Source organism: Paraburkholderia sp. RL18-101-BIB-B, from assembly GCF_046026985.1.
Lineage (GTDB): Bacteria > Pseudomonadota > Gammaproteobacteria > Burkholderiales > Burkholderiaceae > Paraburkholderia.
This window is the reverse complement of the sequence record NZ_JARESV010000018.1, coordinates 57,672-156,038: the sequence shown is the minus strand read 5'-3', so window position 1 is coordinate 156,038 and position 98,367 is coordinate 57,672. Positions and strand designations below refer to the sequence as shown.

The window sequence follows — 98,367 nt, the reverse complement described above, 5'->3', positions numbered from 1 at the left end:
AAAATGGGGCGAACAAAGACTCCGGTTTGCGATCCGCACTGAGCAATCGTGTGCAACGCACTCCGCAAACGGTCCTTTCCACTTTGCAGACACCCGCACAGGAGAGCACAGCGCCGCCGCCGCACCCACCCGCAGCCAGCGGCCCCTAACAACTCCAACTATGACGCCTACCGCGTCGCGACATCCCCACCGCCGCTCGCGCCCGCAGGCACCACGCCATCGCCGATCCCCGCTTCGCCGACTTCTGCAAGCAGGGTCTCATCGCGTGCAATGACTTTCGGCAGATGTGTACGCAGGAACTCGACCCAGGTCCGCGTCTTCGCGTCGATGAACTTACGCGACGGATACAGCGCGTAAATATTCATCTTCTGCGCCGTATACTCCGGCAACACGCGCACTAACGTGCCATCACGCAATCCGGAAATCGCCGCGTACAGCGGCAGCATGCCAATGCCCATCCCTTCGCGAATCGCGACAATCATCGATTCGGCGATGTTCACGTGCACCGGCCCATTCACTTCCATCATTTCGCTGCCATTCGGCCCATCGAGCACCCAATCGTGCGGCGGAAACGCCGGCGTGTGCAGGATCAAACACTCATGGTGCGCCAGATCGGCCGGCTGCTGCGGCGCGCCGTGCGCGCGCACATACGCCGGCGACGCGCACAGAATGCTAAAGGTCGTCCCCAGCGGGAGCGATACGAGTTCCGAATTAGGCAAACTGGAAGCACCGATCACCGCAACGTCTGCGCTGCCTTCGAAAAGATCAGGCATGCGCTGCGACAGCGTCAGCTCGACCGTCACCTCCGGATACAGCGCGCGATAGCGCGAGATGGCCGGCAGCACGTAATGCTGGCCGATGCTGGCAAAACTGTGCATCCGCAACGCGCCGCTCGGGCGCTCGTGCGCACAGCTGGCTTCTTCTTCCGCTGTGTCGACATCTGCAAGTATCTGTTGACATCGTTTCAGATAGCGCTCGCCTGCAGTGGTGAGCGCGAGCCGTCGCGTTGAACGGTTGAGCAACCGCGTCCGCAGATGAGCTTCGAGTTCCGAGACCGCACGGGACATCGCGCCGGTCGTCGAATTGAGCGACTGCGCGGCGGCGGTAAAACTACCGGCTTCGACCACGCGCACGAACACTCGCATATTTTGTAACGTATCCATCGATCCTTCTATTTCACGGCTGAAGCCGTATTGTCCGCCTGTCTCGGATGCGCATTGTTGTTCGTTCTGGAAGGGACGTTCCGCGGCCGTCCTCTTAATGCGCGCGCAGCATGCCCCTACAATCGGCGCCTTGCGTGGCCGGTGCGAGCAGTCTTCTTCACCGGCGCTTTTTCCAGCGACCAACCGGGGCGCCTTGCTTCCAGATGAAACGCGAACATGCGATCGAACCTACGGCGGATTCCCGCCGGAAGTGGGGCGTCATGTTGCAAACGCTCAGTCCGGCTGTTCGGGACTGGGCGACCAGCGACGGTCTGGTTTGGCTGCATCTGTTCAAAACGGTCACCGCGGGGCTGTTGGCGCTCGGCATTGCGATGCTGCTGGATCTGCCTCAGCCGCGCATAGCGATGACCACGGTGTTCGTGCTGATGCAGCCGTTCAGCGGCATGGTGCTCGCCAAGAGTTTCTATCGGATTCTCGGGACCGCGGTGGGCACGGTCGCTGCGCTGGTGCTCGGCGCGCTGTTCGTCCAGCAGCCCGAGTTGTACATGCTCGGCATGATCGGCTGGGTGAGCGCCTGCATTGCGGCAGCGGTCCGGTATCGGCATTTCAGATGGTACGGCTTTGTGCTTGCGGGTTACACCGCTGCGCTGATCGGCATCCCGAATGTGACGGTGCCTCACGACCTGTTTCTGGCGGCGCTCACGCGCGCGGCGGAAGTGGCGGTCGGCATCGTGTCCTCGAGCGCGGTGAGCGCGCTGATCGTGCCGCAGCGATCCAGCCTTGCACTGCGGCGTGCGCTACAGATTCGGTACGGAAATTTTACTGCGTTCGCTGCCGATGTGTTGGCTCGCAGCATCAAGCGGGGCCAATTCGAGCGGCGCTTTGCGGATCTCGTCGACGAGATCGTCGGTTTCGAGGCGACGCGCACTTTCGCCGCCTTCGAAGATCCGGCCATGCGTTCACGCAGTCAGCATCTCGGCCGTTTGAACGGCGAGTTCATGGATGCCTGCGCGCGACTGCATGCACTACATCAACTGCTCAAGCGTCTGCGCGTGAATGGCTCGGCGCCGGTCGTCGCGGCGATCAAACCGTATTTTCACGAGCTGGCCGCGCTCATGTCGCCACCGCTCGAAGTCACAGGGGACCCATCGCGTACGGCCGCCCGTTTGCGACACTTTCAGGCGAGCTTGCCACGGCGTGTGCGTGAAACGAGACGGCCGCTGGAAGCCACGCCCGCCGAATCGCTGGCGGACTTCGATACGGCGGCGGAACTGCTGTACCGGTTCGTCGACGAATGGATCCGTTACTCGCAGACTTACGCGACGCTCACGCAGCGCAAGGCGGGCAACCAGCCACGGACCACGAGCCGCTACGTCAGCAAAACCAACACCTTTGTCGTCGCGTTGACGTTTATCCGCTCGGCTGTAGTCATGGCAATCGCCGGCTGGTTCTGGATCACGACGGACTGGCCGAGCGGCGGCCTTGCGGTGATCGGCGCGGCGCTGGCGTGCGCGCTGACGTCGACTGCGCCGAATCCGTCGAAGATGGCCGTGCAGATGGCCGTCGGCGCCGTACTGGCGACCATGACCGGCTATCTGTTCACGTGCTATGTGTATCCCAACATCGACGGCTTTCCGCTGCTATGCATGATGCTGGCGCCAGTGCTCGCACTCGGAGCATTCATCGCCACGCGCAAGCTTGCGGCGGGATATGGGATCGGTTTCTCAGTGTTCTTCTGTTTGCTCGCCGGGCCCGACAACGTCGTCACTTACGCACCGGATCTGCTGATCAACAACGGCATTGCGCTCACCGCGTCGATGCTCTTGGCAGCGCTTGTCTTCGCGGTCGTTTTCCCGACCGACATGCCTTGGCTCATCGGGAAAATCATGGGCGATCTGCGGGCACAGGTCGTGTCCGCGTGCAAGGACGAATTGCTAGGTCTCAATCAACGCTTTCAGTCGAGTACGCACGATCTGACTTCCCAGTTGCGCATGCTGTTGACGCGACGCTCCCGGCGCCGCCGCGATGCATTGCGCTGGACGCTCGCGACGCTCGAAGTGGGTCACGCCGTGATCGATCTACGCAACGAAGCGGCGCGCGCCGACTACGCGCACGCACTCCATCCACGCTGGACCAGCGCCATAGAGCACATGCGCGATGACCTCGCGCGGCTCTTCGAGCGACCTGACTCGCGTGGTCTGGAGCGCGCGCTGGTGTCCGTGCGGGCGGCCACGTGGATCGCGCAGGACGTGCTGCAAACGGTTCATGCCGATCGCGAAAAGCGTCACGACCTGCAGCGCATCCTGAGCTGCCTGCACTTCATCCGCACGGCGTTGCTCGACAAGGACGCGCCGTTCAATGCGCGTTGACCCATGCACGCGACGATCGACTATGTGCATCGATCCTTCTACAGAATGGAAGGATCACTTCCGGACCGCCCCATTTATCCGCGGGAAAGGCAGCCATATAGTTTCATCACTGCCACGCAGTCCCCCAACGGGGCTTCCTACGGGGCAGCACCGTAAGTCATGGAGAACGAAATGAATGTGTTGAAGATTGCTCTGATTGCCTGCTCTTTGTCCGCTGTTGTCGCTCACGCACAAACGGCGCCGGCCGCCCCGGAACAACAGGTCGCTCAAGCGAATACACAGCGTGCGAAGAACGCCGAAAGCCAAAGCCGCATCACCACACCGGCGATCAAAGCTGAAGAGTGCGTTGGGCCCGTGAGCTTCTGCAACATCTACTTCGGCAGCTGAACAGCGCCACGCGTCATATCTGAAGTACGTGCAAGACCTGTCGCGAACGTTCGACGCGACGCAGCACCTGGCCGCGACGCCGTCCTTTGTGACGCCGCGGCGGGTGTGACAATCCGGCTGCTGAGCGAAGCACACCATAGACGTGTGCACCAGTAGACTGGACTGGTGACTATGGAGAGACTCAGTTTCATGTACCAAGACCGGATTCGCTGCGCTGAGTTGCGCGCAAAAATCACTTCAGCCGCCGAGGCGGCGCTTCTGATTCAGGATGGCATGTGTGTCGGCGCCAGCGGCTTCACGCGCGCGGGCGATGCCAAAGCCGTCCCCGTTGCGCTTGCCGAGCGCGCGCGCCAGGAAGGCAAGCCGCTGCGCATTACGTTGATGACCGGCGCATCGCTCGGTCACGATGTGGACCGCACGCTCACCGAGGCGCACGTGCTGGCTCGCCGCTTGCCGTTTCAAGTGGACAAGACGCTTCGCGACGCCATCAACCGCGGCGAAGTCATGTTCGTCGATCAGCATCTGTCTGAAACGGTCGAGATGCTGCGCGCGAACCAGCTCGGCAAACTCGACATCGCCATTATCGAAGCCACCGCGATCACCGAGACCGGCGGCATCGTGCCGACCACGTCGGTCGGCAATTCGGCGAGCTTCGCGATTCTCGCCGACAAGGTCATCGTCGAAATCAATCTTGCTCAGCCGCTCGCGCTCGAAGGACTTCACGACATCTGGATTCCGGGCCGCAGGCCGAACCGCGAGCCGCTGCCGATCGTCCGCCCGCAAGACCGGGTCGGCACGCCTGCCATCGAGATTCCGCTCGAAAAAATCGCGGCGATCGTCATCACCGATATGGCGGACAGTTCATCCACGGTGCTGCCGGCGGATGCCGAGACTGAATCGATTGCAGGTCATCTGATTGAGTTTTTCCAGCACGAAGTATCGCGCGGACGCATGCCGAAGCGCTTGCCGCCATTGCAAGCCGGCATCGGCACGATTGCCAATGCCGTGCTGGCCGGTTTCGTCGATTCGCCTTTCGACGCCTTCGAAATTTATTCAGAAGTGCTGCAGGATTCGACCTTCGATCTGCTGGATGCCGGCAAGGTGACGTTCGCCTCCGGTGCGTCGATTACGTTGTCGGCCGCGCGCCAGGCGCAGGTGTTCGGCGAACTCGAACGCTATCGCGATCGTCTCGTGCTGCGTCCGCAAGAAGTCAGCAACCATCCTGAAGTGATTCGCCGGCTCGGTCTGATCGCGTTGAATACCGCGCTCGAATTCGACATCTACGGCAACGTGAATTCGACTCACGTGGGCGGCACGCACATGATGAACGGCATCGGCGGTTCGGGCGACTTCGCGCGCAACGCGTCGTGCGCGATCTTCGCGACCAAGTCGATGGCAAAGGGCGGCCGCATTTCGAGCATCGTGCCGATGGTGCCGCATTGCGATCACAACGAACACGACGTGGACGTGGTCGTGACGGAGCAGGGGCTCGCCGATTTGCGCGGCCTCGCGCCGCGGGAACGCGCCACGCTGATCATCGAGAATTGCGTGCATCCGCTGTATCGCGATCTGTTGCGCGACTACTACGGGCAAGCATTGAAGGGAGGCGGGCAAACGCCGCATCAGTTGGATCAGGCTTTCGCCTGGCATACGCGGCTGCGTGATACCGGCTCGATGTTGCCGGCGGTGGAGACGAAGCTTTAAACGCGGGTAGTCAGCTCAAGCCGGCGTCAGGTGGCCTTCGCCCCTGACGCCGTAAGACATCAGATGCTACGCTCAGGCGCCTCGTCGGACGAGCCGGACAAGAAACAATAGAATGACCGCGCCGATCACCGCCGTGATGATCGAGCCGATCCAGCCGCCGCCCAGCGAAATATGCAGCACACCGGCGAGCCAGCCGCCGATGAACGCGCCGACAATCCCGACGATGATGTCGACGATCAGGCCGAAGCCGCCGCCCTTGACGAGCACGCCTGCCAGCCAGCCAGCGATCGCGCCGATGATGAGCCATGCAATGATGCCGTGTTCCATAATCGAGACTCCCTAGTTGAGTGTGAAAAATTCACGGTGACAGAGCTTAGTCGATGGTTATGGGACAGTCCATATTCAGGACGCGGAATTAACATTGTCTGAATCTATTGCAGATCAAGTGTAGACGATGCGCGCGCAGATGGGGGACTTACGCGTTACGCTTACTCGGGCGTCGGCTCCGCTTCTCTGGCCGTCCAACTGACGCTGGAGACGCTCTTTTCCATGCTGATGCGGCTGGCCATCTGTTCGAGCTTCGACTGATCCTTGGGATGCATCTTCAACGTTGCAGTAACGCGAATGCGTCCTGGGTCGTTTTCGACGTCCTCGCTCGTCAGGCTTTGAAACGACAGCGGCGTCGAATACATGGAGTTGGAGACGGCGGTACGAATGTGAATCTCGTCGGCTTCCCGACAGACGATTGTCAACACGTATTCGCGGACGAGGTCGGCGTTCGATACCGGCGTCGCGTTGATCGTACGGCTGACTTCGCGCAGCACGGTATTGGTCAACAGCACGACCAGGGTGCCGGCTAGCGCCGGGCCGTAATGGCCGGCGCCGCACAAAACGCCCACCGCGGCCGAGCACCACAAGGTCGCCGCGGTGTTGATCCCCTGAATGGAACCCTTGTCGCGCATGATCACGCCGCCGCCGAGAAAGCCGACGCCGGAGACCACATACGCGGCGATCTGGGTGATGCCTGCCGTGCCGTTGCCGGTCAGTACGCCGAGCGTGACGAACAGGCACGCGCCGCTCGCGACCAGCGTGATGGTGCGCAGGCCTGCATTGCGCTGACGTATCTGCCGTTCGAGGCCGATCGCGACGCCACAGGCGAAGGCAGCGAGAAGCCGCCAGACGAATTCAATTGTCATCGGTAAGCAAGGTTGAGGCGCGAAATCGCACAGTGTGAACCGTACGCGTGACAGCGATACGTCCGCCTCGATGGGACGCGGGCGCGTTCAGGCACGGCGCAACGCAGCGCGAACGAAGACTCGCAGCGCTGAAAGGCGAGCAACGTCGGCACGGCGTTAGGCCATGCGACGCCTCACTGCGACTTCACTGGCAATTTCGCTGGTAGAAAGCGGGTATCAACGACGTGCACCGCCGGCCCGAAGGCAAGACGGCGACAGGTAAAGACTGGCGCGGAAATCTTGCTGATCAGGCGATCGGGCGAATCGAAGCTCGGCGGGTACTACAGCTACTGTCCAAGATCGTGATTCCAAGTAGATGAATTGGGCGGATTTTAGGCGCCTCTGCAAAGTTAAGTCAAGTCGTGATCAGGCGCGGCGGCGAATCAGTTGCACGCTTTCTTTGGGGAAGTTTCTGAGCTGATAGGGGAGCTATTCCCACATAAATACGGACTCCGAATATTGACGATGTTCATCCCGGAAAACACACTGTCTGCATCACTCGGAACACGTCGCACGGCCTTGGCGCTCAATTCCGCGTTTTTTGCTCTCGCATCGTTCAGACGGCGCCGCGATCCGCACGACGTCGTTGTTTCCGCCGCCCATCCGAATTGAGGATTATATGAAAGATAAAGGTCTTGGCTTCATCGCCGGCGCGTTGATCGCTGCCGCTCCACTCGTGTCGTCGGCCGCAGGTCTGCCGGCACCGTTTGAAGGCAGCAGCACGCTGCAGGCGGACGGCGTCGTGAAGTCGGTCGATCAGGCCAACCACTCGGTCACTGTGCTCGACGCACAAGGTGGCGAAGCGTCGTTCAACATCACCGACACGCGCAATCTTGCGCAGATCAAGCAAGGCGGCAGGGTTCACATCCGCATGATGCGCAATGCCGTGATCAGCGTCGCGCAGGGTGTGGACGGTCAAGCGGCGGCGGCTCAGATCGCCCAGTCGAACACGGCTCAGCGCGTAACCGCTCACGTCGAGGCCATCGACCATGTTTCCGGCATCATGGCGTTCAAAGGCCCGAATGGGTCCGTGTTCCATATCCAGGGCCGCGATCCGGCGAAGATCACCGGCGTGACGCCGGGTATGCAAGTTGTGGTGGCGTTCGCGCCGCAAGTCAGCGTGGCCGTGGCGCCCGCGCAGTAACGGGCGCCTTCGTCGGAGCTTAATCGGGCTCGCCGGGTACGAGACGCAAGCGCGTGATTTCGGAAGGTGCGCCGAGACGCTTTGGCGGTCCCCAGTAGCCGGTGCCGCGGCTCGTGTACACCCAGAGTCCGTTCAGCCGCGCGAGACCGGCGGTGAACGGCTGCTGAAAGCGCACGAAGAAATTCCACGGGAAGAACTGGCCGCCATGCGTGTGGCCGGATAGCTGCAGCGTGAAACCGGCTGCTGCTGCGGCTTCCGCTGAGCGCGGCTGATGGGCGAGCAGCACCTTGATCAGCACGTCGCCAGGTGCGCCGGCCAGCGCGGCGACCGGATCGCTGCGGTGCGCCGGGTCGTGATGGCCTGCTGAATAATCGGTGACGCCGGCAATCACGGCGCGTGCGCCGTCGTGATCCACGATCACGTGCTCGTTCAGCAGGACGTTCAGTCCCAGGCGGCGGAATTCGTCGATCCAGGCGTTGGCGCCGGCGTAATACTCGTGATTGCCGGTAACGAGAAAAGCGCCATGGCGCGCGCTCAACCGTGACAGCGGCTGCGTATGTTTGGTCAGTTGCGGCACGCTGCCATCGACGATATCGCCGGTGACAGCGATCAGATCCGGCTTGAGGCGATTCACCGCGTCGACGATTGCGTCGACATAGCGGCGTTTGATGGTCGGGCCGACGTGAATATCGCTGATCTGCACGATCGTGAAGCCGTCGAGCGCGGCGGGCAAATCGTCGATCGGCACTTCGATCGTCACCACCTTGGCGCGGCGGCGAGCGTTGAACAGGCCGACGAGCGTGGAGAGCAGCGCGAGCAACGGCACAGCCGCCGCTGAGCCGGTTCGCCAGTGTGCGATGGCGACGGTGTTCGGCCAGATTGCATCGACGGTCAGAAGCGACGCGAGCACGAGGTCGCGCGCGAAAGTCAGGACCAGCAGCGAGGAGAAGAAGCCCATCGCCAGCAGGCCGACCCATGCGAGTCGGTCGCCGAGCGGTTGTTGTTTGATCGTGCGCGCGAGCATGCCGAGCGGAATCAGAAAGATCGACAGCACGAGCCACAACGCGCACAGCCAGCGGCCGGTGGTATCGATCGGCATGTCGGGAATCAGACGCAAGCCCACGTAAATGTGCAGGAGGATGCCAATCAGGATGATGCGAACAAGAAACGATGAGCGGCGCATAGAGAAGATCAAGGCGGGAAGGGGCCGGCACAAGCGGAGGAGCGGCGGCGGCTCGTCGGCCGCGGCAATGCCATGGCCGACGAGCCGATCCATTCTACCCAGATGTGCAAGCGCGTGCCGGCGGCGCCAAATTCGATGTCGGCACGCCAGACCGCCTACCTCTGAAGGTGTTCGCACGTTCCTGCATTGCAGCAATCCACGCTGTTGTATGCAGGCCGTCCAGCTGGCTGATACGGTCGAATTAAATGGGCTTTGAATTGTGTCCGAGCGTGGACTATTCTCAAATAGAACCGGCTTGTATTAAAGCCAAGGCGAGGGCCACAATGAAGCCGTCGCAGTCCGCTTAGAGGTTCGTTTTGTCGCCGCCGGAAGGCGAAGCAGGAGGCGCACATGAAGCTGCTCAGATCAGGCAACCCGTTCCGCCACGCACACCATGCGCATCACGTCGGACACGAGGGCAGCCATGTCATGCTGCCGCTCGTCGTCATTTCGGTGATGGCGATCGGCGTGTACTTCGGCGTGCGCAACATCGATTTTTCCGAGTTGGGCAAAAGCGCGCTGTTCTATGTCGTGATGCTCAGTGTCGCTCTGGGTATCGCGGGATTGTTCGGCGTCGTCGGGGCCTGGGTTCGGTCCAACGGCGACGACGCCGAAGAGGGCTTCTGCTTCATTGGCGCGTTGATCGGCGCCGTAGTGTTCTACGTGGCGATCTTGAGTTGACCGCTCTCAACAGCAGATCGGGTGCCGTGGATCAGACGATCCGCGCGGCCTCGTCGAAAGCGAAGCGCGGGCTGCGCGGGAACAGTTTCGACGGGTCGCCGTAGCCCAGATTGATCAGGAAGTTCGACTTCACGGTCGTGCCGGCAAAGAACGCTTCGTCGACCTTGGCGGCGTCGAAACCCGACATCGCACCCGTGTCCAGGCCGAGCGCGCGGGCGGCGAGAATCAGGTAGCCGCCTTGCAGCGTCGAATTGCGAAATGCCGTGTCAGCGATCGCCTTGTCGTTACCGGCAAACCAGCTGCGCGCATCGGCGTGCGGAAACAGCTTCGGCAGGTGCTCGTAAAATTCCATGTCCATCCCGACGATCGCCGTGACCGGCGCTGCCATCGTCTTCTCCAGATTGCCTGGCGACAAAGCCGGGCGCAGCTTCTCCTTGCCCTCCTGCGTTTTGACGAAGACAAAGCGGCCCGGGCTGGAATTGGCCGAGGTCGGGCCGAGCAGCACGAGTTCGATGAGTTGTTTGAGCACGGCGTCGTCGACAGGTTTTTGCTGCCAGCCGTTATGCGTGCGCGCTTCGCGGAAAAGCTGATCGAGCGCCTGGTCGGAAAGAATCATTTGATTGTTCCTTGAAGGTTGTGTGTGAATTGGAAAGGACGGCGCCCGGATCAAACCGCAAGCCGCGCGTAGGAGCGTCGCCGTCGTTGCCGCCATAATAGCCAAGGTTCTTTCCGGTCGCGCATTGAGCGCGCGATCGTACTCAGGCAATCTCATGACGGATCTCTTTGCGGATTTTTCCGATGCTCTGCCGGCGCCCGACGTCGACTGGTATCCCGACTGGCTGACGCCTGAAAGGGCGGCACGGGCCTTGACGCAACTCATCGACGAAGTCGAATGGCGTCAGGACATGATAGGCACGCCCGCCGGCCGCGTGCCGCTGCCGCGGCTGACCGCGTGGCAAGGCGAGCCTGACGCCGTCTATGTCTACTCGGGTATTCGCAACGTGCCACAACCGTGGACGCCGACCGTCGCCGAGCTGAAGTCCGCCGTGGAGTCTATTTGCAACGCGCATTTTAATAGCGTGCTGATCAACCGCTACCGCAGCGGCACCGACAGCATGGGTTGGCATGCGGACCGCGAGCCCGAACTCGGCGCACAGCCGGTGATCGCCTCGGTGAGCTTGGGTGTCGCACGCACGTTCGATCTGCGGCATAACAAGACCGGCGTCGTGCAGTCTTTTTCGCTGAAGGGCGGCAGCTTGCTGGTGATGAAGGGCAACACGCAAGCGGATTGGCGGCATCGGGTGCCGAAGGAGCCGCGCGTGGCGGGTGAGCGGATCAATCTGACGTTTCGGTGGGTGACGCCGCGCGCGAGTGTCCGCTGATGGGTCGCGTGTTGGGCGGCGGCGGTGGCGCCGCATAGCCGAGCGTGCCCGACAAGCCCGAACAAGCCGAACAAGCCGAACAAGCAGCCGAGCACGTAAGCGCATAAAAAAGCGCCAGGCGCATCGCCGAGCCAACCAACGCACCCCACCCACGTCAACACCTCATCCCACGTCCACGCCACAACCGCCACCGCCCGCTATACCAAAATTGATATCGCCGACGCGAATCATATGATTGGACGGTTAACGCCCTAGACACTACGCTACATCACGATCCACGCACCGTGAGGGCCGCAACGGCTGGGCGGATTCGATGGGTCGCCTACACAACAACGATCAGGAGACAGTCATGGCGAATACACGACGCGCCGCATGTCGTGCGTTGGGCGCGCTCGCACTCTGCGCGGGCTTTGGTGCGCTGACGCTGACCACGCCGGGCGCTTACGCGCAGGACAAACAGATCACGCTGGGTTTTGCGCAAGTCGGCGCGGAAAGCGCATGGCGAACCGCCAACACCGAATCGGTCAAGTCCGCTGCGGCCGAGGCGAAGATCAAGCTCAAATTCTCCGACGCGCAGCAGAAGCAGGAAAACCAGATCAAGGCGATCCGTTCCTACATCGCGCAGAAAGTCGACGTGATTGCGTTTTCGCCGGTCGTCGAGTCGGGCTGGGAACCGGTGCTACGCGAGGCTAAAGCCGCGAAGATTCCGGTGATTCTCACCGATCGCAACATCGACGTGAAAGACACCTCGCTCTACGTGACGATGATCGGCTCGGACTTCATGGAAGAAGGGCGGCGCGGTGGTCATTGGCTCGCGGATCACTATAAAAACGACCAAGGCCCCGTCAACATCGCTGAACTTCAGGGGACGGTCGGATCGGCGCCTGCCAACGACCGACACTCGGGTCTTCTCGAAGTGATCAAGAACGATCCCAAATTCAAGATCATTGCCTCGCAAAGTGGCGACTTCACGCTGGCCGGCGGCAAGCAGGTCATGGAAGCGTTTATAAAGACATATGGAAATAAAATAAATGTAGTTTATGCGCATAACGACGATATGGCACTCGGCGCCATCCAGGCGATGGAAGAGGCCGGCATGCATCCGGGCAAGGACGTCATCGTCGTTTCGTTCGATGCGACCAAGGGCGGCTTCCAGGCGATGGCCGCGGGCAAGATGAACGTCGATGTGGAATGCAGTCCGCTGCTCGGGCCGCAATTGATGTCGGCGGTGAAGGATGTGGTGGCCGGCAAGCCGCTGCCCAAGCGTATCCTGACGGAAGAGACGGTCTTCCCGATGAGCGTCGCCGCGCAGACACTACCGACGCGCAAGTATTGACGGCAATTGATAAGGCTTCCTGACTGTAATAAGCGGACATAGACGCACGGAACAGCGCGCGACAGGGAAGCGCAGTACCGACACACGAAAAAAGGTTTCTCCAGTGGTGCCTGGCCGTCCGTCTGCTTGGGTAGCGGGCGGCCTCTTTTCCGCGCAATGCCGGCTGGAGGCTGCTGGAGGCCGCCGAACCACGCACCGCCGATCGAGCGAGGCCTATGACGCATCCCGCTTCCGAACCGAATCCGCCGGCTGGCGGCAGCGGCAACGCCCAAGCCGCCACCGGAATCACCGGCGCCGCGGCAACCCATGCCGACGGCACCACGAACACTGTCGAACCGATTCTCGCCACCGCCGGCGTCAGCAAGACGTTCCCGGGTGTGAAGGCGCTGCAGCGGGTCGATTTCCGCCTGTTCCCCGGCGAGATTCATACGCTGATGGGGCAGAACGGCGCGGGCAAATCCACTTTGATCAACGTGCTCACCGGCGTCGTCGCGCCGGACGCCGGCACGATTCGCCTCGGTGGCGAGGTCGTGGCGTTCGCCTCGCCGCAGGAAGCGGAAGCGGCCGGCGTGCGCACGCTGTATCAGGAAGTGAACCTGTGCCCGAATCTCTCGGTAGCGGAGAACATTTTCGCGGGCCGACAACCGAGACGCTTTGGCGCAATCGACTGGCCCGACATCAAGCGACGGGCTCAAGCCGCGCTGGCGCGCCTCGACGTGACGCTCGACGTCACCCGTTCGCTCGATGCCTATCCGATCGCCGTGCAGCAGATGGTGGCCATCGCGAGGGCGCTTTCCGTCGACGCGCGTGTGCTGATTCTCGACGAGCCGACCTCGAGCCTCGACGACGGCGAAGTCAGCCAGCTTTTCAAAATACTTCGGCATCTTAAGCAATCGGGCATTGCGATTCTGTTCGTCACGCATTTCATCGAGCAGACGTATGCCATCTCCGATCGCATTACGGTGATGCGCAACGGCGAGCGCGAAGGCGAGTATCTCGCGCGCGATCTGCCGGCCGATCAACTGGTATCGAAGATGGTCGGCCACGAGCGCATGAGCGCACGTTTGCGTGAAGCCGCCCACGAAGGACACGACACGCATGAAAAACAAGTCGCGCAGACCGTCCAGCCATTCATCGAACTGCGCGGCGTCGGACGGCGCGGCACCATGCAGCCGATCGACCTCGACGTGCAGCCGGGTCAGATCCTCGGCCTTGCCGGTTTGCTCGGCTCGGGCCGCACGGAAACCGCGCGGCTGTTGTTCGGAGCCGACCGCGCCGACAGCGGCACCATTCTGGTGGAAGGCCGCCCCGTGCGGCTGCGTTCGCCGCGCGATGCGGTGCGCCACGGCATAGGCTATTGCGCGGAAGACCGCAAGAAAGAAGGCATCGTCGCCGAACTGTCGATCCGCGAGAACATCCTGCTGGCGTTGCAGGCGCGGCGTGGCTGGTGGCGCAAGATCAACCGGCAACGCGCGCGCGAACTGGCTGATCTATGGATCGAGCGGCTCGGCATCAAGGCCGCGGATGCGGAACAGCCGATCGGCCTGCTGTCCGGCGGCAATCAGCAGAAAGCGCTGCTGGCGCGCTGGCTCGCCACCGATCCCAAGCTGCTGATCCTCGACGAGCCGACACGCGGCATCGACGTCGCGGCCAAGTTCGACATCATGGATCGTCTGCTGGCGCTGTGCGCGAGCGGCTTGAGCATCCTGTTCATTTCGTCGGAGATCAGCGAGGTGCTGCGCGTGAGCCATCGCGTGGCGGTGTTGCGCGACCGTCGCAAGATCGCCGAAGTGGCCGGCAAAGCGTCGAACGAAGACAACATCTATCGACTCATCGCGGGGAGCGGCGAATGAAGCTATCGAACTGGTTCGTGCGCGACGGCGCCGAGCGGCCGTTGATCTGGCCATGCGTCACGTTGGTGTTGTTATGCGGGCTGAACCTGTGGGTCAATCCGCATTTTCTGTCGCTGCGCATGCTCGACGGCCATCTGTTCGGTGCGCCGATCGATGTGCTGAATCGCGCTGCACCGCTGGTGCTTGTCGCCACCGGCATGACACTCGTGATCGCGACGCGCGGCATCGACATTTCGGTGGGCGCCGTGGTGGCGATCGCGGGCGCGGCCGCCGCCACGATACTGGCAACGCAGCCGGTGCCGACTGGTGGACTGATCGCACAGGCGCTGATCGCGGCGTTGATCGTCGGCGTGCTGAGCGGCATGTGGAACGGTTTGCTGGTGTCCTTCGTCGGCATGCAGCCGATCATCGCCACCTTGATCCTGATGGTGGCCGGCCGCGGCATCGCGCAATTGCTGACGGCGGGGCAGATCATTCCGATCGGCGCGCCGGGCTATCTGTTCGTGGGCGGTGGCTACTGGCTCGGCGTGCCGTGCTCGGTGTGGATCGCCACGGTGGCGGTGCTGGCGACCGCCGCGCTCGTCGAAGGCACGGCGCTCGGCCTGTTCATTCGCGCGATCGGCGTCAATCCGGTCGCCACGCGTCTGGTCGGCTTGCGATCCAAAGTGCTCGTCTTCGCGGTGTACGGCTTCTCGGGACTGACCGCGGCGATGGCGGGCATTCTCATCAGCTCGAACGTGCGCAGCGCCGACGGCAACAACGCCGGCCTGCTGCTCGAACTCGACGCGATCCTCGCGGTGACACTCGGCGGCACGTCGCTGCTCGGCGGCCGCTTCAGTCTCGCGGGCACGGTGCTGGGCGCGCTGATCATTCAGACGCTGACCTACACCACGTATTCGATCGGTGTGCCGCCGGAAGCCACGCTCGTCGTCAAGGCGGCCGTGGTGCTTGCGGTGAGCGTGATCCAGTCGCCGTCGGCGCGTGCGCTCGGTCTATCGCTTGTCACGCAACGGAGGGTGGCGCGATGAGACGCATCCTCGAAGCCTGGGCTCATATCGTCGATCCGCGCACGCTGCCGATTGCCGTTACGATCCTGCTGTTCTGCGCGCTGTTCGGATTCGGCTCGGTGATGTACACCGGGTTCTTCTCGTGGCAAGTGCTCCTCGATCTGCTGGTCGATAACGCGTTCCTGCTGATCGTGGCGATCGGCATGACGTTCGTGATCGTGTCCGGCGGCATCGACCTGTCGGTGGGGTCGGTCGTCGCGCTGACGACCATCGTCGAGGCGGTGCTGTCGGAACATCTGCATTGGCCGGTCTGGGTGATCCTGCCGATCGTGCTGCTGATGGGCACCGTATTCGGCGCGGTGCAGGGCGCGTTGATTCACTTCTTCCGCTTGCAGGCGTTTATCGTCACGCTGGCCGGCATGTTCTTCGCGCGCGGCTTGTGCTTTCTGATCACGACGCAGTCGATCACCATCACCGATCCGACGTTCCAGAAGATTTCGGCGTTTCGTCTCGACATCGGCGTCGGCTCGGTGACGGCGAATGTGCTGATCGCGTTCGTCACGCTGCTGGCGGCGATCTATGTGGCGCACTTCACGCGTTTCGGCCGCAACGTCTACGCGATCGGCGGCAACGCGCGCTCCGCTTTGCTGATGGGCTTGCCGGTCGCGCACACACGCATCGGCGTGTATGCACTGAGCGGCTTCTGCTCGGCGCTCGGCGGTGCGGTCTTCACGTTCTATGTGTTGTCGGGCTACGGTTTGCAAGGGCAGGGCATGGAGCTCGACGCGATTGCCGCGACGGTGATCGGCGGCACGCTGCTGACGGGCGGCGTCGGCTATGTGATCGGCTCGCTGTTCGGCGTCGGTATTCTCGGCACGATCCAGGCGCTGATCACGTTCGACGGCACGCTCAGTTCGTGGTGGACCCGCATTGTGATCGGCGCTTTGCTGTGCGCGTTCTGCCTGTTGCAACGGCTGATCGAGCGTCACGCCAAATCAGTGGGGCGTCCGGGTGGCACCGGCGCGGTCGTGACCGCGGGACGGGAACGCGGGCACGCGGACGGATCGGCGGCGTCGGATTCGCATGTGATCGGACGCGCGCCTGAGCAGGCTTGAACACGCGCGCTGCGGTGGCTCACGCGCTGAGTTGCCGTCCTCTGGTTTCAGGCAACGTCAGCGCGGCGAGGATCACGACACCATATGCCGCCGCTGCGAACACGCCGATCGCGTGGCCGAGCGTCATCGTCTGCGAGACGTAGCCGATCAGGAACGGAAACGTCGCGCCGACCGCCCGCCCGAAGTTGTAGCAGAAGCCCTGACCGGAGCCGCGAATCCGCGTGGGGAACAGTTCGGTGAGGAACGCGCCCATGCCCGAGAAAATGCCGGACGCGCAGAAGCCGAGCGGGAAACCGAGCACGAGCATCGAGAGATTGTCGAGCGGCAGTTGCGTGTAGATCAGCGCAATCGCGCACGACGCCAGTGCGAACGCGATGAAGGCGCGCTTGCGGCCGATCCTGTCGCTGACATAAGCGCCCGTCAGATAGCCGCAATACGAACCGATGATTATCACGCCCAGATAGCTGCCGGTGCCGATCACGCTCAGATGCCGTTCGGTCTTCAGATACGTCGGCAGCCAGGTAGTCACCGCGTAGTAGCCGCCTTGCACGCCGGTTGCCAGCACGGACGCGCGCAGCGTCGTCCACAAAATCTCGCCACGGAAAATCTCGAGCAGCGAGGTGCGCGTTTGCGTGGCGGCCTGCGCCGCTTTCTGCTGCCGATGCACCTCGGGTTCGTCGACGAAGCGGCGGATCCAGATCACGAACGGCGCCGGCGCAATGCCGATCGCGAACAGCACGCGCCACGCGTAATCGGCCGGCACCAGCGAGAACACGGCCATGAAGAGCAGCGTCGAGATACCCCAGCCGATCGCCCAGCCGGCCTGCACGAGTCCCACCGCCTTGCCGCGATCGCGCGCACGGATCACTTCGCCGATCAGCACCGCTCCGGCCGTCCACTCGCCGCCGAAGCCGAGTCCCATCAGCCCGCGCGCCCATAGCAGTTGCGAGAAATTCTGCGTCAGCGCGCAAGCCAGCGTGAAGACCGCGAACCAGAGAATCGTGATCTGCAGTGTCTTGACCCGGCCGATGCGATCCGACAGCACGCCGGCAGCCCAGCCGCCGAGCGCAGAACTCAGCAGCGTGACCGTGCCGATCAGACCGGCGTCGCCGCGCGTGATGCCCCACGTCGCGATCAGCGTCGGAATCACGAAGCTCAGGAACTGCGTGTCCATGGCATCGAGCACATAGCCAATCTTGCAGCTCCAGAAGGCGCGCTTCTCACTGGCGGAGATCTGCCGATACCACGCGAACGGGCCTTTTCCTGATCCGGCCGCGTCGTAATGCCCGGCGTCGGCGGTCAACTGCGCTTCGGTTTCCATGCTTGCACTCCGGTCGTCGTTGGCCGCGTCTCGTCGCGCGGCTGGTGATGGGGGCAAACGCCGCGGCTACAGCACCGCCAGCGTAGTGTTGGGAATGTCGGTGACGAGCATGTGTCCCGGCTTGTGCGCAATCGCGAACGGCAGACGTGCGCTTTCGATGGCGGCTTGCGGTGTGACGCCGCAAGCCCAGAACACGGGCAGCTCGTCGCTGCGCACTTCGACGGCGTCGCCGAAATCGGGACGCGCCAGATCGCGAATGCCGATCAGCGAAGGATCGCCGATATGAACCGGCGCACCGTGCACGGCGGGAAAGCGGCTGGTGATCTGGATCGCGCGGATGGCGTCGGCGGCTTTCATCGGCCGCATCGAGACGACGCGGTTGCCGCCGAATACGCCGGCCGCCACATTGCGCTCGTGTGTGCGATACATCGGCACATTGACCTGCTGTTCGATATGACGCAGCGCGATGCCTTCACGCCGCAGCATTTCTTCGAAGGAAAACGAGCAACCGATCGCGAACACCACCAGATCGTCGCGCCACAATTCGTCGAGACTGCGCACTTCTTCGGCGCGCTCGCCATGCCGGTACACGTAAAACGCCGGCACGTCGTTGCGGATGTCGAGATCGGCGCCGAGCGCGGGCACGCGCCAATCGCCTGGTTCGCCGATGCCCAGCAGCGGACAGGCTTTCGGATTCAGCGTGCAGAAGCGCAGGAAATCGTCGGCGTGTTGTTTGGGCAGGATGGCGAGGTTGGCTTGCGCATAGTCGCCGCAATAGCCCGCAGTGGGACCGGACAGGCGGCGGCTGCGTATCTGCTGACGAAACTCGGACGGCGTGTAGGACATGGACTGCTCGACTCCAGGTAGATCGCGCTGGCTGAAAAGCTCTGTGATGTAACCCAGATTAGTAACGTCAAAAATATCCATCCAGCGAGTTTTTATTGCGTTTCGTTAAATTAAACTTAACAGCGCCGCAGCCGGTTTGCGGCGATGATCGCGTCCATCCCGCCGCTGTTGAGAGAACCTGCAATGAACACCCGCTTTGTCGAAACGTTTCTGACGCTCGCCCGCCTGGGCAGTTTTCGCGCGACCGCCACCGCCATGCACGCGACGCCCGCGGCGATTTCGCTGCGCATCAAAACGCTCGAAGCGGAGTTGGGCGTCGAGTTGATCGAGCGCGATGCCGCGGAATTTCAGCTCACCGCGAATGGCGAGCGTCTGCTCGCGCATGCGCGCTCGGTGGTGCAGGCCACGCGCTCGCTGCAACTGGCCGCGCAAGATGAGACGCAAGTGGCGACGCGCTTGCGCCTCGGCGTGATCGAGACGGTGGTGCATAGCTGGCTGCCGGACTACATCCGCATGCTGAACCTCGAGTACAACCGCATCGTCGTGGATCTCACCGTCGATTCGAGCGCGATACTCGGGCCGCGTTTGCGCGCGGGCGAACTGGATCTGGTGATTCAGGTGGAAGAAACCGGGGAGCATGAGGCGTCGATCGTGTCGACCTTATTGGCGAGCTATCCCGTGCGCTGGATCGCGCGCAGCGATCTGATTCCCGCCAGCCGCGCAAAACATGTGCAAACGATGTTGAGCAAACCCGTGCTGACGTTCGGCCGTGGCACCGCGCCGCAAGTCGCCGTCGATGCGATCGTGCAGGCGCTCGCAAAGCGCGCCGGTGTGCCGCTCGCGCAGACTCAGGTGACCTGCATGCCGTCGGTCGCGGTGATCGTGAAACTGCTGCGCGACGGCTTTGGGATTGCGGCGGTGCCCGCGCTATTCGTCGAGCCTTATCTAAGCAACGGCGAACTGGGGCAATTGCAGGTGCGTCCGCTGCCGCCGCCGATCGATGTCGCGATGTATTACCGTGACGACGCCGATGTCGGCGTGCTGGCGGCATCGCGTGTCGCGCGTAACGCGTGCGATCAGTATGCGAAGGCGATGGGGCGGCAGTTGATCGAGAAACGCTGAGGCATGCTGACGAACACCGCGCGGCGTGTTTAGCCGGCGTCCAGACGCCGTCGCGCGGTGGCCACGAGTCGATCGAACGAGAAGGTGCTGGCTGCGAGCGCGGCGGTTTCAGGAAAGTATTCATGCGCGATGTCGGTCAAGACCTGGCCCGGTGGCGCTTCGATCAACACATGTGCGCCCATTTCCTGCATGACCGTAAGCGCGTCGAACCAGCGCACGGTGTAGCGGATATTGGTCGCGAGGTCGTTGCGGATCGCGTCCGCCGTATACAACGGACGGCCACCGCGATTGCCGACATAGATGCTTTGCGGCGCGTGAAAGGGCACGTCCTTCGCGTAGGCGACCAGTTCGTCCGTGGCTTGCGCGAGCAATTCGCAATGCGACGGCACACTCACCGCGAGGCGAGTGGCCTTGCGCGCGCCCGCTGCGAGCGCGCGTTTGATGAAGGCGTCCAGTGCGTCATTCGGGCCCGCTATGATAATCTGGCGCGGCGCGTTCACATTGCCGATATAGACATGCTGCTGTTCTTCTTCGGCATGCCGCGCAGCGAGGGTTTCCACTTGATACTCGGTCAAACCCGATATCGCGGCGAGACCGTAGCCGGATGGGTACGCAGTCTCCATCAATTCGGCCCGGCGGCGAACCATTTTCAGCGCGTCTTCGAAGTGAATCGCGCCGCAGCTCACTGCCGCCGGATATGCGCCGACCGATAAGCCCGCGCTGATCTCCGGCACGAACCGTTCGGCAGCCAGCGCGCGCGTGAGCGCCACGCCCGCGACCGTCAAGCCGATCTGCACCGCGACGGTCGAGCGCAAGGCGTCGGGCGTGTCCAGTGTGAGCACATCGACGCCGAGCACCTGCGACGCTTCCGCGAGCGTGTCGCGCACCGCGTGATGCTCCGGCAGACGATGCAGGAAGCCATCCGTCTGCGCGCCCTGGCCGGGGAAAAGCAGCGCGAGCATCAGGCGTCGCCGCCGTGAGACGTGGCGGCCCAGGGATTCTCGATCAGTTGCGGGCCACGCTCGTGGCGTGCCAGCACGCGCGGTTTGCCCGCTGCCCACTCGGCTAGCGCCACGCCGCCGGCGGGCGTATCGAGCTGCGCGTCCACGCGCACGCCGATGCGTTCCGCCAGCGCTTGCAGATGCCGCAGCAATTCAACGGCTCGAACTTGCGCGAGCGGTTTGTCGCGGGTGCGGATGAGCAGGTCGAGATCGCTCGTTGCCGTCACCGTCGGTACGTGTGTCGCAAGTTCGAAGCCGGCACTACCAGTCGGTCCCCAGACGAATGCACTCAACGGACCCGTCGCGGCCTCCTGCAACGCGGCGAGCGCGGCGAAAGCGGGCAGTGCGTTGCGCCCGGCGAGTGGCGTGCACGAAAAAGCGAGCGCTTCCGGCGACACGGCGCTCACCACATCCGCCGACGATGCCCACGTGCCATAGCGTTCCGACCGCCCGGCACCGCGCATACCGATCGCGACGTACCCGTTGGCCGCCCGCGCGCGTCGTACGACCGCATACGGCGCGCGCTGAAAAGCCTCGCGCACCCACGCCGGTTCACCATCGAATGCTTGCAAGCGTTGCAGACGCAGCAAATCATGCGGCCGCCATCGCGCCTCGCACGACAATGCGTGTTCGATTGCAAACGGCGGCGCGGCACACACTTGCATCACACGGCATCCCATTGTTCGGCGAGACGCCGGCGCACTTCGATCGACGCCGCGCGATTCTTCTGCGCCGCCGCCGATTCCAGCCGATGCGCGAGATTGCGGCGACCATCGTCGCGCACGCTGCGAATCTGCTCGGCCAACACCTGGCGCACACGCTCGATCTGCGCGGCGTCCGGCGCGTCGGCATCGACGCCGTCGATCAACTGGTCGAGCAGGCCGAGTTTGGCGAACGACGTCATCGAGTAAGACATCGGCACGATGGTTTCGCCGAGTGCGTCGAGCGCTTCGACCGTGCGGCGCGTGACGCGCGCGGCGGCTTCCTTGCCCATCGCGTGAACCATGGTGCCGGGCGCGTCGAGCGCGACGATGCGGTTGCCCTGGTAGCCGTGCGCGAGGAACGCGCCCGACATGGCCGGTCCGACGATCAGCGTGATCACCGGATGGCCCGCGTCGCGCGCGGCGGCGTAGGCGTCGACGGCCGCGGCGCAGGCGAGGTGAATGCCGAGCATCTCCTCGCGATAGCCGTACGCCTGGCTTTTCACGTCGACGATCGCGACGATCGGGCGGCGCGTGCCGCTCGCTTCATCCCGCGCAACGGCATCGCGCACGGCGCGCGCGAGCCGCCAGCCCTGTTCGAGGCCGACCACGTTATCCGTCGCGCGCGGAAAGCGGTTGGCGGGATCGGGCACGACCGAGAAGAAATGCGCGGTCTCGCCGCCGAGCGCTGCGTCGCCGCTCAACACGGGTGCCTGGCTGATCGATTCGCCTGCCAGCGCCTGGAACCAGCGCGCGCCGCGGCTAGGTTGTGCGTCGCTCATCCTTGCTCCTTGCGTGATTCGGTTTGCGCGTGACGGTTGAACACGTCACGCATGGATTCCGGTGTGACGCTGGCGGGATCGATCTGCGCGAGCCGGTTCAGGAAAACGTCGACCTGTTCGCTGCGATGCGCGGCGGGCACGCCTTGCTCGAAGGCGGAACGCACGGCGGTGCGCACCGCGTCGGCGTCGTCGTCGACCAGTTGATCGGCGAGCGCGGTAGCCGCCCGCTGTTCGCCGCCGATCAGTTGCCACACGCGGCGGCGATCGCTTGCATCGAGCTCGTCGATGCCGGCTTCCTGTTCGATCACTTCGGGGCCGTTCATGCCGAGCCGCCCTTGCTTCGTGACGACCAGGTACGAACACAACGCAGCCGCCAGCGACATGCCGCCAAAACAGCCCACCATACCCGCGATCACGCCGACCACCGGCACATGCCGCCGCAATGCGACGATCGCGGCCTGAATCTCCGCGATCACCGCGAGGCCGAGATTGGCTTCCTGAAGCCGCACGCCGCCGGTTTCGAACAGCACGACCGGCCGCACGATCTTGCCGCGTTCGCAGTCGCGCAAGGCCAGTTCGAGCGCCGCGGCGATCTTGCTGCCCGACACTTCGCCGATGCTGCCGCCCTGGAACGCGGACTCGATCGCGGCGACCACGGCGGGTTCGCCGTCGATGGTGCCGCGCGCGATCACGCAGCCGTCATCCGCCTGGCAGACGACGCCTTGCAACGGCAGCCACGGCGATTCGATCTTGTCGAACGGGCCGAGCAGTTCGCGGAAAGTGCCCGCATCCAGCAGCGAGCGAGCGCGCTCGCGCGCCGGCAGTTCGATGAAACTCTCGCGCAGCATCGGCGCGGGATGAGCGGTCGCAGCCGTATTCATGCGTCGTCTCCCTGTTCGGCGGCTTCGACGGCCTCCGCGAGCCGCAGCGCGACCACGCCGGGCGTCGCGCCGAAGTCGTTGATTTCGATTTGCGCGGCGCCGTCGTAGCGGGTGAAAAAGCGGTCGAACACGCTCTTCCAGATGTGGCTGTAGCCGTCGACGCTGGTGCGCACGACGACGTGCGCCGTCAGCGCGCTAGCCGGATCGGCGGGCGAGAGCAGCACTTCCAGATCGCCGGAGCCCACCACGCCGACATGCGCGCGGGTCGTGACGGCGCGTTTCGCCGGATAGTCGAAGGTCAGATTTTCCATGAGTCGGAGCTCCTGTCGGCGTCGTGATGCGCCAGCATGTCGAGAAAGAGGGTGGCGGCGAGCAGATCGGCTGCGCCGCCGGGCGATGCGTTGAGCGATAGCAAGTTGTGTTCGAGCGCGGCGAGCGCTTCAAGGCCCGCGGGCGTCGAACTGCCGCCCGCGTCCAGCACGCGTTGCGCGCCGTGTTGCCCGGCGTGCAAACCGGGCAAGCCCGCGCGATGCAGCAGGCAGGTGTCGTCCAGCGTTGCCATGATCGAGAGCAGGGCGTCGACGCGCGCGGCGTTTTCGTCGATGCCTCGCTCGCGCGCGGCGAGCAACGCGGGCAGACCCACATCGACGACATGCGGGAAGCCGTCTTGCGCTTCGCGGCGCGCTCCGCCGACCTGGTAGCGTTGACGCGCGCGTTCACCGTGACTGTCGGACGGCGCGGCGAAGCGATCCGGGAAGCAGGCGATCTGCGCGGCAAGCGTGCTGATCTGCGACGCGTTCGGACGCATGGCACCGATGGGCAGCGACGCCCCCGCGACCAGCAGGCCGACGATCCAGATCGCGCCGCGATGCGCGTTGCTGCCGCTTGTTGCTCGCAACATGTCCTGTTCGCCGGCGCGGCCGATCTGCGCGAGTTCAGTGCGCAGCAACGCGGACGGTTCGCCGCGGCGGCGCGCCGCGCGGGCAAGCATCGCGAAGGTCGGCTCGAGCGCGTGCGCCGAGCGCAGCATGGTGTCGAGATCGAGGTCGCGATGCGCGCCGCTGCCGCGCCGGTCGACCAGCGCGGGCTTGGGCGTGAGTTGGGCTTCGGCGATCAGTGCGGTGATGGCATAACGTGCCAACTGTGTGTCGGAAAGCGTCGGCGCGAGATGGGCGGCGCGGGCCGTGGCGTGAGAGACATCGGCAACGTCGACGCGCGAATCGGCCAGCGTCGCTCGTACGGCGCGACCACACGGTGCTTGCGCTTGCGCGCGCGCGAGCAAAGCAGCGGGCGCCATGCTCACCAGCTCCTGAAGCGCGCCGGCGGCTCGTACAGGCCGCCCGACCACGTCACCAGATCGTCGATGCTGCGTGCCGCCAGCAGCGAGCGCTTGGCCTCGCCGCGCCGGATGCCGAGATCCTCGGGATACGCGACGATGCCGCGCCGCCGCAACTCCGCTGTTTTCTCCGGCTTGGCGCGCAGCCCGATCGGCGTCACGCCGGCCACGGCGGCGATCGCCGCGCGCCGCTCGTCGATGCCTTCGGCCTTGTGCAGATGCGCGATGCCTTCTTCGGTGACCACGTGGCTGACGTCGTCGCCGTAGATCATCACGGGTGCGACCGGCATGCCGCTTTTCGCGCCGACCGCGACGGCGTCGAGTTCATCGACGAAGGTCGGCTCGCCCCCTTTCTTGTAGGTCTCGGCCATCTGCACGACCAGCTTGTGGCCACGGGACACTGGACCCTCATCGCGCAGCAGCTTGAGCCACGCTTCGCTCGAATGACGCCGGCCGCGCGGATCGTGGCCCATGTTCGGCGCACCGCCGAAACCGGCGAGACGCCCGCGGGTGACGGTCGACGAATTCGCGTCCGCATCGATCTGCAAGGTCGAGCCGATAAACAGATCGACGCCGTATTGCCCGGCCAACTGGCACAGCACGCGGTTCGAGCGCAGGCTGCCGTCGTTGCCGGTGAAGAACACGTCGGGACGGGCCTCGATATACGCCTCCATGCCGACTTCGCTGCCGAAACAATGAATGCTGTCGACCCAGCCTGATTCGATCGCCGGAATCATGGTGGGATGCGGGTTGAGCGTCCAGTTGCGGCAGATCTTGCCCTTCAGACCGAGCGATTCGCCGTACGTGGGCAGCAGCAATTCGATCGCGGCCGTATCGAAACCAATGCCGTGATTCAGCGAGCTCACGCCGTACGGTTCGTAGATGCCGCGAATCACCATCATGGCGGTGAGCACCTGCAGGTCGCCGATATGGCGCGGATCGCGTGTGAACAGCGGCTCGACGGCGAACGGCCGGTCCGCCTGCACGACCACGTCGACCCATGAACCCGGAATATCGACGCGCGGCAGTTCGTCGACGATCTCGTTGACCTGCACGATCACGATGCCATGACGGAAAGCGGCGGCCTCGGCGATGGTGGGTGTGTCTTCGGTATTCGCGCCGGTGTACAGATTGCCGTGACGGTCGGCCTTTTCGGCGCACAGCAGCGCGACGTGCGGCGTCAGATCGACGAACATGCGCGCGTACAACTCGACGTACGTGTAGATCGCGCCGATTTCCAGCTGGCCGTCTTCGAGCAATTGCGCAACCCGCAGGCTCTGCGGCCCGGCAAACGAAAAGTCGACCTTGTGCGCGATGCCGCGCTCGAACAGCGTCAGATGCTCAGGGCGGCCAATGCTCGAAATCAGCAGATGCACGTCATGGATCTTTTGCGGATCGACCTTGGCGAACGAACGGGACAGGAAGTCGGCCTGCTTCTGGTTGTCGCCCTCGAGAGCGACGCGGTCGCCCGGCTGAATCAGCGTTTCGAGCGCATCGACGATGCGCTCCGGCGGCAGCACACCGTCTTCGAGCCAGGGTGCAATGGCGGCGAGGCGGCGGTTCTTTTCGTCGCGACGCGTGGTCCACGAACGGGCGGTAGGTGTTGAAACTGCGGACGCAGCGGCTTGGGCGGGTTGGTTCATCGGCTTCTCTCAGCTCCCGGTGGTGGCACGCGGGCGTCTGCCGCGCGGCTTGGGTTGATTCGCGAGCGCGGCCTCGGCCTGCGCGCGTTCGGTCAGGAAACGATAAAGCAGGTCGCCCGTGCCCAGCAGATGCGCGACGACCAGCTTTTGCGCGGCGGGAATGTCGCGGCGTTGCACGGCGTCGAGCAGGGCGGCGTGTTCATTGTCGGACTCGCCCTTGTACGACGGCAAGCCGAACTTCAAGCGCAGATATCTTTCACCACGCCGGTGCAGCGTGCCGATCATGTCCTCGAGTTGCGGACGGCCGGCGGGCGCATACAGGCTCATATGAAACGCGACATTGCGCGCGACGTACAGCGACGGGTTTGCCTCGAGCTCGGCGGCGCGGCACAGAGCAACGGATTCCTGCAAGGTGGCGGCCGTGTGATTAGGAATCGCCAGCCCGATGGCGAGACTCTCCAGCGCCGAGCGGATCTCGTAGATTTCGCGCGCTTCTTCCGCCGACAAAGGCGCGACGGTCGCGCCCTTGTGCACGGCGGCCTTGGCCCAGCCCTCGCTCTCCAACTGCCGCAAGGCTTCGCGCACGGGAATTGCGCTGACTGAAAAATGCCGCGCGATCGCGTCCTGCCGCAGCGGCGCGCCGGGGGCCAGCGTTCCGTCGACAATCGCCGCACGCAGCGCCTCCGCAATCACGCGGGACGTGCTCTCACGCGGCGCCGCCGCGGGTAGAAGCGGCATGCGCGCCGGGGCGTCCAGGGGAAAACCATCTATTGCGTCGCTCATAATATCAAATATTATATATGAAAAGACGCGAATTACAGGCGGGCAAACCCGGAAATTTGTTTGCCTTCTGTCCGTGGCGTCCTCTGACTGGTCGTGCGAGGACACCTCGGTTCGTCACAAACGCGCCATCTCGTCGTTCGCGTTAAGTACGTCAACCTTAAGTACGCCAACCGTTGGGCCGGAGGAGCATGATGAATTCACTAACCGACCGCACGTCGGTCTCGCGGCGCCGCACGCCGCTCAATCGTTCGCAGATCGCAGGTTTTTGGGGGGCGTGGGCAGGCTGGACGCTCGACGGGATGGACTCGTTCATCTACGCGCTCGTGTTGACGCCGGCCTTGACCGAACTGCTGCCGCGCTCGGGTTATGCGGCGACGCCGGCGAACGTCGGCCTGGCCGGGTCGATCCTGTTCGCGCTGTTCCTGGTCGGGTGGGGGCTGTCGTTCATCTGGGGGCCGCTTGCCGACCGCTTCGGCCGCACCAAGGTGCTGGCCGGCACCATCTTCACGTTCGCCATTTTCACGGGACTCGCGGCGACTTCGCACAACGTGTGGGAGCTCGGTATCTATCGCTTCATTGCAGGCGTCGGCATCGGCGGCGAGTGGGCGCTGGCCGGGACCTATGTGGCGGAGGCGTGGCCGGAGGATCGCCGCAAGATGGGCGCCGGCTATCTGCAAACGGGCTACTACGCCGGGTTCTTCCTTGCGGCGGCGCTGAACTACACGGTCGGCGTGCATTACGGCTGGCGCGCGATGTTCCTGACCGGTGCGGTGCCGGTGGTGGTCGCGATTCTGATCCTGCTGCGGGTGAAAGAGTCGGAGAAGTGGGAGAAGGCCGAGGCGCGCACCGTGCGCACCAAGCCCTTGCGCGAGATCATGGGACCGGCTTATCGACGCCGCACCTGGGTCGCGTGCATTCTGCTGACGATCGCCATCATCGGCCTGTGGGCGGGCGCGGTGTACGAGCCGTCCGCCGTGATTCAACTGGCGACCAAGGCCGGCATGGCCAAGAACGATGCGATCAGAACGGCGTCGCTGGCCACGGGGCTCTTGTCCATCGCGACGATCCTCGGCTGTCTCGCGTTACCGCCGCTCGCTGAGCGGATCGGCCGCAAGAAGACGCTGGCGATCTACTTCGTCGGCATGGCGGTGGCGATCGTCGGCAGCTTCGGCTGGGCGTTTTACTTGCCCAATGGGCTCGCGCCGTTCATCGCGTGGCTCTTCGTGCTGGGTTTCTTCGGCGGCAATTTCGCGCTGTTCAGCTTGTGGCTGCCGGAGCAGTTCGAAACCCGCGTGCGGGCGACGGCGTTCGCGTTCTGCACGTCGTTCGGGCGGTTCGTCGGCGCGGGTGTCAACTTTCTGCTCGGCGCGGCGGTGCTGCATTTGCATACGCTCGGCGTGCCGGTGGCGTTGACGGCGCTCGCGTTTATCGTCGGCCTGTTCGTGATTCCGTTCGCGCCGGAGACGAAGGGCGAGGTTTTACCGCAGTGAGTTTGGCCGTTTGGCTGAGTGGCGGGCGGAGTTGCCCCTGCGCATTATTGCGTGGGGTCAACGTCCGCGAGTAGGGGCGATAGTCTGATTGTCAAAGCGTATCTTATTTTATTCAATCAATTAAAGTTGGTCGTCAAACTTTGCTGGTGCATTAACAATTCAAACGAGAAGCTTGACGCCGTCGGTCCTCTCCAATGGTGGCTTGAGCTACGCAGCCACAATCAAAGATTCATGAACACTTCTGGTTTTGACGAGACCCGGGTCGTTTCCGTGAAAGCAGCGAGCGAAAGTCGCAGCACTGGACTGGAGACGACGTTGCATCTGTTGAGCTCCACAAAAACGCGCTGAGACTGGCGAGATCAATCGCACAGTTACAGGCGCGTGGCGTATTGTCTCGTGAGCTAGTGGATGATGGTCCAACGGAAAATACGAAACCGGGCCGTGAGGTCTTTCCGACCGGGCACGGCGTTTCTGGCCTTGACAGCGGCGACGCATAAATAAGGCGTGACACGAACTTCATGAGTGGCCGACTTTTAGCGCTGCTTCCATCTCAATCCACCTGCCGCCGCACGCGCCCGCCAGGGCGCAGCACCGAAAGCAGCGGCCACCCGAGATTCACCCCCAGACTCGCGACCACGATCAGCACCATGCCCGCCAGTTGCGGCATCGACAGCGCCCGTCCATACACGACGGCATCGACCACGATCGCCGTCAGCGGATACACGAACAGCAACACGGCGATGATCGGCGTGCTCAGCTTGGGCAACGCGCCGTAAATCAGCACATACGACAGCCCGGTATGCAACACGCCCATGCCGACCAGCCAGAACCACTGCATCGGGCCGATATGCACGGCAGTGAGCGGCGCGATGAACGGCAGGCAGACCACACCGACCGCGCACTGCGCGAGCGTCAGCAGATGCGGCCGCAAATTGCCGAGCCCTTTGGCGATCAACGTGACGCTCGCATACAGCACCGAACCCACCAGCGCTTCGCCGATGCCGATCAGATAGCTCGCATGGCCTTGCAAATTCTCCGTGGCCGCGACGCCCGACGCGAGTACGAGTCCCACGAAAGCGGTCGCGATCCAGCCGAGCCGGTCCACGCCGAGCCGCTCGTTGAACAACGCCGCGCCGATCAGCACGACCCAGAACGGCTGCACGTGAAACACCACGGTTGCAACCGCGATGCTGGTGCGATGAATCGCATCGAAGAAACCGACCCACTGCGTGACCATCAGCACGCCCGTAATCAGCGCCAGCGTGACGGTGCGTCGAGTGAAATGCGCGCGCGTGAAGAAGCCTTTCCACGCGCAATACGCGGCGAGCGACAGAAAGCCGAACAGGCAGCGAAAAAATACGAGCGTGAGCGCGCCGAGGCGCGCTTCCTCGACGAAGACCCCGAGCGTGCCCATCAAAAGCCCGCCGCTGGCCAGCGTGATGGCGCCTTGTTGACGTTGGGTGAGGGACATACGCAACGGCTCCGCGAATTGATGTGATGAGGTGATGCCCCGAGTATTGCGCGGCTTGCACGGCACCGACAAACGAATTAAATTGAGTAATTCCATAAGCTGGATTGATAAATCATGCACCCCGAATTCGACGTCGATCTGCTGCGCACCTTCGTCGCGGTGGTGGAAACGGGCAGCTTCACGAAGGCGTCGACGACCGTGCATCGCTCGCAGGCGGCCGTCAGCATGCAGATCAAGCGGCTCGAAACCATGCTCGGCACCACGTTGTTCGCCCGCAACACGCGCAATCTGTCGCTCACGCGGCCGGGCAATACGCTGCTCGAATACGCGCGGCGCGTGCTCGCGTTGCATGAGGAGGCGTGGTCGGCGATCGTGCGGCCGGAGGTGACCGGGCGCGTCGTGCTCGGCGCGCCGGACGATTACGTGTCCTCGCTGCTGTCGCCCGTGTTGCGGCGCTTCTCGAATCTGTATCCGCACGTGGAGATCGAAATCGTCTGCGCGCAGAGCACGTCGCTCGCGCCGATGCTGGCCGACAACAAGATCGATCTCGCTTTCGTCACGCGCGACCGCAAGATGCGCGGCGAATTCGTGCGCAGCGAGCCGATAGTGTGGGTGGGGGCGTCGGTGGATACGCCGGTGCTGGCGGTGTCGCCGCTACCGGTGGGGCTCTATGAGCCGGGCTGCGTGGCGCGCCAGCATACGCTGGCCGCGCTCGACGGCGCGCGGATTCGCTACCGCGCGGCATTCAGCAGCGCGAGCCTGATGGGACTGGTGGCGACCGTGGATGCGGGGTTGTCGGTGATTGCGCTCACGCGTTGCAGCGTGCCGCCACGGCTTACGATTCTCGGTGAAGCGCAAGGCTTGCCGAAGATCGCGCCGCTGGAAATCGTGGTGGCGCGCAGCGCCAAATCGGATCGACCGACCTGCGATTATCTGGCCGCGCAGATGATGCAGGACCTCTCGCTGCGGCCTCAGGCTCAACCGCGAGCGTAAGCCGTCACCTCGCCATCCACCGCGAGCCGCACCTGTTCGCCCGGTCGCGGGCAAAGATAACCCGGCACGCGTGCGCGCACCATCGTCCGCATGTCGGAATGCAATTGCAGCGCGACGCCCGCGTCCTGCCCCTGAAAGATCACTTCCGTGACGACAGCGTCATAGGCCACCGCGCCGTTGGGCATCGTTTCTTCGGCGCGCAACAAGCGGATCTGCTCGGGCCGCACCATCACATCGACTGCGCCCTGGCCCATCGGCCCGGACAACGCCAATTCGCCCAGTTCACAACTCACGCGATCCTGCCTGACCATGCCCGGCAACAACACCGCCTCGCCGACGAACGATGCCAGTTCGCGCGTCACGGGCCGGCGGTAGAGCGTCTCCGGCGTCGCGGTCTGGATCAGCCGGCCGTTCCACAATACCGCCACTTCATGCCCGAGCGACAACGCCTCGGATTGATCGTGCGTGACCAGCACGGCTGTCGCGCCGGTCGCGGCCAGCGCGCTGGCAACCGCTTGCCGGGTTTCGAGCCGCAACGCGGCGTCGAGCGATGAGAAGGGTTCGTCGAGCATCACCAGCGTGGGCGACGGCGCGAGCGCGCGCGCCAGCGCGACGCGTTGCTGCTGGCCGCCCGACAACTGCTGCGGCGCGCGTTCGCCGAAGTTCGCCGGCAAGCCGACCAGTTCTAGCAACTCGGCCACACGATGCCGCGCGCGCCGTTGTGCGCGCGGCAAGCCGAACACGATGTTGTCCGCCACCGATAGATGCGGAAACAGCGCGCCTTCCTGCGGCACATAGCCGATGCGGCGCTGTTCGGATGGCACATGCAGGTCGTCGCCGACCACGCGGCGGCCGTCGATGTCCACACTGCCGCCATCCGCGCGTTCGAAGCCGCACAGCAGGCGCAGCAGGGTGGTCTTGCCGCTGCCCGACGGGCCGAGCAGCGCCAGCAGCGTGCCGCGTTCGACGGACAGATCGATGCCGTGCAGCACCGGCGTGCCGTCGAATGATTTTTGCAGCCCGCGGATACGAAGTTCGCTCATGAAAATCCGATGGTAAAAGCGCGGCGCGTCAGCCGCGTTCGCCGAGTAGCGCCGATTTGCCGAGCAGCGCGAACAGCAGGCCCGAGGCGAACAGCGAAATGCCGGTGAGTAACGCTGCGTAGGGCGCCGCCGCGGCGAACGCCATCGTCGAGGTGTCGGCCCAGACCTGGGTGGCGAGTGTTTGCGTGTCGAGCGGGGAGAGCAGTAGCGTCGCGTTCAGTTCGGTGACGACCGAGATGAACACCATCGCCGCGGCCGCGCCGAGTCCAGGTCCCGCCAGCGGCAACACCACACGGAACAGCGTCTGCGACCAGCTCAGGCCGAGCGCGCGCGCGGTCTCCTCGAGACGCGGCTGGGCCTGCATGAAGGCGGCGCGCACACTGACCAGCGCCAGCGGCATGAACAGCATGGAGTAGGCGATCACCAGCAGCGTCGCGCTCTGATAAAGCGGCTGCAGCGCGTGCACCGCGAGCGACACGATCGCCAGTGCGATCACCAGACCCGGCACGCCTTGCGCGAGAAACACGGTGCGTTCGAACAACGTCGCGAAACGGGTCGGATAGCGCACCAGCAGGAACGCGAGCGGCACGACCAGCAAGGTGGTCAGCAGTGCGGCGGCAAGCCCGAAACCGAGCGACGAGAGCGTGGCGTTGAACAGCAGTTCGGGCGACACATCCGCCGGTGTGACGGCCGCCGCGCCCGGTTGCGTGAGCCAGTAGCCGATCATGCCGAGCGGCACGCCGAGCGTGGTGATCGACAGCAGCGCAAAGCCGGCGACGACGATCCAGCGCCACGCGCCGAGTTCATAGCGCAACACCGCGCGACGTGTGCCGCGATCGACGCGTTCATAACGCGCCGCGCCGCGCACGCGAAACTCGAATGCCAGCACGATCAGGCAGATCACGATCAGCAGGCACGCGAGCAGCGAAGCGCCGCCGCCATCGAAACTGGTGCGGAATTCTGCGTAAATCTGCGTGGTGAACGTGTGAAAACGCAGCAGCGTAAACGCGCCGAACTCGGACAGCACGCCGAGCGCCACCAGTAGCATGCCGCCGAGCAGCGCCGGACGCAGTTGCGGCAGCACGACGCGAATGAAAGTGGTCCAACGGTTGCAGCCAAGTGCGCGCGCGCTTTCTTCGAGCGCCGGATCCATGCCGCGCAACGCGGCGGCGACCGGCAGATAGACGAGCGGAAAATACGCACAGGTCAGCACGAGCAACGCGCCCGCGAAGTCCTGCAAATCCAGGCTCAGCGACACCCACGCATAGCTCGAGATGAAGGCGGGCATGGCGAGCGGCGCGGCGCTCAATACGGCCCACGCGCGGCGTCCCGGCAAGTGCGTGCGTTCGACGAACCACGCGGCGGCCGTGCCGATCACGGCGGCGACCAGCGTGGTCGAGACGGTGATCATCAACGTGTTAACCAGCAGTTCGCCGACGAGCGGCCGGAAGATCAAGTCGATCGCCTCGCCGACGCCGAAGCTCGCGGCGCGCCAGAACGTAAACGCAATCGGCAGCAACACCAGCAAAGCGCTGAGTGCCGCTGCCGCGAACAGTCCGCGAGGCGCGCGCGAACGGGCGCGCGCCGGGACAGTGGGGACAGCCGGTGGTCCGGCTGACAAAGCTTCGCTCATTACAGCAGGCCTGCCTGGCGCAGCAGCTTGCCGGCCTGGCTGTCGTCGCCGAGTTGCTGGATCGTCAGCGGCGGCGGGCTCAGTTCGGCGAACGGCTTGAGGATCGGATCCGGTGCGACGCCTGCGTGCAGCGGATACTCGAACATCACGTGGCTATTCGCCATCAACTGTTGCGCGCGGTCGCTGACCAGGTACGCGAGAAACTTCTGTGCGCCGTCCGTGTTGTGCGCGGACTTCAGCACCGCGGCGCCCGATACGTTCACGGCCGCGCCGGCGTCGCCGTTGCCGAAGTGATAGATCGCGCTGCGAGTTTTGCCGTCGCCGAGTTCGGCATGCAGGCGCGCCCAGTAATAGTTGTTGATCAGACCGGTCGCGACACCGCCGCGGTTCACGGCGGCGACCACGCCTTCGTCGTCGTCGAAAATCTGCGCGTTGGCTTTCAGGCCCTTGAGCCATTGCACCGTTTGCGCTTCGCCCTTCAGCGCGAGCACCGCGGAGACGAGCGGCAGGAAGTCGCCGTCGCTCGGGGCAATGCCGATCTTGCCTTTCCATTCCGGCTTGGCGAGATCGAACAGCGATTGCGGCAGTTGCGAAGCCTGAACCTTGGTGGTGTTGTAGGCGAGCACGTTTTCACGCGCGGTCACCGCGACCCATGCGCCGGTCGGCGAGCTGAAGCGCGCCGGCACGGTGGCGAGCGTCGAGCTGTCCACTTTGTTCAGCAGGCCTTTCTCTTCGAGCAGCATCAGCTCCGGCGAGTTTTCCGTGAAGTACACATCCGCGGGCGTGGCCGCGCCTTCAGCGACGATCTGCGCGGCCATCGCCGGGCCTTCGCCGTTGCGGATCTTCACCGAGATGCCCGATTGCTTTTCGAAGTCCTTGGCGAGCAGATTGACGACCTGCTCGTGCTGCGCGTTATACAGCGTGATCGACGCGGCCTCGGCCGCCGACGGCACCGTCGCGAAAGCGGCCAGCGTGAGGGCGGCCGCGCTGCCCAGCGTATTGGCCAGGACACGCAGACGAGTGCCAAACAAGTTGTAAGCCATGATCCAGAAGTCCGTTGTGATGTTGTAGTTGATCTGTGTTGTGTCGACTGCGTCTGCTTTACGTCTCGAACAATCCCGCGCCGATATACGAACCCGGCTTCGCGCCCGGCGGCACAGCGAAAATCGCGCTGCCGACGTGCGTCGTGAACTGGTTCATCATGTCGAACTTCGCGAGCCTGTCGTTGATCGGAATGAAGCCGCTGCGCGGGTCGCTCTGATGCGCGATGAAAATGAGGCCCGCGTCGTACTCCGTTTCCTGGCGCCACGGCGGCCAGCGCTCGATGTAGAAGTTCGTGCCGTCGTTATACGAGTACGAACGCCGCAAAATCTGCGCGCCGTTGTTGCTCGCCTGATTCGACAGACGCACGTGCGAGTTCTCCGGAATCACCGGATTGCCGTCCTTGTCCTCTTCCTTCAGGTCCACGGCGTCGAACTCGTTCTGCTTGCCGATCGGCGCGCCGCTGTACTTGTGACGTCCGAACACCTGTTCCTGGAAGTCCAGTTCGGTGTTGTCCCAGTGCTCCAGCGTGATGCGGATGCGCCGCACGACCGTGTAGGTGCCGCCTTCCATCCACGGCGCGTCGGCGCTCGCGCCGGCCCACACGAACTGGTTCATCAACGGCGGCTTGGCGGTGGACGGATTGTTGGTGCCGTCCTTGAAGCCCATCAGATTGCGCGGCGTCTGACCGCGCGGACCCGACAGGAAACCGGACTGGCCCCAGCGCATCGCCGCCGTGCCGTACGCGAGGCGCGACAACTGCCGGACCGCGTGAAACGCGACCTGCTGATCGTTCGCGCAGGCCTGGATATACAGATCGCCGCCGGTTTTTTCCTTGATCAACTGGTCGCCGTTAAAGCGCGGCAGATCGACGAGCGCGGCGGGGCGGCGCGCGGCGAGGCCGTAGCGATCCTTGCCCTCATGCGTGAAGAGACCGGGGCCGAAGCCGAAGGTGATGGTCAGCCCGCAGGGGCCGAGGCCGAGCACATCGCCGGAATCAGGCGCGGCCTTGTTGTCGGCGGCGTCGCCGGTCGGCAGCGGCGCGGCCGTGCCGCCTTGCGTGAGACGCGCGGCGGCGTCGGTCCAGGCGCGCAGCAGTGCGATCACGTCCTCGCGCTTCTCGGTGGTGAGATCGAGCGCGGCGACGTAGGTGTGACTTTGCTGCGGCGTGACGATGCCGCCTTGATGCGTGCCGTAAAACGGCTCGACGGCGAGTTGCGGATCGGCGAGAGCATGCGGCTGCGTTTTGCCTAGCGCGTTCTGCGATGTCGCGAGACCCGCGCCGAGGCTCGCGCCCGCCGCGACCGCGGCGCCGCCCGCCTTGAGAAACCCGCGCCGTTTGGGGCGCGGGGGTTGATCGTTTGCCATGGTTACTTCACCTTCGTTCGGCTTTGGAATGTGCAACTTACTTTGCGAGCACCAGCGTGTTCACGTCGTCCTGCACGTAGTAGAAACCGTCGCCTTCAGGCGTCATCGCGAGACCGAACAGGTCGCCGTTGCCCGGGGGCGATTGCGCCTTGTCGGTGTCGATCCAGCGCGCATAGATCTGCTTGCCGCTGGCCGGATCGATTTCGACGATCTGGCCGTTCAGCGCGTTGGTGACGAGCAGGTGGCCGTTGGGAGCGGTCACCATCGCGAGTGGCCGGTGCAGCAGGCCGTCGGCGGTCAGTTGACGGCCGACGCCCGCGCTGCTGTCGCGCGTCATCGGTTCGTCGATTTCGGTGATGCGATTGCCGATCGCGTCGGACACGTACAGCAGTTTCTGATCGGGCGAGAGCGCGAGGCCGGTCGGGCCGACGAGGAACACGCCCTTGTCCGCCTGCGCGCCGAAGCCGCTGCCCACCACTGTTTCTTTCTTCACGACCGGCGGCTTGCCGGCCGGCACGTCGAGATCCAGACGCAGCACGGTGGCCTGCTTGAACACCGGCGGATTGCCGTCCGCTCCGCCCACGCCGAAGCCGGCGTTGCTGACGAACAGCGTGGCGCTGCTGCCGTTGTCGACGACCGCCATGTTGCCCCACGGATCGTTGATGTTCGGGCTGCTGATGGTCGAGGCGACTTTGCCTTGCGGATCGATCACGATCAGGCAGCCGGCGCCCTTGGTGCCGGTGGTACCGTCGTTGCTCGGCGTGCTGCCGACGATCACATAGCCGGACTTGAGCATGGTCATCGCGGTCGACAGGCCGATGCCGCCAGGGCATTCCTTCAGATCGCGCGGCACCGTCGCGAACACCGTCATCTCCTTGGTGTCCGGGTGATAGTTGATGATCGTGCTGCCGGTGCCTTGCAGATTGGTCGAGTTGTTGAAGTTGCCGACCAGCACGTCACCTTGCTTGACCGTACCGGCCGTGACCGGCGCGACCACCACCGCGTACGGATTCTGGTCGCCGTTGCCGGGCACGGTGTTGATCAGCGTGGTGTGGTGCTTGACGGTTTCAAGGAAACCTTGCGGATCGGCGTGCGCGCTGCCGGCGGTCGCGAATGCGGCCGCGCTGACAGCGGCGGCGATCAGGGCCCGCGCGGCGCGAGGCGAAAACCGGCGCGTGGGAGTGTTCACGATTGAGCCTCCGTGCCTGCGCACAAAGCGGTGGTTGCGGTCATGATCGAAAGCATGGGATTCGATTGGGTCGGTAGCGTGTGAATGGGGCGCGGACGTCATCAGAAGTTGATGTTGGTCCGCACGCCGATGACGAACGTGTTGCGCAGCGGCTGCGTCGGATCGTTCGGATTCTGGCCGGCGCCGGCGTTGAACGTGTATTGCGCGTCCGCTTGCAGTTGCCACCACGGATTGACCTGGTACTGGTACGTCGCCTCGAGCGTGGTTTCGCTGGTGCGTATGCCGTACGGGCTGTTGCTGAATGCCCGCGCATCCGTATCGAGGCCGTTCACGTGATTGCCGACCTTGATGTAGGTGAGCGCGAGGCCGACGCTGTCGTTGTCGCGGCCGGCGAACGGCGCTTTCATCACGACGCCGAGGTTGGCGGCGAGGCTCACCAGGTTGCGGTCGCCGGGCGCGCCCATCACGCGGGCAAAGACGCCGATGCTGCGCGGCTCGTCCGGGTCCGGACGCCAGATCATCTGGTCCGCCACGGCGTAGAAGCTGTAGTCGCCGTGATGATTCTGGGCGATGCCGCTGCTGGCCGGATTGGCGAGCGACAAGCCGGTATTGTCGTAGCGCTGATCCGCGAAGCTGCCGTTGTTGTACCAGACACCGAGCTTGTAGGTGCCGGGCAAACCGCCGCCGCCCGCGCCGACCATTTCGCCATCGGCCGGCTGGTTGATCGCGTACTGCAACTCGCCGATGAACAGCGTGCCATTGTGCAGGTTGAAGTTAGTGCCGCTCTTGTTGTCCGGGTTGTTGCCGAGCGGGTCGCCGTCGTACACGCCTGCCAACGCCGTCAACGCCGGCGTGATCTGGCCGCGCACGCGCACGCCGAGGTCCGACAGCGGATACGCCGGGCCGCCGGACGGCATGTCGTACGAGGGCAGGGCGGGCCAACCGAACATCGTGTTGACGAACAGCGCCGAGTACTGACTCGTGATGAACTCCTGGTCGATACTTTGCTGACCGATCTTCACATCGATGCGCTTGTTCAGGAACGACTGCTGATACCACAATTCCCACAGACGGGTTGCGTCGTCGGCTTCGATGCCGCTCGCCGTATTCAGCGTGCCGAGCTTGTTGGCGCTGAGGTTGGCACCATGGATCTGCAAGGCGCTGACGTTGAACAGGCCACCCGGCAAACCGAACGCTTTTTGCGTGTCCAATTGCACGGTGCCGGTGGTCAGGCCGTCGTAGTCGGCGCCGCGCGCGAGACCGCCGCGCAGGTTGGCGAGCACTTCGCTGGTTTCGGTGAGCGTGAAGGTCACGCCGTATTTGCCGAGCCAGGGGCGCAGGCCGCCTATGTCGCCGAGCATTTGCTGTCGATTCCAGAAGCCGGTCCACTGGTTCGTCTGGGTCGCCTGAATCTTCAGGTCGGCCTCGGGCGCTTCCGGCGCCGCGTCGGGATTGGCTTCGGCCATGGCGGCGCCAGCTGTCAGCGACGCCCACGCGAACGCCGTGCAAAGCGCGGCACGCCGCATGGAGGGCAAACGCGAACGGCGCGTGGTGTTGGCGCGCGGCACGGAATCGCGAAACGGACGGGCTGCTACGCCGGGTCCGCTGAAATGGGCGAACTTCATCGAAATCCTTATTGGTGTTGTATCGACTGATTTGAACCATCGCGGCGCATCGCCGCATGCCCGCGATTTGCTGCATTGGTTCGCGACGCCAAATGCAGCAGATTGCGAGATCGTACGCATGCGGATTTGGTGCGTCAACACAAATGAGAACGATTCGCATCAATATTACTGACATATAACTTTGCTCTTTACGTACTGCTACTAAACGGCATTTGCACGTAATTTGCAGAGAATGAGAACGTAATGAATCTGTATGGTGGTGGTCATATGAACGCGTTCCGGGGTGGGGTGTCGAACTCGCACGAGTACCCGAAACGCCAATTCAGGAGATGGATATGAACAAACGCAGAGTGTTGATTTCGTTGCTGGCGAGCGGCGGTTTGCTGGTGAGTGGCGTCTCGAATGCGCAGCTGAATCTCAAACAGTTCGGCATAGGCGGCGGCGACAGTTCCGCGGGCGCTGGGGCGACGGCGTCGTCCGGCGGCGTGTCGCAACTGTTGCAGACCTACGTGGGCGCGAACCAGCAGGTGCTCAGCGGCCAGTCGAGTCTGGCCTCGGCGATGGGGATGAGCAGCGCGGCGGGGCAGGCGCAGCAGGCGGCGGGATTGCTGAGCGGCGGCACGCCCTCAGTGAGTCAATTGACGCAGATGGGCAGCACGCAGCAGTCGCTCTCGCAGACGCTGACCCAGGCCTTCGCTAGCCGCGCGAGCGGTGGTGCGTCGGCCACGCCGATCAACAAGGAGGCTTTCACGGACGGCCTGTCGTCGCTCGGTAAAGGCGTGAGCCAGTATTCGAGCCTGCAGTCGGGGCTCGGCAGTATCGGGCAGATGAATCCGTCGTCGCTGCTGCAGGCCGGCATGAATCCGCAGACGGCGCAGAGCGCGTCATACATCGCGCAATCGGCGCCGGGGCAGTTGCAATCGTTGATGTCGACGCTGAGCTCGGCCGTGCAGTTCGCGTCGAGCCACGGCATCAGCGTGCCGTCGATTGCGACCTCGGCGCTAAAGGGCGGTCAATAAGAAACCGGTTCGGAAATGAACGCCGCCCTCGTTCGGGCGGCGTCGGCCGGCGACTACGAAAACAGGTAAAGGCCGCCACAGCGAGCGGACCACAAAAGCGGCTATGATCGATTTCCAAAACCGCACGGCCGCGCATCACCGATAAGCGTCCTGCGTCCAAAACCATACCGGAACCCTGCCGATGTCTCACACAGTGAATCTGGACAACTATTTCGCCCGCATTGGCTATGAAGGCCCGCGCGCTGCAACGCTGGAAGTCGTTCACGCGCTTCACCGGTTGCATCCGCGCGCGATTCCGTTCGAGAACCTGAACCCGCTCACGCGACGTCCAGTGCAACTGGATCTCGAATCGGTCGAGCGCAAACTCGTCACCGAACACCGCGGCGGCTACTGTTTCGAACAGAACGCGCTATTCGCCAACGTGCTGATGCAATTGGGCTTCGAGGTCACGCCCTTGCTCGGGCGCGTGCTGTGGGGCCGCGAATCGGATGCGCCGCCGCCGCGCACGCATATGGTGCTGCGCCTCGACATCGAGAACGAAGCCTGGATCGCCGACGTGGGTTTCGGCAGCGTGACGCTGACCGCGCCGCTGCGGCTGACCGCGGGCCTCGCGCAGCCCACCGAACTCGGCACGTTCCGTCTCGCCGACGCATCGCGCGACGCGCTTTTTCTCGAAGTGCAGGCGCGCGACGAAAGCTGGGCGCGGGTCTACCGCTTCGATCTGCAACCGGTCGAGTGGATCGATTACGAAACCTCGAACTGGTACACGTCGACCTCGCCGGAAGCGATTTTCGCGAGCACGCTGATCGTGTGCCGCGTGCTGCCCGAAGCGCGGCTCGCGCTGCTCAACGATCAACTGAGCGAACGCGCAGCCGATGGCCGGCTCATCAGCGAGCGGCAACTCAGGAGCGCCGGCGAACTCGCGGCGTGTCTGCGCGATCAGTTCGGCTTGAACACCGGCGAGATCGACATCGCCGAAATATTCGACCGCGTGCGCACGCCGGCGAAAACCGCGTAGCAACGAACCGTCATGGTCGCGCGTCTCATCTTTCAAACGGTGGTCTGGCTGGTGGGCATGGGCGCGCTGCTGTTCGGCGCGGCGGGCACCTTGGCATGGCCGGCCGGGTGGTGGTATGTGATCGAGTTGGGCGTGCTGAGCCTGTGGATCGGTTTGTGGCTGGCGCGCCATGATCCGGGCCTGCTCGCCGAGCGACTGTCGCCATTCGTGCAGGAGCAGCAAAGCCGCTGGGACCGCGTTTTCATGGTGAGCGTCTCGGTGGCGTGGTGCGGCTGGCTCGTCCTGATGGCGTTCGACTCAATGCGCTTTCACTGGACCGCGCCGTTGCCGGTGGCACTGGTCAGCCTCGGCTCGCTCTGCGTGTTCCTCTGCCTCTTCATGTGCCGCTTCGTGTTCCAGGCCAATAGCTATGCCGCGCCGGTCGTGAAGATCCAGGCGAGCCGCGGGCATAAAGTGATCGACACCGGTCTTTACGCGCATGTCCGTCATCCCATGTATTCCGCCGCGCTGCTGCTGTTCGTCGGCACGCCCTTGCTGCTCGGATCGTGGTGGGGACTCGCCTTCGTGCCGGTCATGGTGATCGGCATTGGCTGGCGAGCGGTGCGCGAAGAGCGCGTGCTGGCCGCGCAACTCGACGGTTACACGGACTACATGGCGCGCGTGCGTTATCGCTTCGTGCCGTTCATCTGGTAGGGCGCATCGAACCGCCGTCTCCGTGCGCGTTTGCTCAGCTTGCATCAACCTGTCTAGACAAAACGAATTGCGCTTGCCGGTGCTGCGAAGCACGCCGTGCCTCTTCCGCGCATTAAGAACTCCCCGCAAAGCCACGCCACGCTGCATCGTCTAGGGGCTTACCCGATGATTCCGCCAATTTCTCGCAAATTCTCTTGCGACAGCTTTTTGACTCATGCAGACTTGTCTATACAAATTAAGCGGCGATTAAACATTCGGCTCGACGGTTTCCTCAATCAAAGGAGTTTCGACGTGAAAGTGAAGCGCACGACGGCAGCAAAAGCATTGATCGGCGCCGTTCTCGGCGCCGCGGCGATTTTCGCGGCACCGGTGCAGGCCAAAGACTGGAAGACGGTAACGATCGCGCTCGAAGGCGGCTACGCGCCGTGGAATCTGACCTTGCCGGGCGGCAAGCTGGGCGGCTTCGAACCCGAACTGGTCGCCAACCTGTGCGAGCGCATCAAGCTGCAATGCAATCTCGTGGCGCAAGACTGGGACGGCATGATTCCCGGTTTGCAAGCGGGCAAGTTCGACGTCCTGATGGATGCGATCTCGATCACGCCGGAGCGTGAAAAGATCATCGCCTTCTCGAAGCCGTACGCCGCCACGCCTGCCACGTTCGCCGTGGCCGATGCGAAGGTGTTGCCCAAAGCCGCGCCGGGCGCGGCCGTCGTCAAGCTGTCGGGCGACCCGAAAGCCGACCAGCCGACCGTCGACGCCTTGCGCAAGCAGTTGAAGGGCAAGACCATCGGCATTCAGTCGGGCACGGTCTACACCAAGTTCATCAATGACGGCTTCAAGGACATTGCCACGATCCGCGTCTACAAGACATCGCCCGAACGCGATCTGGATCTGGCCAACGGCCGCATCGACGCCTCGTTCGACGACGTGACGTACTACGCCGCCAACATCGACAAGAAAGAAACCGCGTCGATCGTGATGGCCGGTCCGAAGATCGGCGGCCCGATCTGGGGCCCGGGCGAAGGCCTCGCGTTCCGCAAGCAGGACGCCGACCTGAAGGCGAAGTTCGACACCGCGATCAGCGCCGCGCTCGCCGACGGCACCGTCAAGAAGCTCTCCGACAAGTGGTTCAAGACCGACGTCACGCCTTGATTCGCCTTCACGTTAAGAGGCAACGGCAGGCGCGTGGCGAAAACCAGCGCATGCCGGCCGGTTCGATCCGCCGCATTGGATGAAGATGAGAGGTAGGAAATGGCTCTGATACAGATGCTCGGCTTCGGGCCGGAAGGCTGGGGCGGCGTATTGCTGCTCGCGGCGTTGATGACGGTGGCGCTCACGCTCGCGGCGCTCGCGGTCGGCGCCGTATTCGGCGCGCTGGTGGCGGCCGCCAAGCTGTCGCGTTTTCGTACGCTGCGCGTGGTCGGCGATATCTACACCACCGTGTTTCGCGGCGTGCCTGAACTGCTCGTCATCTACCTGTTCTATTTCGGCGGCTCGACGCTCGTCACGACCGTCGGCCAGTGGTTCGGCGCGGAGGGTTTCGTCGGCGTGCCGCCGTTCGTGGTCGGCGCACTGGCCGTGGGCATGATTTCAGGCGCGTATCAGGCCGAGGTGTACCGCTCGGCGGTGCTGGCGGTGTCGCGCGGCGAACTCGAAGCCGCGCGCTCGATCGGCATGCCGACGCTGACCATGGCGCGGCGCATCCTGATTCCGCAAGTGCTGCGTTTCGCGTTGCCCGGCATCGGCAACGTCTGGCAATTGAGCCTGAAGGATTCGGCGCTGATCTCCGTGACGGGCCTCGCCGAATTGCTGCGCACGAGCCAGGTGGCGGCGGGTTCCACGCATCAGTACTTCACGTTCTTCGTAGTGGGCGGTGCGCTCTATCTGCTCATGACCAGCATCTCGAACCGGGTCTTCAACCGTGCCGAAGCGCACGTGGGCCGGTCCTTCAAGCGCAACTTCGCGCGTAACTGACGAGGGCGGCCATCATGCATTTCGACTTCGACTTTCTGTTCGACACGATCAAGCAACTGCTCGGGGCCGTGCCGACCACGCTCGGCCTGTTCTTCTGCTCGCTGATTCTCGGCGGCCTGCTCTCGCTCGTGATCGTCACGATGCGCGTGTCGCCGCACTGGCTGCCGAATCGCTTCGCGCGCGCTTATATCCTCGTGTTCCGCGGCTCGCCGTTGCTGATCCAGATGTTCCTCGTGTACTACGGCATGGGCCAGTTCGGTGTGATACGCGAGAGCTTCCTGTGGCCGGTGCTGCGCGAGCCCTACATGTGCGCGGTGTTGTCGCTCGCGCTATGCACGGCCGGCTATACCGCCGAGATCATTCGCGGCGGTTTGATGGCCGTGCCGGTCGGTCAGATCGAGGCAGGTTATTCGATTGGCCTGTCGGGCTTCGCGCTGCTGCGCCGCGTGATCGGCCCGATCGCCTTGCGCCAGTGTTTGCCGGCGTATTCGACTGAAGCGGTGCTGCTCGTCAAATCGACGGCGCTGGCGAGTCTCGTCACCGTGTGGGAAGTCACCGGCGTCGCGCAACAGATCATTCAGCAAACCTATCGCACGACGGAAGTCTTCATCTGCGCCGCGCTGATCTATCTGTTCCTGAATTTCGTCATCGTGCGGCTGCTCGGCATGCTCGAAACGCGTCTGTCGCGCCATCTGCGCGCGGCGCGCCCGCAGGCCGCGGCGAACCGCCCGGTTTCCGCCACCACCGAAGCACGCCGCGCCGCGCCCTGAACGGCCGCCCATCCTGGATGAATCTGGAGAATCCCATGAACGCTACGGCACCCGTTGCACTGTCGGTCAAGAACATTCACAAATCGTTCGGCGACCATCACGTGCTCAAAGGCATTTCGCTCGACGCCCATCAAGGCGACGTGATCTCGATTCTCGGCGCGAGCGGCTCGGGCAAGAGCACCTTCCTGCGCTGCCTGAATCTGCTCGAAACGCCCGACGACGGCTCGGTTTCGCTCGCCGGCGAAGAGTTGAAAATGAAGCGCCGCGGCGACGGCAAGCTGCAACCGAGCGACCGCCGCCAGGTGGACCGGGTGCGCTCGCAACTCGGCATGGTGTTCCAGAACTTCAATCTCTGGTCGCATATGACGGTGCTGGAAAATCTGATCGAAGGGCCGATGCGCGTGCAAAAACGCAGCCGCGCCGAGTCGGTGGAAGAGGCGGAAGCGCTGCTCGCGAAAGTCGGTCTCGCGGAAAAACGCGGCCACTATCCGGCGCATCTTTCAGGCGGTCAGCAGCAACGCGTGGCGATTGCGCGCGCATTGGCGATGCATCCGAAAGTGATGCTGTTCGACGAACCGACCTCGGCGCTCGATCCCGAACTGGTGGGCGAAGTGCTGCGCGTGATGCGCTCGCTGGCCGAAGAGGGCCGCACCATGCTGGTCGTCACGCACGAAATGGGTTTCGCGCGCCATGTATCGAATCGCGTGATGTTCCTGCACCAGGGGCAAGTGGAAGCCGACGGCACGCCCGACGAGGTGTTCGTCGAATGCAAGTCGGATCGGTTCCGGCAATTCGTTTCGAGCCATCAGGACCGCACCACCAACTGATCAGCATCACCAGATAACCTACCAAGCAGAGCACTGACATGGCCGTGATCCGTTCCGATCGTCCTCTCGACTGGGCTCAGGTGGCAGCGGTTGCCGCCGGCGAGCCGCTCGAACTTTCCGCCGGCACCCGCGCGCGCATCGCGGCGGCGCGTGTGCTTGTCGAACAGATCGTCGAGCGCGGTATTCGCGCGTATGGCGTGAATACCGGCGTAGGCGCGCTGTGCGACGTGATCGTCTCGCCCTCCGAACAGCGCACGTTGTCGCGCAACATTCTGATGAGCCACGCGGTCGGCGTCGGCGCGCCGCTCGGTGTCGCCGAAACGCGCGCGATCATGGCCGCGGCCGTCAATAACTTCGCGCACGGCCACTCGGGTATTCGCCTCGAAGTCGCGGACCAGCTGGTGGCGCTGCTCAACGCGGATTGCCTGCCGGAAGTGCCGGCGTTCGGCTCGGTCGGTTATCTGAGCCACATGGCGCATATTGCGCTCGTCTGCATCGGCGAGGGCTACGTGCGCTTTCACGGCGAGCGGCTTAAAGGACGCGACGCGCTGCAACGCCTCGGGCTCGAGCCGCTCGTGCTCGAAGCCAAGGAAGGGCTGAGTCTCGTCAACGGCACGCCGTGCGTCACGGGCCTCGCCGCGTTGGCGCTCGCGCGCGCCGAACGCCTGCTCGACTGGACCGATATGGTCGCCTCGATGAGCTTCGAGAATCTGCGCGGCCAGCTCGCGGCTTTCGACGAAGACTCGCTGGCCTTGCGCATCTCGCCGGGGCTGAACCTGGTCGGCGGGCGGATGCGCGCCGCGTTGGCCGACAGCGGCATTCTCGCGGCGGTGGTCGGTCAGCGTACGCAAGACCCGCTGAGCATGCGGACCATTCCGCACGTGCACGGCGCCGCGCGCGACGTGCTCGCCGCGACCGCCGACGTGGTCAATCGCGAGCTCGCCTCGATTACCGATAACCCGATCGTCGCCGGCACGCCGGAAGAGCCGCGCGTGTATTCGCAGGCGCACGCGGTGGGCGCCTCGATCGCGCTGGCAATGGATAGTCTCGCCACCGCGATCGCACAAGTCGCCGCGATGGCCGAGCGGCGCCTCGACCGTCTCGTCAATCCGCTGGTGAGCGGCCTGCCGGCGTTTCTCGCCGAGCCGGGCGGTACCTGTTCCGGTTTCATGATCGCGCAGTACACGGCGGCGTCGCTGGTCGCGCAGAACCGGCGGCTCGCGCTGCCCGCGAGTCTCGACGGCGGCATCACTTCGGCCTTGCAGGAAGATCACCTGTGTCACGCCACGCCCGCCGCGCTGAAGGCGCTGGAAATCATCGACAACGCCGGGCGCATCGTCGCGATCGAATTGCTAGCGGCGGCGCAAGCCTACGACCTGCAAAGTATCGACGCGCCACGCGCACCGCACACCGGAGCGTTGTGGCAGCGCGTGCGCCGCGCCGTGCCGACCTATCGCGACGACCGTCCGCTCGCGGACGACATGAGCGTCGCCTTTCGCATGATCGCCGACGAAGCGCCGCCGCCGTTGCCGAACCCTGGTAACATTGGCCCTCGGCCGGTCAGGTCCGTCGACGGCGCGGAGATGATGGCGCCGGCAACGCTTACGAATCTGGCGGCCGCGGGCCACGTCCGCGCGGCCGCGAGCATCGCCGTCAACGACGGGCAGGCCGCCGCGCACATGGCATGACTCGGACGATGCCGGTGAGCGGGCTTACCCGCCGGCGAGCCGGCCAAGGTGTACCCACCAAGTACAACCCGCGTACCACCCACGAGGTCGGAGTGAACACAACTACAAACGCGCGAATCGCGGAGACGCAGGACCGCCCTGATCGCGGCCAGGAGACACCCGCGAAAGCCCTGCCTGCCTATGAGCAGATCAAACGCTACGTGATCAGGCGCATCAGCGAAGGGGACTGGAAGCCCGGCGGGTTGATCCCGTCCGAAACGGAACTGGTGAAGGAATTTGGCGTAGCGCGCATGACGGTGTCGCGCGCGCTGCGCGAATTGACCACCGAACGCGTGCTCACGCGCGTGCAAGGCTCCGGCACATTCGTCGCGCCACAGCGCTACGAATCGACGGTGCTGGAAATCCGCAACATTGCCGACGAAATCGCCGCGCGTGGTCACCGCCATTCGGCGCGTGTGCTGACGCTCGAACCGAGCGACGACCCGCAGGCGCTCGAAGCGCTCGGTCTCGCCAGCGGGCCGGCGTTTCATTCGTGCATCGTGCACAGCGAGGAGGGCGAGCCGATCCAGTACGAGGACCGCTACGTCAATCCGAAGGTGTTCCCCGATTATCTGGAGCAGGACTTCACGATCGAGACGCCGAATCACTACATGGTGCGGCTCGCGCCGATTCAGCGCGCCGAGTTTCGCATCTATGCGCAGAAGCCCGACGCGTATGTGCGCCGGCATCTGTTGATGGATATCGGCGAGCCGTGCCTGCAACTATGGCGCCGCACGTGGGTGGGCGACGACGTGGCGACGTCGGTGCAGCTGTGGCACCCGGCGTCGCGTTTTCATCTTGCGGGCAACGTCTAACGTAGTACGACGCGTGCCGCGTTTTCAACCCTGGCGTTGCGACAGATCCGGCGAGAAGCGGCAGCCTAGCCGATAACGCGACCCAGGGTGCACGAAACGCGCGAACGTGACCGCCACGCCGCTCGTCCACGTGCGGCGCATCAGCGTGAGGCACGGTTCCTCCGCACGGATTTCGAGCAGTTCGGCTTCGGCGCGCGTGGGCAGGCCGGCGTCGACCACGTGCTCGACGTCGTGCGCCGGCACGATGTCGAACAGATATTCCGACGGCCTCACCGCCGAAAAATCCTGCAGCAGAAAATCCGGCGCGACGGCCGGATTCACAAACCTATCCTCGAGTTGCACCGGCAAGCCGTTCTCGCGATGCACGCAGATCACATGAAATACCGAAGCACCCGGCGCGAGCCCTAACGCGTTCGATACCATCACGGACGCCGTTTCGCGTTGCGACAGGACCGTGTCGCAGCGGTATTCATGGCCCCGCGAGCGGATCTCGTCGCCGATATGGGCGATCATCAGCAGCGTCGATTGCGGCTTGCTTTGCGCGACGAAGGTGCCGACACCTGAGACTCGCGTCACAAGGCCCTCTTCGGCGAGTTCACGCAGCGCGCGGTTGACGGTCATGCGCGACACGCCGAGCGTCGCCACCAGATCGAGTTCGGACGGCAGACGGTCGCCCGCGCGGCGCTCGCCCGATTCGATGACGTGACGGATATGGCTCTTGACCTGTTCGTAGCGCGCGGCCGGCGCGTCGGCCGCGGCGCGTGCGGCTTTCATCGCCGGCGCGGGAAGCGGCTTGTCGTGGGTGCGGCTGCGAACGGTGGAGGACATCGGCGGCCCTTGCGTCAGCGTCCGCGTGAAGCAGGCAGAAACCGGCGCGTGTTCATAGCGGTTGCGCTTCGTCGGGGCCGCGCGTCCAGAACGCGTTGCGGTCGAAGTAGTTTTGCAGGAACTGCCGCAAGCGCGGCTGCCCTGCATCGTGAAAGACATCGCGCGGTTTGCCTTGCACGGCGATCCGGCCTTGATCGATGAACATGACTTTGTCCGCGACCTGCGCGGCAAAGCCCATTTCATGCGTGACCACCGCCATCGTCATGCCGTCGCGCGCGAGCTGCTTCATCACTTGCAGCACTTCGCCGACCAGTTCCGGATCGAGCGCCGAGGTCGGCTCGTCGAACAGCATGATGTGCGGCTCCATGGCGAGCGCGCGCGCAATCGCCACACGTTGTTGCTGGCCGCCCGAAAGCTTGGCCGGATACGCGTCGCCCTTGTGTGCGAGGCCGACCGTTTCGAGCATCGCGTTGGCGCGGCGGCGCGCTTCATCGCGTGATAGATGCCGTACACGCAGCAACGATTCCATCACGTTGCCGAGCGCCGTCATATGCGGCCACAGATTGAACTGCTGAAACACCATGCCGACGTTGCGCCGCACGCGGTTGATTTCGCTTTGCGACGCGCGCACGCGTTTGCCGTTGCGCTCGCTATAGCCGAGCAGTTCGCCTTCGATGCGCACGTCGCCCTGATCGTAGGTTTCGAGCGCGGCGAGGCAGCGCAGCAGCGTGCTTTTGCCCGAGCCCGACGGCCCGATGATGCACACCACTTCCGAGCGCGCGATCTCGAGATCGACACCGCGCAGCACTTCGACTTCACCGAAGCGTTTGCGCAAATCGCGCACTTCGATCAGCGGCTCGCCGGACGATGGTCCGACGGTAGCAGTGGATGCGGAAGAGGGCATGTCGGCGATGGCGTTCATAAGAGGCTCCCGTTTCCGTTCATGCCATGAAGCGCGCGATGCGGGCCTCGGCCCACATGCCCGCGCGCGAAGTCAGTTCAACCAGCGCGAGATAGCACACACACAGCACCAGCAGCGTTTCGACGAAAGCAAAGGTGGCCGAGCCGATGCCGGTCAGCACGAACGTGAGTTCGGGCACGGTGACGATGGACAGCACGGCCGTCTCCTTGCTCAGCACGATAATCAGATTGGTCAGCGCGGGCACGATCAGCACGAGCATTTGCGGCACCTGAATCCGCACGACCGCCTGCCAGCGCGTGAGGCCAAGACACGACGCTGCTTCCAGATGACCCGGCGGCACGGATTGAAAGCCGGAGCGAAAGGCTTCGGCGAAATACGCGCTGCCGTAAAGGCCCAGACCGAGCACGCCGGCGGTCATCGGTTCGAGCGTGAGCCCGAAGGACGGGCCGCCGTAATACAGCAAAAAGAGTTGCACGAGAAACGGCGTGCCGCGAAACAGTTCGATATAGAAGCGCAATATGCCGCGCACCCAGCGTCCGCAAAAGAGTTGCAGCACGGCAATCAGAAAGCCGATCAGGATGCCGATCGCGACGCCCGCGGCCCAGGTGCCGAGCGTCGTGGCGAGGCCCGCGGCGATCGGCTGCAGGTTGTGCGTGATGACGGTGGGATCGAGCTTTTGCATGGCGTGGTGTCGATGTCGAACTCAGGCGTGCTGCAAGCGATATTCGGCGGCGTGCGCGACGAGCGCAAGCGCACCGCAGATCACGAAGTAGATCAGCCCGGCCGCGACGTAGGCTTCGAGCGGCCGATAGGTGCTGGCCGCAATGTTCTGCGCGGTGCGTGTCAACTCGGCCACGCCCACCACCGAGATCAGCGACGAAGCCTTGATCAAAAGCACCATTTCATTGACGAGCGAGGGCAGCGTCAAACGGAACGCTTGCGGCACGAGAATGCGGCGCAGCATGTCGAACGGCGACAGCCCGAGCATGCGCGCGGCTTCGAGATGGCCCGGCGGAACGCTGAGAAAGCCGCCGCGCAATATTTCGGCGATATACGACGCGGAGCACAACGACACCGCGCTGAGCGCCGCCACGATCGGCGACACGTTGATGCCCGCGAACGGCAACAGGTAATACACGAGCAGCAACTGCACCAGCATCGGCACGCCGCGAAAGAAGAACACATAAGCGCCGCCGAACATGCGCGCCGCGCGGTTCGGCGAGAGCCGCGCCGCGCACACGCCGATCGCGACGAAGAACCCGATCAGGAGACCAGTCAGCGAAATGCCGATGGTGGCGAGCGCCGCGTGCAGCAGCAGCGGCAAGCCCTGGAGGAAGACGGTCGTGCTGAACATAAGCGTCGCACTCGCTGGAACGGGGAGGGCGATGCGGCTCGTGGCAAAGGCCGCATCGCGTGCATCAAGACACGTGCAACATCAGTCGATCAATAGTTCGGCGCGGGCATGGTCGTCGGCGCGTCCATTGCGACACCGAACCATTTCTTCTGCAACGCGGCGAGGCGTCCGTCGCTATGCATTTTCACGAGCGCGGCGTTGAAGGCATCGGCGAGCGGCTTGCTGTCCGCGTCTTTACGCAGGCAGTAAGCGAAGTACACCTTTGCGCCGAACGGCGGCTGCACTACGGCGAACGTCTCCGGGCGCTGCTTGGCCACGTACGCGATGTTGGTCATGGAGTTCGCGACCGCCGCGATGCGACCGGCGGCGAGATCGGCGTAAGCCTGATTGTTGTCGACGTATTCGCGGATTTCAGGCGGCTTCGGCAACGTGGCGACATAGGCCTTCAACTGGTCGAGCTGCGCCGAGCCCTTGCCCGCGCCGACCGTTTTGCCCGCGATATCCGACGATTGCTTGACTGACGTATCGTTCGCGCGTTTGAGCAGCGCGTCGGTGGCGTCCGCGATCGGCAGCGTGTACGTGTAGCGCTCCATGCGCGCCTTGGTGACGGTGAGCGGGCCGCCGACCATGTCGAACTTGCCGGCTTCCAGACCCGGCAGCACGCTTGGCCACGGCAAGTCGATAAAGCGCACCTTCACGCCCATTTCCTTGCCGACCTCGGCGAACAGATCTTTGTTGAAACCCGCTTGCTGACCGTTTTCGAGGAAGTCGAAGGGCGCGAACTGCATCTCGGTGCCGACCACCAGTTCGCCGGCTTTCTTCACTTTGGCGAGCTGGTCTTCCGCGTGGGCGGTGACGCTTGCCGCGCACAACGCCAGCATGACCAAACGACACTTCCAGCCTGCAAGGATGCTCATGGGATTCTCCGGTTGGCAAAGCGGTGTCGCGCGAAAATGGTGCACGAAACGAGTCCTTTCGGATTCGGCGCGAGTCATGCGAGGCAGTATATACCGCAGTTTTCGCGCGAAATAAATAAACGCGCGAGTAGAGAAAAGCCCTTATACGAAGCGCTGCAAAGCAACTTGCGGGTACGCTTTTGGCGGTATATACAACTGCAATGCATGAGGCGGGAACGCGTCTTCCAGCAGACGATTCGAGCGCCACTTTCATCAGCCGATTCATTCGGACCTTCAGGAGCAGCACGATGCCCGTGACCCGCATTCCGATCATCGATCTCGCCGGCGTGCGCGCGGGCGATCCGCAGGCTTTGCAGCGCGTGGCGCGGGAAATCCGTGAAGCGTGCACGACGATCGGCTTCTTCTACATCATCAATCACGGCGTGCCGCAGGGCTCGATCGATGCCGCCGCGCAGGCCGCGCGCAACTTCTTCGCGTTTCCGGTGGAGACCAAGCGGCGCGCGGCGGTCAATCAGCGGCACCGCGGCTTCAACGCGCTCGGCGACGCGACCATGTACCAGGCCAAGCGTCCCGACTACAAGGAGTTTTTCAGCATCGGCCTCGAGCTGCCGGAGGACGACCCCGACGTGCTGGCCGGCCAGGCGTTGCGCGGACCGAACAATTGGCCGGACTTCATGCCGGAGTTGCGTCCTGCGCTGTATGGCTACTACGAGGCGGTCGCCGCATGCGGCGCCGATCTGCTGCGCGCGGTGTCGGTGAGCCTCGGCGTCGATGAGCAATTCTTCGCGCCGCGTTATACGAAACGGATGCAGCGCACGCAGATGGTCTACTATCCGCCGCAGCCGCCCCAATCGGACGAAGATCAGTTCGGCGTCGCGCCGCATACGGACTACGGCTGCATCACCCTGCTGTGGCAGGATCAGGTGGGCGGCCTGCAGGTGCGCGAAATCGCCAACGATACGTGGGTGGATGCACCGCCGGTCGACGGCAGCTTCGTGGTCAATGTCGGCGATCTGCTGGCGCGCTGGACCAATGACCGCTTCCGCTCCACCTTGCACCGTGTGATCAACACATCGGGACGCGAGCGTTATTCGATCGCGACGTTTTATGATCCGACGTACGGCGCGCTGGTCGATCCGCGCGATCTCGGCACGAGTAACGCCGATCTCAAGTATCAGCCGGTCGCCGCGGGCGACTATATTCTCGGGCGTATCAACGACTCGATGGGCTATCGGAAGAAACACGCCGTTGAAGGCGCGCAAGGAACCACTGCATGACAGACAACAGAACGGCGAATCACGCAGCGCCGCTTTCCGCGACACTCGACGCGCTGCGCGCCGCGCTCGGTGAAGACAGCGTACGCGTGGGCGAGCAGATCGGCGAACGCGCCATGACCGACTGGACGCGTCACGAACCGACGCGACCCGCCGCCTTGCTGCTGCCGCGCACCACGGAGCAGGTGTCGCGGGCGCTCGCTATTTGCCACGCGGCTCATCAGCCGGTGGTGCCGCAGGGCGGCATGACCGGCCTCGCGGGCGGCGCGATCGCGCGCGCCACGGATATTGCGTTGTCGCTCGAACGGCTGGACGGTGTCGAAGAAGTGGATGCCGCGTCGGCCACGCTGACCGTGCGCGCCGGCACCACGTTGCAAGCCGCGCAGGAAGCCGCGGCTGAAGCCGGCTTCGACCTTGCGCTCGATCTCGGCGCGCGCGGTTCCTGCCAGATCGGCGGCAATATCGCGACCAACGCGGGCGGCAACCGGGTGATTCAGTCGGGCACCGCGCGCGACCAGGTGCTCGGTCTCGAGGTCGTGCTGGCCAATGGCGACGTGCTCACGTCGCTCGGCAAGATGGTGAAGAACAATACCGGCTATGACCTGAAGCACTGGTTCATCGGCTCGGAGGGCACGCTCGGCGTGATCACGCGCGCGGTATTGCGACTGCATCCGCAGCGTGCCGCGCGCCATACGGCGCTGGTCGCGCTCGACGGCTACGACGCCGCCGTGAATCTGCTGCGCCGTTTGTCGACGCGCTTTGGCAACGATATCGGCGCGTTCGAAATCATGTGGCCGGACTTCTACGACTTCGGCGTGAAGCTGACCGGCACGCGCTCGCCATTCGATGACGCGCATCCGCTCTATGCGCTGATCGAACACGCCAGCTTCGATTCGGCCGACGACGGCGAGCGTTTCTCCGCCGCGCTGACCGAAGCGCTCGACGCGGGCGCGATCCGCGACGCGGTGATCGCGCAGTCGGTGGCCGACGTGCGCGCGCTATGGGCGATTCGCGAATGCACCGCGGAGTTTCCGGTGCGGCTCGACGCGATCAACTTCGACGTGAGCCTGCCGATCGGCGAGATCGGCGTCTTCGTGGACCGCTGTCGCGCGGCACTCGACCAGCGCTGGCCGGGCAACGCGTCGTATTTCTTCGGGCATATCGGCGACTCGAATCTGCATGTCACGGTGGACGGTCATTCGATTCCCGGCGTCGATCATCACGCGGTGTACGCGTTTGTCTACGACATGCTCGGGCCGTTACATGGTTCGGTGTCGGCGGAGCATGGCATTGGTTTGCTCAAGCGCGAGTTCTTGCCGATCTCGCGCTCGCCGGCGGAGCTGGCGGCAATGGCGGCGATCAAACATGCGCTCGACCCGCACGGCATTCTGAATCCGGGCAAGCTGTTTTGACCGCGCTACGCCGCCACCAGCTTCAATGCGTGGCGACGGAATCCAGCCCGGTCGATTTGACAGCAGCTTGAGCGTCGGGAGAGGCGAGGTAGTCGAGCAGCGCTTTCGCTTCTTTCGGATGCTGTGCACCGACCGGAATCCCCGCGGCGTAGCGCGTGACCGATTGCACCGACTCCGGAATCTTCCCGACGAAGCTGGCGCCCGCGACCGGCAGCAATTCGCTGACCTGCTGGAATCCCACTTCGTAATCACCGTTGGCAACGACCGACGCAACCGGAATCTTCGGCACCATCTTCGCCTTGGCGTTCACCTGATCTTCGATGCCGAGCCGCTTGAAAAGCTCGCGCTCGATATAGACGCCGCTGGCGCTGTCCGAGTAAGCGATGGATCTCGCATGCAGCAAGGTCTCTTTCAGCGCATCGACCGAACCGATGGCCGGCTTCGGCGCACCGTCGCGCACGGCCATGCCGATGCGCGAGTCCGCCAGCTCGACGCGCGAGCCGGGCATCACTTTGCCTTGCTTGATGAGATCGTCGAGCGCGTAGCCGACCATGATGACCACGTCCGCGTGTTCGCCGTGTTCGAGGCGGTTCGGAATGGCTTCCGGCGATTGGCCCATCGACGGCCCGAGTATCGTGTCGAGCGTATTGCCCGTCGACGCCGAGAACTTGGGACCGAGCAGTTTATAGGCGGCGGTGAAGCCACCCGAACTCATGACATGAAGCTCCGCCGCCTGCACCTGCGAGGCGGCAACCGCGTTGCCCAGCAAGCCGGCAGTCAATACGGACAGAAGGAATGTTTTCATTGGCGTAAGCATGAAGGTCTAAGGTGCACGATAGCGTTGCAGGGTATAGACCATACATGAACGGCCGCCAAACGAGAACCCGCCGGATGTTGTTGAAACCCGGCGTGTGAGCGAGACGTAAGGAAGGCGCGCTTGGCTCGCGCGCGCCTTTCAGATACCGCCTACGCGCTACCTCAATGCGCGTCCAGATACTTCACGATCACCGGATAGACATCCACCGCGGCATTCTTCCCGAAGATGCAGTCGATGTGTCCATAGCCGGGAATAATGGTCCGCTCGTAAGGCTGCTCGGGGAAATGCTTGACCAGCATCTCATACGTGAGCTGCGTGCTGACCGGCAGATAGGTTTCGTTTTTATCACCGTGGATGAACCCGATCGGCAGGCGCATGCCTTCCAGTCCTTTCATGCCATCGGTGCCGGTGAGATAGACGTCCTTGCCTTCGGCATCGACCACCTTGTGTGCTCTCACCATCGCGGCCAGATGCTTGAATACGCCGACGTCGTGCACGCCGAGTATTTCCTGCAGATTCGCATGCAGCGTCTGGTTCAACTGCTCGTGTTCGTAGAGCAGGCCGTACAGGAAGGTCGCGCGATGGCAGATCGGATTGCCGCAACCCTCTTTGTGATTGAGCGGGTAGAACTTGAGCGCTTCATCGAGCAGGTTCTGCGGCCATGACTTGTGTTCCGTATAGGCGGTCACGTCGAGTACGCCGAGATGTTGCATGATGTCGGGAATATGCAGGCCGGCCTTGATCTTCTCCAGCGTGCCGGGCACCGGATGCGCCGACACCTGCGAGATGACCACCGAGCGCACGCCTTCGAGTCCGTACAGCAGCGACATGCTCAGCGCCACGCCACCCATGCAGTGGCCGAGCACCTGAAGCTCCGGCACTCCGGTCAATTCGCGGATCTTGGCGACCGCCGACGGAATGTCCTCGCGCGCCACCTTGTCGACGTTGGTCGGCACGAACACGCTCGGCATTTCGATGCTGACGCGCAGATCCACGAGCCACACGTCGTAGCCGGCGGCGAAAAGATACTCGACCATGTTGGTCGCGATTAGGTCGGTGGAGTAGATGCGGCTCGATACGCCCGAGCCGTGAATCAGCAGCACCGGACGCGCCGCTTTGCGCGCGGGGTCGTGATAGCGCGTGAGCCTGAGCTTCGTGCCATCGGGCGTGTCGAAGAAAACGATTTGCGGCGCCGGCGCACGCAACGCGCGCTTCAGACGCGGCTCCGCTTTCGGGTCGAAATACTGCAAGGGCGCGGCCACGCCACCGTATTCGGTGAACAGCACGCCCGCGAAAAACTTGCCGAACTTCAGGGTCCATTCGAGACGTGTCTTGAGATCGGGCGCGTGGGTGACTTCGAGCGTGCGTTGCTGCTTGAGGAAATTCTCTGGCGTGATGATTAGCGTCGCCTTGCCGAGCAGCGGCGCACCGGCTTGCGCCGACTCGCGAACCTCCGCGTAGAGTGTGTTGGTCTGCTCCCACAGATTGATCGGCGAAGTGCGCGTGATGATCTTCTTGCCGCTCAGGAAGTACGTCTTGCCTTCAGTGGTGTTGAGCGTCATGCGGTAGTTCATGTTGCGCTCGTCGACCTCCGACTCGTTGACCACGAACAGATTGAAGGTGCCGTCGGAGATCGTCATGGGCTGCGCGGAGAGCGCGGGGCAGGTCAGCGTGCCGGCCGTTTGCGCCAGATGCTGCGGATTGCTGAGCATGTCGGCGAGATCTTCCGATTCGACGGTCAGCGTGAACTCCATCGGGCTCGTGGCCGCTTCGCCCGCCACGATCGGCGTGTAGGTGCCGACCATCGTTTCGGTGAAGTGCAGGCCGATCTTCTGCGGCGAGGACGGCGTCAAGGACGACGACGCGGCCTGCGGCGTCGGCGCGGGCGGCAAGCTCGGCGTGGCGGGCGCGCCCTCGGCCGGCGCGGCGTTCAGCGGATGCGTGGCCAGCAGCAGTTCGCAATTACGTTCGGCCAACGCGGAAATCGTCAGGAGCGGATTGACGCCGAGCGACATCGGCATGACGGCGCCGTCCATCACGTACAGGCCGTCGTGCACCGCGTTGCCCGTGGCGCCGCTGAACACGCGGCCCATGTGGTCGACCACGCCGTGCCCGGCGTCCTCGCCCATGCCGCAGCCGCCGAGCGGATGCACGGTGACGGTGCGGTTGCCGAGAATATCGGTGGAAATGGGATTGCGCATGTATTTGCCGCCGAGCGGCACGGTCGCCTGCTTGAGCACTTCTTCGACCGCCAGGAAGATCGGCTGCTTGCCGGCGTTCTCCCACACAATGCGCGGCTGGCCTTTGTCGTCCACGTCGATCTCGCCGTTTTCGTCGTCATGCGCCATGACGAGGTAGCTTTGCGTGTGATGGAGCGCGCCGTGATACGGGCCGCGCAGAAAGCTGGTGGCCACGCGGGCGTCGTAAGCGAGCTGTTCGGCGACGGAGCGCGGCGCGACATCCACGCCTTCGAGCGGCGCGGCGGCGCCGAGCAGGCCGACCAGCGCCGCGCCCACCGGGCCGGCGAGCGAGCCTTCTTCGATCACATAGCCGTCTCTGACGTTGGGGGTGCCGCGATGGTCGATGAGGCCGGTAATGGTCGGCCCGACCGGAGGAATCTCGCCCTTTTCGTGCGCGCCCCAGCCGACGCCGTTGATCACCGGCTCGGTGTTGTAGGCGAAGGCGAGCACGTCGCCATTGCCGGTGAAGTGCTTGCCGAGCATGCCGGAGACGCTCAGCCCCTGCTTGCGCGAGCGTAACAGCAACGCGGTCGAGCCGATCGTGCCGGCCGACACGATGACGATATCGGCGCTCACGAACAGATCGGGCGCGCCGAAGCTTTCGCGCCCGAGGCTCACCAGCTGGTATCCCACGATCCATTTCCCGGTGGCCGCGTCGCGCAGCACCGAATGGACGGCGGTACCGGTGAAAATCTGCGCGCCGTGGGCGACGGCGTCGGGCAGATAGTTCATGTGTGTCGAATTCTTCGCGTCGTAATTGCAGCCGGAATTGCAGTCGCCGCAGCCGACGCAAGCCTTCTGCTCGACGCCCGCGGCATTCGTGCGGTCCTGGAAGGTGACGGTGATGTCCGGGCGCGAGAACTCGGCTTTCATACCGAGCGCCTGCGCCGACAGTTCGAGCGCCTGCAGTTTCGGCAGTGTCGGATAGCTGTCGGGCACCGGCGACGGTTGCAGCATCTCACGGGCGAGCGCATAGCCTTTGTCGCGGCCCGCCTTGTCGGCGCGCAACGCGGCCGGCCAGCGTGGGTCATCCCACAGGCGCGGGTCGGCTTCGAGCGCGACGTTTGCGTTGATCAGCGAGGTGCCGCCGAGACCGCAGCCGACTACCGCGTTCACATCGTCGTTCACATGCACTTCGAGCAATGCCAGCGGTGAGCCGATATGTGCCAGCGCCGTGTTGTATTGCACCTCCTCGGTGCCCTGAAACGGCGTGCGGGGAAATTCCCCGGCCATGAATTCGCGCCCGCGTTCGAGCACGCACACCCGGCGCCCGGCGCGCGCCATGCGGGACGCGGCAATCGCGCCGCCGTAGCCGGAACCCACCACAACCACGTCGTAGTGCGATTGGATTGCAGTTACGACGCTCGATAAGCGGTTCATCACGACCACCTCGTCTGGAATGGAATGCGGGGAGAGACAACCGGGACTTCGGAAGCAAGACGGCGTGCGGCGACGGCTTTTTTATCCTAGGCGGTGCGCGCGCACAAAAAAAGGCGCATCGTATGTGGCGCGCGGGCCTGCTGTGCCGCGTGCGCGGCGTCGCGAGGCGGCGCGAGCGGCGGGCGCTGGCCCGGCCACGTGCTATTACGCGGCCGCTTCATTCATTTCGCTGTCGCTCGATTCGGCGGCGAGCAGGTTCAGCGCGAGCAGAATCGCCGGGCGATTGTCGACGTCGATCTCGATGCCGAGCACGTCCGTGAGCCAGCGGCCGATCTTGGTATTGGAAAAATCTTCGGCGCCGGCCGTCTTCTTCATGGTGACGCCGAGCTTGACGGCGCGATAGTGATACGAGGGCACACGATGCTGCGCTGCGACTGCCGACAGACCGCCTTTACCTTCCGAGCACCAGCCGAGGCTGCCGGCCAGCACGATCCGCTCCGGTTCGTCGAGGCTTTCGATAAAGGCGCGCGCCGAGCACCGTACGCGCTGTTCGTCGAGGCCGTATTGCAGCAGCACGCTTTCCACCGGATCTTCCAGCGCTTGCGCGTGCAGATCGATTTCCTGCGCCATGCCGTCGTTTTCCATGGATACGTTGCGCTGGTGGCCGGCGCTGCGCAGGCAGTCGATCAGGTAGCGGCGGAAATACGCGCACAATGCGTAGCCGTTGGACGGCGCGCTGTCGGCACAGGCATGGGTTTCCGTATGGCCGGGCGCGAGGCGCAGCACTTTCGCGTAGATGAACTGGGCGACCAGTTCTTCCTTGTCCTCGCCGAGCGCCTGCAGCTCGAGCGGGTGATAGGTCCGCAAGGCCCGCTTGACCAGTTCGACCATCGACACCATTTCGTCGCCGGACAACCGGGTACGCCGGCGCCACAAATCCGGCAGGATCGCATCGTCGAGATTGCGGACGAACTCGTGGCTCGGAACTGCGCCCATGAAAACCTCCATAAGGGGAAAGGCCAAGGAGCGCGGTGAGCCTGAACTGCAGGCGGGATGTGGATGTTGAAGCGGTGAGGCCGCGCTGGAATGTGAAGCCAGTATGGTTTCCAACGGCGGCTTCGCCTATATGGATTAAGTGGTAGCTGATGGGTAAACTGCCGGGTAAACCATCCGACAAAGTGCATCTTATTCGTCTGAAGAGAAACGGATGCATTGGACCATTGCATCGCACTGCGGCTACGCAGTTGCATCGCAGACGTAGAGCCACGCCGTATCCGAAGTGTCCGATGCGGTTCACGCCGCTTGCGTCGCCGCGCTTCCGATCCACATAACCGAATTTGCCGTGCAATGCGCGGTGCATGGGACCGGAGTAAGTGCTCTGCATGGGATCGGAGTAACGCGCTAACACGCGAACTCCGATCGACAGCTCAAGCGCTAACTCCGATCGACAAAAGGAGACCGCGCGATGCGGGCCGACCCGATCCAGCGTGCCATCGACGAAGACCTGGTGCGCGTGTTGTACGCGCAGGATCCGATTGCATTCTTTTCGCACTGGTTTTCGATCGCGGTGCTGGTGGCGATTTACTGGCCGAAAATCCCGTCGCCGCCGCTGTTCATCGCGTGCTTCGGTTTCTATGCCGCGGCCAACTGCGCCGGCCTCGCGCTCTGGGTCTGCAACCGCCGTTACCCGAAACTCGTCTCGCCGCGCGGCTGGATCATTCTGCACGCGGTGCGCGGCATGCTGCTTTACAGCGGGCCGGGCATCGCCGTGTGGTTCGCGTTCCAGAGCCCGCAGTCCGACCTGCCGCTGCTGCACACGGTCATGCTCGTCACGCTGGCCGCAGGCGTGTTCATGTCGAATGGCTTTGACCTGCTGAATTTCTCGACCTCGATTCCGTTTCTGCTGTTTCCGTCGATCGTCATGCATTTCGGCACGCATACGTTCGACCGCACGATTCTCGCCATCGTCCTCGCGTTTTTCTTTTGCGCGATCAACGTCTACGCGTTGAGTTATCGCAAGCTGTTCCAGCAGGTCGTGCAGGCGCGCGTCGATCAGCAGTATCTGGCGGAGTCGCTGGCCGCGCAAAAACGGGTGGCCGAAGAGGCGAGCCTCGCCAAGACGCGCTTTTTCGCGGCCGCCAGTCACGACTTGCGCCAGCCGCTGCATGCGATCGGCCTGCTCGCGGCCTCGCTCAACGACACGGCGGCGACGCCCGTGCAGCACGCGAAGACCGCCGAGCACATCGTCTACAACGTCGAGGCGTTGAACCAGTTGTTCAACCAGGTGCTCGATCTGGCGCGGCTCGAAAGCGGCGTGACCCAGGTGATCCGGCTGCATTTCCGGCTGTCCGAACTGTTCGAGCGGGTCGGCAGCCAGTATCGTCCGCAGGCGGCCGCCAAAGGGCTGGCGCTGCGCATCGCGCCGACCACGATGGTCGTGCACGACGATCCGGTGCTGCTCGAACGCGTGCTGAGCAATCTGCTGTCGAACGCCGTGCGTTATACCGAAGACGGCGCGATCTGGCTGGGCCTGCGCCGCGCCGGGCGGCAGACGGGCGGCTATATCGAAGTGCGCGACTCGGGTATCGGCATTCCCGTGGAGGAGCACGCGCGCATCTTCGAGGAGTTCTATCAGGTCGCCAATCCGCAACGCGACGCGCGCCAGGGTCACGGCCTCGGCTTGCCGACGGTGAAGCGGCTGGTCAGCATGCTCGGTGGCGAGTTGCAACTGCGCTCGGCGCCGGGCCGCGGGTCGGTGTTCCGCTTTCCGGTGCAGGCGGGCGATCCCGGCGGCATCGTCGCGAGCCTGAACGAAGCGGTGGCCGGCGGTCCGTCGGCGCAAGGGCGGCGCGTGCTGTGCATCGACGACGATCCGTCGATTCTCGAAGGCCTCGTCAGTCTGCTGGGCCGTTGGGGTTGCAGCGTGCTCGGCGCGCGCGACGAAGTCGATGCGCTCGCGGCGCTCGAAGGCGGCTTCGTGCCCGATGCCGTGCTATGCGACTACCAGTTGGCGAATCACCGCACCGGCGCGCAGGCGCTCACCGCCGTGCGCAATGTGCTCGCGCGCGCGGGGCACGACAACGTGGTGACGCTGCTGATCACGGGCGACATGGCGTCGGCGGAACTGGCGGCGCTCGCCTTGCAGGGGATTCCGGTGCTCCATAAACCGGTCACGCCGGCGCGCTTGCGGCGCACGCTGGAGATGCTGTGGCAGCAGGCCGAGCAGGACAAGGGGCGGGCGGGCGCCGCGCTGGAATTGCGCGTGGACCAAACGGGACATGAAGCGGGCGGCCGGCCGGTCAGTGGGGTGACGCGGGTTGCTGAGATCGTGCCGCAAGGCGAAGCGAGAATCGGAGTGCAGAGCCAGACCCAAAGCCAGACCCAAAGCACCCAGTCGCAGAGCGCACCGCAAAAGTAGAGGCGAACGGGCGGCGTGAACGCCGCCTGTCATCGATCGCGTGCTACAGGGTTTTCCCGGCTTCTAGCCAGCCGTTGATTACGGCGATCGCCGTCGACCGGTTATGCACGCCGAGCGCCCGGAAGATCACCGACAGATGCACCTTCACCGTGCCTTCGGCAACGCCCAGGTCGCGCGCAATCATCTTGTTGGTCCAGCCACGATGCACGAGCCGCATGATGTCCTGCTGACGCGGCGACAGATTCTCCAGCAGATGCTGCTGGTGCGGCTGCAATGCCTGGATCTGCGTGAGCGGTTCCGTGAGCGTGGTGCCGCCCTGGCCGGACGCGTGCGCGCCGACCGGAGCCGCATGTTGCTGCGACGGGTCAGCGAGCGCTTCGGCACGAGCGGGCACGGACGCGGCCTGCGCATCGCGCGAACCCAGCAGGCTGAGCGCTTCCATTGGCACATAAGCGCCGCCGGAAAGCACCAGTTCGATCGCTTTGAGCATGACGCTGGCGGGCTGGCGCTTCGGCACGAAGCCGAGCGCGCCGGCGGCCAGCACCGCGCGCATTTCGTCGGGCGATTCTTCGGCGGAGAGGACGACAAGCGGCAGCGCGGGGTTCGCCTTCAACAGCACTTCGAGCGACGAAGCGCCGCTCATGCCCGGCATATGCAGATCGACGATGGCAAGATCGTGATCGGCGTCGGGACGCGCGAGCAGGGCAAGCGTCTCCCAGTTGTCGGCTTCGTCGAACTGGGCGTCGGGATCGAGGCCGCGCAGCATGCCTTTGACGCCTTGACGAATCAGTTCATGGTCGTCGGCTACAAGAAACTTCATGATGTCTCCGCGAGTCGGGCCTGCCCGATGTGGGCTACCGCCGTTATAGGGTCTCGTTTTACTTCTAGCCTCGTGAATCGCATCATTGCCGCCCACCCCGCGATCATATGCCTGATCGGTGGCGCGGCGCACCTTCCGGCGAACCGCTTGTGTGACCGTTTATTTGTTAAATCGCCGTCTGCTCCGATGCACCGCATGATGTCCAAGGCAGGTCTCTCGCGCATAGTTTACGGCTTGCTTGGTAGACGAGCCGAACGGTCCTTTTTTAAAGGCGTCCCCGCAGGATTCCGAAGGTTATGCGCGCCGGATCGAAGCGCGCTGAAGCAGTCTCTATTTGACTGCAAATAACGTCGCATTCATCAGAAGCTTGAATGCGAATCCGAGCGACATCGCCGAGCCCACGCCGAAGCACCACAGCGCGATGAACCAGAGCCAGCCCGGCACTTTGCGCGCCGGCGCGCTCGATGCGCCGAGCGTTGCGTCCGGGTTGGTCTGCTTAGTGATAGTGATGTTGGTCGCCATGACGCACCTTGCCGCGAAATACCCAATAACCCATCGTCGTGTAGGCGATGATGATCGGCAGAATCACCGCTGCGCCGGCCAGCGTGAACATCTGGCTCGAGCGCGGCGCGGCCGCTTCCCAGAGCGTCATGCTCGACGGAATTGCATACGGCCACAGGCTCACCAGCAAGCCCGCGTAGCCGAGCAGCACCAGCAGCAGCGCGAGCGCGAACGGCGTGTTGTGATGCCGCTCACGCACCGCGCGATGCATGAAGAACGCCGCGACCGCCACGAGGAAGGGCACCGGCAGCAGACGGTAGAACAGGCCGTCGTGGAACCAGCGTTGTGCGATATTCGGATCCTGCAGCGGCGTCCACAGGCTGACCATCGCGACGAAGCCGAGCAGCACGATCGTCAGCGGCCAGACCACGCGATGCAGGCGGCGTTGCAGATCGCCTTCGGTCTTCGCCACCAGCCAGCAGCAGCCGAGCAGCGCATAGGTGACCACGAGCCCGAGGCCCGTGAGCAGGCTGAACGGCGTGAGCCAGCCGAAGGCGTCGCCGGCATACGCGCCGTCGATCACGGGGATGCCTTGCAGGAATGCACCCAGCGCGATGCCCTGAAAGAACGTCGCGCCCGCCGAACCGCCGATGAACGCGAGGTCCCACAGATGCTTCGTGCGATTGGCCTTGGCGCGAATCTCGAACGACACGCCGCGAAAGATCAGACACACGAGCATGAAGATCAGCGGCAGATACAGCGCGGATAACACGGTCGAGTAGACCGCGGGGAACACTGCGAAGAGACCCGCGCCGCCGAGCACCAGCCAGGTTTCGTTGCCGTCCCACACCGGCGCGACGGTGTTCATCATCAGGTCGCGTTCTTTCTCATCGGGGAAGAACGGGAAGACGATGCCGATGCCCAGATCGAAGCCGTCCAGCACCACATACATGAAAAGGCCCAGCGCGATGATCGCGGCCCACACTACGGTTACGTCCATGTTCTTTCTCTATCGCAAGTAGCTGGTGAAGAAGGTTGGATTCAGGCGGCGTCGATCATGTGATCGGCGGCGGAAAGCGGGCGGCGCGCGGTCTGGTTCGGCAGGCGCTCCGGCGCTTCGTGCGGCGTGTGTCCAGGCAGCGCTGGACCCGCGCGCATCAGCTTGAGCATGTAGTAGACACCGGTGCCGAACACGAGGAAGTACACGACCACGAAGGTCATCAGCGAGATGCCGACCTGCTGCGTGCTGAGCGGCGACACGGCCTGCGAAGTGCGCATCACGCCGTACACGACCCACGGCTGACGACCCGCTTCAGTCGTGACCCAGCCGGCCAGCAGCGTGATGAAACCCGTCGGCCCCATCGCCACGGCGACGCGCTGGAACCACTTCGATTCGAACAGGCGTCCACGGCGGCGCAGCACCCACGCGGCCACCGACATCAGGATCATCAGCACGCCGAGGCCGGCCATGATGCGAAAGCTCCAGAACACCACCGTCGAGTTCGGCCGGTCTTGCGGCGGAAATTCCTTGAGACCGCGAATTTCGCCGTCCCAGCTATGCGTGAGGATCAGGCTGCCCAGGTGCGGAATCGACACGGCGTAGCGCGTGGTTTCCGCCTGCATGTCGGGAATGCCGAACAGGTTCAGCGCGGTGCCGCCTTTTTCGGTGTCCCACAGACCCTCGATCGCCGCGATCTTGGCGGGCTGATATTCGCGCGTGTTCAAACCATGCTGATCGCCGACGAACGCCTGGACCGGCGTGAGAATCAAGAGGAGCCAGAGCGCCATCGAGAACATTTTCTTGACTGCCGGATCGCGCCGTCCGCGCAGCAGATGCCACGCGCCCACCGCCGACACCACCAGCGCCGCGACGATGAACGCCGCGAGCGCCATATGCGCGAGCCGGTATGGGAACGACGGATTGAACACGATCTTGAACCAGTCGAGCGGCACGACGCGGCCGTTCACGACTTCGAAGCCTTGCGGCGTTTGCATCCAGCTATTGGAAGCGAGAATCCAGAAGGTCGAAATCAGCGTGCCGATCGCCACCATCAGCGTGGCGCCGAAGTGCGCGCGCGGACTGACGCGCTGCCAGCCGAAAAGCATGATGCCGAGGAAGCCCGCTTCGAGGAAGAACGCGGTCATCACTTCGTACATCAACAGAGGGCCGGTGACGGGGCCGGCGAAACTGGAGAAGCCCGACCAGTTGGTGCCGAACTGATAGCTCATCACCACGCCGGAAACCACGCCCATGCCGAAGGCCACTGCGAAGATCTTCGACCAGAACAGGCAAAGGTCTTTGTAGTACGCCTTGCGGGTTTTCAGCCAGCGCCATTCGAGCACGGCGATGAAGCTGGCGAGGCCGATGCTGAGCGCCGGAAAAACGATGTGGAACGAGACGGTGAACGCAAACTGGATGCGGGCGAGATCGAAGGCCGAGAGAGCGGAGTTCATGAGCGTGAAGTGCGTGATGGCCGCGAGGGCGGACTACGCGCGTCGACCGTTGTCGGTGCGCACTGCACTGGGCAGATGGCGCAAGAGTAGGGGATGAGGAAATTCTTTGCTGCGACGCGACGTGCGTCAAAAAACCACGTTGTTTTGCGGCGTTTTTTTATTTTGAGACGGCAAGTCGTTGATGGATATCAAGTTTTCCTGATCGCCTTGGTGGGCGCGCCGGGCACGGTTTCGGTGCGCCGACGGCGCGACTGCGGCAATCGACCGCGCTGCAGCATTGTCGCGCGGGCGGATTCGAACGCCTTTGAGCCGGGCTCGGCATCGGTCTGGAGCAAGTTAAGGCCGCCGCCCGCAGATTCGATCCACAAGGCGATGTTCGGCAATTGGGATCGGCTTGTCATCAACCGACAATCACTCCGTCGGAACGGACTTTCCATGCGCCCGGCGGCTAGCCAACGGGCTCGATTGCCCATACCATGCAGGCAGCCAAACGGCAGCATTTTTCAAATGAGCGCATGCTACTCACGCATGCACGCCGTATAGCCAGTCCAGTATTTTTTCCCGTTATTCGCTTCGAATAGTCATCGCCGACGCACCGGCTGAATCGCCTGGGCGCATTGCTAGTCCGTCATCAACGTGTGGTGCGAGGCATGCCGTGCCTCGAATGGGCGTCGTGTCGCGTGCCGCGCGAATGGTTCAACAGAACACGCTTCATTCACCTGCCGGCGACGGCAGACTTCAACTAACAGGAGTCAGCAGATGAGCACGATCAAGACGAAAGACGGTACGACCATTTTCTATAAGGACTGGGGCAAGGGTCGCCCGGTCGTCTTCTCGCACGGTTGGCCGTTGAGCGCGGACGCCTGGGACGCGCAGATGATGTTCCTCGGCAACAAAGGCTTTCGCGTGATCGCCCATGACCGGCGCGGGCATGGCCGGTCGGAGCAGACGTGGGACGGCAATGACATGGACACCTACGCCGACGATCTCGCCGCGCTGATCGAGCAACTCGACCTGAAGGACGCCACGCTCGTCGGCCATTCGACGGGCGGCGGGGAAGTCGCGCATTACATCGGCCGGCATGGCACGCAACGCGTCGCGAAGGCCGTGCTGATCGGCGCGGTGCCGCCGTTGATGCTGAAGACGGAGAGCAATCCGAACGGCACGCCGATCGACGTGTTCGACGGCATCCGCAAAGGCGTGGAAGACGACCGCTCGCAGTTCTTCAAGGATCTGGCGCTCCCGTTTTACGGCTACAACCGTCCGGGCGCGAAGGTGTCGCAAGGCGTGATCGATTCGTTCTGGGTCCAGGGCATGGCTGGCTCGATCAAGGGACTGTATGACTGCATCAAGCAGTTCTCCGAAGTCGACTACACGGAAGACCTGAAGAAGATCGACGTGCCGACGCTGGTGCTGCACGGCGACGACGACCAGATCGTGCCGATCGATGCGGCCGGCCGTCTGACCGCGAAGATCGTGAAGAACGCCACGCTCAAGGTCTATCCGGGCGGCCAGCACGGCATGTGCACCGTCGAGGCCGCCAAGGTGAACGGCGATCTGCTGGAGTTCATCGGGTCGTAATGCGGTGACGTGTTGATGCGTCGATGTCGCGAGTGCGGTGGGCTGCGGGCAAGCAAGCACGCCCAGTTGCACTTGAACCCGAACCGCGGGCCGTGATCGTTCACGCGCCCGCGTGTCGAACCGCTCAGGCGGTCGGCCAGCCGATGCGCGCCGCTCGCCGCAATGACGAGCGCACCACCATCCGGTGGAACGGCGCGATCGCGAGAATATAGAAACGGCCGAGTCGATTGTGGCAATGCACGACGGTGGACAGGATCAGATAGCGCGAGCGTCCTTCCTGTGTGCCGCGAGTTTGCTGCAGCACTGAAACCCGGAAGTCGAGATGACGGTCGTTTTCGCCGAGGATGATCTCGTGCGCGCTACGCGTGTAGATCCTGAAGATGTCGAGGCGCTCCCTTGCGGCGGCGGGATCCTTGATGCTGCGTAACTGCGCCGCGGTCTTCAGGCCGAAACGGGCGACGATCGCATCGCGCAAGCCCATCAACCTCGCGACCCATCCCGCCTGATGCGCGAACACGAAGCGCGCCAGCAACTCCGGATCGTCGATGGCGTTCTCGGGCAGGCGGACGGCGTACGCGTCGGCCAGGTCCGGCGCGTCGTACAAACGCGCGACGCTCGATTCAGCCGGAAGGGCAACGGACTGCACGGAACAGTGGACAGTGAGCATGGTGGCGTGCGGCGCTAAAAATCAATCGAAGAGGGGCGCTGCGCCGGGCCATGGCGGCAGTCCGGCTTGCGCGTGAGCGCATCAAGTCTACGCGCTTGTGTGCGTCTGCGCGGAGCCGGCCGACGAGGTCCTTCCCATCCCGGACTCTGGAGCAAAAACGCGTTTCTAGTTATACGATGTCACATAAATAGTGTCCGCCTATTCGCTTGTTTATTAAGAGAAATCTGGCGGGCAGCTCATTGAGATAAGGGTAAGTGCCTAATTGAAATCCGGTCTGGCATCGTCGATAGTACGTTATCGTACAACTATCGCTGAATCGGCAGACACTGCCGGCATGACAGAAGCGACGGCTGTACCCAAGTTCGATCGCGCGCGGCGCAGGAAAGGAACCTTATGAAGAAGATTGCTCTGAGTGGAGCCGGTGGCCAGCTTGGCTCGGTGGTACGCGCTGCGTTGATCGCACGCGGCACGCCGTTGCGTTCGGCCGCGGGCTCGAAGGCCCTCGTGCCGCTCGTGGAAGGCGAGGACGTGATGCACGGCGATCTGCGCGACCCCGCGATCGTGGATCGTCTGCTGGAAGGCGTGGACGTCCTGATCCATTTCGCGGGTACGAGCGTGGAGCGTCCGCTGCCCGAGATCATCGAAAACAACCTTCGCGGGCTGGTCGAAGTGTACGAAGGCGCACGCCGGCAAGGCGTGAAGCGCATCGTGTTCGCCAGCTCCAATCACGCGATCGGCATGTATCCGGTCACCGAGCATCTCAGCCTCGACTGCGAACTGCGCCCGGACGGCTTCTACGGCCTGAGCAAGGTGTGGGGCGAAGCGCTCGCCAGAATGTACTGGGACAAGCATGGCATCGAGAGCGTTTGCGTGCGCATCGGCAGCTGCCTCGAGCGGCCGACCGAGCCCCGGCACCTGAGCACCTGGTTCGGTCATCGCGATCTGCTGCATTTCCTCGACCGCTGTGTCGAAGCGGAGAACGTGGGCTTCCTGACCATCTGGGGCGTGTCGGCCAACACACGCAGCTGGTGGGACAACAGCGGCGCCGAACGTCTGGGCTATCAGCCGACGCAGGATGCCGAGGTCTACGCCGAGGAAATCCTCGCGCGGCCGAATCCACTCGACGCGCTCGGCCAGCGCTTCCAGGGCGGCAGCTTTGTGGGTATCGATTATTCGCGCGATGACGCCGCTCCGGACGGCTCGGCCGCTTCCACTACGCGGCCTGTTTGAGCCGTTCAGGATTACGAGGAGACGCAGCAATGAAAATCAAGGGCATCCGCTGGTGGATGGTCAGTCTGGTCGCGGCCGGGCTCATTATCAATTACCTCGCGCGCAATACGCTGTCAGTCGCGGCGCCGACGTTGATGAAGGACCTCCACATCACCACGGAGCAGTATTCGCACGTGGTCGTGGCGTGGCAGCTTTGCTATGCATTCATGCAGCCGGTCGCCGGCTACCTGCTCGACACTGTCGGCACCAAGATCGGCTTTGCGGCGTTCGCGCTGGCATGGTCGCTGGCTTGCGCGGCGGCGGCGTGGTCGACGGGCTGGCGCAGCCTCGCGTTTTTCCGCGGCCTGCTCGGCATTGCCGAGGCGGCCGGCATTCCGGCCGGCGTCAAGGCGACGAGCGAGTGGTTCCCCGCCAAGGAGCGTTCGGTGGCGATCGGCTGGTTCAACATCGGCTCGTCGATCGGCGCGTTGCTGGCGCCGCCGCTGGTGGTGTGGGCGTTGTTGCGCGGCGAGTGGCAGTTGGCCTTCGTGATCGTCGGCGTGGCTGGGATTATCTGGAGCGTGCTGTGGATGGTGCTCTACAAGCACCCGCGCAACCAGAAGCTGTTGAGCGACGCTGAACGCGACTACATTCTCAGCGGCCAGGAAGCGAAGCACAGCGACGCCGGCGCCGCCAAGCGCAGCTGGCTCGCCATGCTCGGCAGCCGCGATTTCTGGGCGATCGGCATTCCGCGCATGCTCTCCGAGCCGGCCTGGCAGACCTTCAACGCGTGGATTCCGCTGTACATGATGACCGAGCGTCACATGAACCTGAAGGAAGTCGCGCTGTATGCATGGATGCCGTTTCTGGCCGCCGACATCGGCTGCGTGCTGGGCGGCTATCTCAGTCCGCTGTTTCACAAGTACGCGAAGGTGTCGCTCTTCACGTCGCGCAAGATGGTGTTCGTGGTCGGCGCGCTGTTCATGATCGGACCGGCCTGTGTCGGCTTGGTGGCGAGTCCTTATGTGGCGGTGGCGCTGCTGTGCGTCGGCGGTTTTGCGCATCAGACCTTGTCGGGTGCGCTGTACGCGATTACGTCCGATATGTTCGGCAAGAACGAAGTCGCTACCGCGACCGGCATGGGCGGTATGGCAGGCTACCTGGGCGCGGCTGCGTTCACGGCGCTGTTCGGCGTGCTGGTCACGCAGATCGGCTACAGCCCGTTGTTCGTGGTGCTGGCGGTGTTCGACATCATCGCGGCCGCCGTGGTGTGTCTGCTGGCGAAGAGCGCCGACAAGACGCCCGAGCCGCGCTGGACACCGGCGAGCGCGGTGGTCAAGTGAGTCAGGCCAGGTCGCGATGAATTCCGGACGCTGATCAGTCGAGCCGGAAATGAAAATGGCGGCGCTTTCGGGCGCCGCCATTTTTGTTTTTGTTCCCTGCGTTTCTTGAATCTCCACGGCTGAACGAAGCTCGCACTTCGCCCAGCCGTTCAACCGCTAACTGCTTAACGCTTATCGACGACCGTCGTGTTGTAAGTCGTCGCGCCGATCACCACATTGTTCAACGTAATGCCGTTGACGTTGTACGCGTAGATCGGTCCAGGTGTAGTCGCGCTCGCTGGCCCGGCCGAGACTGCCGTGCCCAGATTGCAGTTCGAGATCGTCACGCCGCTGATCGGCGGAATGGTCGGCGTCGGGGCCGCGCCGTTGTAGTCGAACGCGACGGGCCCTTGAGCGACGATCGCCTGAAAGCACGAGCCGGTCACGCCGTTAAGCGTCACGTTGCTCGCCGTCACGTTCGAAATGTTCACGTTCTGCACGACCGCCGGACGGATTCGAATGGCGTCGTTCGCCGGTTGATAGTCGCAGTCGAACGTGATCAGGCCGCCCTGCGCCGCCGACGGATTGGCTGCGCTCGCCGTCACGACGCCGAGCGGCACCGTGGCGTTGATCGGGCTGCCGCTCAGCAACGCGCTGCCGTAACCCCCGCCTTTCAGGGCGACGCCGTTGGGCAGCGTGACGGTATCGACGTAGAAGTTCTTCACGAAGCCGCCGCGATTCATATTCGTCTTGATGCGAATCGCGATGTTCAGCGGATTGGTCGCCCAGTTCTGATTCAGCATCTGCAGATTGCGCGCATAGATGTTTTGCACGCCACCGCCCATTTCGCTGCCGAGCGTGATGCCGCCGTGACCGCTGTTCATGATGCAGTTCTGGATCACGTGATTCTGCGCGGGACCGTATTGCGTATCCAGATCCTTGCCCGACTTGATCGCGATGCAATCGTCGCCGGTGTTGAACGTGACGCTGTCGCACAGCACGTTGTTGCACGCGTCCGGATCGAAGCCGTCGTTGTTCGGGCCGATGCTGTTGGTCGTCACGCCGCGAATCACGACGTTCTTGCAATCGGTCGGATGATGCTGCCAGAACGGCGTGTTGTTGGTGCTGTAGTTCTCCATCAACACATTCGTGCAGCCGATGAACTCGACCATGCACGGACGCAGATAGTGGCCGACACCGAAGACGCGCTGCGCAATCGGCACACCGGCTTCGGAGAGAGCGGGCAGGTAGTTCTGGTCTTCCTGCCACGGTGTCGTGGGACTGGTCAGTTGCGCGTAGAGCGCATCGGAAATGCCGGGTGCGGCGGTTTTCAGATCGACGTTCTTCGGATTGAGGTACGCCTGCGAAGGCGTCGATGAATTTACGCAGCCGTATGCGCCATTCGATCCCTTGAAGGTCCACCAGCACGTCGCGGTGTTGCCGCTGCCGGCGAACGGCGTCATGGCTTGGCCGTTGAGCACCGAGGTTGCGTCTTCGCCGGTCAGCGCGATGTTGGTCTGGTTGCGCGCGTAGACCGGCGAGCCGTAGTTCAGGCAGTCGTTCGCCTGCCAGCGGCTATAGAACAGATTGCCATTGGCGCCGCAGGCGACCGGGCCGTCCTTCGCGTAGTCGGCGGGGTTCGGGCTGAAATAGATCGTGCAATTCGCGCTGAGGTGAAAGTTCACGTTGCTCAGCAGGACGATCGGGCCAGCGCAGTACCACGTGCCGGCCGGCACGACCACGCGTCCGCCGCCTGCGGCATTGCAGGCCTGGATGGCGGCGAGAAACGCGGGGCGCGAGTCGAACGAGGCGGCGGCGTTGGTCAGGTTGGAACCGGGACTCGCGACCGATGCCGAGCCCGTGTACGGATTGGTCGCGGCAACGACGGCGCACGGTGTGGCGCCGTATTGCGTGACCAGGAAGTCGCGTGTGGGAAACATCGACTGGGTGATGCCTTGCAAGGAAGCGATGATCTGCGTCGCGGCGCCCGAGGTGCCCCAGATCGGATCCTGTACCACGGGCGGCGTGGATGGGCCGCCGTTGACGGAGCCGCCGCAGGCGGACAAGCCGCCCAGCAGCGTCGCGCCCGCTGACGTACCCGCCAGCACGATAAAGGCGCGGCGAGCGGGCGAATTCGGTTCAGCCTGGCCGGGCGTTTTCGATGTTGCCCGCTTGCCGTTGGTTTTATCTATGGTTGCCACGGATGTCTCCTTGCCCTTTGCGGGCGTTGTCAATAATCGTTGCTACTTTGGGGAATGCAGCTCGTCGAACCTGTTTACTTAACGTAAGGTATCCTTAATGTTTGTAAAAAAACTTTAGCGGTGGAAGTGACACGACTTCCGTCAACTCGTTGCGAAGCCGGCGAACGCACGTATGCGCCGCTCCGTCCTGCCTATCTGCATAAGGCAAGCGGAGCGGCGCATTAAAAAGCGGCGTGCGGCTTAAGCGGTTTTCTGGCCAATCTCGTGATCGGCAAGGAATTCGAGCGCGCGCACCATCGCCGAGTGGTCCCACGCCTTGCCGCCGTGCGCGACGCAGGCGTTGAACAGCGCCTGGCAGGTGGCCGTATTCGGCAGAGAGACGCCGAGCGATTGCGCGGTGGAGAGCGCGAGGTTCAGATCCTTCTGGTGCAACTCGATGCGGAAGCCCGGATCGAAGGTGCGTTTGGTCATGCGTTCGCCGTGCACTTCGAGAATGCGCGAGGACGCGAACCCGCCCATCAGCGCTTCCCGCACGCGCGCCGGATCGACGCCGGCCTTGGAGGCGAGCAGCAGCGCCTCGCCGACTGCCTCGATCGTCGCGGCGACGATCACCTGGTTGGCCACCTTGCACACCTGGCCGGCGCCGACGCCACCGATCAGCGTGACGTTCTTGCCCATCATGTCGAACAGCGGCTTGACGGCATCGAAGGTCGCGGTTTCGCCGCCCACCATGATGGTCAGCGAGCCGGCCTTGGCGCCGACTTCGCCGCCGGAAACCGGCGCATCCAGATAGTCCGCGCCGGTCTCGCGCACGCGGGCCGCGAACTCGCGGGTGGCCATCGGCGAAATCGAGCTCATGTCGACGACGGTTTGTCCCGCGCGCAACGATCCGGCGAGACCTTGTTCGCCGAACAGCACGCGCTCGACGTCGGGCGTATCTGGCACCATGATGAAAATCACGTCGGCCTGCGCGGCCACGGCGGCGGGGCTGTCGCACGCGACGGCGCCCGCCTGGATGAGATCGTCGGGCACGCCGCTGCGTGTGAACGCTGCCAGCGCGACGCCGTTCTTGAGAAGGTTGGCGGCCATGGGCTTGCCCATGATGCCGAGTCCGATAAAGCCTGCTTTTTGCATGGAATGCTCCGAAGATGTCATGGCGGCCGGGTTATTGCTGGCCCGCCTGTTTCTGCATGAAGTGTTTTTGAACCGTCTGCGCGGCCGCTTTCAGCAGCCCCATATCCGCGCAGACCGCGACGACGCGGCAGCCCATGGAGATGTAGCGCTCGGCGTCGGCCTGCACCGGCGCGAGAATGCCGCTCGGCTTGCCCGCGGCATGCGCGCGTTCGAACACGCGCGCGATCGCCGCCTGCACGTCGGGATGATTCGCATTGCCGAGATGGCCGTATGCGGCCGCGAGGTCGGACGGCCCGACGAACACGGCGTCGACGCCGTCAACGGCGAGAATTTCGTCGATCGCGTCGACGGCCTTGCGGCTTTCAATCTGCACGATGACGCAGACGTTGTCGTTGGCGACGTCGAAGTAGTCGGGCACCGTCGCGTAACGATTGCCGCGATGGCTCACCGAAACGCCGCGAATGCCCTGCGGCGGGTAACGCGTGGCGGCGACGGCGCGGGCCGCGTCGTCGGCGCTTTCGACGAACGGCACCAGGAAATTCGAGAAGCCGGTGTCGAGGAGCCGCTTGATGAACACGCTGTCGTTAGCGGGCGGCCGCACGACCGGCGCGCTGCCGCTGTCCTTGAGCGCCATCAACTGCGGGATCAGCGTAAGGACGTCGTTCGGCGCGTGCTCGGCGTCCAGCAGCATCCAGTCGAAGCCGATAATGCCGAGCAGTTCGGTGACGATCGGGCTGGCGAGCGACGCCCAGCAGCCGATCAGGGTTTCACCGCCGCACACTGCTCGGCGGAAACTGTTGGGTAAGGGTTGGTAAGGCGTGACGGCTGGCATCGGCTGTTTTCCTCGAACGGTAATGGATCGGGCAAGTTCCGACGATGGCTCAACACGGAGTTATAGGTCGTCGTATGTCTTGATTGCAGATTAGCACCGGCCTCGCCGGTTGTAACGGTCACGTTAACCCGAATTCCTCGCCAGGCAAGCGTTTCAGGTTGCGCGCATGCCTCACAATGTTGTAGGATGACCTATATCTTAGGCCTTCACTCAAGGAAAGCAAATGTCTATTACCGGCGAAATGCTGATCGGCCGCCAAGCGGTGCGCGGCGAGGAAAAACCATTGCATGCGTTCAATCCTGCCACGGGATTCGATATCGCGGAGCCGGTTTTCGGCAGCGGCTCGGTGGCCGTCGTGGGGCAGGCGTGCGAGCTGGCGCAGCAAGCGTTCGATCCGTACCGGCAACTGCCGCTCACGGTGCGGGCCGAGTTTCTCGAGCGTATCGCCGACGGCATCACGGCATTGGGCGACGCGCTGATCGAACGGGCGCACCAGGAATCGGGTCTGCCGAAGGCGCGTCTCGAAGGCGAACGCGGCCGCACCACGGGCCAGCTCAAGCTGTTCGCGCAAGTCGTGCGCGCCGGCCAGTGGCTCGCCGCCACGCTCGATTCTCCGCTGCCGGAGCGCAAGCCGCTGCCGCGCTCCGACCTGCGCATGCAAAAGAATCCGCTCGGCCCGGTCGCGGTGTTCGGCGCCAGCAATTTCCCGCTCGCGTTTTCGGTGGCGGGCGGCGACACGGCGGCAGCGCTCGCGGCCGGCTGCCCGGTCGTGGTGAAGGCGCACCGCGCGCACCTCGGCACGTCCGAGATGGTCGGCCGCGTGATCCAGCGCGTCGCGCAAGAGATGGACTTGCCGGAAGGCGTGTTCTCGATGATCGTCGGCGCGGGGAATTCCGTCGGCGAGGCGCTGGTTGCGCATCCGGCGATCAAGGCCGTTGGCTTCACCGGTTCGCGCGCGGGCGGCACGTCGCTGATGCGCGTCGCGGCGGCGCGTGCCGAGCCGATTCCGGTCTACGCGGAAATGAGCAGCATCAATCCCGTGTTCCTGCTGTCGAATGCGCTGGCTGCGCGCGGCGAGAGCATCGCGCGCGGTTTCGTCGATTCGCTGGTGCTTGGCGCCGGCCAGTTCTGTACCAATCCGGGTCTCGCGATTGCCGTCGACAGCGACGCGCTCAAGACTTTCGTCGCCACGGCGTCGGACGCGCTGAGCGGAAAGCCCGCGCAGACCATGCTGACGTCCGGCATCTGTGCTGCTTATGAAGAAGGCGAAGGCAAGCTGGCGGCGATCAAGGGCGTCGAGGCTGTAGCGCGCGGTGTCGATACAACCGGCCCGACGCAGGCGCGCGCGGCGTTGTTCGTGACCGATGCGCAGACGTTCCTCGCCACGCCGGCACTGGAAGACGAGGTGTTCGGCCCGGCGTCGACCATCGTCCGTTGCAAGGACGAGCGGGAACTGCTCGCGGTCGCCGAGCATTTTGCCGGCCAGTTGACCGCCACGGTGCAGATGGACAGCGCCGACCTGGCAGCGGCGAAGAAGCTGGTGCCGATTCTCGAACGCAAGGCCGGCCGGATTCTGGTGAACGGTTTCCCGACGGGCGTCGAGGTGTCGCACGCGATGGTGCACGGCGGCCCGTTCCCGGCGACGTCCGATAGCCGCGCGACGTCGGTCGGCACGACGTCGATCGAGCGCTTCCTGCGTCCGGTGTGCTACCAGGATTTCCCGGCCGATCTGCTGCCGCAAGCGCTGACCGACGGCAACCCGTTGGACCTGTGGCGTCGTCGCGATGGCGAGATCACGCGCAGCTAAGTGGCGGGTGATCGAGTGAGATAAAAGAATGGCCGGGATATCCCGGCCATTTTTCTATTGCGTCCGCCTTAGCGAACCCGAATCAGAAGCGAGCCGAATCAGCTATTCGCCTCGGCGGCTTCGTTCGCGCGCCGCAGACGCTCGCGGCTGTTGGACAGATGCATGCGCATGGCCGCGCGCGCGCCTTCCGCGTCGTGCCGCGTGATTGCTTCGAGAATGCTTTCGTGCTCGAGGTTGACGAGCGACAGATACGCGTCCGGTTCCGCGCGCGCAATGCCCGCCGAATCGAGCCGGTTCCGCGGAATCAGCGCGCTGCCCATTTGCGTGAGGATGTCGACGAAATAGCGGTTGCCCGTGGCGCGCGCCACCGAGATATGAAACTGCAGATCGGCGTCGACGCTGTCCAGCCCGTTATGGCGCGTGGCTTCGATTGCGTCGAGCGCGCCGCGCATGCGCGCGAGGTCATCCGGCTTGGCGCGTTGGGCCGCGAGACCCGCGCATTCCGTTTCGAGACTGATGCGCAGTTCCAGGATCGACAGCACGTCGCGCAGAGTGGTGGCGGGCACCATGTCGATGCCCAGCTTTTCGCGCTGCGGCTCGAGCACGAAGCTGCCGATGCCGTGCCGCGTCTCGATGATCTTGCCCGCCTGCAAACGCGAAATCGCCTCGCGAATGACGGTGCGGCTCACGCTCAGCGTGACCATGAGTTGCGATTCGGTCGGCAGCTTGTCGCCGGGCTTCAACGCGCCGGACGCGATTTGCTCGGTGACGTAGCTGACGACGAACTCGGCAAGATTACGAGCGCGTCGTGGCGGTGCCGCGGATGCCAGTGGTGTAGCCATCGAAAACGCCCCTTGAATCAGATAGTTGCAGACACTTCATGTGTTTCATTATACCGTCGTCTGACGACTGATTATAACCACGCCATATCATTTTGCGGGCCGGCGCCCGATGCGACGCCGGGGTCCCTTTCTAGCCTGCGTTTCACGCTGCGGCGGCGCTCATTTCGCCGTCCGCAGAGAAGTACGATAACCGCCGCGCGATCAGCGCGGGCGCAACTCGACCCGCTTGATGTCTTTCACGATCACGAGATAGCTGAACACCGTGAGCAGGGCATTGATGCCCACGAACACCAGCGCGCCGTTGAACGAGCCGGTCTTCGCCACGAGATAGCCGATCACGATCGGCGTCACGATACCGGCGACGTTGCCGAACATATTGAAGATCGCGCCGGAGAGACCGAGCGCTTCCTTCGGCGATGTATCGGCGACGACAGCCCAGCCGAGCGCGCCGATGCCTTTGCCGAAGAACGCGAGCGACATGAGCGCGACGACGACCCAGTCGGTCGACACATAGTTGCAGCCGATGATGCACACCGACAGCAGCATGCCGCCGACGATCGGCACCTTGCGCGCTATCGTGAGCGAATGGCCGCGACGGATCAGCCCGTCGGAGAGAATGCCGCCGAGCACGCCGCCCGAGAATCCGCAAATCGCCGGCAGCGAAGCGACCAGACCCGCTTGCAGAATCGTCATGCCGCGCGCCTGCACGAGGTAGATCGGAAACCACGTCAGGAAGAAGTAGGTCAGCACGTTGATGCAGTACTGCGCAAGATAGACGCCGACCAGCATGCGGTTGCTGAGCAGTTGGCGAACCAGGGACCAGCCGCCGGTACTTTCGATCTTGTCGGCGGATCGGGCTTGCTTCTGCCCGCTGATCACGCCGCCGCCCTGTTCGATGTACTCCAACTCGGCGCGCGAAACACGCGGATGATCCGCGGGGTTCTTCATCACCTTCAGCCACGTGAGCGCGAGCAGAAGCCCCATCACGCCCATCACGACATAGACCATGTGCCAGCCGAACGCGTGGGTAAGCCACGCCATCAACGGCGTGAACACGACCGCCGCGAAGTATTGCGCCGAATTGAAAATGGCCGACGCCGTGCCGCGTTCGTTGGTCGGAAACCAGCTCGCCACGACCTTCGCATTGGCCGGAAATGCCGGCGATTCGGCCGCGCCCATCGCGAAGCGCAGCACGAACAGCGCGGTGACGGCGGCCGCCGCGCTGCCCAGCAAGCCGATCGAGCTTTGCAGCAGCGTGAAGAGCGACCAGAAGAAAATGCTCGCCGCGTAGACGCGCCGCGCGCCGAAGCGGTCCAGCAGCCAGCCGGCCGGCAGTTGCGATAGCACGTAGGCCCAACTGAACGCGGAGAAGATGTAGCCCATGCGGATCGCGTCGAAGCCGAACTCGGCGCGCATGGCCGAGCCGGTCACCGACAGCGTGGCGCGGTCTGCATAGTTGAAGGTCGTGATCAGAAAGATCAGCAGCAGGATTCCGTAGCGGACTCGGGTGCGCTTTGCGACGTGGGCGGCACTGACGGTGCGGCTCATTTCCATGGTCATCTCCTGAATTTCTTTTGCGCGGGAGGAGTGGGCTCCCGAGGCGTCGTGGCGCAAAAAGCGGCTACGACGCTTCGTCGATACATTCGTGCGGCACAAAAACGCCCGGCGACGTTGCCGTCCCGGGCGCTCTTTGCGGTGCCGTCTACGCAGCCATCGTTCGCACGGCCGGCGGGTGTCAATTGCTACTAATAGGCCAGCCGGATTACTGCGGACCGAGCGTCTTGATGAGCGCGTCCAGCTTGCTCATTTCTTCTTCCGTCAGATCGGTCAGCGGCGCGCGGACCGGACCGGCGCTGTGGCCGACCAGCTTCGCGCCCGCCTTGACGATGCTGACCGCGTAGCCGGCGCGGCGGTTGCGGATCGCCAGATACGGCAGGAAGAATTCGTCGATCAGCTTGCCGACGGTCGCGTGGTCGTCCGCGGCGATGGCGCGGTAGAAGTCCATCGCAGTCTTCGGAATGAAGTTGAACACTGCCGACGAATACACCGGCACGCCCAGCGCCTTGTACGCCGCGGCATAGACTTCCGCGGTCGGCAAGCCGCCGAGATAGGAGAAGCGGTCGCCGAGGCGGCGGCGGATCGACACCATGTTCTCGATCTCTCCCACGCCGTCCTTGAAGCCGATCAGGTTCGGGCAGCGCTCGGCCAGCCCTTCGAGCATATCGGCGTTAAGCTTGGAGTTCGCACGGTTGTAGATGATCACGCCCATGTTCGGCACGGACTTGCAGACTTCTTCAGCGTGCGCGGCGATACCTTCCTGGCAGGCTTCCGTCAGGTAGTGCGGCATCAGCAGAATGCCGTTCGCGCCGTGGCGCTCGGCTTCCTGTGCGTAAGCGATCGCGACGCGCGTCGGGCCGCCCGCGCCGGCGAGAATCGGCACCTTGCCTTTGCAGACTTCGGCGGCCGTCTTCACGACGTTCGAATAGTCGTTGTGCGTGAGCGAGAAGAATTCGCCCGTGCCGCCGGCGACGAACAGCGCCGACGCGCCGTAAGGAGCGAGCCATTCGAGGCGCTCAGCATAGGTGTCGGCGCGGAAATCGCCTTGTTCGTCAAAGTCGGTAACGGGGAAGGACAGGAGGCCTTCGGAAACGATCTGCTTCAGTTCCTGCGGTGTCGTCATGATGAGTATCCAGAGCGTCGGAATGGTTCGCGGGCGGTTCGCGGTGGTTCGTTCAGGTAGAAATTGAAATTTCTTATACGTCATCGTACAACAACAAAACGGCTAACTCAACGGGCATTTCACGGCATAATGCTTCTCCTAGGGTAAATACGGAACGTCTGTGCAATCTCCTGTGTTGTAGGATGACGTATGAATAGCTGGCGCAGCAGGCGTACATCGCCATAAGGATCGATGCAATGGAACAATCTCCGCTCTACATTCGCGTTCACCCCAATGACAATGTCGCGATCGTCGTCAACGACGGCGGCCTGGGTGAGGGCGCGGTATTTCCCGATGGCCTGGCGCTGCGCGAGCGCGTGCCGCAAGGGCACAAGGTCGCGCTGGCGGATCTGGCCGAGGGCGACGAGGTCATCCGCTACAACGTGGTGATCGGCTATGCGCTCAAGGCGCTGCCCAAGGGCAGCTGGATCAACGAACATGTGATCCGCATGCCGAGCCCGCCGGGACTCGAGGATCTGCCGATCGCCACCATCAAGGCGCCGGAGATGCCGCCGCTCGAGGGCTACACGTTCGAGGGCTACCGCAACGCGGACGGCTCGGTTGGCTCGCGCAACATTCTCGCCATCACGACCACGGTGCAATGCGTCGCCGATGTGGTCCAGCACGCGGTGACGCGTATCAAGGCTGAGTTGCTGCCGAACTACCCGAATGTCGACGACGTGGTGAGCCTCGGCCACACCTACGGTTGCGGCGTCGCGATCGACGCGCCCGACGCGATGGTGCCGATCCGCACCGTGCGCAACATCAGCCTTAATCCGAATTTCGGCGGCGAGGTGATGATGGTCAGCCTCGGCTGCGAGAAGCTGCAGCCCGAGCGCCTGATGCCGCCCGGCACGATTCCGATCGCCGCGGCCGCGAATGTGGCCGAAGTCGCGGACATCGGCGATGTCGAGGCCGATCTGAACGGCGACGTCGTCGTACTGCAAGACGAAGCGCACGTCGGCTTCCAGTCGATGATCGAGTCGATCATGCGAATGGCCGATGGTCATCTGAAGCGTTTGAACAATCGCCGCCGCGAGACTTGCCCCGCGTCCGATCTGGTGATCGGCGTGCAATGCGGCGGCAGTGACGCGTTCTCCGGCCTCACCGCGAACCCCGCAGTGGGCTACGCGACCGACTTGCTGGTGCGTGCCGGCGCCACCGTCATGTTCTCCGAAGTCACCGAAGTGCGCGACGGCGTCGATCAATTGACGGCGCGCGCGGCCAACCCGGAGGTCGCCGCGGCGATCATCCGCGAGATGCAGTGGTACGACGATTATCTGAAGCGCGGCGGCGCGGACCGCAGCGCCAACACCACGCCGGGCAACAAGAAGGGCGGCTTGTCGAACATCGTCGAAAAGGCGATGGGGTCGATCATCAAGTCGGGCAATTCGGCGATTTCCGGCGTGTTGTCGCCCGGCGAGAAGGTTCGCCAGAAAGGCCTGATTTACGCGGCCACGCCGGCGAGCGACTTCATCTGCGGTACGCTGCAAGTCGCGGCGGGTATCAACCTGCACGTTTTCACCACCGGCCGCGGCACGCCGTATAGCCTCGCCGAAGTGCCCGTCATCAAGGTCGCGACGCGCTCCGATCTGGCGCGCCGCTGGCACGACCTGATGGACATCAACGCCGGCACCATCGCGACCGGCGCGGCGACCATCGAAGAGGTGGGCTGGGAACTGTTCCGTCTGATGCTCGATGTCGCCAGCGGGCGCAAGGAGACCTGCGCTGAAAAGCTCAAGCTCCACAATGCGTTGACGCTGTTCAATCCGGCGCCCGTGACCTGATGGGCCGGCTGGCTGCCTTGCCTGATCTGATCGCACTCACACCACTATAGAAACATGACTGACTCGAACCTTGACCGCGGCGCGGCACAGAAACCCTTTCGCCGCCTGCTGCTCACCGGCGCGGCGGGCAACCTCGGCAAGCAGTTGCGCGGCGCGCTCGCCGCGTGGGCCGATATCGTGCGCGTCACGGATATCGCTCCGCTTGGCGAGGTGGCGGCGCATGAGGAAGCTTTGACCGTCGACCTCGCGGACGAAGCCGCGGTCCACGCGCTGCTCGAAGGCGTGGACGCGGTGATTCACCTCGGTGGCATTTCCGTCGAGGCGCCGTTCGAAGATCTGATCGAAGCGAATATCCGTGGCCTGTACAACCTCTATTCGGCTGCGCAGAAGCAGGGCGTGAAGCGCATCGTGTATGCGAGCTCGAATCATGCGGTGGGTTTTCATCCTGTGACGGAGGTGGTCGATATCGATGCGCCGCTGCGTCCCGACAGCTTGTACGGTGTGACGAAATGCTTTGGTGAATCGTTGTCGCGTTACTACTTCGATCGCTTCGGTCTGGAGACCGTGTGTCTGCGGATCGGTTCGTCGTTCGAGCAGCCGAAGAATCCGCGCATGCTCGTGACCTTTCTGAGCTATCGCGACTTCATCGAACTGGTGCGCTGCTCGCTGTTCACCAACCGCGTGGGTCACGCGATCGTCTACGGCGTGTCGGATAACCGGACCAAGTGGGTGGACAACACGAAGGCCGCGTTCCTCGGTTTTCGTCCGCAAGACAGTTCGGTCGAATTCGATCATCTCTTTCCGGTCACGGCACCGACTGCCGAACTCGACGATCCGACGCAGCGTTTCCAGGGCGGCCCGTTTGTGCTCGCCGGTCCGATGGAGCCGAAACGGTGAGCGCCGCGGCGAACCCGCGAGTGGAGCGAGTCGAGGCAGCGGGGCAGGCGCCGGCCTCAGTCGGTGAAAGTCCGGTGTGGCGCGTCGCGGAGCAAGCGCTGTACTGGGTGGATATTCCGGCGCAGAAGATCGTGCGCTTGCGGATCGATTCGGGCGAGCGCTCTGAATGGCTGCTGCCGGAGAAAGTCGCATGCATCGCGTTCGATCGTCGCGGCACGGTGCTGGCCGGCTGCGAGACCGGGCTCTTTGCGGTCACGCTGACCGCGCCCTCGGCGAACGGCGAACCCGTGCAGGTGACAGGCCGCAAGCTCGCCGCCCCGGATTTCGCTTGCGACGACATGCGTTTCAACGACGGCCGTTGCGACCGGCAAGGACGCTTCTGGGCCGGCACGATGGTGCAGGACATGGCGGCGGCCAAGCCGGCCGGTGCGCTCTATCGTTTCGATGCGCACGGCGTGCTGTCCGCGCCGGTCGTCGACGCGCTCATCACGCAGAACGGCCTCGCGTGGTCGCCGGACGGCACGACCATGTATCTGTCGGACTCGCATCCGTTGCGCAGGCAGATCTGGGCCTTCGATTACGACGTCGAGACTGGCGAGCCGCGCAACCGTCGCGTGTTCGCTGATCTGAACCACCATGCGGGCCGTCCGGACGGCGCCGCGGTGGACGCCGACGGCTGCTACTGGATCTGCGCGAACGACGCAGGCCTGTTGCTGCGCTTCACGCCCGAAGGCAAACTGGACCGGCAGATCGCCGTGCCGGCCATCAAGCCGGCCATGTGTGCCTTCGGTGGACGCGATCTGGACACGCTGTTCGTCACGTCGATTCGTCCCGCAGCGAACGCGAGCGAGCACGACGGCCATCTGTTCGCCGTGCGTCCTGGCGTAACCGGGCTGCCCGAGCCGGAGTTCGCCGGCGAGCTGTAAGCGAAGCCCGCATGAGAAGGGCGCCGGGCATGTCGTCATGCTCCGGCGCCCTTTGTTTGTCTGCTCGATATTCATAGGTCGTCGTACAACATTGTGGTGTAAAGACTACGGTCTCGTCACATTTCGCTACGAAAAACAGCGTCTCCGGGGCATGCCGGTTTTACCCCGGGAGCGCCGCGCCAGTTGGCGTAGGGACTCGCCGTGCGATGCATCGGTCATCCATGCCGGATGCCTTCGCGGTGCGGGTAAATACCGTCTGTACAACTCAAACTTCGTTTTATAGACTTCATATGTCGTCGTACAACGTATAAGCCCAAACGAATTCCTTTCTGTGAATTTTCAAGTTTTCGGTATGAACGAGCCGGCGTCGACGCGCGACTACTCGCACGCGCGACGCAAGCCGATGCAGTTGAAGCAAAAGTAAAAGAGTCGAGTTGTCTGACAGGAGTGCTGAGCATCTGCGCCGGGGACGTTGCACAGACCAGCATGGCAAAGCGCTCGTGACCGCTAGCGGCGGCGAGCGTCGAGCCGGGAGACGCAGCAAACCATGTCGCATCCGCGGGCGGCCACCGCAAGCGGGCCCTCCGCAATCGATTGGATGGTCAATTTTTCAAGGAATTTCACGATGAATAAGAAGTTTGCCTCTTCCCGTGTTTCGATGATCGTCGCAGCCTCGCTGCTGGCCTTCAGCACCGTGTCGGCACAAGCGCGTGTGTTCCGCGTGTCCGACGTGCATGGCGACACCTATCCGACCAACATGGCCGTGAAATACATGGGGGAACAGATCAACAAGGCAACCGGCGGCAAGGATTCCGTGAAGGTCTTCGGCAATAGCGCGCTGGGTTCCGAAAACGACACGATCGATCAGGTGCGCATCGGCGCATTGGACATGGCGCGCGCCAACGGTGCCGCTTTCAACGAGATCGTGCCCGAATCGATGATCCCGTCGCTGCCGTTCCTGTTCCGCGACATCGACCATTTCCGCAAAGTGATGTACGGCCCGGAAGGCCAGAAGATTCTCGACGCCTTCAAGGCGAAGGGCATGATCGCGCTGACGTTCTACGAGAGCGGCGCGCGTTCCATCTACACCAAGAAGCCGATTCACACGCCGGCTGACATGAAGGGCCTCAAGGTTCGCGTGCAGCCGTCCGATCTGATGGTCGACGAAATCCGCGCAATGGGCGGCACGCCCACGCCGATGCCGTTCGCCGAGGTCTATACGGGCCTGAAGACGGGTCTGGTGGATGCCGCTGAGAACAACTTGCCGTCGTACGAAGAAACCAAGCACTTCGAAGTCGCGCCGGTCTACTCCGAAACCCAGCATTCGATGACGCCGGAAGTCCTGGTGTTCTCGAAGAAAGTGTGGGACACGCTGACGCCGCAAGAGCAGGACATCATCAAGAAGGCTGCCGCCGACTCGGTGCCGTACTACCAGAAGCTGTGGACGGCGCGTGAAGCCGACGCGGGCAAGACGGTCACGAAGGGCGGCGCGACCATCGTCGCCTCGACGCAGATCGATCGCGCCGCGTTCGTCAAGGCCATGCAGCCGGTCTGGGCGAAGTACGAAAAGACCCCGCAAATGAAGCAGCTCGTCGACGAGATTCAGGCAGTCAAATAAGGTTCGCCTGAACGGAGGCACAACTGCGGCGCACAGAGCCTGCGAGAAGATTCGCGGGCTCTGCCGCTGCGTGCTTCCTGAATCGATAAGTCGAACAGGATTGCTGACTATTAAAGACAGGTCGGTCGTATGCAAGGATGGGTTCAATGAGATTCATGAAACGCCCAAATGATTTTCTGTTCCGCGCGCTGGTTATCCTGGCGTCGGTGAGTCTCGCCGTGCTGAGCCTGCTGGTGATCTATAGCGTCGTGATGCGCTACGTTTTCAGCGATGCGCCGGATTTCGTCGAGCCCATCGCGCTTTTGCTGGTGATCGTGATCGCCATGTTCGGCGCCGCGCTCAAGGTGCGTGAGGGCGGTCATATCGGGCTCGATTCGCTCGTCAAGAAATTGCCGCCGAAAGGGCAACTCATCGCCACGGCGTTTCAGCATATTTGCCTGATCGCGTTTGCGGTGATGGTTTTCTTCGGGTGTCTGCAGATGGTGGAGGCCACCGCCGAAGACCGGATTCCAATTATCGGCTTGCCTGAATCGTTGCGTTACTGCATTCCGGTTATTGCCAGCGTCTGCATTGCAATGTTCTCGATTGAGAACCTGCTCGCGCTTTTCGCACAGAAACAAAACTAGAGCAATCATGGAACTTGCCATCCTCTCCGTTAGTTTTCTTGTTTTTCTCCTTCTCGGCGTTCCTGTTTCCTTCGGGCTCGGGCTCTCGTGTGTCCTGACTTATCTGTACGAAGGCTTGCCGGCGGCCACCGCCATGCAGTCGATGATTTCGGGCATCAACGGCTTCTCGTTTCTCGCCGTGCCGTTCTTCATTCTGTCCGGTGAGCTGATGCTGCACGGTGGCATCGCGGACCGCATTCTGCGTTTCGCGCAAGCCACGGTCGGGCATTTCCGCGGCGGCCTCGGTATGGCCAACGTGGTCGCCTGCACACTGTTCGGCGGGGTCTCCGGTTCGCCCTCGGCGGATACGTCGGCCATGGGCGGCGTGGTCATTCCGTTGATGAAGCGTGAAGGTTATAGCGCGGCCTATGCGGTCAACGTGACGACGCACTCGTCGCTGGCGGGCGCGCTGATGCCGACGTCGACCAATATGATCATCTATGCATTTGCGGCCCAGGGCATCACGGGCACGTTGAACGGACACCCAATGAGCGGCGTCTCGATCGGCGATCTGTTGTTTTCCGGTCTACTGCCGGTGTTGTGGGTGATGGGTTTCGTGCTGATCGCCGCGTACTGGCAAGCGGTCAAGTACGGTTATCCGCGTCGTGCCGATGGGTCGACGGAACTGCAAAAATTCCCGGGTTGGTACGCCGTGGCCCGCACGTTCCTCGGCGCGTTGCCCGGCTTGATGGTGATTGCGATCATTCTGGTTTGCGTGGCAAAAGGCATTGCCACGGCGACGGAAGCCGCCGCTATCGCAGTGTTTTATTCGCTGGTGCTGACGATCGTCGTGTATCGCTCGATGACGATGAAGAAGCTGTTCCACGCATTGTCCAAGGCGGCCAAAACTACCGGCGTGGTGCTGCTGCTGATCGGCGTGTCGAACATGCTGCGTTACCAGATGGCCTATCTGGAGATTCCGGATGCGATCGAACACATGCTCGACGGCGCGACCAGCCTGCCGTGGCTGATGCTGCTGTACATCAACCTGATCCAGATTTTCCTCGGCACGTTCGTCGACATGGCGGCGCACATCCTGATCACCACGCCGCTGTTCCTGCCGATGGCGATGCACGCCGGCGTCGGTCCCGTGCAGTTCGGGATCATGATCCTGCTGAATTGCGCATTGGGTCTGGTGCACCCGCCAATCGGCTCGGTGCAGTTTATCGGGTGCGCGATCGGCAATGTGTCGATTGGTGAAACTACCAAGGTGGCGTGGCCTTATTACCTGGCTATCTTCAGCGCGATCAACATCGTGACTTACGTACCGATGTTCTCGACATGGTTGCCTAGCCTGATCAATGGTCATCCGGTATTTTGAAATCCTTAATTAATGCCGGAGCATTCGAAAAATATCCACACTCCGCGGCACTCGAAGGGTGCCGCGATCAAAGAATAATCTTTTAAAGAGGAGCAGAAATGAAAAAGGCATTGGCAACTTCGGCGCTTGGCTTGGTCGCCCTCGGCGCGCACGCTCAGAGCAGCGTGACGCTGTACGGGATCGTCGATACGGGGATCGGCTATCAGAGTAGCCAAACGTCGCTCGGTTCGACCAGCGGCGGCCGTTCGGTCGTGAAGATGGTCAACGGCATCTGGGCCGGCAGCCGTTTCGGCCTGAAAGGCGCCGAGGACCTGGGTGGCGGCACGAAGGCGATCTTCCAGTTGGAAGAGGGCTTTAACAGCGCAACTGGCGCGCAGTCGGTTTCCGGTCTCGCGTTCAACCGCCAGGCTTACGTCGGTGTGGCGAATGCCAGCTACGGTACGTTCACCGCAGGCCGCCAATATACGTCGTACTACACGCTGCTCTCGCCGTACAGCCCGACCACCTGGCTGACGGGCGCATACGGCGCACACCCGGGCGATATCGACTCTCTGGATACGCTGTACCGCGTCAATAACTCGCTGGTGTACACGTCGCCGAACTTCTATGGGCTGACGGCTAGCGGCTCGTATGCGCTGGGCGGCGTGCCGGGCAGCTTCAACGCCGGTTCGACGTGGAGCGCGGCCTTGCAGTACCTGAATGGTCCGTTCGGCATTGCGGCGGGCTTCCAGCGCATCAACAACTCGACGCCTGGCGGCGGCGCATGGGGCGCTGACTCCACGACGTCGAACAACGGCGCCCAGGCGGGTGTGTCGGGCATCAACAACGGCTATCAGCGCGCCCAGGCACAGCAGCGCGTGGCGGTAACGGGCGGCTATGCGTTCACTCCGCAGTGGGACGTGTCGTTCTCGTACTCGAACGTGCAATACGTTCCGGGTATCAACTCGCCGTTCCACACCACCGCGATCTTCAACACGGGCGGTGCCGTGCTGCACTTCAAGCCTTTGACGGCACTGGACCTGGCTGCGGGCTACAGCTATACGCGTGCTACCAAAGCGAACGGCATCACGAGCTCGGCTAGCTACCAGCAGTTCAACCTCTCGCAGTACTACAGCCTCTCCAAGCGCACCGGTCTGTATGCGCTCGAGGCCTATCAACGCGCAGGCGGTCAGACCCTGGGTACGAACGGCGTGAGCATCATCAACGCGACGGCCGATATCGGCGACGGCCAGAACAGCGCGCCGTCCTCGTCACGCAGCCAGTTTGCTGCCGGTGTGGGCATCATCCACAAGTTCTGATGGCGTAACTTCGTGGCGGTGTGTTGTTACGCCGCCACGGCGATGCGTTAAATATGCTTCGCTGAGCATCACAAGCTGCGCGCGCAACGCGCGCAGCTCAAGGTGAGAACCCTTGGTGACGCGGATTTGAAGCGCCAGTGCACGGCAAGCGTCGTCAAGCATGCCGTACGCTTCACCCTCAGGCGTCGGACCACAAACGCCCAGCCGTTGCCCAGTTTTCGCGTTTCACGTCGGTCAGAATGATATCCACCGAGTTCGGTTCGACCCCTAGCGATTCGCAAGTCGCCTTGGTAATGGCTTCGACGAACTGGCGTTTCTGTTCCACCGAGCGGCCTTCGAAGAGTTCGATATGAAACGTGGGCATGGTGTGACTCCGTTAAGAACGAGATTGGGATTGAAGTGAACGTGGCGCGAATTCAATCGCGATAGCTGGCGTCGAGGCGGTCGAGTTTGCGCAGCAAGGCAGGCCATTCGAGCACGCCTTCAATGGCGCCACCATCGTACAGTTGTTCCGCCGTGCGTGCGGCGACTGCATCGCTCGGCACGACGAGTTCCGCGCCGCATGCTTGCGCCTGCAACTGGATCTCGCAGGCCTTGAGCAGCGTTGCCATCAGCACGTAGGCTTCGGCGACCGTGCGGCCGGTGGTCAGTGTGCCGTGATTGCGCAACAGCATGGCGGGCTTGTCGCCGAGATGCGCGACGAGTCGCTCGCCTTCCGCCGGCGTGAACGCGAGGCCTTCGTAATCGTGGTACGCGAGTTGGCCGTAAAAGCGCAGCGCGTGTTGCGAGGCGGGCAGCAAGCCGGCCGGTTGCGCGGAAACCGCCACGCCCGCCGTATTGTGCAGATGCATCACGCAGAAGGCATCGGCGCGTGCCGCGTGGACCGCTGCGTGCAGTGCGAAGCCGGTCGCATTCACCGCATGTTCGCTCGCGCCGACGATGTTGCCCGCAATATCGATTTTCACGAGATTCGCTGCGCGCACTTCATCGAAGGCGAGGCCGAATGGGTTGATCAGGAAGTGGCCGGGTTCGTCCGGAACGCTCGCCGAGATATGCGTGTAGATCAGGTCGTCCCAGCCGTTGAGCGCCGCGAGCCGGTAGGCCGCGGCCAGGTCGACGCGGGTCTGCCGCTCGGCATCGGACAATGGCCCCGCCTCGGCGACGCGGGCGGCAGGGCTGTGAGTGAACGGCATGTCTGTCTCCTGAAGTTGCATGATCGCCGAAACGTGTGGCGCGAGCTTGTGACGAAACCCGGCGGCGTAACTAGCTCGCGCGGCTGGCCTGGACCGGCGTCGTCGCGCCGCGTGCGGCGTCCACAGGTTGCGCGGGTTCGGCGGCCGCCGCGCTCACGCCGTGGGCCGAGCGTCGCTTGAGCCACTGCACGCTCCACGTCGCGAGGACGAAGGGCGCCGTCATAACCGGCCAGCCAAAGTGCGCCGCCGACGCTTGCAGCACGACCGACACGGCCACGCCGCCGAGCATCGTGACGAGGCCGCAGTCGGCCAGCGCAAGCGCGGTCAGCGCGCCGTTGAATCCTAACAGGCCCGCGTCGAAGGAGGTTATCGTTGCGCCGAGCAGCAGATGCGCAGCGCTGGCGAATCCGGCGCCGATCAGCGCCCGCAGCGCATGCCTGCGCGACGCCGCTGCAATCCCGACCAACACCAGCAATCCGGGCAACGCGTCCGATGCAAAGCCGGTTTGCGCGAAGCCGGCGAGCAGTCCGCTGCCCACTTGCGTCGCGCCCAGCGCATGCGCCGGCGGCACGCTAGCGGATGGCGCGTTGACCGTGACCATCGGCAGCCAAAGCCACGTGACGATCAGGCACGGGCTCGAAAGGAAGCCGAGTCCGCGCGCCCGCAGCCAGCGCGACCACGGCTCCACGAACCACGCCGTGCACGTGGCGGCGAGAATCGCCACCGCGCCCGCTGTCGCATTGTCGGCGATGAAGTTGAAGGCGGCGAGTCCCGCCAACGCGCCGTTGAAACCGTGCAATCCGGCGCGCGTTTCGTCCTCGCGATAACCGGCCAATACCGCGCTCACATTGGCCGCGACCGCGCCCATCAGTGCCGCGCAGGCGAGGCGCGGGTCGTAGAGCAGCCAGGCGGCGAGCAGGCACGCGCCGGTGAAGGCGTTCGGTTGCAGCACGATCTGGCCGAGGCTGCGCAGCAGTGTGCGCAAGGCGGAGGATTGAGCTTCGGTCGCGGCGGCGTGCATGATGGGAAGGCGGGGTGATCTCGATGATGCGCAATTTCGCCGCGCGAGCGTCGGGCGCGCGCCGGTCGGATGACTGCGAACCGCGAGCATAGGCCAGCCAGGCCGCGCCGGGCATCGCTGCGCGTTGATAGTGGCTATTTGCGACACACGCCCGCGATGTCCAGGAGTCGGCGAGTCGAAAGCATTCGCGCTACGATATGAGCCCGGCGGAACCCGGCAGAACCCGGCTGCGCCGCCTCACGAGGAGACAGGCACATGCGTGAATTACGGTGGGCATCGGAAGAGGGCGACGGCATCGAACATCTGGCGTTCGACGCGCACGAGGACGGCTTCGCGGTGGAAAGCGCCGTGGTCGGGCAGCGCTACGGCAAGCCGTATGGGCTGCACTACAAGGTGCGCTGCGACGCGCAATGGCGCACGCGCTATGCGTGGCTGAAGATCGTCGGCGGCGGCGAACTGGAGTTGCATGGCGACGGTGCCGGCCATTGGCACGATGGGCACGGCCTCGCGCTGAGCGCGATCGAAGGCTGCATCGACATCGATATCGCCGCTACGCCGTTCACCAACACGCTGCCGATCCGCCGCTTGCAACTGGCCGAAGGCGAGCGTCAGCCGATTTCGGTGGCGTATATTTCGACGCCTGATTTGCAGGTCACGCGCGTCGAACAGGCGTATTCGTGCATCGAGTTGCATCGCGAGTATCGCTACGAGGGCATCTTCCGCAACTTCGCGGCGGACATGAAGGTGGACGAAGACGGTCTCGTAATCGACTATCCGACGCTGTTCACACGCCTGCCCCGCGAGCGTTGAGCGTTGGCGCTGCGCAGCCGCCGCAATCCGTGCGGTGCCGCTCTACGAAGCGTTCGATGCTTGCCGCGATCCGGTCGGGTTCGCGCAACACGACCCAGTGGCCCGCATCGATCTCGGTGCGCTCATACGCGCCCAGCCAGCACTCCAGTCCGAGCGAGAGCGGCGGCCCGACGTAGCGGTCACGCAGCGGCACGATGAATTGCACCGGCGCGTGCGCATGACGCGCGCGTGGGCGCAGCAGCTTGTCGATGAAATTGGCGCGGTAGAGGTTCAGACCATTGATCGCGTTGCGCATCTGCGCCGGATCGGGCGCGGGGCGCACGCGTTCCGTCACACGCAGCCACAGCGGCCACAGGCGTGCGCCGCCCGCGCGCCACATCAGTTCAGGCAGCCACGGCAGATGAAAGAAGAAGATGTACCAGGACTTGAGCGTTTGCCGAACGCTACTGCCGAATGGGGGCTTCGTTATGGGATGTGCGGTTTGAGTGTCGTCGTCGTCACCCTCGCTCTCGCTGCGCAAGCCGAAAGACGCGTGATCCAGGCACGGCCCCGAAATCGACGTGTACGAAACAATGCGGCCTTTGAACGCCGGGTCGGTCACCGCTTCCCAGCTTTGAATCGAACCCCAGTCGTGCCCGACCAGATGAAACGGCCGCGCGCCGCAGGTCGCGTCCGCGACCGACGCGAGATCAGCGGCGAGGCGCTCGAGCCGGTAAGCGCGACGCGTGACCGGCGCCTCGGAAGAGCCGGCGCCGCGCACGTCGTAGGCGATCACGCGGTAGCGCGCGTCCAGTTGCGCGCGTACCGGTTCCCACACGGCCGCCGAGTCGGGATAACCGTGCACCAGCACGATCGGCGGCGCGTCGCGCGGTCCGCTCACGTAGACCGCGAGCCGCACGTCGCCGGCCTCAACCGACAGCGTGTCGCGTATCACGCGGCCGCCTGCACGCCGCGCCGCGCGGCCTTGCGGGCGCTCGGCGTGACCGCGTTGGTGGCATCGACCGCGGCAACCAGACCGTCGATGCGCGCCAGTTGCGAGCGGTTGTCGTGATCCCACGGATGGAAGCCGGGCCGGAAAAAGCTCAGCCATTCGCCAGCGATGCGCGGAAACACACCATGACGCGGGCCGTACAGATACTTCACGACGTGCCACATGCCGCGGAGATGGCCGCCGCGTTTGCGGTCGGCGATGATGAGCCGCACGTGGTAATCGAACACGATCAGCCAGAACGTCACCGTCGTGGCGAGCATGGTGCCGGTGCGCAGCAGATAACGGCCGAGGCCGGGTTTGAGCACGGCGTTCCATACATCGTATGAAACGGACTTGTGCTCGGTTTCTTCGAGCGCATGCCAGGTCCACATCTGCGTATAGCCTTCCACTGAGCCGCCGATGCGCGACGCGTCTTCCAGCAGCACGCCGGCAAGCATCGCCGTGTAGTGTTCGAGGCAGACGGTGACGGCGAGTTGGTACGAATGCGGCAAGATCTTGCGGCCGAAGTTGAGAATCGCCCACAGCCTTTTGTCCAGCTTGTGCGCGGGCAGGCCGGCTTCCTGCAGCAGATCGTTGTATTCCACATGCTCGCGCGTATGCATGGCTTCCTGGCCGATGAAGCCGAGCACCTGCTTCTTCAACTCAGGGTCGTCGATCTGATCGCGGTAGTTGCGCACGCTGTCCATAAAAAAACGCTCGCCGGCCGGAAAGAGCAGCGAAAGCGCGTTGAAGAAGTGTGTCACATGCGAGCCTTGCACGTGCCAATCGCAGGCGCGTTCCTGCGGCAAGTTGAAACGGAGGTCGCGGCGAATCGGCATCATGGCCTTTCTCCTTGTGATTCTCGATGTGTTGCTGAGCGTGATCGGATCACGTGCGTGGCGCCTATGGGCGCGGCGGCGATGTCAGGCGCGCTTGCCGTCCAGATGCGCGGCGCGCCGCGCGCGTTTGTCCGCGATGCGTTTCATCCGGCGCGTTTGCATTACCACCAGCGCCTGATAGGCCGCCGGCAACGTGCGCGCCAACCAGTCGGCGGCGCGCGCGTCGCGTCCGATCAGCACGCGTCGCTTGTTCTTGCGCACGCCGTCGAGGATCACGCGCGCGGCTTCATCGGCGGTGGTGATGAAAAACTTTTCGAAGTCGTCCTTGCCTTGCTGTTCGGTTTCCAGCATGAGGCCGACCATGTTCGAGGCGATGCGGCTCGATTGCGCGATGCCCGTGCGGATGCCGCCCGGATGCACGCAGGTCGCCGAGACGCCGCACTTCATCAGGTCGAGCTCCTGACGCAGCGCTTCAGTGAAGCCGCGCACCGCGAATTTGGTCGCGTTGTAGCCGCTCATGCCCGGCTGCGAGAAGAGACCGAAGACGCTCGACGTATTGACGATATGGCCCGCGCCGGAGGCCTTGAGATACGGCAGAAATGCCTTCGTGCCGTGCACCACGCCCCAGAAATTGATGCCGACGATCCACTCCAGATCGGCGTATTCCATCCCTTCGATGGTGCTCGACAGCGCGACGCCCGCGTTGTTGAACACGAGATTGACACGCTGATGCTGCGCGGCCGTTTCGGCGGCCCAGTCGAACATCGCGGCGCGGTCGGCGACATCGAGCACACGCGTGGTGATGCGCAGCGGCGAGCCGACGATCTGCGGCGCTGCGGCTTGCGCCAACTGCGCCGTTTCGGCGAGGCTCGTGGAATTGCGGTCGGCAAGCGCGAGGTGGCAGCCCTCGCGCGCCAACTGGATCGCGAGCGAGCGGCCCATGCCTGAGCCTGCGCCGGTGATCGCGGCTACTCTGTCGGTGAAGTTTTTCATGGCTTATCTCCAGTTCTCCCTGAACGGTGCCTTGTCGTTGTCGTTATGTTTCGTCAGGCTGCTTCCACAGGCGCTGAAGCAGCGCCGCCGTGCGCATGCGTGCCGTGCGCCGAACCCATCGGCGCACCGGCCGCATGCGGCGCCGGCGAATACGCGAGGTAATCCCCCATGCTGAACGTGCTGGTGGCCTGGCGGAATTTGTAGGCAAAGCCCGGCCACAGCGCGGTGTTCTTGCCCGTTGCCGGATCGAGATACCAGCTCTTGCAGCCGCCCGTCGACCAGATCGCGCGGCCCAGTTTCTGCTGAATCCGCTCGTTGTAGGCGCGCTCCACTTGCGGACGCACTTCGATGGCATCGGCGCGCTCCGCACGCATCGTGTTCAGCGCGCGCAGGATGTACTCCAGCTGCGACTCGATCATGAACACCATCGAGTTATGGCCGAGACCGGTATTCGGTCCGACCACCATGAAGAAGTTCGGATAGCCAGGCAATGTCGTGCCGAGGTATGCATGCGCGCCGTCACGCCACGTATCGACGATATCGACGCCGCCACGCCCGCGCACCACGCCGCGCGGAAACGGATCCGCCACCTGGAAGCCGGTGCCGAAGATCAGGCAGTCGGCGCGGTGACGCGCGCCGTCGGTGGTGACGATCGCGTCTTCCTCGATGCGGGCGATGCCCGTGGTCGTCAACGACACGTTCTGACGCGACAGGGCGGGGAAGTAGTCGTTCGAGATCAGCACGCGCTTGCAGCCCATCGTGTAGTTGGGCGTGAGCGTGGCGCGCAATTGCGGATCGCGCACCTGGCGGCGCAGATGCCGCTCCGCGGCTTTCTGCGCGGTCTTCATCAGCGAAGGATGAATCGCAAAACCGAAGGCGCGCGATTCGAGCATGCAGTAGAGCGCCGAGCGCATGATCTTCTGCGTGAACGGCAGGTGTTTGAACAGCCACTGTTCGAGCGGTGTCACGGCACGGTCGGCCTTGGGCATGATCCACGGCGGCGTGCGCTGGAACAGGTCGAGATGCGCGACGCGCGGCGCGATCTGCGGGACGAACTGGATCGCGCTCGCGCCGGTGCCGATCACGGCGACGCGTTTGCCTTCGAGCGAATAGCCGTGATCCCACCGCTGCGAATGGAACGTTTTGCCCTTGAATTTTTCAAGGCCGGGAATGTTCGGCACCGCCGCGCGCGAGAGGCCTCCCATGCCCGAAATCAGCACGCGTGCCGACCATTGCTGGCCATTTGCAAAGGTCAGTTGCCAGCGGTGGCGCGTCTCGTCGTAGATCGCGGTGGCGAGTTCATGGCCGAAACGCAGATGCCGCTGAATGCCGAAGCGCTGCGTGCAGTCCTCGAGGTAAGCGTGGATTTCCGGTTGGCGCGCGAACATGCGGGTCCAGCGCGGATTCGGGGCGAAGGAGAACGAGTAGACGTGGGATTGGACGTCGCAGGCGCAACCGGGGTAATGGTTGTCGCGCCACGTGCCGCCGACGGAATTGGCCTTTTCGGCGACGATGAAGTCGGTCACGCCGGCCTGGCGCAGGCGGATCGTCATGCCGAGGCCCGCGAACCCGGACCCGATGATGGCGATATCGGTCTCGATAGGCGCGGATGCGCCGGGCGTCGCGGCGTCGTGGGGCATCATGCGTGCGTTCATCCGATCCGTCTCCTTTTTACGCTATTAACTGTTACATTGTTCGATGTAACAATAGAGGCTGGCAACGGATGACGCAAGCGGGCGGTTAGACGCCCGCCTCTACGCGCGGAGGGCCGCCGGGAGTTACTTCGCGGCGAGGGCCGACGTGACTTCGCGGTTCTGCCAGACGCTGTCTTTCACGGTGATTTTCTGTGGGATCAGGTTGGCGCCGTAGAACGCATCGGCGACGATCTGCTGCGAACGCAAGATCTCGTCGGTGACGGCGGTGGTGCCGTACGGATACCGGCGCACCCACGTTTCGACCAGCTTCTGATCGAGGCCGACCTTCGGCGCGATCAGCGCGGCGGTTTCCACGGGGTGCGCATTGACCCACAGCCCGGCAGTGCGCAACTGTCCGAGAATCGCGCCGATCACGTCGGGATGCTGCTGCGCGAAGTCGCGCGTCGCTTCGTAGAAGTTGTACGGGGCGTTGAGTTCGGTGTAGTCGGCGAGTGTGCGCGCCTTCAGAGCCTGCTGCGCGGATGCATAGTAAGGATCCCAGATCACCCATGCATCGACACTGCCGCTTTCGAAAGCGGCGCGCGCGTCGGCGGGCGGCAGATACACCGGACGAATATCCTCGTAGCGCAGGCCCGCTTTCTTGAGCGCTTCGAGTATCAGATAGTTCGAGCTCGAGCCCTTTTGCAGCGCGACGCGTTTGCCCTTCAGATCGGCCACGTTTCGCAGTGGCGAATCGCTTTTGACGAGGATCGCTTCGGCATGACTTCCCGAAGGCTCGGCTCCCACGTACACGAAGCGCACGCCGCTAGCTTGAGCGAACACCGGCGGCGGTGCGCCCGTGTAGCCGAAGTCGATGCTGTTCGCGTTCAACGCTTCGAGCAGTTGTGGTCCCGCCGGGAATTCGAACCACTTGATGCTGTAGCCGAGCGGTTTGAGTTTTTCGTCGAGCGAGCCTTGTGCCTTGAGCACCGCGAGCAGGCCCGATTTCTGATAGCCAATGCGCAAGACTTTGGCCGGCTCGTTGCTACTGCCGCTGGTCTGCGCGGCGGCGCTCAAGGTCGTGAATGCCGCCAGCAAAGCGGCGGCGAGTTGAAGCGAATAACGGGCGTGACGGGCCATCCTGCGAATCTCCATTGCGTTCGATTGGTGTGGCCGCCGCGTGTTGTCAGCGTGATTCGTTCGAGTCCGCGAATGGCATGGCGCGGGCCCGCGGAGGCGACTGAAAACGCGTTGCGGCGACGTTCGGGGATCGTCGCATGGACGTCCCGCCGTTCAAACGAAGCAATGCAGATTTGAATATGACGCGCGGCGGAACATGGCGTGGGTCTTGGTGTGTTCGTCTAGCTGCGCAAGCGGGTGGGCGCATAAGCGCGAGAAGGCGAAGGCTTAGACGCGGGAGAAAGTGGGCGCGAGGTTGAAGGCGAGGCGAGGACGAACGAAAGCAAGAGCGGATGCGAAGGCGAGCGCGAACGAAGGCAAAAAGCGAATGCGAGCGCGAACGTCACGGCAGGGGCGAACGCAAGGACAAAATGCGAAGGCGATAGCAACGCGAAGGTCAACGCGAGAGCGAGACTACGCGCACGGGCTACTTCTTCGTCTTGTCCTTCTTCGCCGTACTCGCAGCGCCTTCAGCAGGATGGCCCAGTTTCTTTTCCATGATGGCCGCGACACGGTCGCCAAGATAATCGCCCGAGGCTTCTTCTAGCGCCCGGTTCATTTCACTTTCCACCAGCACCATCGCCAGCGGCCGCAGGCGCCAGATGGCGTCGACCAGAGCGGGCACATCGGCGGGCGGCGGCAGCGCGTCGGCGTCGTAGCGGTCGAGTTGGCGGACCACCAGATCGACCAGCGCTTTGGCGACCGCATTGAAATGCGGCCTCGCGATGCCCACGGCGTCGAGCAGATCGGCAAGCGGAATGCCTTCCTTCGCCATGGTCGCGCCGGCGGCCAGCGCCGTCGGGCTGCCTGACACGAACGAGAGACCGTCGCGCTCCAGCAGACCGAGGTCGACTG

General features: G+C 63.7%; 89 protein-coding genes (1 of these 89 cut by a window edge). 38 read left to right on the top strand and 51 right to left on the bottom strand.

Annotated elements, in window-relative coordinates; genetic code table 11:
- Positions 1-167 precede the first annotated feature (167 nt).
- Positions 168-1,163 (bottom strand): LysR family transcriptional regulator, encoded by a 996-nt coding sequence (locus P0D73_RS24785; RefSeq protein ID WP_408178479.1) that lies wholly within the window; start codon positions 1,161-1,163, stop codon positions 168-170.
- A 203-nt stretch (positions 1,164-1,366) separates the two neighbouring features.
- Between P0D73_RS24785 and P0D73_RS24780 the strand changes: the two genes are divergently transcribed.
- From P0D73_RS24780 to scpC, 3 genes are all read left to right on the top strand, one after another.
- The gene (locus P0D73_RS24780; RefSeq protein ID WP_408178478.1) at positions 1,367-3,532 is read left to right on the top strand and encodes an FUSC family protein; all 2,166 of its coding nucleotides are present in this window, start codon (positions 1,367-1,369) and stop codon (positions 3,530-3,532) included.
- Positions 3,533-3,703: 171 nt separating this feature from the next.
- Positions 3,704-3,919, top strand: coding sequence for a hypothetical protein (locus P0D73_RS24775; RefSeq protein ID WP_408178477.1), 216 nt, complete (start codon positions 3,704-3,706; stop codon positions 3,917-3,919).
- A gap of 189 nt (positions 3,920-4,108) precedes the next feature.
- On the top strand, positions 4,109-5,623 hold the full coding sequence (gene scpC, locus P0D73_RS24770) for a succinyl-CoA:acetate CoA-transferase ScpC (RefSeq protein ID WP_408433147.1): 1,515 nt from the start codon (positions 4,109-4,111) through the stop codon (positions 5,621-5,623).
- A 72-nt stretch (positions 5,624-5,695) separates the two neighbouring features.
- On the opposite strand, the gene P0D73_RS24765 is transcribed toward scpC, so the two are convergent.
- Both P0D73_RS24765 and P0D73_RS24760 read right to left on the bottom strand, forming a co-directional pair.
- Positions 5,696-5,950, bottom strand: coding sequence for a GlsB/YeaQ/YmgE family stress response membrane protein (locus P0D73_RS24765; RefSeq protein WP_134965407.1), 255 nt, complete (start codon positions 5,948-5,950; stop codon positions 5,696-5,698).
- Between the two features lie 161 nt (positions 5,951-6,111).
- Entirely contained in the window at positions 6,112-6,819 is a 708-nt protein-coding gene (locus P0D73_RS24760; RefSeq protein ID WP_106311959.1) for an MgtC/SapB family protein, read from the bottom strand.
- A gap of 658 nt (positions 6,820-7,477) precedes the next feature.
- Here P0D73_RS24760 and P0D73_RS24755 point away from each other — a divergent pair.
- Entirely contained in the window at positions 7,478-8,002 is a 525-nt protein-coding gene (locus P0D73_RS24755) for a hypothetical protein (RefSeq protein ID WP_408433145.1), read from the top strand.
- A gap of 19 nt (positions 8,003-8,021) precedes the next feature.
- On the opposite strand, the gene P0D73_RS24750 is transcribed toward P0D73_RS24755, so the two are convergent.
- Positions 8,022-9,185 carry a metallophosphoesterase gene (locus tag P0D73_RS24750; protein ID WP_132382731.1) on the bottom strand — a complete coding sequence of 388 codons (1,164 nt, stop codon included), beginning with the start codon at positions 9,183-9,185 and terminating at the stop codon, positions 8,022-8,024.
- Positions 9,186-9,575: 390 nt separating this feature from the next.
- Between P0D73_RS24750 and P0D73_RS24745 the strand changes: the two genes are divergently transcribed.
- Positions 9,576-9,905 carry a hypothetical protein gene (locus P0D73_RS24745; protein ID WP_132382733.1) on the top strand — a complete coding sequence of 110 codons (330 nt, stop codon included), beginning with the start codon at positions 9,576-9,578 and terminating at the stop codon, positions 9,903-9,905.
- A gap of 31 nt (positions 9,906-9,936) precedes the next feature.
- On the opposite strand, the gene P0D73_RS24740 is transcribed toward P0D73_RS24745, so the two are convergent.
- Entirely contained in the window at positions 9,937-10,521 is a 585-nt protein-coding gene (locus tag P0D73_RS24740; RefSeq protein ID WP_132382735.1) for a malonic semialdehyde reductase, read from the bottom strand.
- Positions 10,522-10,675: 154 nt separating this feature from the next.
- Between P0D73_RS24740 and P0D73_RS24735 the strand changes: the two genes are divergently transcribed.
- The 5 genes from P0D73_RS24735 (at position 10,676) to yjfF (ending at position 16,598) form a co-directional block, all read left to right on the top strand.
- Positions 10,676-11,287 carry an alpha-ketoglutarate-dependent dioxygenase AlkB family protein gene (locus P0D73_RS24735; protein ID WP_408313975.1) on the top strand — a complete coding sequence of 204 codons (612 nt, stop codon included), beginning with the start codon at positions 10,676-10,678 and terminating at the stop codon, positions 11,285-11,287.
- A 349-nt stretch (positions 11,288-11,636) separates the two neighbouring features.
- Positions 11,637-12,623, top strand: coding sequence for an ABC transporter substrate-binding protein (locus P0D73_RS24730; RefSeq protein ID WP_132382739.1), 987 nt, complete (start codon positions 11,637-11,639; stop codon positions 12,621-12,623).
- 215 nt (positions 12,624-12,838) lie between these two features.
- The gene (locus P0D73_RS24725) at positions 12,839-14,476 is read left to right on the top strand and encodes a sugar ABC transporter ATP-binding protein (RefSeq protein WP_408433143.1); all 1,638 of its coding nucleotides are present in this window, start codon (positions 12,839-12,841) and stop codon (positions 14,474-14,476) included.
- Complete coding sequence (locus tag P0D73_RS24720) at positions 14,473-15,504, top strand: ABC transporter permease (protein ID WP_408433141.1); 1,032 nt, start codon at positions 14,473-14,475, stop codon at positions 15,502-15,504. The genes P0D73_RS24725 and P0D73_RS24720 overlap by 4 nt, the downstream gene beginning before the upstream one ends.
- Positions 15,501-16,598 (top strand): galactofuranose ABC transporter, permease protein YjfF, encoded by a 1,098-nt coding sequence (gene yjfF, locus P0D73_RS24715; protein WP_132382745.1) that lies wholly within the window; start codon positions 15,501-15,503, stop codon positions 16,596-16,598. Before P0D73_RS24720 ends, yjfF begins: the two co-directional genes overlap by 4 nt.
- Before the next feature lie 19 nt (positions 16,599-16,617).
- Here yjfF and P0D73_RS24710 read toward each other — a convergent pair whose 3' ends face one another.
- Positions 16,618-17,919 carry an MFS transporter gene (locus tag P0D73_RS24710; protein WP_408433139.1) on the bottom strand — a complete coding sequence of 434 codons (1,302 nt, stop codon included), beginning with the start codon at positions 17,917-17,919 and terminating at the stop codon, positions 16,618-16,620.
- Between the two features lie 66 nt (positions 17,920-17,985).
- Positions 17,986-18,765 carry a putative hydro-lyase gene (locus tag P0D73_RS24705; protein WP_408433137.1) on the bottom strand — a complete coding sequence of 260 codons (780 nt, stop codon included), beginning with the start codon at positions 18,763-18,765 and terminating at the stop codon, positions 17,986-17,988.
- 183 nt (positions 18,766-18,948) lie between these two features.
- Between P0D73_RS24705 and P0D73_RS24700 the strand changes: the two genes are divergently transcribed.
- Complete coding sequence (locus tag P0D73_RS24700; protein ID WP_408313983.1) at positions 18,949-19,887, top strand: LysR family transcriptional regulator; 939 nt, start codon at positions 18,949-18,951, stop codon at positions 19,885-19,887.
- A gap of 29 nt (positions 19,888-19,916) precedes the next feature.
- Here P0D73_RS24700 and mdcH read toward each other — a convergent pair whose 3' ends face one another.
- The 8 genes from mdcH to P0D73_RS24660 are packed head-to-tail and all read right to left on the bottom strand — an operon-like array spanning position 19,917 to position 27,014.
- Positions 19,917-20,849 (bottom strand): malonate decarboxylase subunit epsilon, encoded by a 933-nt coding sequence (gene mdcH, locus P0D73_RS24695; RefSeq protein ID WP_408433135.1) that lies wholly within the window; start codon positions 20,847-20,849, stop codon positions 19,917-19,919.
- The gene (locus P0D73_RS24690) at positions 20,849-21,553 is read right to left on the bottom strand and encodes a malonate decarboxylase holo-ACP synthase (protein ID WP_408433155.1); all 705 of its coding nucleotides are present in this window, start codon (positions 21,551-21,553) and stop codon (positions 20,849-20,851) included. Before P0D73_RS24690 ends, mdcH begins: the two co-directional genes overlap by 1 nt.
- Positions 21,553-22,371, bottom strand: a complete 819-nt coding sequence (gene mdcE, locus P0D73_RS24685; protein WP_408433133.1) for a biotin-independent malonate decarboxylase subunit gamma — start codon at positions 22,369-22,371, stop codon at positions 21,553-21,555. The genes P0D73_RS24690 and mdcE overlap by 1 nt, the downstream gene beginning before the upstream one ends.
- Positions 22,368-23,252: a biotin-independent malonate decarboxylase subunit beta gene (locus tag P0D73_RS24680; RefSeq protein ID WP_408433131.1), complete on the bottom strand. Its 885-nt coding sequence runs from the start codon at positions 23,250-23,252 to the stop codon at positions 22,368-22,370. The genes mdcE and P0D73_RS24680 overlap by 4 nt, the downstream gene beginning before the upstream one ends.
- Complete coding sequence (locus tag P0D73_RS24675; RefSeq protein ID WP_132382761.1) at positions 23,249-23,563, bottom strand: malonate decarboxylase subunit delta; 315 nt, start codon at positions 23,561-23,563, stop codon at positions 23,249-23,251. The genes P0D73_RS24680 and P0D73_RS24675 overlap by 4 nt, the downstream gene beginning before the upstream one ends.
- Positions 23,551-24,549, bottom strand: a complete 999-nt coding sequence (locus P0D73_RS24670; protein ID WP_408286104.1) for a triphosphoribosyl-dephospho-CoA synthase — start codon at positions 24,547-24,549, stop codon at positions 23,551-23,553. The genes P0D73_RS24675 and P0D73_RS24670 overlap by 13 nt, the downstream gene beginning before the upstream one ends.
- A gap of 2 nt (positions 24,550-24,551) precedes the next feature.
- Complete coding sequence (gene mdcA, locus P0D73_RS24665; RefSeq protein ID WP_408286102.1) at positions 24,552-26,231, bottom strand: malonate decarboxylase subunit alpha; 1,680 nt, start codon at positions 26,229-26,231, stop codon at positions 24,552-24,554.
- A gap of 9 nt (positions 26,232-26,240) precedes the next feature.
- Positions 26,241-27,014 (bottom strand): GntR family transcriptional regulator, encoded by a 774-nt coding sequence (locus P0D73_RS24660; RefSeq protein WP_408178460.1) that lies wholly within the window; start codon positions 27,012-27,014, stop codon positions 26,241-26,243.
- A gap of 191 nt (positions 27,015-27,205) precedes the next feature.
- On the opposite strand from P0D73_RS24660, the gene P0D73_RS24655 reads away from it, so the two are divergent.
- Positions 27,206-28,504 (top strand): MFS transporter, encoded by a 1,299-nt coding sequence (locus P0D73_RS24655; RefSeq protein WP_408433153.1) that lies wholly within the window; start codon positions 27,206-27,208, stop codon positions 28,502-28,504.
- Between the two features lie 550 nt (positions 28,505-29,054).
- On the opposite strand, the gene P0D73_RS24650 is transcribed toward P0D73_RS24655, so the two are convergent.
- Positions 29,055-29,975: a DMT family transporter gene (locus P0D73_RS24650; protein WP_408286097.1), complete on the bottom strand. Its 921-nt coding sequence runs from the start codon at positions 29,973-29,975 to the stop codon at positions 29,055-29,057.
- Positions 29,976-30,089: 114 nt separating this feature from the next.
- Between P0D73_RS24650 and P0D73_RS24645 the strand changes: the two genes are divergently transcribed.
- Positions 30,090-30,968 (top strand): LysR family transcriptional regulator, encoded by an 879-nt coding sequence (locus tag P0D73_RS24645; protein WP_408433129.1) that lies wholly within the window; start codon positions 30,090-30,092, stop codon positions 30,966-30,968.
- On the opposite strand, the gene P0D73_RS24640 is transcribed toward P0D73_RS24645, so the two are convergent.
- The 6 genes from P0D73_RS24640 to P0D73_RS24615 form a co-directional block, all read right to left on the bottom strand.
- A complete protein-coding gene (locus P0D73_RS24640; protein ID WP_408433127.1) occupies positions 30,953-32,011 on the bottom strand; it encodes an ABC transporter ATP-binding protein in 1,059 nt (352 codons plus the stop codon). The genes P0D73_RS24645 and P0D73_RS24640 overlap by 16 nt on opposite strands.
- 28 nt (positions 32,012-32,039) lie before the next feature.
- Positions 32,040-33,644, bottom strand: coding sequence for an ABC transporter permease (locus P0D73_RS24635; protein ID WP_408433125.1), 1,605 nt, complete (start codon positions 33,642-33,644; stop codon positions 32,040-32,042).
- On the bottom strand, positions 33,644-34,687 hold the full coding sequence (locus P0D73_RS24630; RefSeq protein WP_408178454.1) for an iron ABC transporter substrate-binding protein: 1,044 nt from the start codon (positions 34,685-34,687) through the stop codon (positions 33,644-33,646). The genes P0D73_RS24635 and P0D73_RS24630 overlap by 1 nt, the downstream gene beginning before the upstream one ends.
- A gap of 58 nt (positions 34,688-34,745) precedes the next feature.
- Entirely contained in the window at positions 34,746-36,053 is a 1,308-nt protein-coding gene (gene efeB, locus P0D73_RS24625) for an iron uptake transporter deferrochelatase/peroxidase subunit (protein ID WP_408178453.1), read from the bottom strand.
- A gap of 37 nt (positions 36,054-36,090) precedes the next feature.
- Positions 36,091-37,242 (bottom strand): NHL repeat-containing protein, encoded by a 1,152-nt coding sequence (locus P0D73_RS24620; protein WP_408178452.1) that lies wholly within the window; start codon positions 37,240-37,242, stop codon positions 36,091-36,093.
- Positions 37,243-37,343: 101 nt separating this feature from the next.
- Complete coding sequence (locus tag P0D73_RS24615; protein ID WP_408178485.1) at positions 37,344-38,768, bottom strand: carbohydrate porin; 1,425 nt, start codon at positions 38,766-38,768, stop codon at positions 37,344-37,346.
- On the opposite strand from P0D73_RS24615, the gene P0D73_RS24610 reads away from it, so the two are divergent.
- The 10 genes from P0D73_RS24610 to hutC (P0D73_RS24565) all read left to right on the top strand — a co-directional run bounded on the left by P0D73_RS24610 (position 38,695) and on the right by hutC (P0D73_RS24565) (position 47,710).
- Positions 38,695-39,039, top strand: coding sequence for a hypothetical protein (locus P0D73_RS24610; protein WP_408433159.1), 345 nt, complete (start codon positions 38,695-38,697; stop codon positions 39,037-39,039). The two genes, P0D73_RS24615 and P0D73_RS24610, sit on opposite strands and share 74 nt — an antisense overlap.
- Positions 39,040-39,202: 163 nt before the next feature.
- Positions 39,203-39,886 (top strand): hypothetical protein, encoded by a 684-nt coding sequence (locus tag P0D73_RS24605; protein WP_408178451.1) that lies wholly within the window; start codon positions 39,203-39,205, stop codon positions 39,884-39,886.
- Between the two features lie 181 nt (positions 39,887-40,067).
- Complete coding sequence (locus tag P0D73_RS24600; protein ID WP_408433123.1) at positions 40,068-40,904, top strand: arylamine N-acetyltransferase family protein; 837 nt, start codon at positions 40,068-40,070, stop codon at positions 40,902-40,904.
- A 12-nt stretch (positions 40,905-40,916) separates the two neighbouring features.
- The gene (locus tag P0D73_RS24595) at positions 40,917-41,597 is read left to right on the top strand and encodes a methyltransferase family protein (protein WP_408286083.1); all 681 of its coding nucleotides are present in this window, start codon (positions 40,917-40,919) and stop codon (positions 41,595-41,597) included.
- A 291-nt stretch (positions 41,598-41,888) separates the two neighbouring features.
- Positions 41,889-42,749, top strand: a complete 861-nt coding sequence (locus tag P0D73_RS24590) for a transporter substrate-binding domain-containing protein (RefSeq protein WP_408286081.1) — start codon at positions 41,889-41,891, stop codon at positions 42,747-42,749.
- Between the two features lie 99 nt (positions 42,750-42,848).
- Positions 42,849-43,571, top strand: a complete 723-nt coding sequence (locus P0D73_RS24585; RefSeq protein WP_132382791.1) for an ABC transporter permease — start codon at positions 42,849-42,851, stop codon at positions 43,569-43,571.
- 14 nt (positions 43,572-43,585) lie between these two features.
- Positions 43,586-44,341, top strand: a complete 756-nt coding sequence (locus P0D73_RS24580) for an ABC transporter permease (RefSeq protein ID WP_106280534.1) — start codon at positions 43,586-43,588, stop codon at positions 44,339-44,341.
- Positions 44,342-44,376: 35 nt separating this feature from the next.
- Positions 44,377-45,168: an ABC transporter ATP-binding protein gene (locus tag P0D73_RS24575; RefSeq protein ID WP_012426714.1), complete on the top strand. Its 792-nt coding sequence runs from the start codon at positions 44,377-44,379 to the stop codon at positions 45,166-45,168.
- A 38-nt stretch (positions 45,169-45,206) separates the two neighbouring features.
- Positions 45,207-46,856 carry an HAL/PAL/TAL family ammonia-lyase gene (locus P0D73_RS24570; RefSeq protein WP_408178447.1) on the top strand — a complete coding sequence of 550 codons (1,650 nt, stop codon included), beginning with the start codon at positions 45,207-45,209 and terminating at the stop codon, positions 46,854-46,856.
- A 92-nt stretch (positions 46,857-46,948) separates the two neighbouring features.
- The gene (gene hutC / locus P0D73_RS24565) at positions 46,949-47,710 is read left to right on the top strand and encodes a histidine utilization transcriptional repressor HutC (RefSeq protein ID WP_408433122.1); all 762 of its coding nucleotides are present in this window, start codon (positions 46,949-46,951) and stop codon (positions 47,708-47,710) included.
- 24 nt (positions 47,711-47,734) lie between these two features.
- Here the strand turns inward: hutC (P0D73_RS24565) and hutC (P0D73_RS24560) are convergent, their stop codons facing one another.
- The 5 genes from hutC (P0D73_RS24560) to P0D73_RS24540 form a co-directional block, all read right to left on the bottom strand.
- A complete protein-coding gene (gene hutC / locus P0D73_RS24560) occupies positions 47,735-48,538 on the bottom strand; it encodes a histidine utilization transcriptional repressor HutC (RefSeq protein WP_408433120.1) in 804 nt (267 codons plus the stop codon).
- A 52-nt stretch (positions 48,539-48,590) separates the two neighbouring features.
- Complete coding sequence (locus P0D73_RS24555) at positions 48,591-49,460, bottom strand: amino acid ABC transporter ATP-binding protein (RefSeq protein ID WP_408178444.1); 870 nt, start codon at positions 49,458-49,460, stop codon at positions 48,591-48,593.
- A 19-nt stretch (positions 49,461-49,479) separates the two neighbouring features.
- Positions 49,480-50,142 carry an amino acid ABC transporter permease gene (locus tag P0D73_RS24550; RefSeq protein WP_132382801.1) on the bottom strand — a complete coding sequence of 221 codons (663 nt, stop codon included), beginning with the start codon at positions 50,140-50,142 and terminating at the stop codon, positions 49,480-49,482.
- 21 nt (positions 50,143-50,163) lie between these two features.
- A complete protein-coding gene (locus P0D73_RS24545; protein WP_106280544.1) occupies positions 50,164-50,814 on the bottom strand; it encodes an amino acid ABC transporter permease in 651 nt (216 codons plus the stop codon).
- Positions 50,815-50,903: 89 nt separating this feature from the next.
- Positions 50,904-51,731, bottom strand: a complete 828-nt coding sequence (locus P0D73_RS24540) for a transporter substrate-binding domain-containing protein (RefSeq protein ID WP_132382805.1) — start codon at positions 51,729-51,731, stop codon at positions 50,904-50,906.
- 287 nt (positions 51,732-52,018) lie between these two features.
- Between P0D73_RS24540 and P0D73_RS24535 the strand changes: the two genes are divergently transcribed.
- Both P0D73_RS24535 and P0D73_RS24530 read left to right on the top strand, forming a co-directional pair.
- The gene (locus P0D73_RS24535) at positions 52,019-53,008 is read left to right on the top strand and encodes an isopenicillin N synthase family dioxygenase (protein WP_408433118.1); all 990 of its coding nucleotides are present in this window, start codon (positions 52,019-52,021) and stop codon (positions 53,006-53,008) included.
- Entirely contained in the window at positions 53,005-54,417 is a 1,413-nt protein-coding gene (locus P0D73_RS24530) for an FAD-binding oxidoreductase (protein ID WP_408178442.1), read from the top strand. Before P0D73_RS24535 ends, P0D73_RS24530 begins: the two co-directional genes overlap by 4 nt.
- A gap of 22 nt (positions 54,418-54,439) precedes the next feature.
- Here the strand turns inward: P0D73_RS24530 and P0D73_RS24525 are convergent, their stop codons facing one another.
- The 3 genes from P0D73_RS24525 to P0D73_RS24515 all read right to left on the bottom strand — a co-directional run bounded on the left by P0D73_RS24525 (position 54,440) and on the right by P0D73_RS24515 (position 59,850).
- On the bottom strand, positions 54,440-55,222 hold the full coding sequence (locus P0D73_RS24525; RefSeq protein ID WP_408433115.1) for a substrate-binding domain-containing protein: 783 nt from the start codon (positions 55,220-55,222) through the stop codon (positions 54,440-54,442).
- 173 nt (positions 55,223-55,395) lie between these two features.
- Positions 55,396-58,854, bottom strand: coding sequence for an alpha/beta fold hydrolase (locus P0D73_RS24520; protein WP_408433114.1), 3,459 nt, complete (start codon positions 58,852-58,854; stop codon positions 55,396-55,398).
- Positions 58,855-59,058: 204 nt separating this feature from the next.
- Positions 59,059-59,850 (bottom strand): hypothetical protein, encoded by a 792-nt coding sequence (locus P0D73_RS24515; protein ID WP_408252325.1) that lies wholly within the window; start codon positions 59,848-59,850, stop codon positions 59,059-59,061.
- A gap of 469 nt (positions 59,851-60,319) precedes the next feature.
- Between P0D73_RS24515 and P0D73_RS24510 the strand changes: the two genes are divergently transcribed.
- Positions 60,320-62,272 carry an ATP-binding response regulator gene (locus tag P0D73_RS24510; protein ID WP_408433112.1) on the top strand — a complete coding sequence of 651 codons (1,953 nt, stop codon included), beginning with the start codon at positions 60,320-60,322 and terminating at the stop codon, positions 62,270-62,272.
- A gap of 43 nt (positions 62,273-62,315) precedes the next feature.
- On the opposite strand, the gene P0D73_RS24505 is transcribed toward P0D73_RS24510, so the two are convergent.
- The 5 genes from P0D73_RS24505 to P0D73_RS24485 all read right to left on the bottom strand — a co-directional run bounded on the left by P0D73_RS24505 (position 62,316) and on the right by P0D73_RS24485 (position 66,430).
- Positions 62,316-63,092 carry a response regulator gene (locus tag P0D73_RS24505; protein WP_408433110.1) on the bottom strand — a complete coding sequence of 259 codons (777 nt, stop codon included), beginning with the start codon at positions 63,090-63,092 and terminating at the stop codon, positions 62,316-62,318.
- A 330-nt stretch (positions 63,093-63,422) separates the two neighbouring features.
- The gene (locus P0D73_RS24500) at positions 63,423-63,614 is read right to left on the bottom strand and encodes a hypothetical protein (RefSeq protein WP_408286065.1); all 192 of its coding nucleotides are present in this window, start codon (positions 63,612-63,614) and stop codon (positions 63,423-63,425) included.
- Positions 63,589-64,593 carry a cytochrome d ubiquinol oxidase subunit II gene (gene cydB, locus P0D73_RS24495; protein ID WP_408178435.1) on the bottom strand — a complete coding sequence of 335 codons (1,005 nt, stop codon included), beginning with the start codon at positions 64,591-64,593 and terminating at the stop codon, positions 63,589-63,591. The genes P0D73_RS24500 and cydB overlap by 26 nt, the downstream gene beginning before the upstream one ends.
- A gap of 41 nt (positions 64,594-64,634) precedes the next feature.
- Positions 64,635-66,047, bottom strand: coding sequence for a cytochrome ubiquinol oxidase subunit I (locus P0D73_RS24490; RefSeq protein ID WP_408314025.1), 1,413 nt, complete (start codon positions 66,045-66,047; stop codon positions 64,635-64,637).
- A gap of 188 nt (positions 66,048-66,235) precedes the next feature.
- On the bottom strand, positions 66,236-66,430 hold the full coding sequence (locus tag P0D73_RS24485; protein ID WP_408433108.1) for a hypothetical protein: 195 nt from the start codon (positions 66,428-66,430) through the stop codon (positions 66,236-66,238).
- 376 nt (positions 66,431-66,806) lie between these two features.
- Between P0D73_RS24485 and P0D73_RS24480 the strand changes: the two genes are divergently transcribed.
- The gene (locus tag P0D73_RS24480) at positions 66,807-67,628 is read left to right on the top strand and encodes an alpha/beta fold hydrolase (protein ID WP_132382828.1); all 822 of its coding nucleotides are present in this window, start codon (positions 66,807-66,809) and stop codon (positions 67,626-67,628) included.
- A 124-nt stretch (positions 67,629-67,752) separates the two neighbouring features.
- On the opposite strand, the gene P0D73_RS24475 is transcribed toward P0D73_RS24480, so the two are convergent.
- Positions 67,753-68,295: a DUF2867 domain-containing protein gene (locus P0D73_RS24475; RefSeq protein WP_132382830.1), complete on the bottom strand. Its 543-nt coding sequence runs from the start codon at positions 68,293-68,295 to the stop codon at positions 67,753-67,755.
- 393 nt (positions 68,296-68,688) lie between these two features.
- Here P0D73_RS24475 and P0D73_RS24470 point away from each other — a divergent pair, with 393 nt between their 5' ends.
- Together P0D73_RS24470 and P0D73_RS24465 are read left to right on the top strand one after the other, a co-directional pair.
- Positions 68,689-69,525: an NAD-dependent epimerase/dehydratase family protein gene (locus tag P0D73_RS24470; RefSeq protein WP_408286055.1), complete on the top strand. Its 837-nt coding sequence runs from the start codon at positions 68,689-68,691 to the stop codon at positions 69,523-69,525.
- Between the two features lie 29 nt (positions 69,526-69,554).
- On the top strand, positions 69,555-70,847 hold the full coding sequence (locus P0D73_RS24465) for an MFS transporter (RefSeq protein ID WP_408178430.1): 1,293 nt from the start codon (positions 69,555-69,557) through the stop codon (positions 70,845-70,847).
- A gap of 164 nt (positions 70,848-71,011) precedes the next feature.
- Here the strand turns inward: P0D73_RS24465 and P0D73_RS24460 are convergent, their stop codons facing one another.
- The 3 genes from P0D73_RS24460 to garL form a co-directional block, all read right to left on the bottom strand.
- Complete coding sequence (locus P0D73_RS24460; RefSeq protein ID WP_408178484.1) at positions 71,012-73,018, bottom strand: glycoside hydrolase family 28 protein; 2,007 nt, start codon at positions 73,016-73,018, stop codon at positions 71,012-71,014.
- A 249-nt stretch (positions 73,019-73,267) separates the two neighbouring features.
- Positions 73,268-74,161, bottom strand: coding sequence for a 2-hydroxy-3-oxopropionate reductase (locus P0D73_RS24455; protein ID WP_408178429.1), 894 nt, complete (start codon positions 74,159-74,161; stop codon positions 73,268-73,270).
- Between the two features lie 31 nt (positions 74,162-74,192).
- Positions 74,193-74,993 carry a 2-dehydro-3-deoxyglucarate aldolase gene (garL, locus tag P0D73_RS24450; protein WP_408178428.1) on the bottom strand — a complete coding sequence of 267 codons (801 nt, stop codon included), beginning with the start codon at positions 74,991-74,993 and terminating at the stop codon, positions 74,193-74,195.
- A gap of 223 nt (positions 74,994-75,216) precedes the next feature.
- On the opposite strand from garL, the gene P0D73_RS24445 reads away from it, so the two are divergent.
- Positions 75,217-76,800 carry an aldehyde dehydrogenase (NADP(+)) gene (locus P0D73_RS24445; protein WP_408433105.1) on the top strand — a complete coding sequence of 528 codons (1,584 nt, stop codon included), beginning with the start codon at positions 75,217-75,219 and terminating at the stop codon, positions 76,798-76,800.
- Positions 76,801-76,898: 98 nt separating this feature from the next.
- On the opposite strand, the gene P0D73_RS24440 is transcribed toward P0D73_RS24445, so the two are convergent.
- From P0D73_RS24440 to kdgD, 3 genes are all read right to left on the bottom strand, one after another.
- Positions 76,899-77,642: a FadR/GntR family transcriptional regulator gene (locus P0D73_RS24440; protein WP_132382844.1), complete on the bottom strand. Its 744-nt coding sequence runs from the start codon at positions 77,640-77,642 to the stop codon at positions 76,899-76,901.
- 201 nt (positions 77,643-77,843) lie between these two features.
- Positions 77,844-79,256, bottom strand: a complete 1,413-nt coding sequence (locus P0D73_RS24435; RefSeq protein WP_408286050.1) for an MFS transporter — start codon at positions 79,254-79,256, stop codon at positions 77,844-77,846.
- Positions 79,257-79,404: 148 nt separating this feature from the next.
- The gene (gene kdgD / locus P0D73_RS24430; protein ID WP_132382848.1) at positions 79,405-80,322 is read right to left on the bottom strand and encodes a 5-dehydro-4-deoxyglucarate dehydratase; all 918 of its coding nucleotides are present in this window, start codon (positions 80,320-80,322) and stop codon (positions 79,405-79,407) included.
- A 236-nt stretch (positions 80,323-80,558) separates the two neighbouring features.
- On the opposite strand from kdgD, the gene garD reads away from it, so the two are divergent.
- The 7 genes from garD to P0D73_RS24395 all read left to right on the top strand — a co-directional run bounded on the left by garD (position 80,559) and on the right by P0D73_RS24395 (position 88,873).
- Entirely contained in the window at positions 80,559-82,148 is a 1,590-nt protein-coding gene (garD, locus tag P0D73_RS24425) for a galactarate dehydratase (protein WP_408433103.1), read from the top strand.
- 54 nt (positions 82,149-82,202) lie between these two features.
- Positions 82,203-83,045 (top strand): NAD-dependent epimerase/dehydratase family protein, encoded by an 843-nt coding sequence (locus P0D73_RS24420; RefSeq protein WP_408433101.1) that lies wholly within the window; start codon positions 82,203-82,205, stop codon positions 83,043-83,045.
- Positions 83,042-83,971 (top strand): SMP-30/gluconolactonase/LRE family protein, encoded by a 930-nt coding sequence (locus P0D73_RS24415; protein WP_408178423.1) that lies wholly within the window; start codon positions 83,042-83,044, stop codon positions 83,969-83,971. The genes P0D73_RS24420 and P0D73_RS24415 overlap by 4 nt, the downstream gene beginning before the upstream one ends.
- 625 nt (positions 83,972-84,596) lie before the next feature.
- Complete coding sequence (locus P0D73_RS24410; protein WP_132382856.1) at positions 84,597-85,589, top strand: TRAP transporter substrate-binding protein; 993 nt, start codon at positions 84,597-84,599, stop codon at positions 85,587-85,589.
- Between the two features lie 146 nt (positions 85,590-85,735).
- Complete coding sequence (locus P0D73_RS24405; protein WP_132382858.1) at positions 85,736-86,215, top strand: TRAP transporter small permease; 480 nt, start codon at positions 85,736-85,738, stop codon at positions 86,213-86,215.
- A gap of 7 nt (positions 86,216-86,222) precedes the next feature.
- Positions 86,223-87,575 (top strand): TRAP transporter large permease, encoded by a 1,353-nt coding sequence (locus tag P0D73_RS24400; RefSeq protein WP_095420608.1) that lies wholly within the window; start codon positions 86,223-86,225, stop codon positions 87,573-87,575.
- Between the two features lie 98 nt (positions 87,576-87,673).
- Positions 87,674-88,873, top strand: a complete 1,200-nt coding sequence (locus tag P0D73_RS24395; RefSeq protein WP_132382860.1) for a porin — start codon at positions 87,674-87,676, stop codon at positions 88,871-88,873.
- 178 nt (positions 88,874-89,051) lie between these two features.
- Here the strand turns inward: P0D73_RS24395 and P0D73_RS24390 are convergent, their stop codons facing one another.
- From P0D73_RS24390 to P0D73_RS24380, 3 genes are all read right to left on the bottom strand, one after another.
- On the bottom strand, positions 89,052-89,237 hold the full coding sequence (locus P0D73_RS24390; RefSeq protein ID WP_106280598.1) for a 4-oxalocrotonate tautomerase: 186 nt from the start codon (positions 89,235-89,237) through the stop codon (positions 89,052-89,054).
- 52 nt (positions 89,238-89,289) lie between these two features.
- Positions 89,290-90,066 (bottom strand): class II aldolase/adducin family protein, encoded by a 777-nt coding sequence (locus tag P0D73_RS24385; protein WP_408433100.1) that lies wholly within the window; start codon positions 90,064-90,066, stop codon positions 89,290-89,292.
- Positions 90,067-90,136: 70 nt separating this feature from the next.
- Positions 90,137-91,087: an urea transporter gene (locus tag P0D73_RS24380; RefSeq protein ID WP_408433098.1), complete on the bottom strand. Its 951-nt coding sequence runs from the start codon at positions 91,085-91,087 to the stop codon at positions 90,137-90,139.
- Between the two features lie 255 nt (positions 91,088-91,342).
- Here P0D73_RS24380 and P0D73_RS24375 point away from each other — a divergent pair, with 255 nt between their 5' ends.
- A complete protein-coding gene (locus P0D73_RS24375; RefSeq protein WP_408433097.1) occupies positions 91,343-91,897 on the top strand; it encodes a putative glycolipid-binding domain-containing protein in 555 nt (184 codons plus the stop codon).
- Here P0D73_RS24375 and P0D73_RS24370 read toward each other — a convergent pair.
- The 6 genes from P0D73_RS24370 to P0D73_RS24345 all read right to left on the bottom strand — a co-directional run.
- A complete protein-coding gene (locus P0D73_RS24370; RefSeq protein ID WP_408433096.1) occupies positions 91,872-92,831 on the bottom strand; it encodes an alpha/beta fold hydrolase in 960 nt (319 codons plus the stop codon). The two genes, P0D73_RS24375 and P0D73_RS24370, sit on opposite strands and share 26 nt — an antisense overlap.
- Entirely contained in the window at positions 92,828-93,709 is an 882-nt protein-coding gene (locus P0D73_RS24365) for a metal-dependent hydrolase (RefSeq protein ID WP_408178418.1), read from the bottom strand. Before P0D73_RS24365 ends, P0D73_RS24370 begins: the two co-directional genes overlap by 4 nt.
- An 81-nt stretch (positions 93,710-93,790) precedes the next feature.
- The gene (locus P0D73_RS24360) at positions 93,791-94,699 is read right to left on the bottom strand and encodes an SDR family NAD(P)-dependent oxidoreductase (protein ID WP_408433095.1); all 909 of its coding nucleotides are present in this window, start codon (positions 94,697-94,699) and stop codon (positions 93,791-93,793) included.
- Between the two features lie 53 nt (positions 94,700-94,752).
- The gene (locus tag P0D73_RS24355; protein ID WP_408433094.1) at positions 94,753-96,354 is read right to left on the bottom strand and encodes a flavin-containing monooxygenase; all 1,602 of its coding nucleotides are present in this window, start codon (positions 96,352-96,354) and stop codon (positions 94,753-94,755) included.
- A 123-nt stretch (positions 96,355-96,477) separates the two neighbouring features.
- Positions 96,478-97,473 (bottom strand): sulfonate ABC transporter substrate-binding protein, encoded by a 996-nt coding sequence (locus P0D73_RS24350; RefSeq protein WP_408433092.1) that lies wholly within the window; start codon positions 97,471-97,473, stop codon positions 96,478-96,480.
- Positions 97,474-97,939: 466 nt separating this feature from the next.
- Positions 97,940-98,367: the 3' end of a MerR family transcriptional regulator gene (locus tag P0D73_RS24345; protein WP_408433090.1), read on the bottom strand. It continues 430 nt past the right edge of the window; only the last 428 of its 858 coding nucleotides appear in the window; its start codon lies beyond the right edge, outside the window; its stop codon occupies positions 97,940-97,942.

Bases quoted from the DNA above. Each gene is read 5' to 3' on its own strand.
- kdgD (WP_132382848.1), bottom strand. From the start codon at position 80,322: ATGACGACACCGCAGGAACTGAAGCAGATCGTTTCCGAAGGCCTCCTG.
- P0D73_RS24355 (WP_408433094.1), bottom strand. From the start codon at position 96,354: ATGAACGCACGCATGATGCCCCACGACGCCGCGACGCCCGGCGCATCC.
- P0D73_RS24360 (WP_408433095.1), bottom strand. From the start codon at position 94,699: ATGAAAAACTTCACCGACAGAGTAGCCGCGATCACCGGCGCAGGCTCA.
- P0D73_RS24400 (WP_095420608.1), top strand. From the start codon at position 86,223: ATGGAACTTGCCATCCTCTCCGTTAGTTTTCTTGTTTTTCTCCTTCTC.
- P0D73_RS24725 (WP_408433143.1), top strand. From the start codon at position 12,839: ATGACGCATCCCGCTTCCGAACCGAATCCGCCGGCTGGCGGCAGCGGC.
- scpC (WP_408433147.1), top strand. From the start codon at position 4,109: ATGTACCAAGACCGGATTCGCTGCGCTGAGTTGCGCGCAAAAATCACT.
- P0D73_RS24480 (WP_132382828.1), top strand. From the start codon at position 66,807: ATGAGCACGATCAAGACGAAAGACGGTACGACCATTTTCTATAAGGAC.
- P0D73_RS24755 (WP_408433145.1), top strand. From the start codon at position 7,478: ATGAAAGATAAAGGTCTTGGCTTCATCGCCGGCGCGTTGATCGCTGCC.
- P0D73_RS24635 (WP_408433125.1), bottom strand. From the start codon at position 33,644: ATGAGCGAAGCTTTGTCAGCCGGACCACCGGCTGTCCCCACTGTCCCG.
- P0D73_RS24420 (WP_408433101.1), top strand. From the start codon at position 82,203: ATGACTGACTCGAACCTTGACCGCGGCGCGGCACAGAAACCCTTTCGC.
- P0D73_RS24595 (WP_408286083.1), top strand. From the start codon at position 40,917: ATGGTCGCGCGTCTCATCTTTCAAACGGTGGTCTGGCTGGTGGGCATG.
- P0D73_RS24710 (WP_408433139.1), bottom strand. From the start codon at position 17,919: ATGGAAACCGAAGCGCAGTTGACCGCCGACGCCGGGCATTACGACGCG.
- P0D73_RS24380 (WP_408433098.1), bottom strand. From the start codon at position 91,087: ATGCACGCCGCCGCGACCGAAGCTCAATCCTCCGCCTTGCGCACACTG.
- P0D73_RS24675 (WP_132382761.1), bottom strand. From the start codon at position 23,563: ATGGAAAATCTGACCTTCGACTATCCGGCGAAACGCGCCGTCACGACC.
- P0D73_RS24655 (WP_408433153.1), top strand. From the start codon at position 27,206: ATGAATTCACTAACCGACCGCACGTCGGTCTCGCGGCGCCGCACGCCG.
- P0D73_RS24580 (WP_106280534.1), top strand. From the start codon at position 43,586: ATGCATTTCGACTTCGACTTTCTGTTCGACACGATCAAGCAACTGCTC.
- P0D73_RS24555 (WP_408178444.1), bottom strand. From the start codon at position 49,460: ATGAACGCCATCGCCGACATGCCCTCTTCCGCATCCACTGCTACCGTC.
- P0D73_RS24350 (WP_408433092.1), bottom strand. From the start codon at position 97,473: ATGGCCCGTCACGCCCGTTATTCGCTTCAACTCGCCGCCGCTTTGCTG.
- P0D73_RS24475 (WP_132382830.1), bottom strand. From the start codon at position 68,295: ATGCTCACTGTCCACTGTTCCGTGCAGTCCGTTGCCCTTCCGGCTGAA.
- P0D73_RS24705 (WP_408433137.1), bottom strand. From the start codon at position 18,765: ATGTCCTACACGCCGTCCGAGTTTCGTCAGCAGATACGCAGCCGCCGC.
- P0D73_RS24740 (WP_132382735.1), bottom strand. From the start codon at position 10,521: ATGATTCTTTCCGACCAGGCGCTCGATCAGCTTTTCCGCGAAGCGCGC.
- P0D73_RS24700 (WP_408313983.1), top strand. From the start codon at position 18,949: ATGAACACCCGCTTTGTCGAAACGTTTCTGACGCTCGCCCGCCTGGGC.
- P0D73_RS24465 (WP_408178430.1), top strand. From the start codon at position 69,555: ATGAAAATCAAGGGCATCCGCTGGTGGATGGTCAGTCTGGTCGCGGCC.
- P0D73_RS24640 (WP_408433127.1), bottom strand. From the start codon at position 32,011: ATGAGCGAACTTCGTATCCGCGGGCTGCAAAAATCATTCGACGGCACG.
- P0D73_RS24720 (WP_408433141.1), top strand. From the start codon at position 14,473: ATGAAGCTATCGAACTGGTTCGTGCGCGACGGCGCCGAGCGGCCGTTG.
- hutC (WP_408433120.1), bottom strand. From the start codon at position 48,538: ATGTCCTCCACCGTTCGCAGCCGCACCCACGACAAGCCGCTTCCCGCG.
- P0D73_RS24455 (WP_408178429.1), bottom strand. From the start codon at position 74,161: ATGCAAAAAGCAGGCTTTATCGGACTCGGCATCATGGGCAAGCCCATG.
- P0D73_RS24500 (WP_408286065.1), bottom strand. From the start codon at position 63,614: ATGGCGACCAACATCACTATCACTAAGCAGACCAACCCGGACGCAACG.
- P0D73_RS24410 (WP_132382856.1), top strand. From the start codon at position 84,597: ATGAATAAGAAGTTTGCCTCTTCCCGTGTTTCGATGATCGTCGCAGCC.
- P0D73_RS24690 (WP_408433155.1), bottom strand. From the start codon at position 21,553: ATGCAAGTGTGTGCCGCGCCGCCGTTTGCAATCGAACACGCATTGTCG.
- mdcH (WP_408433135.1), bottom strand. From the start codon at position 20,849: ATGCTCGCGCTGCTTTTCCCCGGCCAGGGCGCGCAGACGGATGGCTTC.
- P0D73_RS24510 (WP_408433112.1), top strand. From the start codon at position 60,320: ATGCGGGCCGACCCGATCCAGCGTGCCATCGACGAAGACCTGGTGCGC.
- cydB (WP_408178435.1), bottom strand. From the start codon at position 64,593: ATGGACGTAACCGTAGTGTGGGCCGCGATCATCGCGCTGGGCCTTTTC.
- P0D73_RS24765 (WP_134965407.1), bottom strand. From the start codon at position 5,950: ATGGAACACGGCATCATTGCATGGCTCATCATCGGCGCGATCGCTGGC.
- P0D73_RS24575 (WP_012426714.1), top strand. From the start codon at position 44,377: ATGAACGCTACGGCACCCGTTGCACTGTCGGTCAAGAACATTCACAAA.
- P0D73_RS24395 (WP_132382860.1), top strand. From the start codon at position 87,674: ATGAAAAAGGCATTGGCAACTTCGGCGCTTGGCTTGGTCGCCCTCGGC.
- P0D73_RS24550 (WP_132382801.1), bottom strand. From the start codon at position 50,142: ATGCAAAAGCTCGATCCCACCGTCATCACGCACAACCTGCAGCCGATC.
- P0D73_RS24680 (WP_408433131.1), bottom strand. From the start codon at position 23,252: ATGAATACGGCTGCGACCGCTCATCCCGCGCCGATGCTGCGCGAGAGT.
- P0D73_RS24375 (WP_408433097.1), top strand. From the start codon at position 91,343: ATGCGTGAATTACGGTGGGCATCGGAAGAGGGCGACGGCATCGAACAT.
- P0D73_RS24645 (WP_408433129.1), top strand. From the start codon at position 30,090: ATGCACCCCGAATTCGACGTCGATCTGCTGCGCACCTTCGTCGCGGTG.
- P0D73_RS24440 (WP_132382844.1), bottom strand. From the start codon at position 77,642: ATGGCTACACCACTGGCATCCGCGGCACCGCCACGACGCGCTCGTAAT.
- P0D73_RS24585 (WP_132382791.1), top strand. From the start codon at position 42,849: ATGGCTCTGATACAGATGCTCGGCTTCGGGCCGGAAGGCTGGGGCGGC.
- P0D73_RS24445 (WP_408433105.1), top strand. From the start codon at position 75,217: ATGTCTATTACCGGCGAAATGCTGATCGGCCGCCAAGCGGTGCGCGGC.
- P0D73_RS24600 (WP_408433123.1), top strand. From the start codon at position 40,068: ATGTCTCACACAGTGAATCTGGACAACTATTTCGCCCGCATTGGCTAT.
- P0D73_RS24530 (WP_408178442.1), top strand. From the start codon at position 53,005: ATGACAGACAACAGAACGGCGAATCACGCAGCGCCGCTTTCCGCGACA.
- P0D73_RS24615 (WP_408178485.1), bottom strand. From the start codon at position 38,768: ATGCGGCGTGCCGCGCTTTGCACGGCGTTCGCGTGGGCGTCGCTGACA.
- P0D73_RS24385 (WP_408433100.1), bottom strand. From the start codon at position 90,066: ATGCCGTTCACTCACAGCCCTGCCGCCCGCGTCGCCGAGGCGGGGCCA.
- garL (WP_408178428.1), bottom strand. From the start codon at position 74,993: ATGCCAGCCGTCACGCCTTACCAACCCTTACCCAACAGTTTCCGCCGA.
- P0D73_RS24520 (WP_408433114.1), bottom strand. From the start codon at position 58,854: ATGAACCGCTTATCGAGCGTCGTAACTGCAATCCAATCGCACTACGAC.
- mdcE (WP_408433133.1), bottom strand. From the start codon at position 22,371: ATGAGCGACGCACAACCTAGCCGCGGCGCGCGCTGGTTCCAGGCGCTG.
- mdcA (WP_408286102.1), bottom strand. From the start codon at position 26,231: ATGAACCAACCCGCCCAAGCCGCTGCGTCCGCAGTTTCAACACCTACC.
- P0D73_RS24605 (WP_408178451.1), top strand. From the start codon at position 39,203: ATGAACAAACGCAGAGTGTTGATTTCGTTGCTGGCGAGCGGCGGTTTG.
- yjfF (WP_132382745.1), top strand. From the start codon at position 15,501: ATGAGACGCATCCTCGAAGCCTGGGCTCATATCGTCGATCCGCGCACG.
- P0D73_RS24545 (WP_106280544.1), bottom strand. From the start codon at position 50,814: ATGTTCAGCACGACCGTCTTCCTCCAGGGCTTGCCGCTGCTGCTGCAC.
- P0D73_RS24515 (WP_408252325.1), bottom strand. From the start codon at position 59,850: ATGGGCGCAGTTCCGAGCCACGAGTTCGTCCGCAATCTCGACGATGCG.
- P0D73_RS24660 (WP_408178460.1), bottom strand. From the start codon at position 27,014: ATGAGCGACGCAATAGATGGTTTTCCCCTGGACGCCCCGGCGCGCATG.
- P0D73_RS24570 (WP_408178447.1), top strand. From the start codon at position 45,207: ATGGCCGTGATCCGTTCCGATCGTCCTCTCGACTGGGCTCAGGTGGCA.
- P0D73_RS24745 (WP_132382733.1), top strand. From the start codon at position 9,576: ATGAAGCTGCTCAGATCAGGCAACCCGTTCCGCCACGCACACCATGCG.
- P0D73_RS24735 (WP_408313975.1), top strand. From the start codon at position 10,676: ATGACGGATCTCTTTGCGGATTTTTCCGATGCTCTGCCGGCGCCCGAC.
- P0D73_RS24780 (WP_408178478.1), top strand. From the start codon at position 1,367: ATGAAACGCGAACATGCGATCGAACCTACGGCGGATTCCCGCCGGAAG.
- P0D73_RS24470 (WP_408286055.1), top strand. From the start codon at position 68,689: ATGAAGAAGATTGCTCTGAGTGGAGCCGGTGGCCAGCTTGGCTCGGTG.
- P0D73_RS24390 (WP_106280598.1), bottom strand. From the start codon at position 89,237: ATGCCCACGTTTCATATCGAACTCTTCGAAGGCCGCTCGGTGGAACAG.
- P0D73_RS24490 (WP_408314025.1), bottom strand. From the start codon at position 66,047: ATGAACTCCGCTCTCTCGGCCTTCGATCTCGCCCGCATCCAGTTTGCG.
- P0D73_RS24505 (WP_408433110.1), bottom strand. From the start codon at position 63,092: ATGAAGTTTCTTGTAGCCGACGACCATGAACTGATTCGTCAAGGCGTC.
- P0D73_RS24775 (WP_408178477.1), top strand. From the start codon at position 3,704: ATGAATGTGTTGAAGATTGCTCTGATTGCCTGCTCTTTGTCCGCTGTT.
- P0D73_RS24540 (WP_132382805.1), bottom strand. From the start codon at position 51,731: ATGAGCATCCTTGCAGGCTGGAAGTGTCGTTTGGTCATGCTGGCGTTG.
- P0D73_RS24730 (WP_132382739.1), top strand. From the start codon at position 11,637: ATGGCGAATACACGACGCGCCGCATGTCGTGCGTTGGGCGCGCTCGCA.
- P0D73_RS24525 (WP_408433115.1), bottom strand. From the start codon at position 55,222: ATGAAAACATTCCTTCTGTCCGTATTGACTGCCGGCTTGCTGGGCAAC.
- efeB (WP_408178453.1), bottom strand. From the start codon at position 36,053: ATGGCAAACGATCAACCCCCGCGCCCCAAACGGCGCGGGTTTCTCAAG.
- P0D73_RS24650 (WP_408286097.1), bottom strand. From the start codon at position 29,975: ATGTCCCTCACCCAACGTCAACAAGGCGCCATCACGCTGGCCAGCGGC.
- P0D73_RS24670 (WP_408286104.1), bottom strand. From the start codon at position 24,549: ATGGCGCCCGCTGCTTTGCTCGCGCGCGCGCAAGCGCAAGCACCGTGT.
- P0D73_RS24785 (WP_408178479.1), bottom strand. From the start codon at position 1,163: ATGGATACGTTACAAAATATGCGAGTGTTCGTGCGCGTGGTCGAAGCC.
- P0D73_RS24750 (WP_132382731.1), bottom strand. From the start codon at position 9,185: ATGCGCCGCTCATCGTTTCTTGTTCGCATCATCCTGATTGGCATCCTC.
- P0D73_RS24365 (WP_408178418.1), bottom strand. From the start codon at position 93,709: ATGATGCCGATTCGCCGCGACCTCCGTTTCAACTTGCCGCAGGAACGC.
- P0D73_RS24760 (WP_106311959.1), bottom strand. From the start codon at position 6,819: ATGACAATTGAATTCGTCTGGCGGCTTCTCGCTGCCTTCGCCTGTGGC.
- garD (WP_408433103.1), top strand. From the start codon at position 80,559: ATGGAACAATCTCCGCTCTACATTCGCGTTCACCCCAATGACAATGTC.
- P0D73_RS24405 (WP_132382858.1), top strand. From the start codon at position 85,736: ATGAGATTCATGAAACGCCCAAATGATTTTCTGTTCCGCGCGCTGGTT.
- P0D73_RS24630 (WP_408178454.1), bottom strand. From the start codon at position 34,687: ATGGCTTACAACTTGTTTGGCACTCGTCTGCGTGTCCTGGCCAATACG.
- P0D73_RS24535 (WP_408433118.1), top strand. From the start codon at position 52,019: ATGCCCGTGACCCGCATTCCGATCATCGATCTCGCCGGCGTGCGCGCG.